At 37.4% G+C, this 115,343-nt stretch carries 103 protein-coding genes, 8 pseudogenes and 1 riboswitch (2 of these 112 cut by a window edge); of the genes and pseudogenes, 57 read left to right on the forward strand and 54 right to left on the reverse strand.

The window, feature by feature from the left end; all coding sequences use genetic code 11:
* Positions 1 to 549, reverse strand: the 5' portion of a protein-coding gene (locus BN986_RS21185) for a DUF3231 family protein (RefSeq protein WP_040983951.1). Its footprint begins 471 nt before the window's first position; 549 of the gene's 1,020 nt are visible here — the first part of the coding sequence; it begins with the start codon at positions 547 to 549; the stop codon falls past the left edge of the window.
* Positions 550 to 789: 240 nt separating this feature from the next.
* Between BN986_RS21185 and BN986_RS21190 the strand changes: the two genes are divergently transcribed.
* The 8 genes from BN986_RS21190 to BN986_RS27950 all read left to right on the forward strand — a co-directional run bounded on the left by BN986_RS21190 (position 790) and on the right by BN986_RS27950 (position 8,472).
* Positions 790 to 2,352 (forward strand): spore germination protein, encoded by a 1,563-nt coding sequence (locus tag BN986_RS21190; protein ID WP_040983952.1) that lies wholly within the window; start codon positions 790 to 792, stop codon positions 2,350 to 2,352.
* Complete coding sequence (locus BN986_RS21195; RefSeq protein WP_040983954.1) at positions 2,339 to 3,448, forward strand: GerAB/ArcD/ProY family transporter; 1,110 nt, start codon at positions 2,339 to 2,341, stop codon at positions 3,446 to 3,448. Before BN986_RS21190 ends, BN986_RS21195 begins: the two co-directional genes overlap by 14 nt.
* Positions 3,441 to 4,604, forward strand: a complete 1,164-nt coding sequence (locus tag BN986_RS21200; RefSeq protein WP_040983956.1) for a Ger(x)C family spore germination protein — start codon at positions 3,441 to 3,443, stop codon at positions 4,602 to 4,604. Before BN986_RS21195 ends, BN986_RS21200 begins: the two co-directional genes overlap by 8 nt.
* Positions 4,605 to 4,621: 17 nt before the next feature.
* Positions 4,622 to 4,795, forward strand: coding sequence for a hypothetical protein (locus tag BN986_RS27465; RefSeq protein ID WP_187378599.1), 174 nt, complete (start codon positions 4,622 to 4,624; stop codon positions 4,793 to 4,795).
* The gene (locus tag BN986_RS27470) at positions 4,764 to 4,925 is read left to right on the forward strand and encodes a hypothetical protein (RefSeq protein WP_187378600.1); all 162 of its coding nucleotides are present in this window, start codon (positions 4,764 to 4,766) and stop codon (positions 4,923 to 4,925) included. Before BN986_RS27465 ends, BN986_RS27470 begins: the two co-directional genes overlap by 32 nt.
* Positions 4,918 to 6,342, forward strand: a complete 1,425-nt coding sequence (locus BN986_RS21205; RefSeq protein WP_040983958.1) for an FMN-binding glutamate synthase family protein — start codon at positions 4,918 to 4,920, stop codon at positions 6,340 to 6,342. The genes BN986_RS27470 and BN986_RS21205 overlap by 8 nt, the downstream gene beginning before the upstream one ends.
* A 482-nt stretch (positions 6,343 to 6,824) precedes the next feature.
* Entirely contained in the window at positions 6,825 to 8,276 is a 1,452-nt protein-coding gene (gene abc-f, locus BN986_RS21210) for a ribosomal protection-like ABC-F family protein (RefSeq protein ID WP_040983960.1), read from the forward strand.
* 73 nt (positions 8,277 to 8,349) lie between these two features.
* On the forward strand, positions 8,350 to 8,472 hold the full coding sequence (locus tag BN986_RS27950) for a hypothetical protein (protein ID WP_262362489.1): 123 nt from the start codon (positions 8,350 to 8,352) through the stop codon (positions 8,470 to 8,472).
* A gap of 206 nt (positions 8,473 to 8,678) precedes the next feature.
* Here the strand turns inward: BN986_RS27950 and BN986_RS21215 are convergent, their stop codons facing one another.
* Genes BN986_RS21215 through BN986_RS21225 form a run of 3 tightly spaced genes read right to left on the reverse strand, consistent with a single transcriptional unit; the run spans position 8,679 to position 12,082 of the window.
* Positions 8,679 to 10,283 (reverse strand): N-acyl-D-amino-acid deacylase family protein, encoded by a 1,605-nt coding sequence (locus tag BN986_RS21215; RefSeq protein WP_040983962.1) that lies wholly within the window; start codon positions 10,281 to 10,283, stop codon positions 8,679 to 8,681.
* 12 nt (positions 10,284 to 10,295) lie between these two features.
* A complete protein-coding gene (gene panF / locus BN986_RS21220; RefSeq protein ID WP_040983965.1) occupies positions 10,296 to 11,795 on the reverse strand; it encodes a sodium/pantothenate symporter in 1,500 nt (499 codons plus the stop codon).
* On the reverse strand, positions 11,792 to 12,082 hold the full coding sequence (locus BN986_RS21225; protein ID WP_040983967.1) for a DUF997 family protein: 291 nt from the start codon (positions 12,080 to 12,082) through the stop codon (positions 11,792 to 11,794). The genes panF and BN986_RS21225 overlap by 4 nt, the downstream gene beginning before the upstream one ends.
* Positions 12,083 to 12,705: 623 nt before the next feature.
* Between BN986_RS21225 and BN986_RS21230 the strand changes: the two genes are divergently transcribed.
* The 5 genes from BN986_RS21230 (at position 12,706) to BN986_RS21250 (ending at position 18,884) form a co-directional block, all read left to right on the forward strand.
* Positions 12,706 to 14,064, forward strand: coding sequence for a helix-turn-helix domain-containing protein (locus BN986_RS21230; protein ID WP_040983970.1), 1,359 nt, complete (start codon positions 12,706 to 12,708; stop codon positions 14,062 to 14,064).
* Between the two features lie 542 nt (positions 14,065 to 14,606).
* Positions 14,607 to 15,053: a hypothetical protein gene (locus tag BN986_RS21235; protein WP_040983972.1), complete on the forward strand. Its 447-nt coding sequence runs from the start codon at positions 14,607 to 14,609 to the stop codon at positions 15,051 to 15,053.
* A 54-nt stretch (positions 15,054 to 15,107) separates the two neighbouring features.
* Positions 15,108 to 15,686 (forward strand): anthranilate synthase component II, encoded by a 579-nt coding sequence (locus BN986_RS21240; protein ID WP_316244940.1) that lies wholly within the window; start codon positions 15,108 to 15,110, stop codon positions 15,684 to 15,686.
* The gene (gene pabB, locus BN986_RS21245; protein ID WP_040983976.1) at positions 15,683 to 17,425 is read left to right on the forward strand and encodes an aminodeoxychorismate synthase component I; all 1,743 of its coding nucleotides are present in this window, start codon (positions 15,683 to 15,685) and stop codon (positions 17,423 to 17,425) included. Before BN986_RS21240 ends, pabB begins: the two co-directional genes overlap by 4 nt.
* A 271-nt stretch (positions 17,426 to 17,696) precedes the next feature.
* Entirely contained in the window at positions 17,697 to 18,884 is a 1,188-nt protein-coding gene (locus BN986_RS21250; RefSeq protein WP_040983979.1) for an MFS transporter, read from the forward strand.
* A gap of 103 nt (positions 18,885 to 18,987) precedes the next feature.
* Here BN986_RS21250 and BN986_RS21255 read toward each other — a convergent pair whose 3' ends face one another.
* On the reverse strand, positions 18,988 to 20,565 hold the full coding sequence (locus BN986_RS21255; RefSeq protein ID WP_040983981.1) for a BCCT family transporter: 1,578 nt from the start codon (positions 20,563 to 20,565) through the stop codon (positions 18,988 to 18,990).
* 479 nt (positions 20,566 to 21,044) lie between these two features.
* Between BN986_RS21255 and BN986_RS21260 the strand changes: the two genes are divergently transcribed.
* The 4 genes and pseudogenes from BN986_RS21260 to BN986_RS21275 form a co-directional block, all read left to right on the forward strand.
* Entirely contained in the window at positions 21,045 to 22,268 is a 1,224-nt protein-coding gene (locus BN986_RS21260) for a M20/M25/M40 family metallo-hydrolase (RefSeq protein ID WP_244445063.1), read from the forward strand.
* Between the two features lie 12 nt (positions 22,269 to 22,280).
* Positions 22,281 to 23,774: an amidase family protein gene (locus tag BN986_RS21265; protein ID WP_040983987.1), complete on the forward strand. Its 1,494-nt coding sequence runs from the start codon at positions 22,281 to 22,283 to the stop codon at positions 23,772 to 23,774.
* A gap of 255 nt (positions 23,775 to 24,029) precedes the next feature.
* Positions 24,030 to 25,559, forward strand: a complete 1,530-nt coding sequence (locus BN986_RS21270; RefSeq protein ID WP_040983989.1) for an AbgT family transporter — start codon at positions 24,030 to 24,032, stop codon at positions 25,557 to 25,559.
* A gap of 46 nt (positions 25,560 to 25,605) precedes the next feature.
* A pseudogene (locus BN986_RS21275) lies at positions 25,606 to 25,752 on the forward strand (DapH/DapD/GlmU-related protein); the annotation flags it as partial.
* A gap of 108 nt (positions 25,753 to 25,860) precedes the next feature.
* Here the strand turns inward: BN986_RS21275 and BN986_RS21280 are convergent.
* Positions 25,861 to 27,120 (reverse strand): putative sodium/potassium/calcium exchanger, encoded by a 1,260-nt coding sequence (locus BN986_RS21280; protein ID WP_040983993.1) that lies wholly within the window; start codon positions 27,118 to 27,120, stop codon positions 25,861 to 25,863.
* A 262-nt stretch (positions 27,121 to 27,382) separates the two neighbouring features.
* On the opposite strand from BN986_RS21280, the gene BN986_RS21285 reads away from it, so the two are divergent.
* From BN986_RS21285 to guaA, 5 genes are all read left to right on the forward strand, one after another.
* The gene (locus tag BN986_RS21285) at positions 27,383 to 28,234 is read left to right on the forward strand and encodes an aldo/keto reductase (RefSeq protein ID WP_040983995.1); all 852 of its coding nucleotides are present in this window, start codon (positions 27,383 to 27,385) and stop codon (positions 28,232 to 28,234) included.
* 522 nt (positions 28,235 to 28,756) lie between these two features.
* A complete protein-coding gene (locus tag BN986_RS21290; protein ID WP_392392316.1) occupies positions 28,757 to 29,722 on the forward strand; it encodes an AAA family ATPase in 966 nt (321 codons plus the stop codon).
* Positions 29,719 to 30,987: a DUF58 domain-containing protein gene (locus BN986_RS21295; protein ID WP_040983999.1), complete on the forward strand. Its 1,269-nt coding sequence runs from the start codon at positions 29,719 to 29,721 to the stop codon at positions 30,985 to 30,987. Before BN986_RS21290 ends, BN986_RS21295 begins: the two co-directional genes overlap by 4 nt.
* On the forward strand, positions 30,984 to 33,182 hold the full coding sequence (locus BN986_RS21300) for a transglutaminaseTgpA domain-containing protein (protein ID WP_040984001.1): 2,199 nt from the start codon (positions 30,984 to 30,986) through the stop codon (positions 33,180 to 33,182). Before BN986_RS21295 ends, BN986_RS21300 begins: the two co-directional genes overlap by 4 nt.
* 178 nt (positions 33,183 to 33,360) lie before the next feature.
* Positions 33,361 to 33,462: riboswitch (purine riboswitch) on the forward strand.
* A 193-nt stretch (positions 33,463 to 33,655) separates the two neighbouring features.
* Positions 33,656 to 35,191, forward strand: coding sequence for a glutamine-hydrolyzing GMP synthase (gene guaA / locus BN986_RS21305; RefSeq protein WP_040984003.1), 1,536 nt, complete (start codon positions 33,656 to 33,658; stop codon positions 35,189 to 35,191).
* 66 nt (positions 35,192 to 35,257) lie between these two features.
* Here guaA and BN986_RS21310 read toward each other — a convergent pair whose 3' ends face one another.
* The 6 genes from BN986_RS21310 to BN986_RS21335 form a co-directional block, all read right to left on the reverse strand.
* Positions 35,258 to 36,436 carry a site-specific integrase gene (locus BN986_RS21310; RefSeq protein ID WP_040984006.1) on the reverse strand — a complete coding sequence of 393 codons (1,179 nt, stop codon included), beginning with the start codon at positions 36,434 to 36,436 and terminating at the stop codon, positions 35,258 to 35,260.
* A complete protein-coding gene (locus BN986_RS21315) occupies positions 36,429 to 36,680 on the reverse strand; it encodes a DUF3173 domain-containing protein (RefSeq protein WP_052401092.1) in 252 nt (83 codons plus the stop codon). Before BN986_RS21315 ends, BN986_RS21310 begins: the two co-directional genes overlap by 8 nt.
* A gap of 495 nt (positions 36,681 to 37,175) precedes the next feature.
* Complete coding sequence (locus BN986_RS21320) at positions 37,176 to 37,430, reverse strand: helix-turn-helix domain-containing protein (protein WP_040984008.1); 255 nt, start codon at positions 37,428 to 37,430, stop codon at positions 37,176 to 37,178.
* Positions 37,390 to 37,848, reverse strand: a complete 459-nt coding sequence (locus BN986_RS21325) for an RNA polymerase sigma factor (RefSeq protein WP_040984501.1) — start codon at positions 37,846 to 37,848, stop codon at positions 37,390 to 37,392. The genes BN986_RS21320 and BN986_RS21325 overlap by 41 nt, the downstream gene beginning before the upstream one ends.
* A gap of 306 nt (positions 37,849 to 38,154) precedes the next feature.
* Positions 38,155 to 39,756, reverse strand: coding sequence for an ABC transporter permease (locus tag BN986_RS21330; RefSeq protein ID WP_040984010.1), 1,602 nt, complete (start codon positions 39,754 to 39,756; stop codon positions 38,155 to 38,157).
* A complete protein-coding gene (locus BN986_RS21335; protein ID WP_081922295.1) occupies positions 39,753 to 40,661 on the reverse strand; it encodes an ABC transporter ATP-binding protein in 909 nt (302 codons plus the stop codon). Before BN986_RS21335 ends, BN986_RS21330 begins: the two co-directional genes overlap by 4 nt.
* A gap of 158 nt (positions 40,662 to 40,819) precedes the next feature.
* Here BN986_RS21335 and BN986_RS21340 point away from each other — a divergent pair, with 158 nt between their 5' ends.
* Positions 40,820 to 41,431, forward strand: coding sequence for a TetR/AcrR family transcriptional regulator (locus tag BN986_RS21340; protein ID WP_040984013.1), 612 nt, complete (start codon positions 40,820 to 40,822; stop codon positions 41,429 to 41,431).
* Positions 41,432 to 41,938: 507 nt separating this feature from the next.
* Here BN986_RS21340 and BN986_RS21350 read toward each other — a convergent pair.
* Positions 41,939 to 42,169 (reverse strand): helix-turn-helix domain-containing protein, encoded by a 231-nt coding sequence (locus BN986_RS21350; RefSeq protein WP_040984018.1) that lies wholly within the window; start codon positions 42,167 to 42,169, stop codon positions 41,939 to 41,941.
* Entirely contained in the window at positions 42,166 to 42,588 is a 423-nt protein-coding gene (locus tag BN986_RS21355) for an RNA polymerase sigma factor (protein ID WP_040984503.1), read from the reverse strand. Before BN986_RS21355 ends, BN986_RS21350 begins: the two co-directional genes overlap by 4 nt.
* 596 nt (positions 42,589 to 43,184) lie before the next feature.
* Here BN986_RS21355 and BN986_RS26390 point away from each other — a divergent pair.
* Positions 43,185 to 43,265 (forward strand): annotated as a pseudogene (locus BN986_RS26390) (XRE family transcriptional regulator); the annotation flags it as partial.
* A 55-nt stretch (positions 43,266 to 43,320) separates the two neighbouring features.
* On the opposite strand, the gene BN986_RS21360 reads toward BN986_RS26390, so the two are convergent.
* The 5 genes from BN986_RS21360 to BN986_RS21375 all read right to left on the reverse strand — a co-directional run bounded on the left by BN986_RS21360 (position 43,321) and on the right by BN986_RS21375 (position 47,168).
* Positions 43,321 to 44,610 (reverse strand): DUF418 domain-containing protein, encoded by a 1,290-nt coding sequence (locus tag BN986_RS21360; RefSeq protein ID WP_052401024.1) that lies wholly within the window; start codon positions 44,608 to 44,610, stop codon positions 43,321 to 43,323.
* A gap of 365 nt (positions 44,611 to 44,975) precedes the next feature.
* Entirely contained in the window at positions 44,976 to 45,101 is a 126-nt protein-coding gene (locus BN986_RS27955) for a hypothetical protein (protein WP_262362490.1), read from the reverse strand.
* 138 nt (positions 45,102 to 45,239) lie between these two features.
* Entirely contained in the window at positions 45,240 to 46,211 is a 972-nt protein-coding gene (locus tag BN986_RS21365; protein ID WP_211198905.1) for an acyltransferase family protein, read from the reverse strand.
* Entirely contained in the window at positions 46,126 to 46,341 is a 216-nt protein-coding gene (locus BN986_RS27475; RefSeq protein WP_040981245.1) for a hypothetical protein, read from the reverse strand. The genes BN986_RS21365 and BN986_RS27475 overlap by 86 nt, the downstream gene beginning before the upstream one ends.
* Before the next feature lie 65 nt (positions 46,342 to 46,406).
* Positions 46,407 to 47,168, reverse strand: a complete 762-nt coding sequence (locus BN986_RS21375) for a MerR family transcriptional regulator (RefSeq protein WP_040984022.1) — start codon at positions 47,166 to 47,168, stop codon at positions 46,407 to 46,409.
* A 184-nt stretch (positions 47,169 to 47,352) separates the two neighbouring features.
* On the opposite strand from BN986_RS21375, the pseudogene BN986_RS26395 reads away from it, so the two are divergent.
* The 6 genes and pseudogenes from BN986_RS26395 to BN986_RS27190 form a co-directional block, all read left to right on the forward strand.
* Positions 47,353 to 47,484: pseudogene (locus BN986_RS26395) on the forward strand (XRE family transcriptional regulator); the annotation flags it as partial.
* Between the two features lie 227 nt (positions 47,485 to 47,711).
* Entirely contained in the window at positions 47,712 to 48,023 is a 312-nt protein-coding gene (locus BN986_RS21380) for a protein kinase family protein (protein WP_040984023.1), read from the forward strand.
* A gap of 400 nt (positions 48,024 to 48,423) precedes the next feature.
* Positions 48,424 to 48,504, forward strand: a complete 81-nt coding sequence (locus BN986_RS28135; protein WP_420836090.1) for a hypothetical protein — start codon at positions 48,424 to 48,426, stop codon at positions 48,502 to 48,504.
* 72 nt (positions 48,505 to 48,576) lie between these two features.
* Entirely contained in the window at positions 48,577 to 52,113 is a 3,537-nt protein-coding gene (gene rpoB / locus BN986_RS21385) for a DNA-directed RNA polymerase subunit beta (protein ID WP_040984025.1), read from the forward strand.
* Positions 52,114 to 52,197: 84 nt separating this feature from the next.
* On the forward strand, positions 52,198 to 53,097 hold the full coding sequence (phaZ, locus tag BN986_RS21390) for an intracellular short-chain-length polyhydroxyalkanoate depolymerase (protein WP_040984027.1): 900 nt from the start codon (positions 52,198 to 52,200) through the stop codon (positions 53,095 to 53,097).
* A gap of 100 nt (positions 53,098 to 53,197) precedes the next feature.
* Positions 53,198 to 53,341 carry a hypothetical protein gene (locus BN986_RS27190; protein ID WP_157037098.1) on the forward strand — a complete coding sequence of 48 codons (144 nt, stop codon included), beginning with the start codon at positions 53,198 to 53,200 and terminating at the stop codon, positions 53,339 to 53,341.
* Between the two features lie 538 nt (positions 53,342 to 53,879).
* Here the strand turns inward: BN986_RS27190 and BN986_RS21395 are convergent.
* The 20 genes and pseudogenes from BN986_RS21395 to BN986_RS25885 form a co-directional block, all read right to left on the reverse strand.
* Positions 53,880 to 54,794 (reverse strand): conjugal transfer protein, encoded by a 915-nt coding sequence (locus BN986_RS21395; protein ID WP_040984029.1) that lies wholly within the window; start codon positions 54,792 to 54,794, stop codon positions 53,880 to 53,882.
* Positions 54,795 to 54,811: 17 nt separating this feature from the next.
* Entirely contained in the window at positions 54,812 to 55,843 is a 1,032-nt protein-coding gene (locus tag BN986_RS21400) for a bifunctional lytic transglycosylase/C40 family peptidase (protein WP_040984031.1), read from the reverse strand.
* The gene (locus BN986_RS21405; protein ID WP_052401027.1) at positions 55,840 to 57,978 is read right to left on the reverse strand and encodes a CD3337/EF1877 family mobilome membrane protein; all 2,139 of its coding nucleotides are present in this window, start codon (positions 57,976 to 57,978) and stop codon (positions 55,840 to 55,842) included. Before BN986_RS21405 ends, BN986_RS21400 begins: the two co-directional genes overlap by 4 nt.
* Positions 57,978 to 60,425, reverse strand: coding sequence for a conjugal transfer ATPase TcpF (tcpF, locus tag BN986_RS21410; RefSeq protein ID WP_040984033.1), 2,448 nt, complete (start codon positions 60,423 to 60,425; stop codon positions 57,978 to 57,980). Before tcpF ends, BN986_RS21405 begins: the two co-directional genes overlap by 1 nt.
* Positions 60,409 to 60,801, reverse strand: coding sequence for a conjugal transfer protein (locus tag BN986_RS21415; RefSeq protein ID WP_040984041.1), 393 nt, complete (start codon positions 60,799 to 60,801; stop codon positions 60,409 to 60,411). The genes tcpF and BN986_RS21415 overlap by 17 nt, the downstream gene beginning before the upstream one ends.
* Before the next feature lie 59 nt (positions 60,802 to 60,860).
* Positions 60,861 to 61,361 carry an antirestriction protein ArdA gene (locus BN986_RS21420; protein ID WP_040984043.1) on the reverse strand — a complete coding sequence of 167 codons (501 nt, stop codon included), beginning with the start codon at positions 61,359 to 61,361 and terminating at the stop codon, positions 60,861 to 60,863.
* A 165-nt stretch (positions 61,362 to 61,526) separates the two neighbouring features.
* On the reverse strand, positions 61,527 to 61,748 hold the full coding sequence (locus BN986_RS21425) for a hypothetical protein (protein ID WP_040984046.1): 222 nt from the start codon (positions 61,746 to 61,748) through the stop codon (positions 61,527 to 61,529).
* Between the two features lie 15 nt (positions 61,749 to 61,763).
* On the reverse strand, positions 61,764 to 62,987 hold the full coding sequence (gene mobT, locus BN986_RS21430; RefSeq protein WP_040984509.1) for a MobT family relaxase: 1,224 nt from the start codon (positions 62,985 to 62,987) through the stop codon (positions 61,764 to 61,766).
* 215 nt (positions 62,988 to 63,202) lie between these two features.
* Entirely contained in the window at positions 63,203 to 64,540 is a 1,338-nt protein-coding gene (locus tag BN986_RS21435; protein WP_040984048.1) for an FtsK/SpoIIIE domain-containing protein, read from the reverse strand.
* 2 nt (positions 64,541 to 64,542) lie between these two features.
* Complete coding sequence (locus BN986_RS21440) at positions 64,543 to 64,926, reverse strand: YdcP family protein (protein ID WP_040984050.1); 384 nt, start codon at positions 64,924 to 64,926, stop codon at positions 64,543 to 64,545.
* Positions 64,927 to 64,939: 13 nt separating this feature from the next.
* On the reverse strand, positions 64,940 to 65,254 hold the full coding sequence (locus tag BN986_RS21445) for a YdcP family protein (RefSeq protein ID WP_040984052.1): 315 nt from the start codon (positions 65,252 to 65,254) through the stop codon (positions 64,940 to 64,942).
* A gap of 99 nt (positions 65,255 to 65,353) precedes the next feature.
* The gene (locus BN986_RS21450) at positions 65,354 to 65,902 is read right to left on the reverse strand and encodes an MT-A70 family methyltransferase (protein WP_187378603.1); all 549 of its coding nucleotides are present in this window, start codon (positions 65,900 to 65,902) and stop codon (positions 65,354 to 65,356) included.
* 19 nt (positions 65,903 to 65,921) lie between these two features.
* Positions 65,922 to 66,125 (reverse strand): hypothetical protein, encoded by a 204-nt coding sequence (locus BN986_RS21455; RefSeq protein ID WP_040984054.1) that lies wholly within the window; start codon positions 66,123 to 66,125, stop codon positions 65,922 to 65,924.
* A gap of 83 nt (positions 66,126 to 66,208) precedes the next feature.
* Positions 66,209 to 66,448, reverse strand: coding sequence for a DNA cytosine methyltransferase (locus BN986_RS27760; protein WP_244445064.1), 240 nt, complete (start codon positions 66,446 to 66,448; stop codon positions 66,209 to 66,211).
* 24 nt (positions 66,449 to 66,472) lie between these two features.
* Positions 66,473 to 67,099 carry a DNA cytosine methyltransferase gene (locus BN986_RS21460; RefSeq protein WP_262362491.1) on the reverse strand — a complete coding sequence of 209 codons (627 nt, stop codon included), beginning with the start codon at positions 67,097 to 67,099 and terminating at the stop codon, positions 66,473 to 66,475.
* Positions 67,002 to 67,289, reverse strand: a complete 288-nt coding sequence (locus BN986_RS27960) for a DNA cytosine methyltransferase (RefSeq protein ID WP_262362492.1) — start codon at positions 67,287 to 67,289, stop codon at positions 67,002 to 67,004. The genes BN986_RS21460 and BN986_RS27960 overlap by 98 nt, the downstream gene beginning before the upstream one ends.
* Positions 67,290 to 67,874: 585 nt before the next feature.
* A complete protein-coding gene (locus BN986_RS21465; protein WP_040984056.1) occupies positions 67,875 to 68,273 on the reverse strand; it encodes a hypothetical protein in 399 nt (132 codons plus the stop codon).
* Positions 68,274 to 68,455: 182 nt separating this feature from the next.
* Positions 68,456 to 68,839 carry a DUF4183 domain-containing protein gene (locus tag BN986_RS21470; RefSeq protein WP_040984058.1) on the reverse strand — a complete coding sequence of 128 codons (384 nt, stop codon included), beginning with the start codon at positions 68,837 to 68,839 and terminating at the stop codon, positions 68,456 to 68,458.
* A gap of 145 nt (positions 68,840 to 68,984) precedes the next feature.
* Positions 68,985 to 69,443, reverse strand: a complete 459-nt coding sequence (locus tag BN986_RS26785; protein WP_052401031.1) for a DUF4183 domain-containing protein — start codon at positions 69,441 to 69,443, stop codon at positions 68,985 to 68,987.
* Positions 69,444 to 69,575: 132 nt separating this feature from the next.
* Positions 69,576 to 69,843: pseudogene (locus BN986_RS25885) on the reverse strand (ATP-binding protein); the annotation flags it as partial.
* 652 nt (positions 69,844 to 70,495) lie between these two features.
* Here BN986_RS25885 and BN986_RS21485 point away from each other — a divergent pair.
* From BN986_RS21485 to BN986_RS26795, 4 genes are read left to right on the forward strand one after another with little or no spacing between them, the layout of a single operon-like run.
* Positions 70,496 to 70,864, forward strand: coding sequence for an ArsR/SmtB family transcription factor (locus BN986_RS21485; protein ID WP_040984060.1), 369 nt, complete (start codon positions 70,496 to 70,498; stop codon positions 70,862 to 70,864).
* The gene (locus BN986_RS21490; RefSeq protein WP_040984062.1) at positions 70,857 to 72,980 is read left to right on the forward strand and encodes a heavy metal translocating P-type ATPase; all 2,124 of its coding nucleotides are present in this window, start codon (positions 70,857 to 70,859) and stop codon (positions 72,978 to 72,980) included. The genes BN986_RS21485 and BN986_RS21490 overlap by 8 nt, the downstream gene beginning before the upstream one ends.
* 8 nt (positions 72,981 to 72,988) lie before the next feature.
* On the forward strand, positions 72,989 to 73,594 hold the full coding sequence (locus BN986_RS26790; protein ID WP_052401035.1) for a flavin-containing monooxygenase: 606 nt from the start codon (positions 72,989 to 72,991) through the stop codon (positions 73,592 to 73,594).
* Positions 73,595 to 73,651: 57 nt separating this feature from the next.
* Positions 73,652 to 74,032, forward strand: a complete 381-nt coding sequence (locus tag BN986_RS26795; protein ID WP_148417188.1) for an NAD(P)/FAD-dependent oxidoreductase — start codon at positions 73,652 to 73,654, stop codon at positions 74,030 to 74,032.
* A gap of 389 nt (positions 74,033 to 74,421) precedes the next feature.
* Here BN986_RS26795 and BN986_RS21500 read toward each other — a convergent pair whose 3' ends face one another.
* Positions 74,422 to 75,354, reverse strand: a complete 933-nt coding sequence (locus BN986_RS21500) for a helix-turn-helix transcriptional regulator (RefSeq protein WP_040984064.1) — start codon at positions 75,352 to 75,354, stop codon at positions 74,422 to 74,424.
* Positions 75,355 to 75,477: 123 nt separating this feature from the next.
* Here BN986_RS21500 and BN986_RS21505 point away from each other — a divergent pair, with 123 nt between their 5' ends.
* The 6 genes and pseudogenes from BN986_RS21505 to BN986_RS21530 all read left to right on the forward strand — a co-directional run bounded on the left by BN986_RS21505 (position 75,478) and on the right by BN986_RS21530 (position 81,936).
* A complete protein-coding gene (locus tag BN986_RS21505; protein ID WP_040984067.1) occupies positions 75,478 to 76,116 on the forward strand; it encodes a type 1 glutamine amidotransferase family protein in 639 nt (212 codons plus the stop codon).
* 792 nt (positions 76,117 to 76,908) lie between these two features.
* Positions 76,909 to 77,565 (forward strand): hypothetical protein, encoded by a 657-nt coding sequence (locus tag BN986_RS21510; RefSeq protein ID WP_040984069.1) that lies wholly within the window; start codon positions 76,909 to 76,911, stop codon positions 77,563 to 77,565.
* A 70-nt stretch (positions 77,566 to 77,635) separates the two neighbouring features.
* A pseudogene (locus BN986_RS21515) lies at positions 77,636 to 78,601 on the forward strand (TraB/GumN family protein).
* Positions 78,602 to 78,900: 299 nt separating this feature from the next.
* The gene (locus BN986_RS21520; RefSeq protein WP_040984071.1) at positions 78,901 to 79,743 is read left to right on the forward strand and encodes a TraB/GumN family protein; all 843 of its coding nucleotides are present in this window, start codon (positions 78,901 to 78,903) and stop codon (positions 79,741 to 79,743) included.
* A gap of 517 nt (positions 79,744 to 80,260) precedes the next feature.
* Positions 80,261 to 80,458 carry a cold-shock protein gene (locus tag BN986_RS21525; RefSeq protein ID WP_040984073.1) on the forward strand — a complete coding sequence of 66 codons (198 nt, stop codon included), beginning with the start codon at positions 80,261 to 80,263 and terminating at the stop codon, positions 80,456 to 80,458.
* 461 nt (positions 80,459 to 80,919) lie between these two features.
* Positions 80,920 to 81,936: a phosphotransferase gene (locus BN986_RS21530; RefSeq protein ID WP_040984075.1), complete on the forward strand. Its 1,017-nt coding sequence runs from the start codon at positions 80,920 to 80,922 to the stop codon at positions 81,934 to 81,936.
* A gap of 160 nt (positions 81,937 to 82,096) precedes the next feature.
* On the opposite strand, the pseudogene BN986_RS21535 reads toward BN986_RS21530, so the two are convergent.
* Positions 82,097 to 82,678: pseudogene (locus BN986_RS21535) on the reverse strand (N-acetylmuramoyl-L-alanine amidase family protein); the annotation flags it as partial.
* Between the two features lie 670 nt (positions 82,679 to 83,348).
* On the opposite strand from BN986_RS21535, the pseudogene BN986_RS28140 reads away from it, so the two are divergent.
* Positions 83,349 to 83,477, forward strand: a pseudogene (locus BN986_RS28140) (transposase); the annotation flags it as partial.
* A 433-nt stretch (positions 83,478 to 83,910) separates the two neighbouring features.
* Here BN986_RS28140 and cudC read toward each other — a convergent pair.
* Together cudC and BN986_RS21545 are read right to left on the reverse strand one after the other, a co-directional pair.
* Entirely contained in the window at positions 83,911 to 84,489 is a 579-nt protein-coding gene (cudC, locus tag BN986_RS21540) for a choline uptake/conversion transcriptional regulator CudC (RefSeq protein ID WP_040984077.1), read from the reverse strand.
* Positions 84,490 to 84,741: 252 nt separating this feature from the next.
* Positions 84,742 to 85,641, reverse strand: coding sequence for a glycine betaine ABC transporter substrate-binding protein (locus BN986_RS21545; RefSeq protein ID WP_040984080.1), 900 nt, complete (start codon positions 85,639 to 85,641; stop codon positions 84,742 to 84,744).
* 752 nt (positions 85,642 to 86,393) lie between these two features.
* Between BN986_RS21545 and betB the strand changes: the two genes are divergently transcribed.
* Both betB and betA read left to right on the forward strand, forming a co-directional pair.
* On the forward strand, positions 86,394 to 87,851 hold the full coding sequence (betB, locus tag BN986_RS21550) for a betaine-aldehyde dehydrogenase (RefSeq protein WP_040984517.1): 1,458 nt from the start codon (positions 86,394 to 86,396) through the stop codon (positions 87,849 to 87,851).
* Positions 87,852 to 88,369: 518 nt separating this feature from the next.
* The gene (betA, locus tag BN986_RS21555) at positions 88,370 to 90,055 is read left to right on the forward strand and encodes a choline dehydrogenase (RefSeq protein WP_040984082.1); all 1,686 of its coding nucleotides are present in this window, start codon (positions 88,370 to 88,372) and stop codon (positions 90,053 to 90,055) included.
* 288 nt (positions 90,056 to 90,343) lie between these two features.
* On the opposite strand, the gene BN986_RS21560 is transcribed toward betA, so the two are convergent.
* Complete coding sequence (locus BN986_RS21560) at positions 90,344 to 90,856, reverse strand: hypothetical protein (protein ID WP_040984084.1); 513 nt, start codon at positions 90,854 to 90,856, stop codon at positions 90,344 to 90,346.
* A 3-nt stretch (positions 90,857 to 90,859) separates the two neighbouring features.
* Positions 90,860 to 91,015 (reverse strand): hypothetical protein, encoded by a 156-nt coding sequence (locus tag BN986_RS27195; RefSeq protein ID WP_157037099.1) that lies wholly within the window; start codon positions 91,013 to 91,015, stop codon positions 90,860 to 90,862.
* Between the two features lie 310 nt (positions 91,016 to 91,325).
* Here BN986_RS27195 and BN986_RS21565 point away from each other — a divergent pair, with 310 nt between their 5' ends.
* From BN986_RS21565 to BN986_RS21575, 3 genes are all read left to right on the forward strand, one after another.
* Positions 91,326 to 92,339 carry a ZinT family metal-binding protein gene (locus BN986_RS21565; protein ID WP_040984086.1) on the forward strand — a complete coding sequence of 338 codons (1,014 nt, stop codon included), beginning with the start codon at positions 91,326 to 91,328 and terminating at the stop codon, positions 92,337 to 92,339.
* A 520-nt stretch (positions 92,340 to 92,859) separates the two neighbouring features.
* Positions 92,860 to 93,726 carry an aldo/keto reductase gene (locus tag BN986_RS21570; RefSeq protein WP_081922299.1) on the forward strand — a complete coding sequence of 289 codons (867 nt, stop codon included), beginning with the start codon at positions 92,860 to 92,862 and terminating at the stop codon, positions 93,724 to 93,726.
* Positions 93,727 to 94,004: 278 nt separating this feature from the next.
* Positions 94,005 to 94,310, forward strand: a complete 306-nt coding sequence (locus BN986_RS21575) for a hypothetical protein (protein WP_148417189.1) — start codon at positions 94,005 to 94,007, stop codon at positions 94,308 to 94,310.
* Between the two features lie 183 nt (positions 94,311 to 94,493).
* On the opposite strand, the gene BN986_RS21580 is transcribed toward BN986_RS21575, so the two are convergent.
* Positions 94,494 to 95,210, reverse strand: a complete 717-nt coding sequence (locus BN986_RS21580; protein ID WP_148417190.1) for a hypothetical protein — start codon at positions 95,208 to 95,210, stop codon at positions 94,494 to 94,496.
* A 373-nt stretch (positions 95,211 to 95,583) separates the two neighbouring features.
* Between BN986_RS21580 and BN986_RS21585 the strand changes: the two genes are divergently transcribed.
* Positions 95,584 to 96,708, forward strand: a complete 1,125-nt coding sequence (locus BN986_RS21585) for a hypothetical protein (protein ID WP_040984090.1) — start codon at positions 95,584 to 95,586, stop codon at positions 96,706 to 96,708.
* A 242-nt stretch (positions 96,709 to 96,950) separates the two neighbouring features.
* Here BN986_RS21585 and BN986_RS21590 read toward each other — a convergent pair whose 3' ends face one another.
* The 5 genes from BN986_RS21590 to BN986_RS21610 form a co-directional block, all read right to left on the reverse strand.
* Complete coding sequence (locus tag BN986_RS21590) at positions 96,951 to 97,391, reverse strand: cell wall hydrolase (protein WP_040984092.1); 441 nt, start codon at positions 97,389 to 97,391, stop codon at positions 96,951 to 96,953.
* A 152-nt stretch (positions 97,392 to 97,543) separates the two neighbouring features.
* On the reverse strand, positions 97,544 to 98,542 hold the full coding sequence (locus tag BN986_RS21595) for an inorganic phosphate transporter (protein ID WP_040984094.1): 999 nt from the start codon (positions 98,540 to 98,542) through the stop codon (positions 97,544 to 97,546).
* A gap of 15 nt (positions 98,543 to 98,557) precedes the next feature.
* Positions 98,558 to 99,175, reverse strand: a complete 618-nt coding sequence (locus tag BN986_RS21600) for a DUF47 domain-containing protein (protein WP_040984095.1) — start codon at positions 99,173 to 99,175, stop codon at positions 98,558 to 98,560.
* A gap of 533 nt (positions 99,176 to 99,708) precedes the next feature.
* Complete coding sequence (locus BN986_RS21605; RefSeq protein ID WP_040984097.1) at positions 99,709 to 100,524, reverse strand: Cof-type HAD-IIB family hydrolase; 816 nt, start codon at positions 100,522 to 100,524, stop codon at positions 99,709 to 99,711.
* Between the two features lie 415 nt (positions 100,525 to 100,939).
* Positions 100,940 to 101,821: a LysR family transcriptional regulator gene (locus BN986_RS21610; protein ID WP_040984099.1), complete on the reverse strand. Its 882-nt coding sequence runs from the start codon at positions 101,819 to 101,821 to the stop codon at positions 100,940 to 100,942.
* A 193-nt stretch (positions 101,822 to 102,014) separates the two neighbouring features.
* On the opposite strand from BN986_RS21610, the gene BN986_RS21615 reads away from it, so the two are divergent.
* Positions 102,015 to 103,100 carry an NAD(P)H-dependent flavin oxidoreductase gene (locus tag BN986_RS21615; protein ID WP_040984101.1) on the forward strand — a complete coding sequence of 362 codons (1,086 nt, stop codon included), beginning with the start codon at positions 102,015 to 102,017 and terminating at the stop codon, positions 103,098 to 103,100.
* A gap of 186 nt (positions 103,101 to 103,286) precedes the next feature.
* Positions 103,287 to 104,211 (forward strand): annotated as a pseudogene (locus tag BN986_RS21620) (helix-turn-helix domain-containing protein).
* A 225-nt stretch (positions 104,212 to 104,436) separates the two neighbouring features.
* Here BN986_RS21620 and BN986_RS21625 read toward each other — a convergent pair.
* A complete protein-coding gene (locus tag BN986_RS21625) occupies positions 104,437 to 105,603 on the reverse strand; it encodes a DUF418 domain-containing protein (RefSeq protein ID WP_040984103.1) in 1,167 nt (388 codons plus the stop codon).
* Positions 105,604 to 106,424: 821 nt separating this feature from the next.
* On the reverse strand, positions 106,425 to 106,835 hold the full coding sequence (locus BN986_RS21630) for a DUF4064 domain-containing protein (RefSeq protein WP_040984105.1): 411 nt from the start codon (positions 106,833 to 106,835) through the stop codon (positions 106,425 to 106,427).
* A 191-nt stretch (positions 106,836 to 107,026) separates the two neighbouring features.
* Between BN986_RS21630 and BN986_RS21635 the strand changes: the two genes are divergently transcribed.
* The 3 genes from BN986_RS21635 to BN986_RS21645 all read left to right on the forward strand — a co-directional run bounded on the left by BN986_RS21635 (position 107,027) and on the right by BN986_RS21645 (position 109,241).
* Positions 107,027 to 108,187 carry a DUF418 domain-containing protein gene (locus BN986_RS21635; RefSeq protein ID WP_040984107.1) on the forward strand — a complete coding sequence of 387 codons (1,161 nt, stop codon included), beginning with the start codon at positions 107,027 to 107,029 and terminating at the stop codon, positions 108,185 to 108,187.
* Positions 108,188 to 108,324: 137 nt separating this feature from the next.
* Positions 108,325 to 108,678, forward strand: a complete 354-nt coding sequence (locus BN986_RS21640; RefSeq protein WP_040984108.1) for a VOC family protein — start codon at positions 108,325 to 108,327, stop codon at positions 108,676 to 108,678.
* A complete protein-coding gene (locus BN986_RS21645; protein ID WP_040984110.1) occupies positions 108,678 to 109,241 on the forward strand; it encodes a winged helix-turn-helix transcriptional regulator in 564 nt (187 codons plus the stop codon). The genes BN986_RS21640 and BN986_RS21645 overlap by 1 nt, the downstream gene beginning before the upstream one ends.
* 137 nt (positions 109,242 to 109,378) lie before the next feature.
* On the opposite strand, the gene BN986_RS21650 is transcribed toward BN986_RS21645, so the two are convergent.
* A complete protein-coding gene (locus BN986_RS21650; RefSeq protein WP_040984112.1) occupies positions 109,379 to 109,897 on the reverse strand; it encodes a cupin domain-containing protein in 519 nt (172 codons plus the stop codon).
* 193 nt (positions 109,898 to 110,090) lie between these two features.
* On the opposite strand from BN986_RS21650, the gene BN986_RS21655 reads away from it, so the two are divergent.
* The 5 genes from BN986_RS21655 to BN986_RS21675 all read left to right on the forward strand — a co-directional run.
* Positions 110,091 to 110,552, forward strand: coding sequence for a GNAT family N-acetyltransferase (locus BN986_RS21655; protein ID WP_040984114.1), 462 nt, complete (start codon positions 110,091 to 110,093; stop codon positions 110,550 to 110,552).
* Between the two features lie 308 nt (positions 110,553 to 110,860).
* Complete coding sequence (locus BN986_RS21660; RefSeq protein ID WP_040984116.1) at positions 110,861 to 111,490, forward strand: DUF1232 domain-containing protein; 630 nt, start codon at positions 110,861 to 110,863, stop codon at positions 111,488 to 111,490.
* A 24-nt stretch (positions 111,491 to 111,514) separates the two neighbouring features.
* Positions 111,515 to 112,549: an LCP family protein gene (locus BN986_RS21665; protein WP_074435731.1), complete on the forward strand. Its 1,035-nt coding sequence runs from the start codon at positions 111,515 to 111,517 to the stop codon at positions 112,547 to 112,549.
* A gap of 381 nt (positions 112,550 to 112,930) precedes the next feature.
* A complete protein-coding gene (locus BN986_RS25900) occupies positions 112,931 to 114,058 on the forward strand; it encodes a winged helix-turn-helix domain-containing protein (RefSeq protein WP_052401044.1) in 1,128 nt (375 codons plus the stop codon).
* A gap of 56 nt (positions 114,059 to 114,114) precedes the next feature.
* On the forward strand, positions 114,115 to 115,343 hold the 5' portion of the coding sequence (locus tag BN986_RS21675; protein WP_040984118.1) for an MFS transporter. It continues 22 nt past the right edge of the window; only the first 1,229 of its 1,251 coding nucleotides appear in the window; the start codon lies at positions 114,115 to 114,117; the stop codon falls past the right edge of the window.

Consider the following 115,343-nt stretch of genomic DNA (forward strand, 5'->3'; position numbering starts at 1 on the left):
GGCATTTAACGGTCTTTTCTCACTAAATGGATTCATGCCATTATAATACTTTTTACTGTCCACATAATCTGATTCTTTAGGTGGCTCAATATGGGGATGTCTCGCATTGATTCCTTTTTCCAGGCCAATATGGACAGCATAATCATAAAGGTCTGCTGTTTCCTTCAGTCCCTGTATGAAATAATCCCGGATTTCCTTTTTGACACTCATCGCGACAGATCCGCTGTAAGTGATCATCCCAATTCTTGCCATGTGCGTAATGTAGGTTAAACAGAATACATCCGTAAAAAGATGGGGAGCATTCATGTTGACATCTTGCTCAGCAAATCCGATAGGGGTTGCGTAATTTTCTTCTTCAAAAATCTGATGAAGCTGTCCGATATGATTTTCAGATATGTTATAAGCATGCTGAACAACAGGCTTTATTTCAGAGTCCTCGATGTGTTTTAGCATGAAACTTAGGATGCATACCGCCAAAGTATCATTCAAATATTCCGACCATACGGAAGCAATCTCTGCCGATGTTAGATGAACTTTCTTTTCTGTCATTTTGTGTATTACTCCTTCCCAGGTGAAATATAGATTTAGATTCTGCAACTGAATGATATTTATACATAAGTTTAGTCCTATTGGGAAAAAGAAGAAGAGTAACTTTTTAGGATGTTGTTCAAAAAGTCGCAAACGGTTTTGATGGGAAAAGCAATCTTTCGGGATATTGCATTTTTAGCCGACTGCTTCTAATAAGTCAACTTTTGAACACGTATTATCAAATGACTTGAGGGGATATAATTGGGTCGATTTTTATATCGGAATAATATTAAAAGAAATAGCAAGAAGAAAAAAGAAGGAGAGGAAAATTTCTCTCTGGAAATTGAAACAAACCTGGCTGGAAATCTAGGGAATATAAGGAAGATGCTTGAGGATCCGGATGATCTTGTTATACGTAAATTCACCATTGGCAGTGCAAATCATCGTACTGCGGTTGTCTATATGGATGGCTTAGTTGATAGTAACTACGTTCATGATCATATTATGGAAGATCTAAAAAATGCTACGGAATTACCAAATGACAAACGAGAGCTTTTTAATGTTATTCACTGGGAAGTTATTACGATAACAGATATTGAACTGGGACAATCATTAGATGATGTATCCAATGCAATCTTAAGCGGGAACACCGTTTTTTATTTGGATGGAATGGACCAAGTACTTATCATGGATACAAAAGGAGGGGAAAATCGTGCCATTGAAGAACCACAGTCGGAAACACTAATTCGTGGTGCCAGGGATGGTTTTGTAGAGGATTTAAGAGCAAATACGACCCTTATCCGCCGGTATATAGCTGATCCTAACCTGCGTTTTAATAGCTATAAGGTCGGCAAACGTTCTAAAAAAGATCTTGTTGTCGTTTATATGGATGGCATTGTAAACCCTGACATGGTGGAAGAAGTAAAACGAAGACTGGCAACAATTGATATCGATGAAGCACCGGAGAGCGGCTATATTGAGCAATGGATTGAAGATAGTTTTTTATCTCCTTTCCCACAGATTTTAAATACGGAAAGACCAGACAAAGTTTCAGCGGCAGTTCTTCAGGGGAAAGTTGCCATTATGCTCGACCGTACTCCATTTGTTTTAATCGTACCGGCTACTTTTGGCAGTTCTCTGCATTCCCCTGAAGATTATTACTGGCGTTGGTCTCTTGCAACTTTGCTTAGATTGCTGCGCTATCTTGCAGCTTTTATCTCGGTGTTTTTGCCGGCATTATATATCGCATTGGTGTCTTATCATCCAGGTCTGCTCCCCTCCGATTTAGCTTTTTCCATTGCAGCAAGCAGAGATGAAGTTCCATTTCCTCCAGTTGTAGAGGCGCTATTGATGACTGCGACGATGGAATTATTACGGGAAGCGGGAATACGACTGCCGAATGCTATTGGACAAACGATAGGAATTGTTGGTGGTCTTGTTATTGGAGAGGCAGCAGTTTCAGCTGGATTGGTCAGTCCTGTTATGGTTATTGTCGTTGCTCTCAACGCCATTGCCTCTTTTGCTCTGCCTTCTTATGCGATTGCAATATCATTTCGTATTCTGCAGTTTGGGTTAATGTTTGCAGCTGCTATATTCGGACTTTATGGAATTATCCTTGGCTATATCATGATAAATGTCCATATTGTTAATTTGATGAGTTTTGGTGTGCCATATTCGACTAATTTTGCACCGAACTTTAAGAGTGATTGGAAAGATCTTGTTTTACGCGCACCGATTACAATGATGAAAAAACGCCCTGTCTTTTTGCAGACGAAGGATAGGAAGCTCATGGATAAAGGAGATAACGGCAATGAAGAGGTTTAAATATGCAGATGAAAGAATCAGTGAAAAAGAAATCATGATTGCCATCCCATCCATCGTTATTGGGGTAGGAATTCTTTCGATGCCAAAGCAATTAGCATCTGTTACAGTAGCTGCCGATGGTTGGGTCCCCTTACTCGTTGTAGGAATATTTGCTATTTTTATAACTTGGGCAATAGCCAAATTTGCATCAGGTTTTCACAAACAAACATTCCTGACCTATGCATCCAAAATCGTAACGAAACCAGTAGCAATTGTTTTGACTTGTATATTTGCCGTTCTCTCTATTTTTATAACTGCCTATCAAATTCGTAAAATTAGTAATATATCTCAACAATATTTATTTGATCGTACACCAATCGAAGTCATTGCACTAACCTTTTTGTTGGTAGTCGTCTATGCAGTCTCGGGTTCACGTGTAGGTTTGTTTCGAATCAACATGATGTTTTTGCCAATTATTCTTTTGATTGCACTTACTCTCGTGGTATTTAATTTAGGTTGGTTTGACCTAGGAAACTTAATGCCTGTATTGCAGACACCTTTTACAGGTTATGTGGAGGTGCTGAAAAATACAGGTGGAATCTCGTATCTTGGCTTTGGGATTTTATGGTTTTATCTTTCATTGGTTGATCAACCCAAAAAAGCACCAAAGGCAGCTGCGATTGGTATGTGTATACCTGTTGCCTTATATATGATTATTTTTATAATGTGTATTAGCACGTTTGGTAATGCAGTTACATCCAATTTACTATATCCGACGATAGAGCTGGCAAAAGTGGTAGAGATACCTGGTGGTTTTTTTGAAAGATTTGAATCTGTTTTCTTTGTGATATGGATTATGGCTATTTTTATTACTGCAACGATGGCCATGGACATTGGTGTTCTTGCATTAAATTCTATTTTCAAAAAAACAAATAAGATAAAGATTGTTTTTATTCTTGCTCCTCTCATATACCTCACTGGTATGTTTCCGCAAGATATTGTGGAAGTGGAGTTGTTAGGAACAATAATGGGCTGGATGATGATTATCTTAAACCTCACTGTTTTTGTACTATTGACGGTGGTTGCTAAAATTAGAGGGGTGAAACACAATGAATAAATTATATTTATTTCTTCTATGTTGTAGTTGTTTATTACTTTCTGGATGCTGGGATGAGGTAAATATTGAAGAACGAGGTTTTGTGATTGGTATTGCACTTGATTTGGCAGAGGAACAATCAGAAGGCAACCCGATGATAACAATGACGGATCAGTTTGTTGTACCTGCAGGGTTGGGCACCCCCAGTGAAGGTAATAGTGATGGAAAACCTTACACTAACTTATCTGTTAGCGGGCAAAGTTTATTTGAAATAAGCCGGGAAATGGCGCTTATTCAAGGAAATTCCCCTTTTTACGAGCATTTAAAATTAGTCGTGGTTTCTGAAGAATTAGCGCGTAAACCAAATTTGTTCGCCAATACGATGGACCTGCTTATCCGTGATCCGGAAATGCGGAGGGAGACCAAAGTGGTGGTTTCCGAACAAGATGCGAAGGATATATTAGAAATTGAATCCGAAATGGAACCACTTCCAGCTATGCATATTGACTTTGTTAATGAAAATATGGATAAATCAGGAGCGTTAATTGAGCCACTCAGAGTAGGGGATTTAAATGAAAATATGTTAGAAGAAGATAATTATCTAATTCCAAGAGTCCTTCCAATCGATGGCCAAATGACATTTAATGGAGCAGCTATCTTTCATGGAAAGAGTAACCAATTAATTGGTATTATCAATGGACGGGAGATCTTTGGTGTGAATTTAATAAAAGGTGATATAAAAGGGGGATACGTTAAATTTGAGAAAAATGACAATTTGATGATTTATGAAATAAAACGAGCAAAAAGTGATATAAAAATAGATACTGATCAGACAGATCATATTAGCATTGATGTAACCATTGATTTAGAGGGATCTATTGGGGAGTCATTTAGTGGGAGATCCCTGCTAAATAAAGAATATATAGATGACATAGATAGGGAAATAAGTGAAAGTGTTGAAAAGAGAACATCTGATATAATTAAAAAGGCACAAGAAGAAATAGGGGTAGACTTTTTTGGATTCAGTGAAATAATGAAGGAAAAACATTACCAAGAATGGCTAAAAATAAAAGATGATTGGGATGAAGGCGAAAAGCTTTTCCAAAATGCAACGATAAATATTACAGTAGATGCAACTGTCCGAGGGATAGGTGTAACGGATCAAACAAAGGATTAGAAAGGTGGAACTTACTCATGTGGGAACAAATAACAGGAGCATTACCCGATTATTTAATTTTGCTATGTACCGTTTTAACCTTTTTGATTCCGTACGTCATTTATACAATCAATCAAAAGCTGCATGAATACGGTGACCCGCCATGGAAGCATGAAAGATATGAAGAGAAAGAGAAGAACAAAGAAACGTGAAGCTGGTGGGCTAAATAAGAAAATATATCATGGGTTGATTATTCGGGGGGAAGTAAAAATGAAGCAAGCTGGAGAAGTGATAAAGCAGCATGATATTCGTCGAGAAAAGGAGTGTATGGACGATGCTTGATATAATTATTCTTATTCTGCTTAGTCTGTTTATCATCATGTGTCTTCTGTTGTTTATAATGAGACGCCATTTGATAAAAAGGATGGTTGATCATTATGGGAAAACCCTGATGGAAGACCGTTATCAAGAGAATCTGTTTGAAATGGTGGCAGGTTTTAAACATATGGGGATTCAGCAAACTTTTGAGAATAATTTACGGGCGGAATCTGGCGATGTCTTGCATCGGCCGCTTGGTTCTTCCAAAACGTGGCCGGATTTTGAAAAGCTGACATTTATACCTGCTCAAGTAGCAACATTTCCGACAGAATATACGGAGCAAGTAGATTTAAAGGTAACGATAGGTCCCGAAGCCAAGCAACCAATGGAATTAGATATTCCTTTAATGGTCAGTGGAATGGCGTATGGGATTGCCTTAAGCAAGGAAGTAAGATTAGCGCTGTCTGATGCGGTAAATCAGCTGGGCACCGCACTTAATTCTGGTGAAGGCGGTGTGATGGAGGAAGAGATCGATGGGACTGATAAGTATATCCTGCAGTTTTCTAAGACAAGCTGGTCTAAGGAAGAACAGCTTATCAAGAAAGCGTCCATGATTGAAATAAAATTTGGTCAAGGTGCATTGATGAGCTCAGGTGTTGTAATTCCAGCGGAGGACCTTCAAGGCGATATTCGAAAAGTATTAAACTTAGACGATGGGGAAGAGGCAATTATCCATAATCATTTTTTTAAGGATCAAACCTTGGAGGATTTTAAAAATCTTGTTCAGGAATTAAAAGAATTGACTGACGGCGTGCCGATTGGAGCAAAAATTGCTGCGGGTGGAAAAATAGAAGCGGATATTGATGCTTTATTGGAAATTGGCGTGGATTACATTGCTGTGGACGGAGCACAGGCAGCGACCCATGGAGCGCCGCCAATACTATCAGAGGATTTTGGGATTCCTACGATTCATGGGTTGCACCGCGCACATCAGCATTTACAAAAAAAGAAGGCAAGAGATAAGGTCAGTCTGATTATTTCGGGCGGGATGTTTACGCCGGGTCAATTCCTAAAAGCAATGGCATTAGGGGCGGATGCTATTTATTTAGGATCGGCAGTCTTATTTACTGTCTCTCATAAGCAGGTTTTAAATGCTGTTCCCTTTGAACCGCCGACACAAGTCGTCTGGTACGACGGGAAATATAAGGATGATTTCAACCGGCAGGAAGGAACGAAAGCATTAGTCAATTATATCAATGCTTCTGTGAAAGAAATGGAAGAAGGTATCCGCATGATGGGAAAAAAAGCATTATCGGAATTAGGAAAGGATGATCTTGTGGCTTATGATGAGACGGTTGCCCGGGATTTTGATGTTCCTTATAGTGTTCATTCTGATGAAGAAGGTTCTAAGAAGAAAGAGGAGCCGATGATTGAGCTTTAGAGAAAAAGTCAAGTTGACGTAAACAGCTAAACGTCTTATAATAAAATTAAATTCAGAACGGAAGGGAAAATGTGCTAAGATGAGATTTCGATTCCTAGACTTGAACAACTAATTAGATAATATGTTCAAGATCTGCCGGCGATTTTGTGCTTGCAGAGAAATAGGATTCGTCTGTCTTTTTTTAGCTATCATCATGAAGGTATACATGAGGGATATCTTTTTTCCTAGAGGAAGTATGTGAAAAGAACAGCAGACGATCTGTTGTTCTTTTTTAATAATGAAATACAGGTACAACGAAAGATTTCTATTTCTTTTGCACAGAGAAGCAGGGCATTCGTTCTAATAAAAAATAGGGAGAGATTACGATGCAGATGCTATTGTTCTTTTAATCGATACGGGCTTGTATCAGAAAACACAAGCTCGTATCGATACAGTTACAGGCTATCGGTACGGGAAATTAAAAAATCTCGGAGGTAGCAAATATGCAAAACATTCAATTTGAAATAAAAGATGTCGAATTAACGTATTTAGATAAAGATATTTTTTCCATCGAACGGTTAGCTGTTCATTTTATGGATCGTATCGGTATTGTTGGCCCGAATGGTTCGGGAAAAACAAGCCTGCTCCGGCTGCTGGCAGGAGAGATAGAGCCGAGAAAAGGAAAAATTCACCGCCATGCAAGCCTTGCTTATTTAAAACAAATGGAAATCCCCGGTGAAGAACAAGCAGATCCAAAGGTTTTAGGCAAACTTCAAGTGCCAGATTTAGATGAAGGCATCAGCGGGGGAGAACAGACGAAAATAAAAATAGCACAGCTCTTGGCGGATTATAACGAAGCGCTATTGATTGATGAGCCGACGACACATCTTGATCAACAGGGAATCCGATACTTACGGAGAGAACTGGAAAATTATTATGGAACGCTGATTTTAATCAGTCACGACCGTAAACTTTTAGATCAGCTCGTTACAACCATTTGGGAAATTCGTGACGGAGAAATCCATGTTTATTCTGGGAACTATACGGATTATGAAGAACAGAAAGCTCTAGAGGAACATCAGCAGCAGGAAGCCCATGAGCAATATTTAAAGGAAAAAGCCCGTTTAGAAGCAGCAGCACAGGATAAAATGCAAAAAGCTGCGAAAATGACCAAGGGCGCTAAAGCAAATACCCGAAAGAAAGAAGGAACGGATCGACGGCTTGCATCAAAACCTAAAGATGTTTCGCAAAAGGCGATGCAAAAAAGTGCTAAGGCCATGGAGAAACGGATGGAGCAACTGGAAAAGGTGGATGCTGTTCAGCATGAACGGCCCATTCAATTTAACCGCTCTAAGGCGTTGGAGCTGCATCATCCCTTCCCGGTAATGGGAAATCAGCTGACATTAAAGGCTGGTGAGAAGGTTCTTTTAGAAGACGTTCGTTTTCAATTTCCTTTAGGTAAAAAAATTGCGATTACAGGAGCAAATGGTTCTGGGAAAAGTACGTTGTTGAAGGCGATTTATGAACGTCAGGAAGGACTGGAGATTTCACCAAAAGTAGAATTTGGTCTTTTTGAACAACTCGCCTATCAGGAGAAGTCAGATGAGACGGTATTAGGAAGTTTGAAGAAAACAACCGATTATGAGGAAGGCTTTTTGCGCAGTATTCTGCATTCTATGTATTTTAAAGGAAATGATATTCATAAAAAACGTCGTCATTTAAGCGGCGGTGAGGCTATCCGTCTTCAATTATGCAGATTATTTCTTGGCTCCTACCATGTTTTATTACTTGATGAGCCGACGAATTTTTTAGATATCCAGACAACGAAAGCATTAGAAGTATTTTTTAAGGCTTATCCAGGAAACATTATTTTTGTTTCTCATGATGCTGCTTTTATCGAAAATGTAGCGGACCATGTATATGAAATGAAAGATAAAAATATCATGGAGAAGTAGAGAAGAACAGGAGCGGCTATTTGCTCCTGTTTTTTATTCGCAGCATGCGGTTCTCTAGGAGTTAAAAATGCATATGTGCTATGGAAAGGCAGCGAATAGATCTCTTGATTTATTAAATAACGAAAGAATCTACTGGCTGGAATCCAGTGATATTCAACCAGTAGTTAGTTTACTATGGTACAAACCGTTTCTATAACTCTTCCGATTTCAACATATTTTCTTTATCCATAATGAAGACTTTACATTAAGAACATTATTTATAAAAGGAAATTGTTTTTGATACATGGAAATTTCTTTTTGAGTAAAAATTTCTGTTTCCTTCTTTTCGTATAAAGAATCTTATTTAAAAGAGGGTTAATAAGATTCTTTATACGACATATATTAAATATTAGGTTTTATAAACTATAGCGTTATTTTACTATATTGAGAATCCCTTCGTATTACTTGACCTGCAGTTTCATTGGTAAATTTACCTTCTTCTACGGTAAGATTTCCATTTACTAAAACATACGATATACCGCTCGGTAATTGGATTGGATCTTCATAAGTAGCTGTATCCTTAATGGTATTTGGATTGAAAATAACGATATCCGCCCAATAGCCTTCTCTCAAGTATCCTCTATCCTTTAATCTTAATAACTGTGCAGCAGCACCTGTCATTTTTCTTACCCCTTCAGAAAGTGTAAAGATACCTTCATCTCTAGCGTATTTACCTAGGACTCTGGCAAAAGTTCCGTAAAGTCTAGGGTGTGGTTTACTACCAAAGATGCCATCAGAGCCTACCATTTGTACAGGATGTTTCATACCATAAATCAAATCCTCTTCCATACCCCAATGAATCGTCATTGTGATTGCGCCTTCCTCTTCTACTAAAAGATCTAGCGCAGCTTCAGATGGATCTTGTCCACGAAGTTTAGCAATCTCTTCCATGCTCTTACCTTCAAAAATCTTATTTTTTTCTGTGGCTATTGTATTAATAAAGATATTTTCCCAACCACAATTAAAAACCCAGTTTTCATAACTATCATTTGCTTTAAAGTCCTCTTGAATTTGGGTTCGAACACTTGGGTCCTGTAATCTTTCAAGCATTTTCTTAGTACCACCTGAGTGCATCCATGGCGGTAAAATACTATGAAATACAGTAGACCCTGCTGTATATGGATATTGATCAAAGGTTACTTCTATTCCTTCTTCTCTAGCCTTATCAATGTTCTCTAAGAATTTTTTGAATTTGTCACGATTATATTGACCTGCTACTTTAAAATGGGATACGTGTAATCGTATTCCAGTTTGCCTAGCTACATCGACTACTTCATCTAAAGCCTCTAAAGATTTATTACTCTCATTTCTAATATGAACCACAAAAACCCCATCGTATTTTACAGCACCTTTACATAAAGCAATTAATTCTTCTTTATTTGAGTAAACATTAGGCGGATAAATTAGACCAGACGATACACCAATCGCTCCTTCTTCCATACCTTTTTCCACTAATTTAGTGATTTGTTTAAGTTCTTCTGCTGTTGCAGCTCTTTCTTCAAATCCCATAATTAGCGTTCTAACATTACCGTGGGGAACTAGATGTAAAACGTTACCTGCGATAGGGGTGTTCTCTAAATGGGTTAAATAATCATCTACAGATTCCCATGGCCAATCTCCTATATCTCCATCGAGTCCCTTTAATTGTTCCTGCCATAAAGGTTTTGTTTCTGTGTTAACTGGGGCAATAGATATTCCGTCTTGCCCATGTAACTCTGTTGTTATTCCTTGTAGCAATCGAATTTTGTGTGTCTCAAGATCGGTACACAACAAATCGCTATGAGAATGGGTATCAATAAAACCTGGCGAAATAGCCAAACCTTGTGCATCAATAACATTTTTTGCATTAGAATGATCAAGCTTATTTATTTTTGCTATCTTCCCATTTTTAATACCAATATCAAGCTTTGTTGCAGGATTTCCAGTACCATCAAATAGTTGTCCATTTTTAATTATTAAATCAAACATACAAACACTCCTTTATTTGGCAATATTTTTATTAACTTGATTTATTTTTGGTGATGGCTCTGCACCCCAAAACTTATTAATTATTTCAAAACTTGGTTTTTCTGTCATATAACTGAACACAATCATACTAGTAATATTTAAAAACAGAGAGATTCCAATCGGGTCCATTCCAAATGGGTTTTCAAACATCATGGTCGCTGCAACATATGAAACAAATCCAATGGTCATGGAAGCAATCGCTCCCCACTTATTAGCACGCTTCCAATATAATCCGAAAACAATTACTGCAAATAGGGTAGCCTCGAGCCCACCAATTGCAAAGATTACAACAAACTGAATAAGTTCTGGTGGAGTCAATGCAATAAGGACAACTGCAGTACCTATAAACAAAGTTGAAAAGTAGGATAAGTTTGTAACAGTTCTTTCGGATGCATTAGGATTGATATAGTTCAAAAATAAATCTTTTACTATTGTTGAACTTGTCACTAGTAGCATGGAGTCTACTGTGGATATTATTGCTGCCAAGGGTGCAGCAAGAATCAATCCAGCTAACCACCCCGGCACTAATTCAACGATTAATAAAATTAGTGCCATATCCGGTACTTCTACACCTGGTAATAATACTCGAACCAGAGGACCTATTGAAGCAAAACCAATAGAGAAAAGGCCCATAATAATCACTGCATAAATCATTCCTTTATGCATGGATTTCGAATCTTTAAAAGTCATGCCACGAACAGCAGCGTGTGGCAAACCAATCATTGCAATCCCAAATAATAAGAAATAAGAGAATAGTAATGTTGGGGTAACGCCACTGGCTCCAGGTAATGTCACCATTTCTGGATGGTCTATCGTTAATTGGCTGACAATTGCTTCAAAGCCATTGGTTTTTACCATAATGATGACCCATACTAAAACTCCTCCCAACAACATGGCAAAACCTTGAATGGCATCAGTAATGGCAACTCCTCTATATCCACCAAATACAGTAAGTAAAACAACTACTGCACCAAAAATAAGTAAGCCCCATTGATAAGGAAATCCTGTAACTGCTTCAAGTATTCTTGCGCCACCAGCAAATTGAGCAACCATGTATGCACTAATAAATATCAATATTCCAAGTGCGCTTGCAATGATTACTGCATGACTTTGATACCTTTCTTTTAAGAAGTCCGTAATCGTTACAGCACCAATTCTTCTGGAGATAATAGCAAATTTTTTTCCTAGTATTCCTAATATATAAACACCCATTGCAGTTTGACACGCAATGACCAAAGGCCAACTAAAGCCTTGTTCGTATCCAACACCGGTTGCTCCAATAAATGTGCCTGCGCTTGCCGCAGAGGCAACCATAGTGAAGGCTAATACTAGTGGACCTAAACTTCTACCACCTACAAAAAACTCTTCATGAAAGCTTGATTTATTATTTTTTAAATGTTTATGGAAATAACTGCCTACTAATAAAGTAGCTAGTAAATAAAGGATAATCGGAATCAAAATATCTAATCTCATTCATCCTCCTCCTTTACATAGCCGTCTAATGGCATATCTTTAAAAAGAAATTTAACCATTAAGTAAGTAGAAATACATAATAAGCCTATTGCAATAAGTACTCCATAAAAGTACCATGCTGGAAATCCCGCTATTAGTTTAATCTCACTTGCTTCAACGTTATATCCAAGAGGAAAAGCTAGGGCAAAAACTAACAGAATATTAAAAATGAAAAATATAATTGTATACACGACTTCCTTGTTACATTGTTTAAATCTTTCATCTTCTTTAAAATTTCCCTTGTTCATAAAATACCCCTCACATTTTGTATTTTATAGATACTTGAATATTTGGAAATTAATTCATAGTGATTATTACCTTAGTTAATCATCGCAAAATAAGAAAATTAAACCTTAACTATAGTATTAAATGAAGAGCTACTTATAAAACAAAACTTCATTCAGTGGGAGTTTTCGACGCACAACTCTTTACGATGGGACGAGTAATCGCAAAAGCACTTCGATGGGACGAGTAATCGCAGTCCCAGTCCCAGTCCCAGCCCCAACCCCAGGACGTGGTGAACTTAGTCTGCTTCCTTCATTCTCCCACTGAATTAGCCTTAGTGTTTCAGGGAGTTAGCGCCCGTTATCTCCCGCCTTAATAAATTTATTTTCGCTCTTTATTTTGAGGCGGGAGTTTTACGGGCGGTTCTCCGTGATAAATAAAATCCACCACCTTTTATGTTTAATTATTGACAAGTTGATAAATAGTCAAAAATTATTTTAAAAATAATATAGCAAATATTCTTAAATTTGTAAACGCTTTTATGTGAAGCTGTTAGTAGAAATTCTATATTTTCCATTTTCCATTTCATCACTTATAATTGAAGTTAATAAGTCCTAAAACTACTACATAGAAGGGGATAGATTTAATGTCAAAGTTATTAGTAGGAATAATAGGCCCCAAAGATTTAGTGGAAAAAATTCTAAATCAATGTAGACCCGAAAAAATGGAATATATCGAATATAAACTCTTTATTATTCAAAAAGTAGAAAACACAAGGGATATTGACCGGAGACTTTTGGCTAAATGTGATATTCTTTTTTTCGCGGGGCAAATGATTTACGAAATATATCTTGAGAATCCTTTGAGTAGCGATGAGGAAACCGGTCCTATTTCAATTAATATAGGGTATGATGGATCAGCACTTTATAAATCTCTTTATGAGCTGGCTATGGAAACTAAAGGAATGCTTTCTTTATTCACTCCCTTTACCATTGATGTTTTAAGAGAAAATGAGGTATTAAATTCATTAAAAGAAGTTGATTTACATATGGAGGACTTTATTACAATTGATGGACCATCGACCTATACAACTAAAGATTGGGCAAATTTGCATGAAAGATATTATAAAAACGGGGAAAGTGTATATGCAGTTACCTGTCTTACAAGTGTTGCGGAGGAATTAAAAAATAGGGGAATCCCTGTAAAGAGGGTGGTTCCAACACATTCTTCCATAAACGTTGCTTTAGAAATGGTTTATGCTCAATCTGATATTTTAATAAAAAATCAATTACTCACCACTGCATTTTTAATAAAGTGGAAAGAAACAGATAGACGTCCCAAAAATCGTTATAATTTTTATAGACAAAAATTGAAATTTGAAGAAATTATTATTGATTTTTGCGAAAAGCATAATGTATCGTTAACCTTTTCAAATGAGCATCAAGCTAATTTATATACGAATATGTTAATTGCAAAAGAATTTACAAATAATTTTACGAGCTTTTCATTAATAAAAGAGATTGAGGATAAAACCGGTAATAAGGTTTTTATCGGCATTGGAATTGGAAATGAAACATCAAATGCAGAATTATCCGCTGAAAAATCATTGAAATTTGCCGAGTCAAAAAATAAATCCTGCGCCTATGTCTCGTTTCAAAATGGAGATATTAGTGGACCGCTCTTAACTGAAGATCAATCACCGCTCACATTTTCAACGAGCTTTGACAATGAATTATTGAAAGAGATATCAAAAAAAACAAACTTAAGTGCCGTTACCATCTCTCGTTTAATGTTTTTATTACAACAAAGTAATGGAGAAAATTTAACCATACATCAACTTGCAGAAGCGTTTGATGTATCTCTAAAATCTGCAAGTAGGTTATTAAATCAACTTGAACAGACAGGTTTTGCGAAGGTCATAGGTAAAGAACAACCCCCTGGTCGTGGTAGACCAAGAAAGATTTATAACCTCATGATACCAAATTCTTTCTCGAAAGATCTTTAGTTTGTTAAAATACTTCCTGCAAATATTTACTCCTAAGTTTGTAGGAAGTTATATTAGAATCGATCCTCTTAATTAATTTTTCGCTTTAATATTAATGATCTGCATACACGATTCATTTTTTAAATAAATCTTCTTGATAAAAAATTTTACAAATCAATGTTTTATTTATCCAATATTAATGAGGTATAGTAAATTCAGTTACTTTCCCGATGGACAAAATAATTTATTATATTAATAATGAAAACAGACAGTTACTTTATCACGGAGACCCGCTCGTAAAACTCCCGCTTCCAAATAAAGAGAGAAAATAAATTTATTTAGGCGAGAGATAACGGGCGCTAACTCCCTGAATCACGTAGGCTAATTCAGTGGGAGAAAAGAAGCAAACTAAGTTCGCGACGTCCTGGGGTTGGGGCTGGGACTGCGATTACTCGTCCCATCGAAGAGCTTTTGCGATTACTCACCCCATCGTAAAGAGCTGTGCGTTGAAAACTCCCACTGAATGAAGTTTCGTTTTATAGCAAGAAAAGGAGCGAGGCAGTATGAAGAGGATACTTATTATTTCATTTATCATTGCAGCAGGTGTATTTTTCCTGGTTGGAAAATTGGAGGGGGAGAGTACACTATTTGCCAAGACATTACCTTCTAATATGAATGAAACAAATGAGATTAAAGAAATTACGATATATGAAGTGAAACCAAGAGGAAAGCCAAAATCCATTTCACTAACGGAGAAAGAGGACATTGCGAAGATTTTAAAAGCTGGAGAATCAGTGAAGCTCAAAGAAGCAAATGAATTTGTAAACTCTGGATATCTACTTTTATTTCAAGGGTCTAAAGAAAATTATGCTGTGACAGTTGATAAAGATGGAAATGTTGATATGGACGGGCATGAAGAGCATTATGAAATTAAAGGAGATAATGAATTATTTCAAGCTATTCAAGGCTTTAATGATCAGTGGGAGATACTAGATGATGAAGAGGTTTAAGTAATTCATATACTTATAAAATATTGGGAAGATGGGGGTGGGAATGTGTTATTAATGATTGATAACTATGATTCATTCACTTATAATATCGTTCATTATTTGGAGAATTTAGATGAGGAAGTTATTGTAAAATATAATGATAAGTTGACCCTAGAAGAGATAGAACAATGGCAGCCTGATTATATTGTTTTGTCACCCGGACCACATACTCCAGAAAAAGCAGGAATCACATTAAAAGTCATCGAACATTTTAAAGAAAGCATTCCTATTCTGGGAATTTGTCTAGGGCATCAGGCTATTGGGCAAGTCTTTGGAGCGGAAGTAATAAAAAATGCTCCTGTTCATGGAAAACAATCGTCTATCCTTAATGATCAACAAGGAGTGTTTTCAAACCTTCCTAAAAGCTTTACAGTGACCAGATATCATTCCCTAAGTATTCATCCGGATACGCTGCCGGGGAATCTAACTGTCAGTGCGACAGCAGCAGATGGAACAATTATGGGAATCCGTCATAAAACATATCCAATCGAGGGGATACAATTTCACCCAGAGTCTGTTAGTACAGAGCATGGCTATGTATTATTAAATAATTTTCTGATGTTATATAAAAAAGCAGGTGAGCTACAAAAATGAAAGAGAACACTAAAATGATATTTGATTTTTCCTTTGAAGACGAAGCTGGTATCCGTCGCATTTTTGAAAAGCCAGAAGAAATTCTCATTGCCTACTCACCTGCCGAAGTGAAGAATGTATTTATGAAAATCGATTTATATCAGAAAAAAGGCTATTACCTGGCTGGTTATATTTCGTATGAAGCAGCATCTGCATTTGATAAAAATCTGGTTACCCATAGCAAAGGTAATCTCCCGCTTATGATAATGGGTGTTTTTAAAGACGTACAACTAGAAAAAAAGAATACAACTACTGGTCATCCAATACCTTCCGTAAAGTGGCAAATGACAACAAAAAAGCAGCAGTATGAGCAAAATGTGAAAGCAATAAAAGCTGCCATTGCTGAAGGAGATACATATCAAGTGAATTATACGGTTCGTATGGAAGCGGATAGAGCAGTAGATGGAGCGTTGTTATATGAACAATTATCTGGTGCACAGCAGGCAAGGTATGGTGCACACCTGCAAATAGGGGATAATGAAATTGTCTCTGCTTCCCCTGAGCTTTTTTTTGAACAGAGAAAGCAGTTTATCCGTACAAAACCAATGAAAGGGACTATTAAACGAGGACAGACACCGAAAGAAGATTCCCGGAATAAAAAGCAGTTAGCTCATTCCGAAAAGGATCAAGCAGAAAATGTCATGATTGTTGATTTATTACGAAATGATTTATCCAAAATCGCTGTAAAAGGTTCTGTTCAAGTCCCAAAACTATTTGAAATCGAAACGTACCCCACTGTTTATCAAATGACATCAACCATCACAGCGGAATTACAAGAAAACCTCAGTAACTTTGATATTTTTAAAGCGTTATTTCCTTGTGGTTCCATTACCGGAGCGCCGAAACAAAGTACCATGGAAATCATTAAACAGCTGGAAGATTCACCAAGGGAGATTTACTGTGGAAGTATTGGTTTTATTACACCAAATCAAGAAGCATTATTCAATGTAGCGATAAGGACAGCTTGGATGGAAAAAGGGAAACCGCCTGTTTACGGGGTAGGTGGAGGAATTACTTGGGATTCGGATGTGGAAGGAGAGTATAAAGAAGCTTTGGCAAAAGCGGCTATTTTAAAAGGGACTCCATCTTCCTTTCACATTTTGGAAACGATGAAGTATGACGGGAAACAGATACTCCGCCTGGACAGGCATATGGCCAGGCTTAAAAGAACAGCCCGGCAGTTTCACTATCCTTATTCTATTGAAAACATTACCCGACAGCTTAGGGAACAGGTGGAGAAATATCCTGGGCCGCAGAGAGTGCGCCTTCTGCTTGGACAGGATGGAGAGGTCAATGTAACATGCACACCGCTGAAAGAAGAACCAGAAGTACAGCGGAAATTTGATATAGCTTCCTCTCCGATTGATCGAAATAATATATTCTATTATTATAAAACGACCCATCGGCAAATGTATGCTGCCTTTCGAGAGCAAGACATCGACAGTTCATTCTTTGATGTTCTTTTATGGAATGAAGAAGAGCAGCTGACAGAATTTACGATTGGCAACCTGGTTGTGAGACAGCAGGGGAAATACTATACGCCGCCTGTTTCTTCAGGATTGCTTGCCGGGACGTATAGAGAAGAAATGCTGGAACAGGGGATCATAGAGGAAAAAATCTTGTGGAAGCAAGATATTCCCGCCTTTGAAGAAATTTGGCTGGTTAACAGTGTGCGCGGCTGGGTAAAAGTAACATTTTAAAGAAATAATTTTCATAAAAAAAAGATTGCATGATTAACCGGTGCAATCTTTTTTTTATGCAGCTTAAAAGGATAGAAATATTACTGCCACAGAGGGCTTTATCAGCACTTTTATTATAAACATACATTTTCTGAATAAGGGTAAATCGAAAGCGAAAAAAAGCTATAAAAATTTTGAGCAAAAGTATATCTGAAATAAAAAAGTTGTGATATGATATATCAGATTCCTAAGGGAGGTTTTAAATGAAATTTTAGTTAAGGAGAAATGAACTATGAAAAAACAAAATATGACATTATCAATCTTACTGATGAATTTGTTTATTGCATTTTTAGGTATTGGATTAGTTATTCCGGTTTTACCTACAATTATGAATGAGTTGAATTTGTCTGGATCTGTTGTAGGTTATCTGGTAGCAGCTTTTGCTATAGCGCAGCTTATTGTTTCACCACTTTCTGGAAGATGGGTTGATGCGTTTGGACGTAAACGCATGATCGTTATCGGGCTCTTGATTTTTAGCTTTAGTGAGTTTTTATTCGGTATCGGAAAAACCGTAGAAATCCTATTTATTTCCAGAATTCTAGGTGGAGTGAGTGCTGCTTTTATAATGCCTGCAGTTACAGCTTTTATTGCGGATATTACAACCCTTGAATCCAGACCGAAAGCATTAGGCTATATGTCTGCAGCAATTAACACCGGATTTATTATTGGGCCTGGTGTTGGTGGATTACTGGCTGAAATAGGACCAAGAATTCCGTTTTTCGCGGCGGCAGGATTAGCGCTGTTTACTGCGATTTTATCAACAATTACACTGCGCGAGCCTGAAAAAAATTATGAGGAACAAGGAGATGCAGAAGCTCCAAAACCTGGCTTAGGAAGAATCTTTGTTCCAATGTATTTTATCGCGTTTATTGTTATATTTATTACTGCATTCGGCTTGTCTTCTTTTGAATCGCTGTTTTCTTTATTTGTGGATCATAAATTTGCATTCACACCAAAGGATATTGCGATTATTATTACCGGGGGAGCGATTGTTGGTACCATTGCACAAATTGCTTTATTCGGCAGATTAGCAAATAAATGGGGAGAAATCCGTTTAATTCGCTACTGTCTAATGTTCTCAGCTGTTCTTGTAATGGCAATGACCGTTGTGGAAAGCTATGCGATGATTTTATTCGTAACGATTGTTGTTTTCATCGGTTTTGATTTATTAAGACCGGCTGTTACTTCTTATTTGTCTAAAGTGGCAGGGAATGAACAGGGATTTGTAGGCGGAATGAACTCGATGTTTACTAGTATCGGAAATGTATTTGGACCAATTATTGGTGGGATGTTATTTGATATAAATTTAAACTATCCGTATTATTTTGCAGCGATGGTACTCATGGCAGGGATTGCTGTGGCAATGGTCTGGAAAAATCCTAAAGCACAGCCAGAGCATGTTATCGAGGAAATCAAATAATTGCTTGTTAATAATAGATAGAAGAAACGCACTTGTAAGAGCGGGAAGCTCTAAATCACAAGTGCGTTTTTTGGTTTTTACAATCATTCAAAGGAAAATAAATTTAATCTTTTGTGCTTATTTTTTCAATGGTAATGGACTTTGGTTTGCGTGCATCTCTCTGCAATTTTAAATCATCTGTAGAAGCCCGCATAAATGACCATGCCAGCAAGATCATAATAAAGATAACCGGGAAGCCGGCAACAATACTGGCGGTTTGTAATGTCTCCAATCCTCCGATAAACATTAACGCCATTGGCAAAATCATTAAGATAAATGCCCAGAAAATACGGTGCCAGCGCATCGGCTCTCCGCCAACCAGCTTTTTTTGGGCAACGGCTGCCAGAATATAGGAAGCCGAGTCAAAGGTGGTTGCCAAAAAGATAATAGCAAGGATCGTGAAGACAGGGATAATCAACCAGGAAATAGGCAGTTGATCCAAGATGGCAATAATGGCAGCTGGGGCACCATATTCATTCATAAATCCAATAACATTAAAAGATTCGGACAGTTGAAGATAAAGTCCGTAGTTCCCTAAAATTCCAAAGAACAGCACACAGCCGAGTGTTCCATAGATTAATGTCCCCAAGACCATTTCTTTGATAGTTCTTCCCCGGGAAATTCTCGCTACGAAGAGTCCGACAAATGGTGCATAAACGACCCACCATGCCCAGTAAAAAACGGTCCAGGTTTCTGGGAAATTCGTGGCTTCATATCCCGGGATAGAAGCAAGCGGTTCGAGCCAGGTCGCCATAGAAAAAATATTATTGATAATCCGTCCAACACTTGTGAAGGTCATTTCACTGATAAATAAGGTTGGCCCGAAAATAAAAACAAAGGCTAAGATAAATAATACCAGCCAAATATTTAAATCACTAAGCATTTTAATTCCTTTATTAATACCGGAATACGAGCTAAATGCAAAAATTGCTGTACAGATAAGCATAATAACAGCCTGCATTCCCAGAGAGACTGGAATACCAGTGACATGATTCACCCCTTCTGCAATCATTGGAGTTCCTAATGCTAAAGTCGTCCCAGCACCGCCAAGCAAACCGAAAATAAATAAGACATCAATTAAAGTTCCAAGCGGCCCATCAGCATGTTTTCCAATTACCGGCCTGGAAGCCTCACTGATTTTAAGTACGGGTTTTTTCCGGACATAATAAAAATAGGCGATGGGCAAAGCTGGTAAGGTATATAGAGCCCATGCAACAGGACCCCAGTGGAACATTCCATAGCTTGCAGCCCAATTGATGGCTTCTTCGGATTCCGGTGTAATACCAAATGGTGGACCTTCATAATAATATGCCCATTCAATCATACCCCAATATAATATACTGGAGCCAATGCCTGCAGAGAAAAGCATGGCAGCCCATGAAAATGTTCCAAATTCCTTTTTTGTACTTCTTTCACCGAGCTTTATACTACCGTTTCTACTAAAAGATACATAAAGTAAAAAGATAAGGACACCTAGTCCCAATAATAAGTATAGAATACCAAAATTTCCTGTAACGAATTCATTTGCCTGATTAATCACTGCTGCGCCAGCTTCCGGGAATAAAATTAAAGGAATCACGACGCTAAACAGAATAACTAACGCCAATATAAAAGTTGGCCAATCTATCAAACGTTTATTCATTACTCCATCTCCTCATCTGAGTTGAACATTCTTTTATATAATGTGATTAAAAGTTGTTGAAACAGAAAATGAATTTAAGTATGTTATTAAATGTTTCCCTATTAACCGAATTACAAACATTATATCCAGACGTTCCAGCTTAAATAATAAAATCTCTTCCTACAAATCGAAAACGGTATCATTATAATATTTATTATGGGTATTATCAAGGGTATAAATACTTGAGGCTTTTTATACAGTGGGAATACGTATAAGAAAAACGATTATGGAATTATATTGGAAGTAATTACTTACTTAGGACAAAAGAAGAAACAACAAATAAAGTATTATCCCTATTTTATATAGAAGCACTAACTATTTTTGACTTACCAATAGAAGATCAAAACGGTATTCTTTATATTATAAATGCGCTAAAATAAAGTAGGATACGTGATTATTAAGAAAATTGGAAATGTATGAAAGTATTGGAGGGAATTTTAATGACAATTTCAGAGCAAATGAAGAAGATTCAAGCAAATGAACATGTACAAAAAGCATTGCAGCAAATCCAGGTAGAGGAAGAATTTACGATAAAACAGCAGGTGATGCTGACAGAAATTCCAGCTCCCCCTTTTAAGGAAGAAAAAAGAGCAGAAGCTTTCAAAAAAATATTAGAAGATTATGATTTAGAAGATGTACATATGGATGAAGAAGGAAATGTCTTTGGGAAACGAAGCGGCACTGGAAATGGACCAACATTGGTTGTTTCTGCACATTTAGATACCGTGTTTCCGGAAGAGACAGATACGACAGTAAAAGAAAAGGACGGCAAACTTTATGCGCCCGGTATTGGAGATGATACGAGAGGATTAGCGGAAGTATTAGCTGTTATCCGTGCCCTTCAAGATTCTGAGCTGAAAACGATCGGTGATATCATTATTGGCGGAACAGTAGGTGAAGAAGGTGCTGGAGATTTACGTGGGGTGAAGGCCTATTTTAATGAAAATAAAGCGGATGGCTATATTTCTATTGATGGCTCCAACTTGGAAACAATGACCTATTTAGGGACGGGCAGCTTCAGGTATCGTGTTACATTTCAAGGAAAAGGTGGACACAGCTTTGGCGACTTTGGAACGCCAAGTGCAACACATGCCTTAGGAAGAGCGGTTGCTGCCATTGCAGATTTAGAAACGAAGAAGCTTCCTAAAACAACTTTTTCTGTTGGACCTGTTGAAGGGGGTTCTTCTGTCAATGCCATTTCTGAGCAGGCATCGATGGAGGTTGACTTGCGTTCCAATGCGATGGAAGAATTAGAAGCACTTGATAAAAAATTTCACCGTATTATAGAAGCTGCTTGTCACGAAGAAAATGAACGCTGGGAAAAAGATTCGATGACAGTAACGGTCGAAAAATTTGGGAACCGTCCGCCAGCAACGCAAAGTAAGGATGCACCTATTGTCCAAGCTCTTGCAGAAGCGATAAAAAGTGTAGGAAGGGAACCGATATATGGTCAAGCTAGCAGCACAGATGCGAATTATCCAATGAGTCTTGGAATTCCATCCGTTACATCTTGCTTAGGTGGAAAAGCTGGCGGAGCACATACTTTAAAAGAATGGTTTGACCCTGAAGATGCTTATCTTGGTGTCCAAAAACATTTATTACTAATTCTCAGTCTTGTCGGTATAGATGAACTGACAACACCAATACTGGATAAAAAAGTATAGAGGAGGGGTAAGATGCAGTTTAATGAATATAAAAACTATGATGCAATCGGGTTAGCAGAGCTGATTCGACAAAAAGAGGTCCATCCTTCTGAACTGATGGATATTGCTTTTAAACAGCTGCATCATGTTCATCCTGATTTAAATCTGATTACTCATCACCGGGAAGAAGCGGCAAAAAAAGAAGCACACCATTTTCCAATGCAGCACGGCGCTTTTTCAGGTGTGCCGATTTTGATGAAAAATATTTCTCAAGCGATCGAAGGAGAAAAATTAACATCGGGTTCGCAGCTTTTACAAGACCAGGTTCAGAAGCATGATAATTATTTTGTGAAAATGTTTCGGGAAGCAGGCTTTTTATTTATGGGGCATACCAATAGCCCGGAGTTTGGATTGAAAAATATTACGGAACCAAAGCTGTATGGTCCGACACGAAATCCCTGGAATCCGGCTTATTCTCCTGGAGGATCCAGCGGAGGGGCAGCAGCTGCGATTGCTTCAGGAATTATTCCCGTCGCTGGAGCAAGTGATGGTGGTGGATCAATCCGGATACCCGCCTCTTTTAGTGGACTAGTTGGACTCAAACCGACACGTGGGAGAACCTCCGTAGGCCCGGGAGTTGGGAGACAATGGCAGGGGGCATCGATTAATTTTGTATTAACCAAAACTGTTCGGGATTGTGCTGCCATGCTGGATCAATTACAGGTGGTGGAACCTCATGCTGCTTTTCAAACGCCATTATATGAAAAAGGGTATCAACATACCTTGTCAGAAAAGGTCTCCCAAAAACTGCGGTTTGCTTTTAGCACGGAATCACCTGTTGGTACACCTGTTTCTGAAAATGCAAAAAAAGCAGTACTGCAATTTGTGCGCCATTTGGAACAGCAAGGGCACGAGATCGATGAAAAGGCGCCGCCAATTGACGGTGTCCAGTTGATGCGGGATTATTATGTGATGAATAGCGGCGAAATGAATTCGGTCGTACGTGGATTGGAAAAAGCGTTTGGAAATTCTTTGTCGTCAAAAGATATGGAAATAGAGTCATGGCTGCTTCATCAAGCTGGAATGTCTGTATCAGCTGCAGATTATTCGGAAAGTCTGGCATCATGGGATCAGGCAGCTGAAGTTATGTCTATTTTTCATCAGAGCTATGATTTTTATATTTCTCCAGCAACAGCTTTTCACGCTCCAAAAGTCGGAGAATTGACGATGACAGAACAAAAGGAACAGGAATTTAAGGAAAGGGTGACAAGTGAAAAGAACAAGCAGGACATTATCTATGACATGTTTTTGCCCAGCTTAACGTACACACCATTTACTCAGCTTGCTAATTTAACCGGCCAGCCGGCAATCTCTTTGCCAATGTATGTAACGGATAATGGATTGCCGATTGGTGTTCAGGTCATGACTGGAAAAGGTGAGGAGCATCGACTCTTGCAGCTTGCCAGCGAAATGGAGCACAGTGATCTATGGAAGGGGCTCCAGGGAAATCCTTATTTTCAATTATAATTATATTTTTATCCCTCTTGAAGGTGTGGAAGAAAGCCGCACCAAGAGGGATTTTCTAACGTTATTTTTTCACGGAGAAACGGATCCATGCTTTTTAATAAATATAGTATTCCTAAAATTACTTCTAATGTAACTTTTTTTATTTTTTCGGAAAGGGTTTTCATAATTGTGTAAGCTGTGTATAATGAAAAACGATCTTATGCTGTGTTATTGTCAGAATATTATCGATTTCTCAATATAAGGAGGAGAGAAAATATGTCTAAAGGGAAGAAGAATTTTTTTCAACGGTCTTTAGATTTTGTGGAAGTAGTCGGGAATAAATTGCCCCATCCAGCTACTTTGTTTGCTATTTTAGCTTTGATTGTCTTAGTGTTATCTGCCGCCTTGCAGCCATTCAATATAAGTGTTGAAAACCCTGGAGAAGCTGGAGAAACAGTAGAGATTAAAAACCTTTTAAATGCGGAAGGTATTGAATATATTTTCGGGAGTATGACGGATAACTTTATTGGATTCGCACCACTGGGCGTTGTGCTGGTTACAATGCTCGGTATTGGTGTCGCAGAGAGGACAGGCCTGATCAGTGCGTTATTAAGAGGATTTGTGCTATCCATTCCTAACCGTTTTATTACATTAGGTATCGTTTTCGCTGGGGTTATGTCTAGTGTAGCATCCGATGCAGGATATGTTGTTTTGCCACCGTTGGGAGCGTTAATCTTTGCGGCCTTGGGGCGTCACCCGTTAGCTGGTCTTGCTGCAGCATTTGCCGGAGTTTCTGGCGGTTTTAGTGCGAACTTGTTCTTATCTGGAACAGATGTGATGCTTGGAGAATTGACGATTGCCGGCGCAGCGATTATTGATCCAGCATATGCAGAGCAGATGAACATCGCAATGAACTGGGGCTTTATCGCAGCTTCTGTACTTGTGCTTACGCTTATCGGAGCCTGGGTTACAGAAAAAATTGTTGAGCCACGCTTAGGTTCTTATAAAGGAGAAGCTAATGAGGATATAAAAGGTATCTCAGCATTGGAGAAAAAAGGCCTGATCTGGACAGCAGTTTCGTTTGTTATCTCTATTGTTTTAACAGCGTTGTTAGTTATACCTCAGAACGCCCCATTACGCGGAGAGGAATCAGGTATGGACGGTATTATCATGTCCCCGTTTATGGATTCACTGGTACCGATCATCGCCATTTTATTCTTAATACCAGGACTGGTTTATGGTTTAGTCACAAAAGAAATTAAAAGTGATAAAGATGTCGCAGCACAAATGAGTGATACGATGGCGTCGATGGGGATGTTTATCGTGCTTGCCTTTACAGCTGGACAATTTGTTGCTTACTTTAATGAAACGAATATGGGATTAGTTATTGGAGTTTACGGTGCAGAGTTTTTAGACAGTGTGAACTTTAGTGGAATCGGATTAATCCTTCTATTTATTCTGATTGCTGCATTTATCAATATCTTTATCGGCAGTGCATCCGCAAAGTGGGCAATGATGGCTCCTGTATTTGTTCCAATTATGATGCAGCTGGGCTATGCACCAGAATTTACACAGATGGCATATCGTATTGCTGACTCAGCAACAAATATCATTTCGCCATTAATGACATACTTTGCTGTTATCATTGCCTTTGCCCAAAAATATGATAAGAAAATGGGAATTGGAACGCTGGTGTCTACCATGATTCCTTACTCCATCTTCTTCTTAATTGGCTGGACTATCATGCTAGTTATCTGGATGTGGTTTGGAATTCCACTCGGACCAAATGGACCGATTCATTATTAATTCCATAAAAGCTATGAAAAGTGTTTTGCTTTTCATAGCTTTTTCTAATGCGACCATTCTTCCTGGCGTAACGGTTGGTGAGAATGCCGTGGTAGCAGCTGGATCAGTCGTTACCAAAGATGTAGCTCCCGGCACGATAGTGGGAGGAAATCCTGCAAAATTTATTGCGAATGTAGAGGATAAAATAAAGTAATTAGTGGGATACTCTTTTTTTAATACAACGAAAACACGCAGCATCTTAATTGCAGCGTGTTTTCGTTGTTGTATTAAAGCTCTTTCATCTGCTTTTTACAAGGTGAAACTAAGGGATCTGAAAGGAATCAGAAACCCGTTCGACGACTTCTTCATATTCATCTTGCAACTCTGCAGGATATTCAATATGGAGATTAGCTATATAATCATCGCCCAAAATTGATTTTTTATAGATATTATTCGTCCCGTCAAAATAAGAAATAGCATACCAATCGTCTTCCAGCCTTTCATAGCTGATAGAATCTCCCTCTTCTTCCGCCTCTAGGAGAGCTCCCTCATAAAAGGGTTCTATCGATCCAGCCTCACTAATAGTCATATAACCCTCATCTTCGCCGGTTGTACTGCCGTGGCTTCCTGATGCGATAATAGTGGCCGTATCATCATTCACTTCAATCCCATCATTATTCGCCGGCATATAGTCTGCTTCAAAGGTAGATGGATATTCCACAGAAAATCCGAACCTTCCATTTGAATAATCTTCATAAGATTCACTGCTATCTTCTTCATTTGCTTCGGCGCTCTCATCTGCTTCAGAATCTGTATCAGTTGAGCCATCAACATTTAAAGTCGTTCCAACTTCTAATTCTTCTACCGTAATGCCATACTGATAAGCAATACTTTCTAAGGTGTCGATCTCACTGACTTCCATTTCAGAATCATCACTTGCTTCCGGACGTTCTACCACACGAACCTCTTCCATGCCATCTTCCGCTTCATGAACAGGGATTTCAAATGTTTGTTCCTGAGGGTAGCCGCCAGTAATGCGGACAGTGATGGCCTCTCCAGATGAAAATGGATAGTCACTTAAATCAACACTAAAATAACCTTCTGCTGCTGTCTGAGGTTGAACGGTGGTACTGTCAGCAGGGTTATCACCATCAGGAAATTCTAATTGAACCTGCTCTTCCGGACCGACCCTTCCTTCATAGTAAACGGTATTTTCATGAATACCAGGAAGCAGCAGGTTTTCAAATACTTCATCCATCAGATGCTCTTCTTGAACAGCGAGCTCCCGGTGATGCGCTTCTTTTTCTTCTTCACTCATATCAACGATTTCACTTAGTTCATATGTTTCTTGTTGCCCTTTCTCATTTTGATCAGACTCTGTTTGATTTTCTTCGATTTCTTCATCGGAACCATTTTCTTCATCCTGTCCATTCGCCTGCCCTTCATCTACATCCTGAGATTCAGCAGTTTCTTCTGTGGAATCATTTTCTGATTGGGATGCTTCATCATTTCCACAAGCAAATAGAAGCAAAGATGATGCGGCTAACAACCATCCTATTTTTGCATGTTTATTTTGTTTCATTTTGCTTTTCCTCCCTATATTTTTGAAATGGATATGTGTTCAATGGATATTTAACATTTGCTGGATTCACATAATACTGCTTCGACTGTTTTTTATTTGATTTAATAAACTATTACCGAATACCTGGCAGCTGAAACATATAATACATAAAGGTTTTATCAAGCTGATGGAAAAAAATATGGAATCCGGTATTTTCCAAGGTTTAAGATTCTCCAATAGTGGAACAGACATAGAAAGTCCCCGCTTAGAGGAGTGAAGTACAATGAGAAAGGTGAAAATTGCCGGCAGAGAAGTATTGCCAATTGGCCTAGGGACGATGAACATGGGAGATAAGGCGGAAACGTTCGACAGGGAAGTAGAGGCGATCCGGACTGGAATTGATTACGGAGCCCAATTAATTGATACCGCAGAGATGTACGGGAATGGAAATGCTGAAACGTTAGTTGGAAGTGCCATCAAACCTTATTCTCGTGAAAATGTGTTTCTTCTTTCTAAAGTTCTTCCTGCCAATGCATCGAAAAAAGATTTACCCAATAGCTTAGATAATAGTTTAAAAAGATTAGGAACGGATTATCTCGATCTATATTTACTTCATTGGAAAGAAGATATTCCTTTGGAAGAAACCGTAGAAGCTTTGGTGAAAGCTAGAAATGAAGGGAAAATAAAAGCATGGGGAGTTTCTAATTTAGATGTGGATGACCTGGAACAGGTACTCGATTTACCGGGCGGTGAAAATTGTAAAGCCAATCAGGTGCGCTATAATATAGCGAACAGAGGAATTGAATTTGATTTAATGCCGATGATGGAAAAGCATGAAATGCCGGTTATTGCATACTCTCCCATCGACCGGGGAGACAGTTTTGGAGCAGAGTTGACAAAACAACAAGTTTTAAAGGATATTGCAGATAAACACGATGCAGATATTTTTCAAATTTTATTAGCCTGGTCGATTCGAAATGATCAAACGATAGCTATACCACAATCCAGTAATCCGGAACATGTATTAAATAATCTAAAAGCAGCAGATATTTCATTAACAGATCAGGATTTGGAACAAATAGACAGGGTGTATCCAAAGCCTGTTTCGAAACAACCCCTTACTTTATGGGGATGATCATCATTAACAATTTTGGAACAGGGATAAAAAACAGCTAGGGAGAAAAAACCTTGGCTGTTTTTGGCTTGCATTGATAGTTTTTAATAGAAGTAAAGGAACACTTTTAAATAGCAGATATTTTAAAATGCAAAATAAACGAGTTATCCGTTGACATAAAGTTTACTTTATCAGGTGAAGTGTGATTAGAAAAAGGAGAAGGAATGAGATGGTTATCCATGACCTGGAAAGGGTTAAGCGCTCTTTAAAAGAAAAACAGTGGATTCAGTAAATGATTTTTATCACGGAGAACCGCCCGTAAAACTCCCACTGAATGAAGTTTCGCTTTATAAAACTGGCATGGTTTGACTCAACCATTTATAAAAAAACAGTTTCCAATTTAAATAGAGTGACTGAATATCTAGTCACTTATTTGTTAATAATAGTAGATAACTAAAACTTTGGAACGCATTTCGTTTAAATATTGTTTCTAATATAGTAACATAAGAGGCAGAAAGGTTCTGGCAGACAAGGAGGGCGATGATGGAGCAGGAGCAGATTGCAGAAAATACACAAATTCAAGATGTTTTAAATAATATCAATAATGTTATTTTTGGTAAAGAAGAGATTGTAAAGCTTAGTTTAGTAGCATTATTAACAGAAGGCCATGTCTTATTAGAAGATGTTCCTGGTGTAGGAAAAACGATGCTGGTCCGTACATTAGCAAAATCGGTAAACTGTGATTTTAGCCGAATTCAATTTACACCAGACTTACTTCCTTCTGATGTGACAGGTGTATCTATTTTTAATCCCAAAGAACTAGAATTTGAGTTTCGCGAAGGCCCCGTCTTTGGAAATATTCTTTTAGCAGATGAAATTAACCGTACGTCACCAAAGACCCAATCAGCATTACTAGAGGCGATGGAAGAAAAAAGCGTTACAGTGGATGGAAAGACAAGGCGATTGAAGAGTCCTTTCTTTGTAATGGCAACACAAAATCCAATTGAATATGAAGGAACTTATCCATTACCAGAAGCGCAGCTGGATCGTTTTCTATTAAAACTGCGTATGGGCTATCCAACCTATGAAGATGAATTGGAGATGCTTTCAAGAAATAGAAATCATCATCCAATCGAAGAAATTCAAGCAGTTATGTCGCAAGAGGAGCTGCTTCTGGAACAAGAAGAAGTAAAAAATGTATACATGGATGAAACAATTCAACAATATATTTTGAATATTGTTACCCGTACAAGATCACACAGTTCGATTTATTTAGGCGTAAGTCCACGAGGGACACTGGCTTTAATGGAAGCTTCAAAAGCTTATGCATATATTGAGGAAAGAGATTATGTTATCCCGGATGATGTGAAATATCTGGCACCATTCGTTTTAGCTCATCGAGTCATATTAAAAGCAGAAGCACGTTATCAAGGCAGGTCAAGTGAAGAAGTCATTGATTCTATTATTCAGTCTGCTCATATTCCGATTAAGAAAGGTTTCGCAGAATGAAGGAGAATCTCCGTATTATCTTTCGCAGCGCAGGTGTTTTGGCACTAATCATCATTCTTTTCTGCTATGCTATGTTTCAGGGAGGATTTGTAAGCTGGTTTTTATTTTATGGTTACCTGCCAATTGGAATATACCAGCTTCTCTTTGCTAGTTATCCGCTGCGTACATGGCAGGTTTACCGGGAAATTGAGAACCCGGTCCGTCAAGCTGGTGATGAGATATTAGTGAAAGTGCATATTAAACGGAATCTTCCATTTCCTTTATTATATTGTACGTTTGAAGAGAAATTTCCCCCGTCCCTCATGAAGGAAGATACGAAGAAAACAAAATACCTTTCTTCACAAACTTCAGAAAAAATGACGGTTTCCCGCAAGCTGATACGCATGTTATTTCCTTTATTCCGCAGACATCTCACATTTAGTTATTCTGTGCAATCCCTGCCGCGTGGAGAGCATGCACTGGAAAAAGTAACGATTCAAACAGGAGAAATATTTGGCTTTATAAAAAAAAGCCGTGATTTTCAAGTGGCAAATAAGTTTGTTGTCTATCCATATGAGCACGAGGTTCGTTTAGCAAGTGATATGGCAAGTTATGAGCAGGGCGGCGTTGTATCTAATCAATTCCAGCAAATGAATACAACGATTGCTTCAGGAGTCAGAGAGTATGCTCCGGGGGACCGTTTCACTTGGATTGACTGGAAACAGACAGCACGAAAACAAACGATAATGACAAAGGAATTTGATCGGGAAAAAAGCATGGATATTTTGCTGGTTCATGATAATTTTATACAGAATAAAGAAAATCAGCTCCTCTATGAAGCTTCGATCGAAATGAGTTTGTCTCTTATGCAGAAGCTAGCAAGGAAAGACTATCAGACCAGCTTTCTTTCTATTGATGAACAGGCACATTTCTTTGAATTAGGACATAGTGAACACCAAATGGAGCAAATGAAGAATTATCTTTTAACAGCAAGTCCAGAAAAAAAGGGTTCTTTTTCGATACGATTCCGAGAAGAAATGGCTCATTTAAATAAAGCGGATATTATTTTTCTTATGGTAACATCCATAGATTCCCACTTAATCCAAGCTATTCAAGAAGCAAAGCAGCGTATGAAGCATTTTTCGATTATTTATATCCATCCCGAAAAAGTTCTCTCTAAAGAGGAAACAGAAATACTTGAACCATTACGATTTTCAGGTATAGCTGTACAGGAATTGAGTTTAGAGCAGCTTGCAATGGACCCTGTTGAGGTGATTTTTAAATGATAAAGAGCCAAAAACAAGTGAAAACGCTGCATACGCTTCTACTGTACATTGCGGGATTTTGTCTTTTCTTGGAATGGCTCTATCCGCTCGGCGATATTTCGGAAACAAGCATCGGTATTTTTGTTTTATTTGCGTTGTATTGCTTTTTTATTTCCTATTTTCAGTTACATTGGCTGATCAGCTTCCCTTTAAAAGGCTTCGGCTTATTGGTTATCATTCACATGCTTTACTCGGAGACAAGCTTTTTAGACCTTAATTGGATAGGTGAAGTACTCCAGGAAGTAGCGTATAATATTGGGCTGATGTTTTCTGGCGAGTGGTATATGCTCACCACCACTTTCAGAAGTCTATTATTTCTCTTTCTCATTTGGCTGATGAGCTATCTGCTTTATTATTGGTTTGTCAGAATGAAAAATATTATTTTATTTATTCTTTTGACCTTTGTATATATTGGAATTTTAGATACGTTTACGGTGTATGAGGGTTCAACAGCAATTGTACGTATTTTTGTTATTTCGTTTATTGCTCTTGGGATGTCGAGTTTGAGTAAGGAAACAGAGGCAAAACGTATTCCTATTTCCGTTAAGGAACGATTAAAATATTGGCTGCTGCCGCTTGTTTTATTAGTAGCAGTTGTTACTTTTATTGGCTATCAAGCTCCAAAAGCTGATCCGCAATGGCCAGATCCTTTACCTTTTTTAGAAGGAGCTACAAGTAATTTAGGCGGTGATGGCAGTGGCACTGGTCGAGTAGGGTATGGGGAAGACGATTCTCAACTCGGAGGTTCTTTTGTGCAAGATAATACGGTCCTTTTCGAAGCTACCGTAGAAGAAGACCATTATTGGCGGATAGAAACAAAGGATGTCTATACAGGAAAAGGATGGGAGACATCCCGGGAGCGGAATCTTCTTGACCAATCTGATGGGCAAATTACATTATCAACCTTTGAGAATAGTGTCGAGACAGATCTATTAGATGCACAGATTACCTTTACAGAAAGTAATCAGCTGCCCAAATTAGTCTATCCTTATGGCGTTTCATCTATTACGACGGAAGAAGATGCTAATTATTACCTTGATGAAAGTCTTGAGGGGATTGAAATAACATTTATGGAAGAAGATAGTTCCCTCGATGCTTATGAAATAACTTATGATAATCCATCCTTTGATATTGATACGCTGCGGGATAGTTCTGAACAGGATTCGGAAGAAATTCAAGCACGTTACACACAGCTTCCTGAAAACCTTCCGGAAAGAGTAGAAGACCTGGCAGCGGAGGTTACAGAAGGATATGAGAGCAGATATGATAAAGCGAGAGCGGTAGAGCGTTATTTTAGTGCGAATGGTTTTGAATATCAGACAACAGATATTCCGGTACCGGAAGAAGAAGAGGACTATGTTGATCAATTTTTATTTGAGACACAGATTGGTTATTGTGACAACTTCTCTACAGCAATGGTTGTCATGCTCCGCTCAGAGGGAATACCGGCAAGATGGGCGAAAGGATTCACAAGCGGAGAGCGCATTGATTCGAATGCGGAAGAAGAAACGCATGTGAATCAGGTTGCTAACAGCAATGCCCATTCATGGGTAGAAGTATATTTTCCCGATGTAGGCTGGGTACCATTTGAGCCGACACAAGGGTTTTCGAATATGGCTGATTTCCATACGGATGTGGATGAAAACGATTCTCCTATGGAAGAAGAAGAACCTCTGGAAGCTCCAGAATTAGATCAAGATGAAGAGACGGAAGAGGAAGAAGGAACTGAGGAAGCGGACGACCAAGAGGAGGAGACAGCATCATCTGATGAACAGACAGGGATGTCTTCACAAGCAGGCTATATTCTTGTTGGAATAGCAATTGTTCTCGTACTGATCCTGTTTGTACTATATAAAAAGAGAAGAGAAATACGTATTTATTTCTTACAAAGGAAGCTGGAACGCCAATTTGACGATACGGTATTCCAGGAAGCTTATCTTTACCTGTTAAAGCTGGCAAAGAAAAAGGGTTTCAGGAGAGGCAGTGACGAAACACTAAGAGAATTTGCACGCAGGATAGACAAGGATCTCTATACGGTAGAAATGAGCAAGTTAACAAGAATTTACGAGCGAATGATCTACAGCAAACGGTTAACAGGTGAGAAAGAGGAAATAATTCAATTATGGAAAAATTTAATCAATCAAATAATGGCTTGACCCGGGGTCCATCAATTAGTAGAATGAAAAAGGAAATACTACGGAGGGAACGATGTAAGAATATTCCTTGAAGAGGATGTTCCAAAATTCCCCAAATGATAAGCAGTATGAGAAGAAGCTTCTACTAAAACCGCCTACGTCGGGTAGGCAAAGCAGAAGTCACCACCATACGCGATAAATCCGTTTGAAATATGCCTTTCGTATATCCTCGAAAATATGGTTCGAAAGTTTCTACCGAGTCACCGTAAATGATTCGACTATGAAGGCAGAAGAAGGTTCGTTTATGCTACCCGGATTCTGCCTTTCTATGATCTTTTGTGCATCAGCTGCAGGAAGTAGAAAGGGAAGGTCCGGGATTTTTAATAATGAAAAGGGCAGGATAATACTGCCTCATCAAAGGATTTCGGATAGAGGTTAATAGAACGTATCGTTTACAAGCTATTTTTATAAAAGATACAGATTGGAGTCTAGTTATGGAGAATAATGAATTAGTACTGGTTTTAGATTTTGGCAGTCAATATAATCAATTGATCACACGCCGTATCCGTGAATTTGGCGTGTATAGTGAGCTTCATTCACATAAACTGACCGCTACAGAAATTAAAGAAATGAATCCAAAAGGAATTATTCTTTCCGGCGGACCACACAGCGTTTATGGCGAGGATAGCTTCCGTTGTGATGAGGAAATCTTTGAATTAGGAATTCCTGTCCTTGGTATTTGCTATGGCATGCAATTGATGTCTCTGCATTTTGGTGGAAAAGTAGAAGCATCCAAAAACCGCGAATATGGAAAAGCATTAATTGAATTAAATGAAAGCCCCGCTCTATTTAAAGATACACCGACAAAACAGACGGTGTGGATGAGCCATGGTGATAAAGTTACAGCTGCACCGCCTTCTTTCATCGTTGATGCAACAAGTCCATCTACACCGGTTGCTGCTATCAGCGATATTGATAAGCAAATGTATGGGGTGCAATTCCATCCAGAAGTACGTCATTCCGAGTACGGAAATGATTTATTAAACAGCTTCGTATTTGATGTATGTAAATGTACTGGTGACTGGACCATTGCCAACTTTATCGAAATGGAAACAGAAAAAATTAAAGAAACTGTCGGCGACCGCAAAGTACTTTGTGCATTAAGTGGTGGGGTAGACTCTTCTGTTGTGGCAGCTTTAATTCATAAAGCTATCGGCGACCAACTAACTTGTATCTTTGTTGATCACGGTCTCCTTCGTAAAAATGAAGCAGACGACGTGATGGAAGTATTTGCAGAAGACTTCCAAATGAACATCATCAAAGTCGATGCAAAAGACCGTTTCCTATCCAAATTAGCAGGTGTTTCCGATCCAGAACAAAAACGTAAAATCATCGGAAATGAATTCATATATGTATTTGACGATGAAGCAGCAAAATTAAAGGATATTGATTTCTTAGCGCAAGGAACGCTTTACACTGATGTGATTGAAAGTGGTACAGACACAGCTCAAACCATTAAATCACACCATAATGTAGGCGGCCTGCCGGAAGATATGCAATTTGAATTAATCGAGCCATTAAATACGTTATTCAAAGATGAGGTACGTGAATTAGGTTCTCAGCTTGGAATACCTGATCGTATCGTTTGGCGCCAGCCATTCCCGGGACCGGGACTTGCGATCCGTATCTTAGGAGAAGTAACCGAAGAGCATTTAGAAATCGTTCGTGAATCGGATGCAATTCTGCGTGAAGAAATTGCTAAAGCAGGTCTTGACCGCGATATCTGGCAATACTTCACTGTCCTTCCAAACATCAAGAGTGTTGGAGTAATGGGAGATGCTCGTACGTATGCACATACAATTGGTATCCGTGCGGTAACTTCGATTGATGGAATGACTTCGGATTGGGCGCGGATTCCTTGGGATGTGCTTGAGAAGATTTCTACTCGTTTGGTGAATGATGTGGATAATATTAATAGAGTAGTGTATGATGTTACTTCTAAGCCGCCGGCTACCATAGAGTGGGAATAGTAACAGGTGCCCTAAAAGCCTTGGTAAAACAGGGTTTTTAGGGCTTTTATATTTTTCATGGCACAGTTATGGCACACTTTGATAAGTGGTGTTCATATATTGGTTGCTGCTGTAGTGTTCAATTTGTGTATCATCGCTTGTTTTAAGCTGAATAAAACTGCTTAATCTATCGGCAACTTGAAAATTACTGTTTGGATAGAGGTGCCCATAAGTGCCTAAAGTCGTTTGTACATCTTCATGTCCAAGTCTATCTTTAATCACTAAAGGATTTTCCCCCATACTAATTAACAAAGAAGCATGAGAATGCCTAAGTCCATGAATTTTAATCCGATGGATATTTGCAGCTTTGGCAAAGCGTGTAATTGCATAGGAAACAGTGTATTTTTGAGTTGGAATGCCATTATACGATAAAATAAAATTGGTCTTACATTGTTTCTGCTGAATTTCTTTCCAATTCTGTAATAGTTGCAGTGTATCAGAGTCTAAAGCAATAAGACGAATGCTTGCTTTGGTTTTAGGTTCTGTAAAACGGTAATTGGAAGCATTCTTATAATATAGTGTTTTAGAAATGTTTAGTGTTCCTTCCTCAAAATCTACATCATCCCATTGTAAAGCAGAAGCCTCACCAATACGCATACCTGTCATGAATAAAAGCCAGATAATAATAAATTGAAAATGTTGAAAGTAATCACCAAGATATATTTTGGATATAACAGCTTCAAATTCTTCTTTTGTCCAAAAATCAATTTTAGTTTTAACCTTTTTGACATTTCCAATTATTTTTGATGGATTTTCTTTCATCAAGCCTAAAATAATCGCTCTATCAAAAGCTAAGGATAATAAACCTTGTATGCCTCGAACGTATTGACTAGAATATTTTTCAGTAGCCTTTAATTGCCATTGTTGAAGTAATAATGGTGTGATGTCCGAAAGACTAACTTTGTAAAAATAGGCGAAGTGTTTATCGATTGTATGCTGCCTATTTTCAAAAGTGCTTTCTTTCACTTGATTCTTATACCAAGGTACAAAAAATTCCTCGGTAAACTTTTCAAAGGTCATGCTACTGTTCGGGTTATAAGCACCTTCACTATTGTCTAAAATAAGTTTAGCATAAGCAGATTCCGCTTCAGCTTTGGTTTTAAACCCGCTCATTCTTTTTTGAATTCTTTTTCCTGTAACTGGATCTGTTCCTAAACTTACCCTAAATTCATACGTTCCATTAGCTTTTTTCTTTACTTTAATCATTTGAATTCCTTTCCTTGATTAAAGCAGCCTCACTGGAACCACATGATTTTAATAAACCTTCTTGATTAAGTGTTATTCCCAATATTTCCTCTACAGCTTCCACAGGTACTCGACCCAGTTTTTTCGTGTTATAAAAGCTGTATCCCTTCTGCACCATTAGACATTTAGCCTGACGGATAATGTCACGAGAGAAGGAAGGACCATAACCTAAAGCTATTAAGTTTTTGCGGGTTATAGTAATTATCATATTACTCCTTTCCCGGTCGAGCCAATACAATATATATTTATTATATCATCCTTTTTAATATTTTTTGATAGAGAGAACTTGAAAATCAGATGGCTGCTGGTTACAGCTCCACGAGAATTTTACTCCTGCAAGTATTTCTTCCAGCCCTATTCATTGCTTGCGACGCTTTAAACGCTCGAACTATGACGATAGGGGAGTATCATTATCCAAACTGATGGGTCATCGCCAGTAATCCACCACGATTACCTAAGATTGCTTAGTTATCGCTCGTTTCCATGATCCCATAGAAAGTCATGGCGTAAGAATCAGTTGGCTCATCATCAGCAGAAAGTATCTGATTTTTTCAATTATAAGACATGGTGTTTTATTCCATGCTTGTTTGTCAAAGAACGTTTTAGATCATGCGAAAATCAAAACTTATGAGATATCCTTATGAACCTTAAAATCTATAATAGTAAGAAGAAAGAGGGTAAATGCTTAATAACAAAACTTTTAAGTCAGTTTGAATCCTAATATGGCTGTAATGAGTTTTGTTTCTAAGCGTCGACGAGTATAATCATCTACAACCATGTGAGAAGTGCCAAATTCGTTATACACTAGACGTAACGACAATTTATTCATATAGGGTTCATAATGTTTAAGCACCACGTTAATAGCTTCCACATTGCCCTTTGAAGCAGAGACAATCACAGAGAAAGGTAACAATTCATTTATTAAATGAGGAAATGTCGATTGATATTGATTCATAATTATTCCCCTCCAATCTCTCTTTTAATTCCTCCAAAGCAGAAGTTCTTCGATATTGAACAGTGCTACGGGCAAGGCTTAATGCTATTCCTATTTCCTTATCGGTCATGCTCATGAAATAGGACAATAAAATAATTTCTCGTTTTTCATTAGACAAGCGATAAAGAGCACTAATTAATGCTTCGTTTTTTAAGGTGATGTCATATCCCAAAACTTGAAAGTGATGATCATCCAATAAATAATCATCCCTAACGAGAAATTTTTTTAATTCGTATTCTGATAAACTTGAAAAAGATATTTCTACTTCACGTTGACGTTTTAATTGTCTTTGAATGTTAATAGTTTCATTTTTTAACGTTTTCTTACAATAACTATCAAATGCATGCTTTTTATGTTCCTCGTAGGAAGTTAACTTCATATTTATTAGCCCCTTCCGTTTGTATAAAAGCAGTGATAGCATTGTTTCCTCTTCCTCCTTCGCTATTACTACAAATAGGAGTGAACATTTTGCCAAAAATGATTGAAAGTTCTTAAATAAACAGGAAAAAACCCGAATAACAATTAGGTTATCGGGCTGAGATAAATCTATTATTTTTAATATAGCTTATTTAATTGGTATTGAGTTTTAGTCTTCCATGCTCCTTTCCAAAATCTGATAATTTTTTAATTAAGATGAATGAAACAACTCATATTAATACAAATTTCTCTCTTTTTGATAATCGAATTATGCTTTTGACAGTATATCTCTTCTTCTAAATCCAGTAATTCCAATAATGGTGAGTAAAATAGTAATAATCATTAACCCCACTAATTGAACCCATGATAGTTCAAAAACTGGAATAATATAATGAGCATAAGAGAAAGGTGAGAATCGCATAACTTTCCAGTTTATTACTCCGCCTTCCCATAACAGTTCAAGTGCTGCAAATAGAGCCCAAGCTGCCCAACTCAATGCAGTGCTAACCTTCGGCATGAAACCGTAAATGAATACTGTAATTCCAGCCATAAACCATACAGCAGGAATTTTAGATACACTCATACTAAAAACTTTTATAAAAGTATTTCCGAAATCTCCTACACTTAGACCATAAATCAGACCACTTCCCAACCCCATAGCAATCATTAATAAACCAGATGTAAAAAAAGTAATAATAAGATGACTATTTAGCCATTTTAGTTTGCTGATTGGTTTAGACAAAATAAGTTCTCCACGATTTTCAATTTCTTCTTTGTAAGCTTTTAATAAAGAAGTTATGGCATATAGACCAACGACCAAAGCAATAATATAGATAACAATCGCTAAGAAAGCATCTCTATTTCCTATCTGTTCTGTCCAATTCATTCCTCCGAGATTATTTAGTAGATTACCGAATTCTTCATTTTCTCCAATGTTCAAAGCGATAGCTCCGATTCCTGAACCAAATATCGTAATTCCAATAAGCCATGTTAGAAAAGAACCTTTGTGTAATCGCCATGCAAGTGCCAACGGGCTTTTGAATTTCGGATCAGCCTCCGCCAACCCTAATTTTGGTGGTATTAAACCAGCTCCTAGATCTCTTTTTTTCGATAAAATAAAAGCTGCTATCATTGGTATCAATGTGAAAATAATAAACAATAGGATAAACCAACCGTAATCATCATCTAAAGGGCGAGTTAAACGGTGCCAAGCCATAGGAGTTATCCATTTCAAAAAGGTATCTCCGCCATTTCCATTATTTATAATCATTAACATGAATCCTAAACCTACGGCAATTAGTGAAATACCTATAGCCCCTCCTGTGTTCTCCCTTAACTGTGCCCCTAAGGAGCCTATCGCTGCAAAAAAGAATCCACCAGCAGATACAGTCAAACAAAACAATACTGCCCCGCCAACCCCAGCACCTATTCCAATAAGCAGGAGGGTTTGCATAAATCCAGCTATAATATTAATAACTAAAGCTACTAAGAGAGCAGCGGTAAGAGTAGCATAACGACCAGTAACATAAGCTCGAATCAATTCACTTCTGCCAGCTTCTTCATCGTTACGAGTATGTCGAACAACAGTAAATATACTTGCAATCCCCAGTATAAGGACATTAAGCCCCATCATACGCCAAATGACGACACCTGCAAGATCATGTGACATTAAAGGTCCTTGCATAGCAGAAATGACAGGATCAGTAACCAAATCTGCTATGGCTGAATCTAAATCCATAGATCCAAATGTCCCTGCAGTAGCTACAGCTAATAAAAAAGTTGCAAGAATCCAAATACAAAATAAAAACCGATCTCGTTTTAAGAACAAGCGGAATAATGTTCCTGTACCTGCAAAGTCATCTCGTCTCACTTTTTAACACCTCCATTTTCACTGATATCATCACCGTAATGACGCATGAATAATTCTTCTAAACTTGGCGGTTCGGCAGTCAAAAATTTGATTCCAAGTGGTGAAAGCTCCTGTATAACACTATCCATAGCGTCTGAATCTACAGAAAAACGCCATTTACCATCCTCTTGTGAAATATCATGAATACCTGATAAATGATGGATATTTTGTGAAGGGGTTGCCGTTTCTACAGTAACTGTAGTTCGAGTAAGGTGACGCAAATCCTCAAGTGTTCCTGATTCTACAATTTCTCCTTTTCTAATGATACTTACCTTGTCGCAAAGTGCTTCAACTTCAGCAAGAATATGACTTGACAGTAAAACTGTTTTACCTTGCTTCTTTACTTCTTTTACACACTCTTGGAATACAGATTCCATTAACGGGTCGAGTCCTGATGTAGGTTCATCCAAAAGTAATAAATCTGCATTCGTAGAAAATGCTGCAACTAAAGCTACCTTTTGGCGATTCCCTTTGGAATATGTTCGGCTTTTCTTTGTTGGATCGAGTTGAAATCGTTCTAAAAGGGCATGTTTACGCTCCGAATTAATTCCACCATGTAATCGTCCTAGTAAATCAATCACTTCTCCACCTGACAGATTTGGCCATAGATTAACATCACCAGGAACATAAGCCATGCGTCTATGCAATGCTACCGCGTCTTTCCATGGATCTCCACCAAGTAACGTTATTTTTCCAGTTGTCTTACGGATAATTCCGAGTAAAATTCGGATTGTAGTTGATTTCCCAGCACCATTAGGTCCAATAAATCCATGTACTTCTCCTTTTTTTACTGTTAAATTGACATTTCGTAATGCCTGAGTTTCACCAAAAGATTTTTTTAATTGATTAATGTAAATCGCAGTCATCATTCGCACCTCTTTTTTTATATGTTTTAAATAAAATAACAATATATTGACTATATTATATAAAACGAAAAAAGGTGTCAAGATTTTTTGAATGTTTTAGATAATTTTTGTTGACTTTATTTAAAATGTTTATTATTCTATTTTTGAGGTGATAACAGATGAATGGTTATGAACGCCGTACAGAAATGAAAAAAGACAGAATAAGGTTTGCTACTTTAGAGCTTTTTTCCTTATATGATACTGATAAAATCAGTATGGCAGATATTGCCAAAAAAGCTGGTGTAGCTCCAGCGACTATCTATAATTATTTTGGACCGAAAGAAGAATTGGTGAAGAACACCATTATATATTTCATTGAGAAGAAGTGGGATACGTTGAAAAGAGCATTGGAAAGTGATCTGTCTTTCCCAAAATTAATGGAACAAATCATTTTTACTAGGAATGAATTAGAAGACAAAATAGACCTAGATGTATTAAATAAATTAATAAGTACAAATCCCGATCCCGAGATAAAAAGTTTTATTGATGATTTCTATAATAATAGATTTCCAAATGCAATCTTAAAATTCATCGAAAAAGGGAGAGAAGAAAATTATATCCATGAAAAATTTTCTAATGAAGCAGTTATGATTTATCTTCAAACTTATCGTGATATGGCTCATCATCCCGAACTATTAAGTAATAAAAATACGGCATTGTTAAAAGAATTATATACTATGATGTTATATGGTCTTGCAGGGAAACATTTTAACGAGAACCATGACGAATAATTAATGACCATTGATGAAAAGATTTCTATCAAAAAATCTATCCTTAATAGTGATGTGAATGAGAGGAGGAATAGAATAACGAAAGTTTTAATATTTTTTGATAGAGAGAACTTGAAAAATCAGATGGCTGCTGGTTACAGCTCCACGAGAATTTCACTCCTGCAAATATTTCTTCTAGCCCTATTCATTGCTTGCGACGCTTTAAACGCTCGAACTATGACGATAGGGGAGTATCATTATCCGAACTGATGGGTTATCGCCAGTAATCCACCACGATTACATGAGACAATGTATGTATCGCTCGTTCCTTTTTGGGAAGTCTTGGCGTACTTGTCAGGTAGCTAACCATCAGTTGAATGTATCTGATTTTTTGTTATTTAATTTTCAAAGAACATTGGCTTATCAGCCTATCGAAATATACTGGAAACAGTATGCTTGGGTAGAATGATAAACTTCTAATCAGTAAGCGTGTAACGCCCCAACACGCTTCCAATGCTGGTAACGAGATTATTTGATTTCAAAAGACAAAATTTTAGTGACTAGTCGTGTTTGCATTCGATCTCGCAAAACTTCATCCACGATCATGTGTTGATTCCCATATTCATCTTTCATAGGGCGGAGGGAGCGTTTTGTGATATAACCTCTGTAGTGTTTTATAATGTAGTTAATTGCTTCTGTATCACCGTCCGCAGCCTGTACAATAAGAGAAAAGGGAACCGGAGGATAGGTTGTTTTCATTCTGCATGCTCCTTTATAAATTTTTTAATCAAGGCTAGTCCACTGGTTCGGTGACGATAGACTGTCGAACGACTTAATTTTAATAACTCTGCAATTTCCGTATCGCTCATTTCCATAAAGTAATACAGCAAAATGATGTTACGCTTTTTTACTGATAGATTCCGTAGTGCTTCACCTAATAAATTACTTTTCACACCAATTCTAGAACCGTACAATGTGAACATTTGCAAATCGGTGGCATAGTGATCGACGGTAGAAAACTGATTCACAAGATAATCTCCTATATCAGAAAAGGAAATTTCTTGTTTTGAAATTCTTGATAGGTATTTGAAATAATTTTTGCGTTCATCTTCCATCGCACGCTTACAGATATAATCAAACTGGTTTTCTATGGTTGTTTGAAAAGAAGATGGCTTCATTTTTCTCACCCCCTTTCGTGTTATGGAAGGAAGTGAGCGTAGCTCTTTTGTCTCCCTTTGTACTAAGTCCCAACACGAAAGGGCTGTTTGTTGCATTTTTAATGAAGAAATTTTTAAAAATGTTTTCAGCAAACAAAAAAACACATAAGCAGATGGCTCAATCTGTCTATGTGTTTTGCTGATTTGTTCTATATGTCTTAAAAAACCACATTGAAGAGTATTTTTATCCAATGGTAGGTGAACAAACTTTTTTTTTGATAAGATTTCAAAAAGAAAATATTGCTGAACAACAATATATTGCATGACGACTACCTCCTAGAAGCCGTCAACTCAGTAAAAGATAAAGATTAGTACACCATTATCTATAGATTCTGTACAAAAATATAGACGGCGGTTATTAAATCGTCGTCTGGGAAAGGGGGTGTACTTTAACGCATGAAAAAGGGTACTGCCAGATAACGGTTTTTTTTATTTCCGTCTGACAGTACTTTTTGTTGTATGAAACACGTAATAGGAATTCCTTAACCACATAATACGCTTTGTTATACCTATTTCTGTTCTAACAGGAGCAATAAAATGTATAAAGGTAGTTTATGATGCGTAAAAAAGAAGATAAATATGATTTTAGTGAGTTTGGACTGGCAACAAAAGAAGCTCGTACAAAACAAGGATTAACCTGATAACAAGTAGGAAAAAGAGCGACCCATATATCACTGCCCACCGGCTAGTTTTTTAATCCTCTTTTTCGAGTGTTTTTGCAAAAACACCCTTATACGTAAATGAGCGCCAAATCCATTCCATAGGACCGAATTTAAAATATTTTAACCATAGGTTGCTGGCGATGATTTGTATACCAAAAATGATGAAGGCCAGAACGACTCCAAGGACGGGACCTAACTTCCCATACATACCAAAACCGTAACTATAAAAAATTAGTGTGCAAACGACTGTTTGTAATAAATAGTTTGTCAGTGCCATACGCCCTACAGCTTTTAAAGGACGCAGTATCCGCTGCCATATTTCTCTTTGCAAAAGCAACAGGACTGAAGTGATATAGAAAAAACATAGAGCCGGTGCACTGATCAGCACACCAATGATGTGTGCCATATTATAGCCTGAGTTCTGCGCATCTACCTGCGTCCGCAGAACAACTTGAACAATTAAAAAAACAGTGCCAATGATGAAGCTCCATCGCCACACTTTTTTTATGCCGGTACGATGTTGGTTCAGGTTTCTGAATAATTCCTTTTTCCCCGCGTATGCACCGAACAAAAACATAGCCAGAATCATGGGCATCATAAATATGTTAAATTCCATGCCGAAGTCTGAATCGAGTAGACGTTGTATCAACATGTCCACATAGGTTCCTTGACTGTAAGCATGTACAGAATCTTGAATCAAATTCTCTATGACTAAAACGGAAGGTGCCCGGGCAGCCATAAAGTTATCAAATAAAAAGGTTTGTATAATCATGAACAGACAGGAGGCCATAAGCAGTCCGACTGCCCAGGTAAGCATTGTTTTGGCCGATTTGTGATAGAAAAAAATTAACAGGAAGCCGAGCAAGGCATAAGGTAACAAAATATCACCAGACCAAATGAGATAGGTATGAATAAGTCCGAGTACAAATAAAAATAGTAACCGTCTGACATACAATCGAATAGGACGATCCGTTTTATGCTTTGCCCGTTGGAGAAAAATCATAAATCCCAGACCAAATAAGAATGAAAATATGGTAAAAAACTTTTGTTCAACAAACAGATAAATAAACCACAAAGCGGTCTGATCCCAAGCATTTTGCCACCAGCCTGTTTCGATTATGCTGGTATACAGGTAAGGATATGAGAATATTTGCATGTTGGCGATCAATATCCCCAGCAGAGCCATTCCTCGGATTAAATCCAGTTCCCCAATACGTTTCGTAGTAGAAGTCGGGGTAGCAATATGATTTTGCCCGTCGTTTGCCATATAGAAACTTTCCTCCCTTTTCCTCAAGCTGATTTTCTCTTCTGACTCATTCATTTGAAAACCTCCCCACTATTTGTCATGATTACTATACATCCTCACGTTGCCGTAAGAGTCAATAGTTATTTAAAAAATGACAATAAATTTATTTAATGGTTTAATTTTAAAACCTCAAACACACATAACCTCGCCCTGATTTTTTGGACGAGGTTAAAATAAGTTTATTCCTGAACTATTCATACTTCTAATTGAAAGGTTTAAATGAAAAGAAAATTGAATTATTTTCTATATCAAAAATGAGTTCTCTCCCATTTATTTCATGCATTCTATATCTGTCACAGTTACTTGGCAGATACGAGATTACAAACTTTTTAGATTTTTTTATGAATAATTCAGGTATAATTAAATAGATACAGCTTTGCTCATGCAATAACTTCTGTCAATATGTTCGGTTCTTGTATTTTGTTCATAAAACTTTCCACTTCATCCTTAGAATAAAATTCATACATGGTAAAATCAGATTCAAGAAAAATAGTTATCACCCACATTGAAGGTTCACCTCATTTTATTGTGTACTTTGTATTTATTCAAATAATCATTTAGCTACCAGCTAAATGGAAACTATTTGATAAAACATTGAACGCTGATAACCGTTGTGCACATAGCAATTCGTTCGAAGCAATCTCTTAAATCCAAGATCGCAAAGGCGTACGTTCTTTTAAAAATGTAGCTATGATCCATGAAAGGAAAACGCATAGGATAACCTGAAAGATATACTTTCCGATGGTTGGTATATTGATAGCACTCATTAAATATACAACCACATAGACAATGAGATAATGCACGATATATGTGTTATAGCTATTTGCTGATAATCTCAGCATACCGTCAGACCGTTTGTTGAAAAATCTTTTAAACAAAGCAATCAGCAGCATTACTCCAGCAAATGTCATGCCATTGGTGGCAAATGCCAGAAGTGGATCATTTCCCGCACCCTCAATTGGGTTGATATCTTTGATCACCATTGTTCCCCCATAAAGAAGGAAGTTGGCTGCATAGGCAATGACCCAAGGAAAAATCCGAACCGTATGCTCATCCGTAAACCACATCTTCATGGAAGCATATATCCCCAATGCAAAATACGCTGCATAGACAGGGAGCATCACTGGAGAAAAGTAAAGAATATAAAAGCTGATAAACACTTGAGGCTCATAGAAGAACCCCATACCATAGTACAAGACAAATGTGAGGGCCAGAAACAGTATGTATACCCGACTTGGTACGTGGTGGTCAGAACCCACCGCTTGAACATTCCAATACTGTAACCTGTAAATAATCGGTATGGAGATAAGAGAGAATAGCAACAAAATACCAATAAACCACAAATGATGCAGATCAATGTTTTCCGGATGAAAGAAGTCTGTAAACCAAAATTCTATCAAACCAGCATTACTTCCCCAAGACCGGTTCGCAATATACTGTGCCAGCGGAGCTAAAATGACAAGTCCAAAAAGATAGGGAATCCCCAACTTAATAAGTCTATCTTTTGCAAACTGCGAACTTCCCTTTTTCTTATACGAACCTATAACAAAATATCCCGCAATAAAAAACATGATCGAATTTAGCATAGGTCCACTTATCAGAAACGTCATAGTCATAAATAGTGGGTCGTACTGGATTTTGGACATATTCAAACGCGTTAGTGTAAAGAAGTGTCACATGATAAACAATGACCATCGTAATCGTAAAAATTCGAAGATGATCCAAAAAGTAAATTCTTTTCTTCATTATTCGTTCCTCCTTGCTTTAAAACTGCTCTGCAATACCTCTTAAAATGTCTCATTTCGTTCCATTCATTCCCGATGATCCGCTCGACCCTTTCCGATTTCCCCCCATTTTGCTTCATAATGATCCATGATACTTTCAATGTATTGAATAACATCATCATCCAACATGAACAAATTTCCTTCCTTTGGCGGTTGCTTTTGAAGCAACCAATACTTTTCAATAAGTGCGGAATCACCATAAAAAGTATTTTCAAGAAAATATACGAGTTTATTAGCCAAATCCTGTGACTCGGGTGATTCAGGCTCTTCGTTCTTTTGCTCCTTGGCAGTCTTCAACAACGCAACCAACTCTTTGGACTCTCTTTCACCCAAATCCAAACCAGGGTTTTTCAAGATGTTCAGCTCGCGTTCATCAAAATACTGTTCCAAAAATAAATGATTGTTGTAGCGTTCTTCTTCCGTCTGTCTGACAAATTGAAAAATATTTCTCCAGCTTAGCTCCTGCTCAATCTGAGATAAATGATAAGACATTCGCATCGTCTTTTCTAAATCACGGAGCCTTTCTTTTTCCTTCGCGATGAGCGCCAACTGTTCTTCAAAAACGTTTTCCCAATTTTTTTGATCCAGAATGGTTTTAATTTCGTTTAATGGAAAGCCAAGTTCCTTCAGGGCAATAATCCGCTGTAATGTAATGATATTTTCGTTTGAGTAGAAACGGTAACCCGATTCTGCGGTATAAGAGGGTTTCAACAGATTGATCTCATCGTAATATCTGAGTGTCCGAACGGTTATGTTCATTTCTTTTGCTACTTCTCCAATACTGTACATCGTGAACCTCCACACTATTTGTCGTAATTACTATACATCCTTACGTCAACGTAAGAGTCAATACATTATTTAAAAAGGTATGTTAAATTTCAATGTTGATTACCAGTCAAAAATATAACCACCCTTAAATTGGAGTTGCCGCTGGCCTTATTGGTGTGGATGTCATCTTTGGGCAACATTCATTCAGGTGCTTTATGACCTTGTATCATTGCTTGAAGTGTCTGTTGACGAGTTTTCCTTGCCCACTAATGATCTGGAAAAAAGAACCAGACGTCTACAGGTAGAAAAACTCATGGATAGCTTCACTGATAAATAGTTAGCACTTATGGAAGTATTACAGACAAATCATAAAATCTATACATAACAGAAAGAGCCAATAAGATGAGAATATGAATCTCAAATTATCGGCTCTGCGTCATTAATTCGTGAGTTTGTATCCTTTGAGATACCTAATTGGCAAATATATGAAAAGGACTTGATTGCTTACAAAGCACTTAACGGGGTACCTGTGGAAAGTTAAAGACAGAAATCCAGAGATTATGTTTGGAGGGAGATAATAAGAAAGAAGTCCCTGAACAATTTCATGAATCTCTAGCAAAAGTGTTAGCTGAATTGCATCAGTTACCAAAGCAACGTACAGAAGGTGTCAAATTACCTGTAGAGGAAGCAAGTGATTTAATACTCATAATGAATAAGCGGGTGGATCATGTAAAAGAGACGTTTGGTGTTGATCAATCATTATGTAACAGGGGGCAAGACATGGACATTAATAAAAGAACATGTGTTGGAACGCATGGCGACGTACTCAATCGAAATTGCCGAGTTTGTCATGGTACCCGGAACAGAAGAACATGAACAAATGGCAAAAAATTAGCTGCGTTTCTATAGTTCAAATAAAAAAATTATACAATAAGATTGTATAAATGCGTTGATTGTAATTAAGAAATATGGTAGATTTGTATAGATGCACTTTGAAAAAGGGGGGTTATGCATAGATATCCTATTTTAATTATATAACAGCTGATCTTGTTTAGTCAACACTTTTTAAAAAGTTTTTTTTGAGGGTTTAGTACGTTAGTACAAAGGAAAGGATATTGCAGAAATAGGAATAGTCAGCTAAACAGGTGAATGAGTTAGTTTAGTGCTGAATGAATAAAAAGGAGAGGAGAGAAATATTCATCACTTCTTTTACAGCTCCGAGCTGGACACCATTTTTTGAATCATCAAAGGATGGATCACCAAGATTGGCAGACTGATGACTTATGGAGCAGTGATTGCACATGGATACGGTCTACTGGCAGTAGTTGGGGTGAAAAAGGCAACTAAACGTATTTAAAAGGCGGGCAGCCAATTTGGGTACATGGAACAGGGATATCTGTAAAAATATTTGATTTAAGGGGTGAAGCAGTTGACAGGTCAACTAGTTCAGTATGGACGGCACCGCCAACGCAGGAGCTATGCACGTATTAACGAAGTGTTAGAATTACCTAACTTAATCGAGATCCAAACCGCATCTTATGAATGGTTCTTACAAGAAGGTTTGAGAGAGATGTTTCAGGACATCTCTCCGATTGAAAACTTTACGGGAAATCTATCACTTGAGTTTGTGGATTATAGTCTAGGTGATCCGAAATATCCTGTAGACGAAGCAAAAGAAAGAGACGTGACATACAATGCTCCCCTCCGCGTGAAGGTTCGTTTAATCAATAATGAAACCGGAGAAGTAAAGGAACAGGAAGTATTTATGGGTGACTTCCCGTTAATGACAGATACGGGTACATTTATTATCAATGGAGCGGAGCGCGTTATTGTATCACAGCTTGTGCGTTCACCAAGTGTTTATTACAATGAAAAAATTGATAAAAATGGGAAACGCGGTATTACAACAACGGTCATTCCAAACCGTGGAGCATGGTTAGAGTTTGAAACGGATGCAAAAAATGTTGTTTATGTCCGTATTGACCGTACTCGTAAATTACCAATCACGGTTCTATTAAGAGCTTTAGGATTTAGAACAGATCAAGAGATTGTTGATTTGTTGGGCGAGAATGAATATTTACGAAACACATTAGAAAAAGACAATACAGAGAATGCAGAGAAGGCTCTTTTAGAAATCTATGAGCGCCTGCGTCCTGGTGAACCGCCGACAGTAGATAATGCGAAGAGTCTGTTAGTATCTCGCTTCTTTGACCCAAAACGCTATGATTTAGCACGTGTGGGCCGTTATAAAATGAATAAAAAGCTCCATATAAAAAATCGTTTATTCAACCAAGTACTTGCAGAGCCAGTTGTAGATTCGGAAACCGGAGAAGTGCTTGCGAATAAAGGCGACCGGATGGAACGAAAATTATTAAATAAAATTCTTCCTTATCTTGAGCGTAAAGAAAACCGCTTTGGAGATAAAACAATGACACCACATAACGGGGTTTTAGAAGAGGAAATCACCGTACAATCTGTAAAAATTCTTGATCCGACTGATCCAGATGGAGAGCGTGAATTAACTGTTATTGGTAACGGGGAAGTAGCAAAAGAAATTAAAAATATCACACCAGCTGATATTTTAGCTTCTATCAGTTATTTCTTTAATCTGCTTCATCAAGTAGGGAACACAGATGATATTGACCATCTTGGAAACCGCAGAATCCGTTCTGTTGGAGAATTATTGCAAAACCAGTTCCGTATAGGGTTGTCCCGTATGGAGCGTGTTGTGCGTGAGAGAATGTCTATACAGGATACTTCCAGCGTAATACCACAGCAATTAATCAATATTCGTCCTGTGATTGCTTCCGTCAAGGAGTTCTTCGGAAGCTCACAGCTGTCTACGTTTATGGACCAGACGAATCCGCTGGCAGAACTGACAAATAAACGCCGTCTTTCTGCACTTGGACCTGGTGGATTAACTCGTGAGCGTGCAGGGTTTGAAGTTCGTGATGTTCACTACTCCCACTATGGGCGTATGTGTCCAATCGAGACTCCCGAGGGACCAAATATCGGTTTGATCAACTCGCTTTCCAGTTATGCGATAGTCAATAAATTTGGATTTATTGAAACACCCTATCGCAGAATTGATCATGAAACCGGCAAGGTAACTGAACACATTGATTATCTGACTGCTGATGAAGAAGATAATTATGTGATTGCACAGGCGAACGCACCCTTAACGGAAGAGAAAACCTTCCAAAACGATGAAGTCATTGCCCGATTTGGAGGGGGAAACACGATTGTTGCACGAGAGCAGATCGATTATATGGACGTTTCTCCTAAACAAGTTGTTTCAGCAGCGACTGCATGTATTCCATTTCTGGAAAATGACGATTCTAACCGTGCATTGATGGGTGCGAATATGCAAAGACAAGCCGTCCCTTTGATGAATCCCAAAGCGCCGATTGTTGGAACAGGTATGGAATATGTGAATGGGAAAGACTCTGGGGCTGCTGTTATCTGTCGTCATGACGGAGTGGTAGAACGCGTGGATGCGAAAACCGTCATTGTACGTCGTATTTCCAATGTGGAGGGCAAAGAAGTTAAAGGAGACACAGATCGTTACGGATTACAGAAGTATAAGCGTTCCAACCAGGGAACCTGCTATAACCAGCGCCCGATTGTTGCAGAAGGAGATCGTGTAACAAAAGGAGAGGTTCTTGCGGATGGCCCTTCGATGGAAGGCGGAGAATTAGCTTTGGGTCAAAATGTTCTTGTAGCCTTTATGACCTGGGAAGGGTATAACTACGAGGATGCGATTATTATGAGTGAACGCCTTGTAAAAGATGATGTTTTTACTTCCATTCATATTGAAGAATTTGAATCAGAATCTCGTGATACCAAGCTTGGACCAGAAGAAGTCACAAGAGATATTCCCAATGTTGGGGAAGGCGCACTGAAAAACCTAGATGAACATGGAATTATCCGTGTCGGTGCAGAGGTAACGGACAGTGACATTCTTGTAGGAAAAGTAACACCGAAAGGAATGACGGAACTTTCCGCAGAAGAGCGCTTATTACATGCGATTTTTGGTGAGAAAGCTCGTGAAGTAAGAGATACATCCTTACGTGTTCCTCATGGCGGCGGTGGAATTGTCTTAGATGTAAAAATCTTTAACCGTGAAGATGGGGATGAACTGCCGCCGGGTGTGAATCAACTTGTTCGTGTATATATCGTTCAAAAACGTAAAATTAACGAAGGAGATAAAATGGCAGGCCGTCACGGTAACAAAGGGGTTATCTCCAAGATTTTACCGGAAGAGGATATGCCGTTCTTACCAGACGGTACACCAATCGACATCATGCTGAACCCATTAGGGGTACCATCACGTATGAACATCGGACAGGTGTTTGAGCTGCATTTAGGAATGGCTGCCAGACAGCTTGGACTGCACATAGCAAGTCCGGTCTTTGATGGAGCAACTGAGGAAGATGTCTGGGAAACCCTTGAAGAAGCCGGCATGCCACGAGATGCGAAAACCATTCTTTATGATGGCCGCACCGGAGAGGCTTTTGACAACCGTGTATCTGTAGGTGTTATGTATATGATTAAGCTTGCGCACATGGTTGACGATAAGTTGCATGCCCGTTCAACCGGACCATACTCTCTTGTAACGCAGCAGCCGCTTGGCGGGAAAGCACAGTTCGGCGGACAGCGTTTTGGTGAGATGGAGGTTTGGGCATTGGAAGCTTATGGTGCTGCCTATACACTTCAAGAAATCTTAACAGTTAAATCAGATGATACCGTTGGGCGTGTAAAGACATATGAAGCGATTGTAAAAGGCGATAATGTACCAGAGCCAGGTGTTCCTGAGTCCTTTAAAGTACTCATCAAAGAGCTTCAAAGTCTTGGGATGGATGTCAAGATACTCTCCAGCAATGAAGAGGAAATCGATATGCGTGAGATGGGAGAGGAAGAAGCTGAGCAAACAAATAAGCTTCATTTAGAAGTGGAAGATAATTAAAGACTACCAGCATAGCATTTATGGATAAGGAGATTTTTATCGTTTAGTCGTTTTGTGAAAAACGATGTTAAAGGAGGCAGACAAATGAAAGTTGAATTGAAAAAGCTCACGTTGCTTAATGGTGAAACAATGGGGTACAGGGAGAGATCAGGCGGGGAAGAAGTGCTTCTCCTGATCCACGGAAACCAGTCATCTTCCCTGCAGTGGGATGTTCTTTTAGAGAAGCTGGATCAATCCTATAAGGTGTATGCTGTTGATTTACGTGGATTCGGCACATCGACATATCACACTTCTATTCAATCACTGAAGGATTTTTCAGAGGATCTGAAATTGTTTGCGGATGAGTTAGGATTGGACCGCTTTCATCTGATGGGGTGGTCAAACGGGGGCGGTGTGGCTATGCAGTTGGCTGCAGATCACCCAGACTATGTCCAAAAGCTCATATTGCTTGCTTCATTATCAACGCGCGGTTATCCGATGTACAAATCCAGTGAAGCAGGTGTTCCAATCACGGATGTCCGTTTAAAGACGAAGGAAGAGATTACGAACGATCAAGGATTGCAGTCCACATTGGAAGCCATGAAAAACAGAGACAAACCATTTATGAAAAAAGCGTGGGATTTTTTAGTGTTCTCCGATAATAAGCCGGAAGAAGAACAGTATGAGCGTTATTTAGAGGATGTATTTAAGCAGCGTAATGTGGTGGATGTGATGGATGCAGCTAACCGTTTTAACATCAGTGACGAGTTTAACGGACTGGTTGATGGAACGGGAGAAATAAGTCAAATAACTGCTCCGGTGTTGGTAGTGTGGGGTACGCGTGACTGTTTGACACCCCGATATATGACACAGGAGATTGTGGATGACTTTAGAATTTATGAAAAGGATGTAGATGCGATATATCTCGATGCTGGCCATTCGCCGCTCATAGATAACCCGGAAGAACTCATCAAGGCGATGCTTGATTTTTTGCAGAAAAAGTAGGGGAAATACAGAAAGAAATTTGGGTTCTTGCTAAAAAAAGAAGTAGGTAGAGTGGGGTCATAGGGAATATAAACAGTATGTTTATAATTATTCACATCTTATGAGCAGGTCTACGAATACAGAATGGTACGAGAATACAAAAGAGGCTCTAATGTTATTTCAAATACTAATTCTGATTTCTATTTCTGATGCTTTTGAAAGAATGAAACAAATAGTAGGTATTTCTATTGAGATAATTAAATAGAATATTCCAAAATATCTCAAATGATAAACGACAACTGATATGCTCCCTTTATAGTAGACAGAAATAATAAAAATTCTCTCACTACTATAAAGGGGGTTTCTTATGGTAAAAGAAGTAACATAAGGTTTATACCGCAATCGAGGCGCGATTGTTGAAGATCACATCCGAAAATGATCAAACTTTTTTATAAAAATTGAGCCGTACTCCATAAATAAAGAAAGAATCCATTTTGATCAATCTTTTTTTCAAAATGGATTCTTTCTGTTTACGGTAACATACAGGGGTTGTGAGATATTTTAATTGAACTTTATTTTAAAGCTACACCTATTTGGAGGGTCAAACGAACCCAGCTTGAAGCGAGCCGGGTTACTGTATGGAGTTGTGCCATTCAATGATGAATTTATAGTGCCAAATAAAAATGAAAGTCACAGACTTATCCATTTTTAAGTGTTAAATAAGTCATCAAAGGGATAGAATAATGAAATTGTAGAAAGCATATATTTATCTAGAAATAGCAGCTTCGTCACTTTCATCTTCCCTATTTCACAATCATCCAGTTAATATCTTTCTCTAATGTGAGTTCATACTGTGAAAGCTGTGTTGCTTTGCTTGTTTCATCCAAATACATCACCGTAACCCATACTTTAATCTGATTCCCTTGTTCTTGATACACAGGATTAACCAACTCTGAAAACGTATAGTCCTGTTCAATAGGAGGTAAGATATCACCATCTACATAATAAGCGAGTTCTTGAGTAGTTGCCATTGGGTAGGAAGAAAAGAAAGTCTCTAAAAACTCGGTGACTTCTTGCTCTATGGTGCCGTCTACCGTTCCATTGCTTTCCACTTGTTCTGGTTTAAAGTTAGATTTTTCAGGTTGGTTCCATAGTGTTGGATTTTGGATTATGACTAGATTTTCTTGTTCGTCCTGATGCAGGATAATGCGATAAGTTGAATGGGTCAACGTATAGTCTTCATCATCTTCTGTAATTTTTTGTTCGACAGAATAAACGACCTCATAGGTGTCTACCGTTTCTTCTGTGACCGACCAAATGTTGATCTCTTGCACACTGGCACTTGTCGGAATATCATCTCGAACCGAATCAACATTTAACGCTTGCAATTCTTCGGTCAGATAACCCTTGAGTTTTTCGGTTCGTTCTTCCAATGCCTCTGTTTCATTGTCCCACGTATAATAGTCTTGCACAAAATTTCGTGTGAAGCTTTCGATGGCGTTGATATCAATAATGGTCGTTTCCACTTTTTCTACTTCATGCGTGGTGTGTTGATCGATGGCCGTAAAGTTTTTATAGATGCCAAAAGCTAAACTGCTGATGAGTAGCACCCATAAAACAAGGACGGTTTTTTTACGTTTTCCAACGGTCTTCACTTTGACTTTTTTGCTTTTTGATGGCGTTTCTTGTTTTTCTTTTTTACCAAAAGACAGGCGCATGTCATTTCATCCTTTCTTTATTGTTTAATCCGTCCAGCTCCAATAAGGTGTTCTTGCCAGTAATCCGAGGTCAAGTCATCATACCCAATAGGATCACCAGCGTTATACATTTGGTTATCTCCAACGTAGATTCCGACATGTGTCACATAATTGGCGGTGTTATATGTGGAGTGAAAGAACACCAAATCACCGGGCTGTGCTTCCGATAATGGAATAGACTCGGTAGCATCATATTGTTCTTGTGCAGTTCGGGGGAGATTAATACCAACCTTTCCATACACCCATCGCGTGAGACCACTGCAATCGAATGAAGTATCTGGATTGTCACCGCCGAAAACATAGGGATAACCCTTGTATTTTAAGGCTTCCTCCATTATTAATTGCACGGTGTCATCTTCAAATTCAGACGTGTCCGATAAATACGGATCAAGCAAATCTATATAAAACATGTTGCCGTAGCTATATCTCCAGCCTCCATTTTTCTCCACAGCAATAGGATTACTGTAAGTGACTCGGCTGCCCCCAGATTGTTCTTCCGCAAAACTTTCTGCCAACTCAAAGGAATAAGCAGTGTCTCGTTCTGCGACATATTCAATGAAACCGCCACCGTAATTATAAGCTTGAAGGGCAGTCAAGTCATCGACACCTTTTGTTTCCGCTGACTCTAATAATTCCGCAAAGTATTTTGTACCTTGTTCAATTGATGATTCTGTATCTAAAGAGTTCGGCGGCAAGCCCAACGATTCGCTCGACTGCATGACATCCTCAGCAGTCCCGCCACTTTCTACTGCGATAATGGCAAGTAAAAGAGGAACATAATCATCAATGCCATGAGCTTGTGCATGTTTTTCTACCAATGACTGGTGTGCCAATACTTCTTCGGGAACAGACACATTCTGTATGTCTTCTGGTGACATGCCACCTGTGGGCACATTAAAATCACCGTCTTCATCTGAAATAAAAATCGCCACAAACATCAATAAACTGAAAAAAGCAAGAAAGCCTAATCCGCCAGCGATCAAGAAGAATTTCCATTTAAGGAGGATCATCGGCGATTCCTCCTTTCATGATGTAGTGGACGTTTGACCGCCTGTTTCGGACGGATATGGGATGAGTTCAGTGCTGCCTGCCTATTTTTCCGTTGTTTTAATGACTGTTCTGATGGTCGGCTTGAAGGTGTGTTTTTCCCTTGCTTCTTGGTTTGAACGGAATTTCGGTAAAAATGGCGTTGGTTTCTTTTGAGGTTGGCTTGTACTGGTGCTTGTTTATGTTTTGGTTGACTTCGTGATTGATTGTGGCGTGATGACTTTTCTTTCTCCGAACGTTTAGATCGTTGTTGAGAAAGCGATTGCTTGGAAACCGTTGCTTGCCTTTGTTTTTGTTCTAACGCTTGCCGTTTTTCAGCAATGGTCTGTCGGTGCTTGCGGGTACGTTCCGTGTTTTCACGTTGCCGTTTATCTGTGGCTTGATAAACACCCTTTTTAAAATCCTTACCGGGGCGTTTCAATTGCTCTTTTCCTTGCGTCAAAGCGTATTTCGTTGTGGTCGGTAAATCTTTGACTTGTTGTTTTCTGTGTTGAATATTTGCCCGCATGCGTTTCTTGGTATCCAATACTTTGCCAGTGGTTTGTCCCACTTTCTGACTGATTGATGGGCTTTCCCGGCTTCTCCGTTCCTTCTGGTTTTTATTGCCGGATGATAAACGCTGCAAAGGTCGGAGAGGGGAGAAGGTATTTTTTGTTTGTCTGGATTTGCCGACCATTGATCCGATGGTTGCTCCAGCCGTTGCACCTGCCAATGTGCGTCCCAATGTTCGCTGCAATTGACGACCACCTCGGTAAGCCATTCGTCGTGGACGGTGCATGACTTTTCGTCCGACTTGTTGACTGTCACTGCTTTGTAGGCGGAACATCCCCATAATGTCACCAAGCTTCATATAAATGCCGGCAAATGTGACGATTTGCAGGAATGCAATCAAAAAGAAAGGGTACGTGGCAGTTAAAGAATAAATCATGGATGAGATACTAAAAGCAACGGTAATAATCAAGGTGATTCCTGCCCGTAACATGATCACGTTAAACAATTTTAAAATCGCCTGTTTGGCCATCCCTTCAAACGTTGGAATCATCGAAAGTAAGAAGCTGATTGGTAGAAACATCGCAAAAATGATAAATAATATTTGCGAGAAAATCATAATACCCGACAACAAAAACACGAAAATGGAAATTCCGATATTAAACAGAAATAAAAAAGAAACCATGCCTAAGCGGGTGGTCGTCTTCGTGATCGTGAGATTTTTGTTATCATAATCTTCAATTTCTGCTTGAACAGCAGCTTCCCGATCTTCACCGTTATTCGCATTGGGATCGATGGAGACTAGCGCTTCCACTCGTTCTTCACCAATCGCTTCTTTATCTGAATCATCAAACTGTAATAACATCCACGGTTGTTCCACCTGAATGGAAAAAAGGTTATTGCGTATCATATCCACACTATCTTTTCCCCGACTATCTGAGCTTGGCATTAAAATTCGAGTCCCTAAATCCAAACTGGCTTCGCTGATATCCGCTGAAAATTCATTAATCTTGGTGATATAGGTTGGAGCAAAGGCAATAAAGGCACCAGAAACGATGAATACAAGCAGGAAATTCAGAATGGCCCGTATCGCTTTGGTGGTTTCTTGTTTCAACAAACCCGTATAGGCCACATAGATTCCAATAATCAAAACAAAGAGAAGCAAAAAGCCAACATAGAAGCCGTCTTCTCCAAAACCTTGTGAAGTGATCCCTGCTAGGGTCTGTATATTTTGTCCAATGGCAGTGGCTGTATCGGAAATAAAATCTAAGGAATAGGCTTGCTGCACCAAGTATCCGGTGGCATTGGATAGGTAGAGATTAATAATCCATATAAAGTTGGTGATGGTATATAAGCCGTACATGACCTGTTTACCAATCCCGTCATTCCAATTCCACGGCAACCAGTCCCACCCCTCATCCACGTAAAAGTCAAGTTGATAATGATCAAGGGGATAGAGGGAATAGAGATTGTCTTCGGATACCGTCTCATCCACTAATCCAGCAGCATGGGTGACTGTCATAAACGATAGAAGCATAAAAAAAATAACCACACTTATAAGTGCCGCCATCCATGCTATCTTTTTCAATGTTTGTTTGTTCAACGTCATCACTGCCTTTCTGCAACAGGCGGTCTGGTGTCAAAGGCTTCAAATAAATCTTCAAAGACAGGATGGACTTGTATAACCCCAACCCGTCCATATAAATCCTGCATGAGACACTGTCCGTTTTCCAGTTCTCTAAGCCTTCTTTGATTTGCTTCATCTTCCGAATCGACACCAAAAAATTGAAGTGTTTTCTTGATTTCTGTTAAATCTCGAGAGCGGAAGGCAAACTTAACACCAATATTATTCTTCAATTTTTCATCGGTGAGATCGTCCGCATTCTGGGTTACAAAGTAGACCCCAGCATTCATTGCCCGTCCAGCTCTTACCAACTTATTAGAAAGGGTTTTCCCTTGAGCAATTTGCAAGAACGACCATGCCTCATCCAAATCTACGATTTTAAATATGCTTCGGTCAGAATGAATAAAATCTAAGGCAAAAGTAGAGATGATAATCAACATAGCAACACTCAAAAGCTCCATTGTTGTATATTCTTCAAAGCTCGTTTCTGCGTCAGGAAGCACTAAATCTGCCACCTGTATCATATTGAGCTGTTTCTTTAAACTGATAGAATTTTGTACGGTTCCATCGGAAAAGAGTAGGTGAGCGAAATCATAATCGGTAAAGCTTTCGATATGGTCTGCGATGGTGGCAGCGAGTGGGTTTGGGTCGCTTCTCAATTCTTGAATGACAAGAAGCAAGCCACGTTCTTCCTGTTGACCGACCGCACGAATGGCCTTTCGTAATACAGGAAACTTTTCACCATCCCGACTGGAAATACCAGTGAGAAAGGTGAGAATATCAATGGCTAGACTCTCAGAATCTTTCTTGTTTTGCATGATGACATAAGGATCGAGTAACCCTTTGTTGGATTCTTCACTGGTCAAATTGACAACATTAATTTCATCAGCAATATCCGGTAAGGTGTCTTTCCAATTTCCTCGTTCCGCTTTGGGATCAACAATGAGCGCTTGTCCGCCAAAAAGCACCGCATAATAAACGAGTAGGTTATTGGAAAAGGACTTGCCACCCCCAAGTGAACCTAAGAAAGCCGACGCTAAAGCATTGGTGACAGAACCTTTGACCCCTTGACTGGCAAGGCTCGGATTCAAATAGACGTTACGTCCAGTATCCAAATTGTAACCGAAATAAATGCCTTCCGTTTCACCAAGCATTTGTGTTGCGCCAAACCCTAATCCAGCTAAAAAGTCAGAGGTCACATACTGTACATAGTCATTAATATAACGCTTGCTGCCGGGAATAAATTCACCATGTAACCCCAGTATGTCTCCAAAAGGACGAACCAATTTAACATTTAAATCATCGTAAAAATCTTTGACTTCATTGCAGCGTTGTTTCAACTCATCTTCATTGGCAGCAGACACCCGAATAACGTAGCTCAACTTATACATGGATTCCTTTGTTTGATCGAGGACATCTTCTAATTCATTCACTTGTTCTAACGCTTCTACAACATTATTACCTGTTTCATTATCGGATTCCGCCGCGTGATTATCTAAATCCTTTAATTCCTTTTTCTTGTTCCGAACCGTTGATAATGCCTTTTTATTAGTTAGAATTTCTACATGCATAGACGTATCAATAGGAAAATCAAATTGCTGTTGCTGATAATAAAAGATTTCATCGCTGGGAAATTCTAAATCGCCTATAATGGAATTCACCGTAAAGTAAGCAACATAGGTTGTGTTTTCTTCCTGGTCCAACTTGAGATAACGTTGCTTTTCCGTAATTAGACAACGGGTAGGTTTGATTAAATCAAAATGTTTAATATACGTTTCTTTTTCCCCTTTTTCCATAGACAGGGGATAGTTGTAATCTTCAAAAGCAACACCAACTTGTCCGTGAAGGTGTTCAATGAGATAGCCCATATCATCTTTTGTTAGCGGGCGGACATTAAACCGATTGGAAATTTTATTTCGCAATAATTGTTCCATCTTCAAAAAGCGAGCAACCTCACGATGAGGCATGGAAACAAAATCACCCATAAGGTGATGGTTTACATCCCGAACGAAACTAGAAAAAGAATTTTTCAACGTTGTTCCCATAGATTTGACACTTACTTCTTCCTCATTCAACAACAGTTTAAAGCCGATAAAAAAGCGGTAGTCTACCTGATTTTCGCCAATCATGGAAACAAGTGCGTCGGTCTGGTCGTCAATTCGCTCGTAAGCTACTTCTTGAAGTTTTCCTGTGATTAGTTCTTTGCTTTTTTCTTGTACCGAGCGAATACTGTTTTCCGTACTAATCTGCAACGCATGAATCTTGCCATCTTGATTTTGAGCGACTAACTGACGAAAATGTTCATGAACCTGTATTTTTTCATCCTCCGACAAAAAGGAATAATTATAGGGCAACAGTTCAAAATACGCAAAGCATTCGGCGTCATGGTTAAAAACAAGGTTGTTTTCGATATATTTAATCGGATAGCGCATGCGTTTCACCCCTTACCACCGTGATGGATTCACTCATAGTCTGTTTTTGAAGCTTTACCGGTTTTCCAGCATAGGTCATTTTCGGGCGAAAGTAGTATGTCAAAACCGATTTCAAAAAACCATAGGGTTTCTTGCCATCGAAACTTTTTTTACTCATAAACCAAGTCAATAGTACGGGAAGTCCAACATATTTTAATAAAGCGCCATCAATCATAGATAGGGGAGGAAGGTTTCCCAATAACATGACAGCTAATAAAGAAAGTACAAACCACGTCATTTGATTAAACGTAACGGGAAAAGGCAGTCGAAAATCATTAATGGCATAAATCACTTTTTCCACTGACCAGATTCGAGTATAACTTTTCAATTTCTTCACAAATCATCTTCCTTTCCAAAAGAAAAAGCAGCCTGTCACAAAACAAGCTGCTTCACCATTTACTGAGCATATTCAAATACACCATGTGAACTGACTAGAAAGCTGCCTTCGATTTCAAGGTCACGTCCAAAAGCCTGATAATCAATATAGTTTTGTAGATTGGAAGGAACTTCACCAAGTACGCCTGTTTCTTCGATTAAATATCTCGCAACGTCTTCCATATCATCACAATCGGGATAATAAATGATGTCATCTTGATTTTCCAATAATTCTTCTAAACTATTGAACCAATAGCCTTGTACATCTGAAAGTGCGTCATATAAAGGAGAACCTTCTAATTCAGCAACCATCTCACATAACCGATTGATTTCAGAAATAGGCGTGTATTCATCCACCTCAAATAGCAGCTCGTAATCATGAATAGCATATTCTTCATATTCGCCATTTAAGCCAATTCGCTCTTTCACTTCCTCCATATCTATCGGGGGAGTAAACCAAGCACCAACCAGTTCACCTTCATTGTATTTTCCGAGATTCGCTATATAAACCTGCATTTCCACTCATAATCACAACCTTTTCATCAAATAAGCATAAAAAAAAGCACCTACGCTTGGTTTGCTGGTACATGAGTCTAGCTTGTTAATCCCTACCGCACTCCGTTTGGTCCACCATTTTTTTGCAGAACATAAGGAAAGCACTTATCTTCCACAAAAAAACGGTACAATTTAAGCCCCTATGATTCGATTAAATAGGTTTAATAAGACTTCTTGCACACCACTTGCATTAAAAACTAATCCCACAGCGACCAAAGCGATGATCAGAAAGCCAATCAATTTAGAAAACTCTCGTTTAAACGCTAAATAGAGTCCAATCACGACAATGGCCGTTAAGACTAAAGATTGCGCATTATCTAAAAACCAGTTATATAAGTTTTGTCCAAAATTCATGAGTGTAGCTCCTTTCTAAGATTCATTCTCTTTAGAAGAAACATGAATAGCGTCATCTGTCGTAATTGCCTGTTGCATAAGCAATTTTTGATGACGCTCTGTTAATTTTGCTTGTTTGAGCATGTCCTGAATGATCGTTGTTTGATTAATTTCATCCAACTTGGTTGCAAGTTTCCACGTTGGGGCGACTTGACGCGCCAACCATCGCAAAGTTCTGTCAAACGTGTAGGGTTCCGGTTGCGTCGTTAACGAGATTTTTCTATTCTCACCCAAATCCAAAAAACGCTGCCAATCGGCATTGATTTTCCAACTACTACGACGTTTTTTTATGTCCGTGTCTACAAAACGAATGTAACGATTGATAATAGAGAAAGCGGTACGTCCGGCATTTTCGTACATCATTAAGTCAACAATTGCATGGTAGGCACGATCGTTTTTAAGGCGAATTTCTAATCGATTTTTCACTTCCGTATCTTCCATTGACATTCCGTATTTGACAAATTGCTCATAATCCTTTTCGTACAAGCAAAAATAGACATCACTTTTTAGCGATCCGATATATAGTGTGTTTCCCATATCTGGCTTATCTTCTCCATGTACGAGTTCACCCGACCGATAACTCTTAAAGCTGCGAAAAACAGAGACACATTCCTCATTGCGACACTTCTTTGTAAGAAATGGAATATCCAATATGCCTGTTTTATCATTGATGGCCAGATCAATGCGTTTAAAGACACCGTCCACCTTAAAAACATGCATGAAGAAATCAAACCATGTGCGCTGTTGAGCGAGCAGGAAATTTTCAAATTGGCGACATCCTTTGCCTTTGAGTTCGAGTAAACAGCCTTTGTCCTCATCAGGCGAAACCATAACCACAATATCGCCAAAAACGTATTGTTCAAGGTAGGAATAAAAGGCATAATCTTCATGAAGCATGTATTCCATCTTTAATTGCAGGATATCTTCAATCACAGGAATGGGGTCTGTCGTTAAAAATCGTATTCGCACATAATCAAATAAAATTTCTAACGGGGCTTCTGGATTAAACTGTTCCAACACATCAAACAAAGTCGCTTGCAATGTTTCCGAGGGTTTTACTTTTCCTGTCTCAATTTCACTTACATATTGTCTGGTGATTCCAACGTGCACAGCCAGCTTGTTTTGCGATACACCGTACTCTAGCCGTTTTTCTTTTAACAGTTGATACCAAGGCATTTGATTCATTTGCATTCCTCCCAACGCAAAAAAAGATGTCAACTAGAGATAAAAAGTTGACATCTTTCTAATGTGTCCTAAATCCTTGCGCCATCAGGCGTTAATGGACTTTTGAGACAGTTTCCAATTGTTTTTCTACCCCCCTGTTAGAAATGGGGGGTTAAGGCGTGGCTGTCGCCACGCTGGCTTAGCCCAGCACAGCGACTTTCGCTTCGCACGTCGCTGCACTGGGCAGCCTTTTAGCTAGATAATTTTCCTATTTCTTTTAAAAAGTCATGGCCTTTTGGGACAAAGGGAGTGTAAAATTCAGAGATCACACTATCCCCTTTATCGACATATCCACGCCCTTTAATGGGCTTTAGGAAAAACTGTTTTTGTACGTCCGACCCAAAAACCATTCCGTAACCCAGCTCTGACATGCGACCTAAAGCAACCCGAAAATTAAAGTTATCCCGAATCCCATCTCCGAGATATTTTGCGTCTGGTCTTTGACAGGCGAGGATGAGGAAGAAACCTGATTGTCTGCCTAACATAACGACTTGTTTAAGTTTACTCATGACTTTGGTGCTTTCCTTGCCGATCATTTCCATGAACGACGTGTACTCGTCAAAAATTAAAAATCGAGCAGGCAAGCCTAAATAAGCATAGTTTTCTCCTGTCTTATAGTTTGGCATGGTTTTCATTTCTTCATTTCGTATCATCATGTCTTCGTAAAACTGGTCAATACAAGCAGTCATATCTTCCTGTTTGTAATAGACATCGGGCATAACAACAGATAAGTCAGCTAAATCAGCATTTTTGGGATCAAGAATATATAACTTTGCGTCTGTTTTTAATAAGGCTTCAATCAGTGCGAGAATAAAATAGCTTTTCCCTCCGCCTGTTCCGCCAGCGATTAACATATGAGGCAGCTTATCATATTCCCAATAAAAAGATTCCATGAGCTTTAAACTACCATCCTGTGCAGTGACTTCCTCAATTGGAATACGGTTTGCGATCATGTCATAGAAAAGTACATACTCCACATAAGAATCGTGTAATTCTTTCGATACCAGTTCACAGTACAAACCACTTTCTAACTTTGTTTCCAAGTTTAATAACGATTCTTGAAATTTTCCAAGCGTAATTTCCACTTGAATATATAATAACCCCTTTTCAAAACGATAATAGATTTTCGGGAAATGACTGATTTTATCCTTTGGTTTGTCAGATGGAATGTCCTTAAAGAAACTCTCTTTGTTAACTTGTTTCGTTTCATACCAGCCGTTTTCTAAAATCATTTTAGCGAGTTTTTGACGATGAATAACCTGTTTGATTTGATCATAGCGATAGCGGTAATAGACAAAAGCACAACCGCCTGTTAATACGAGACTGATCAGCAACGTCACTAATCCAAATATGCTGATAAAATGGGTTTGAAAAGTATCAAGCTGCCATTCACTGGATAGTAAAAAGGATAGATGAAAGGGTGTAAAAAAGAGAAGCCAAATTCCAAATACCCGAGTAAATATAAATTGAAAAACGAGAGAAGCGTCTTTTTCTTTAATCCGTTTCCCTCGTTTTTGGAAGAATTTCATCTTTATTTATCCTTATCGACTGGTGCTTTCGCTGACTTTTCTCCAATTGTTGAAGCTGCTTTTCCTTTTAACACTAAATCATCTGCTTTGATATACCAATCCAAATCAGCTCCACGAAAGGTAGCGGTAGCGACTGTATCTGCGACAGGATTTATCATTTCCACCTGTGCGTTATAATCAAATTCTTTTAAAGGAACAGAAGCAGGGATACTCACTTGGATCATACGACCTTGTTCTCTGGATTTTAAATCATAGGTGCGTTCCTTCACCTCAGTGGATACCGTACCATCTTCGTTTTGTAAAAATACTTCCCTTCGTAAAGCGGAAAACTTTAATATCCCAAATGTCTTTTCCTTATCAATAACAATCCCTTGCGCTAGTCTCATATTTATTTCCTCCTTATGCTTTAACCATGTCATCTGCATGTAAAATATAATTTGTAAAGCCGCGATCTCCGATTTTATAACCTTCTGCGGTAATACGTGCGTTGACTAATTTTATTTTTTCTTCAGCTTCAAAGAATTTTTCTCCAGCTTCTGACGGCAAAATCACTTCAACATCATCTGCCCGCTGAATATCTGAATAAAGATTATAACGACGGGAGAGTGTTGTCATGCGTCCGTTGATTCGACGTTGTTCCACATTACCTTCCCCAGCAAATTCTAAATTTCCAAACGTTTTCTCCATGTTTGGAATCACATATTTTAATTCCATGTTATACCTCTTTTCTTGTTTTTATTTTTACTTACATTTATATAGAAGAAACACGGTCAGAAGGGAGGGGAACGGGAATAAAAAGCATACATAGATACATCACTCTTTCTGTATATTTTCTAAAGAAAGGCTATTTTCCACTTCATTTCCCCAAACGTCCCATCCAGCAGTACGTTGTCTAGCAAATAATTCAATACGTGGTAAATCGCCCATTAATTCTACAATTTTATCTCTAGCTATACCTGGCTTTTTACTGTGTCCTTCCAGTGGACTAACAATCAATTGATGAACTTTTTTCGATACTCTTTTGGGATGACCTTTAACACCTAATAAACAGATTTCCGCATTCGAGCGTGTCCAGTGTCCCAAACCGAAAAAGAAGCCATTCCCTGACTTATTTTGTTTCACCCACACAAATGCAACGGTTTTGAAAGTAAATCCCCATGCTGCCATGACTTTTAAGGCTTCCCTTAACATCGGGAAGGTCGCCCATAAAAATAAAACACTATCTTTGTGAGAGATAGTGCCGATAGGTAAATTACATATATCATTAATATTCATTGTTCGATAATGATTCTCTGCGACGCCTTGTCCTTTACTCTGGCGATACTGCCAAGGCGGATCAGCATAAATAATAGGATAATACATTTTTTTCACTCCCAACTGTTTATGTGTCTTGAAAACGATAATCTACACGTCCATAAATCACACACCAAAATACAACCATTGTTTCTCCTTGTTTATCACGCACCAGTTTTCCATGAAGAAAAAGCGGATAATCGTCAATCTCAACCTCATTCCATACAAAATGATCCGCAATCCACTCCAATACCTTCTCTTCATATATCTCTTGTTCATTCAAAGATATCATGCTCTTTTCTCCTTTCTAAGCATTTTCGTCCATTAAAAAAGCATGTCAGATGGGAATATCCAACAGGCTAAACAATTGATCTTCTATAAACTTTCTGCAACACCAGCCATGATATATTCCGCACATGGTACAGCAATCGAATTCCCAAGTGCTTTATACCTGGCATGATCACTAATTGCTTTATCCTCATTTCCATATGCTGTCCAACCTTCAGGTAGTCCCATCAAACGTTCACATTCCAATGGCGTAAGCTGACGGATAAATCCTTCTTTTTCTTTTCCTTCATACCAAAATGAAAAATAATTTACTGTCCCTGCGAGCAACGTTGGAAAAGGATCATCTATCCGTCAGAAACTTCCGAGGAATCTTGTACGGTCTTTTTCTTTGGCTGCACTTCGCATACTTCTTTCTCGAAAGGGATGGACGATGGGTATTTTCCTCCCTGTTTCTTTAAAAGATATTCGATTGGCGCTGGAGGAGGACATACTGCTTTCTCCGCAAGACGTAGGAAACGACTGCAAATCACGGGATTTAAATAATATTTCTTTGGAACGTTTTCCTCTAAAATCTGCCACGAGAAAGATACGTTTTCTTCTTTGAGGGAGAGTGGGCCTTCCCCAATATTGGGCGTCCAACAATCTCCAGCATATGTCAACGTTGTTCCCTCGGACCATTCCGGCTTTCGACCAGACTCGAGAAACAGGCATTGGAATTTCGGTATTTGCGAAGGACTCGAGTACGGCTTTAAAATTCATCCGGTTGTTTGATGAAAAAGCTCCCAAGACGTTTTCCCAAACAGCGACAGCTGGATATACGCCATTCGTTGCACACCTCATTTCTTCAATGATTCGTAAAGCTTGATAAAATAAATTAGATTTACTTCCTGTAAGACCTTCTCGTTTTCCGATATTGGATAAGTTTTGACAGGGCGAACCAAACGTAATTGATATGAACAGGTGGTATTTTTCCACCATCTATTTTTGTAATATCTCCAAGATGAAGCATAGTTGGAAAGTGACGTTTCGTAATGGAAACAGGTGCTTTCTCTACTTCACTTGCCCATACTGGTTTAATTCCATAAAGAGAAGCAGCGAGAGGGAAGACACCAATACCATCAAAGAGACTACCAATTTTTAAAAGTGTGTTATTATTATTTCTAAACATATCAACTATCAAATATTTCACCTCTAATATCTTGATCTAAAAAACATCATATATCGGCGAACATTATTCAAATGACATTCAACGCAATTATTGAAATGAAAAAGTGTAGGAAACCCTAAGTTATTATCACTATTGATATTTAAACTTTTCCATAAAAAAAGACGCTTCAATCTGAAACGTCTTTTATTGGAGATATCAAATTTTCATAGTGATAACTTTATAAAATGAATTGCATTTATTGCATTGAAATTGCATTTTTTAATTTATTTTTGCTAGATTATAGTTATTTATATTTCTTGAAAAGCCTTTAAAATCAACGATTTTTCTTAATATCCCGAACCCTAAAAGTAGAGTGGGAATAGTTGTAGCTGAGCCGAAACTCCTTTGATGACCAGGGTTTCGGCTCTTTACTTTATTTTCATTGACACGAATATATTTGTAATTTAGGTATATGATACAAGCGCATCATCATGTATATGCTATTTTGTGTGGGGAGAATATGTTAAATATTGTGGTTTGGACAATCATTATTTATATTCGAACAAGTACATTTATTGATACTTTCCCATTCGGTGAAGGTCTATCTTAATTATTAAAACTACCCAAAATCATAAAATCCACAACAATCCCACTCATTGGATTTTCCGAACCCAATACACTTATGCCTAAAACGGTTACACCACTAATATTTGTAACATTGGCCGAAACATATTTTCCAGTAATGTTCTTCTCACGCATTTGCACTCTTGGCCTTGCATTTATCGTAGAATTTGTTGAATATACGCTGGACACCGCATAATCAATCGTATCTAATAATGGGTTTCCATCTGCTAATCCACTGTCTGTGAAATAAAGTGTAGCTATCCCATTTGCATTTGACGTAGCCTGTCCATAAACTATTCGTTTTGCTTTTTGTGGGTTTTGCTCTCCTGCCTTATATATTTGAATAGCTGTCGGACCCAATGTAAAGAATTCAATACTCATAACTAATCCCCCCTTATTCTTTAAAAGAAATTAAAAGCATGACAGTATAATGTTATTCAAACTTCCAAAAAAGTGAGGTCATTTAAATAGACTTTTTCTTATATGAGGCGTTTATGGTGACAATAGATAAATTTCTTTGTGCCCTGCCAGTATCTGGTGGGCACAAAGGCAGTACTTTTATTCTAGGTGTCAAATGTCCCTGAGGATGTTGCTGCGAAATTAACAACTTGCAAGATAACGGTTTGGTTTGCTGGAATGGACCCTCCGCCAGCAGGAACAGCAATGTCTAATGACCCAGTCCCTGTAGCACCTGGTGTATATGTTGATATGCCTTGCATTTGCTCAACACCGTTAATTTCCACAGTGAAATAACTATTATCTTCTGCAAGTTCTGGAAGTGTCGTTACCTCTTCACCATCATCCCCCAGAAAACTTGCAGCATCAATAGATAATGTACTTCCTGCTGCCGTATCTGCTGTTGTGATGTAAAAGAATTTCGCGGAATCAGGGTTAACATCTGTGTCAATTGTGCCACTAATAGCGATTTTCATTAACTGAAGTGCCATGTTCATTTTCACCTCCATTTTCTATCAAACATATTTTATTCTATGAAGAGGAGTTGAAAATGCTTGGTCAGACTAATTAGTTCGTATTGGAAGTTAACAAAATGTCCCATTAAAAAAGGCATATTTACCAAATAAGAAGGTGATATTATCCTTTAACCATAACAAACAGAAGCGTAATTGGGGCATCCTTTGGAGGGAGGTCACTGGATTCTAAGTGAAGAATACCTTCCTCGACAGTGTAAATGGATGGGGGCTGCAACACGCCATTGACAAATAAATGAAGCGTTGAAACAGTATCCGGATCAAGTATATCACTGCTTCCATATTGCTTTAATGCATCGTTGTTCGTATAAACCTTTTTCCCTTCTTTGGCAAGGGTAAGGTATTGTACAGTCTCCACTCCTATGGGGGCTGGAGTGTATTCAGGGGATATATTGACTGTAATGGATGGATTAAATATAGGATTAAATGTATTTGTATTGGATGTGTTATTTTCATTTCCCTCATGAATCCTTTTACGCTCTTTATTGCAATGATGGCAGTGGCAATTTGGACAAGAATCCCTGCCGCGTAGCTTTCTACTATGATAATAGCTTTCATTCAACGGTATTTCACCCCCTCCTACGTGAAATTTTGATGTGTTGTTTTATATCTTATTTAAAAAGAAGGTGATTTGATTGTGCAACTGGCTGTGTTTGCCAAGTAAAAAATATATGTCACTTGCTGTCCCGAATTATTACATATAACGGAAACTTTCACGGTTAAAAAAGGAGTAAATGTGAATGATGAATAAGCCGGTCAATCACTGCTTCTGTTAATATTGGATCTCCTAAAACATGATTCCATTGCCCAAATTGAAGGTTAGTAGTAATCACCAAGCTTTTATTTTCATAACACATAGAGATTACCTGAAACAATAACTCTGCACCTTCTTTAAGGAGAGGAATGTCTAATATAAGTAAATCCAGCCTATCAAGCTGTTTAATCAGCCTAGAGAGCTTGCCAGAATAACTATAAAACATTATGCGCATTTATGAAGTAGAAATGATGAGCCACTTGCTGAAAAAATGCCAGCGAATATTCAGTTTAATCTTTCTAAGGAAACTTATATGGATTTCAATGGAAATCAATACATTAAGATGGAATTGGTTCTCTGCCGAAACCTTGCCATAGAGAAAAATTTAGCTGAAAGTAGTGATAGCAAGGGTTCTAGGCAACCCACCGACAATTGAGTGAGAATAGTTCACTAGTGTGATTTGAAGTGAAAACGTTAATTTGGCAGCATTTTAGGGAGACATAAAATGGGTAAAATGATTAAAAATCAATAGATTCCCCGCCAAAATCCCGCCAAAGGAATAGGAAGGGAAGTAGAGCTACTGTATAAAAGCAGTGGATCTTTTTTTGTTGATAGAGTCGATGAAATGGACGAATAGACAGCTTTATAAGTTTTAATACGTGAAAAATTAGAGTTAGTATTAAAATAACTTAACGACCTTAGGTAGAGAATGTTCTCTGCCAGAAGATCGTTTTTTCTTTTAAAAACCAAAATTCCATTAAAGTATTTCACCTCTTTATTCAAATATATACTTGAATAAAATTCGTGAATAAGATACTATATAATCAAATGAGTATTTGAATGAAGATGGAGTGATTGCTTTGGTTAAAAAAGACATGTGTGAAGTGTATTGTTATGACGAGGAAAAAGTCAATCGTATACAAGAAGAATTACAAAAAGAAGACTTATCTTATGTTTCCCAATTGTTCAAAGTACTTGCAGATGAAAATAGAACAAAAATTTCTTATGCCTTATGTATAGATGAAGAACTATGTGTATGTGACATTGCAAATATCATAGGCTCTTCTGTGGCAACTGCCTCCCACCACTTACGGACACTTCATAAACAAAAAATTGTGAAGTACAGAAAAGAAGGAAAACTTGCTTTTTATTCATTGGATGATGAACATATTAAACAATTAATTTCAATTACGTTAGTCCATCAAAAAGAGGTAAAAGCAAATGTCTGAATCACTGACCAAAGAAGAAATGAAAGCATATCGTGTTCAAGGATTTAGTTGTGCAGGTTGTGCAAAAACTTTTGAAAATAACGTCAAGAAATTACAAGGTGTGGAAGACGCTGAAGTTAATTTTGGAGCGTCAAAAGTTTATGTAAAAGGGCAAATAACCATTGAGGAGCTTGAGAAAGCAGGATCATTTGAAAATTTAAAGGTTCGAGATGAAAAAGAACAAAAGGTAGATCATGAACCTTTTTGGAAACAAAAAGAAAATATAAAGGTTTATATTTCAGCCATACTTCTTTTGGTTAGCTGGTTTTTAGGAAAACAATTAGGAGAAGAACATTTTTTACCAACAATCGGATATGCATTGTCTATTTTAATTGGCGGTTACACGCTTTTTATTAAAGGGCTTAGAAATCTGAGTAGATTACAATTTGATATGAATACGCTTATGACCATTGCGATTATTGGCGCAGCTATTATTGGCGAATGGATGGAAGGTGCAACGGTTGTTATCCTGTTCGCTATTAGTGAAGCATTAGAACGCTATTCCATGGATAAAGCCCGTCAATCGATTGAGTCGTTAATGGATATCGCACCAAAAGAAGCATTAATCCGTCGGGGAAATCAAGAAATGAGTATCCATGTAGAGGACATTGAAATTGGCGATATAATGATTGTAAAGCCTGGTCAGAAATTAGCGATGGATGGTACTGTTTTCAAAGGAATATCCACCTTAAATCAAGCTGCCATTACAGGTGAAAGTGTTCCTGTTACAAAAACAGTAGATGATGAAGTATTTGCTGGAACATTAAATGAAGAAGGTTTGCTTGAAGTTAGTGTAACCAAACGAGTAGAAGATACTACACTTTCAAAAATCATTCATCTTGTAGAAGAAGCACAAGCAGAACGAGCACCTTCTCAAGCATTTGTCGATAAATTTGCTAAATATTATACGCCAGCTATTGTCATTTTAGCTATGCTGATTGCCATTATTCCTCCTTTATTTATTGGTGGTGAATGGAATACATGGGTTTATCAAGGTCTGGCTGCACTCGTAGTTGGTTGTCCTTGTGCTCTTGTCGTTTCTACTCCAGTGGCTGTAGTTACTGCCATAGGGAATGCTGCAAAAAATGGTGTATTGATTAAAGGCGGTGTCTATTTAGAAGAGACTGGAAACCTTAAAGTCATTGCTTTTGATAAAACAGGAACACTGACAAGAGGGATTCCTACTGTCACAGATGTTGTGACGTATAGCCGAAGTGAAGACGAATTAATCACTATTACAGCAGCAATTGAAAAAGGATCACAACACTCTCTCGCCTCTTCTATTATAAGAAAGGCGGAAGAAAAAGGTTTACATTACAATGATATAGCTATGGAAGAATTTCAATCCATTACAGGAAAGGGCGTTAAAGCTAAGATAAATCATGAAACATATTATGTAGGAAGCCCGAGTCTTTTTGAAGAACTGCATAATCAAATAGAGAGTGAACAAAAAGAAAAGATTACCGCTTTACAAACAGCTGGAAAAACAGTCATGGTGTTAGGAACAGAAACAGAGATTCTTGCATTCATTGCTGCCGCAGATGAAATAAGAGAATCATCCAAAGAAGTTATCAGCCAATTAAATCATCTTGGAGTCGAAACAGTTATGTTGACAGGTGATAATCAACGAACTGCACATGCGATTGGACAACAAGTTGGGGGTGTAGATGTCGAAGCTGATTTATTGCCAGAAGATAAGTTGACCTTCATTAAAGAACTTCGAGCAAAACATCAACAGGTAGCAATGGTTGGTGATGGGGTGAATGACGCTCCAGCACTGGCAGCTTCTACGGTCGGAGTAGCTATGGGTGGGGCAGGAACTGATACAGCACTAGAAACAGCAGATATTGCTCTTATGTCAGATGAATTGAATAAGTTACCATATACCGTTCAATTAAGCCGAAAAGCATTGATGATTATCAAGCAGAATATTACCTTCTCTTTAGGAATTAAAGCTGTTGCTTTACTATTAGTTGTTCCTGGTTGGTTAACCTTATGGATAGCGATATTTGCAGATATGGGAGCGACCTTGCTTGTGACATTAAACAGTTTACGATTATTGAGAATTAAGAAATGAGTTATTCCATGACATATGACGTTATCATAATTGGCGGTGGGCAAGCTGGTTTAGCTATGGGGTTTTTACTAAAACAGAAAAACATTCCTTTTGTTATTCTTGATGAGAATGAGCAAACTGGCATGTCTTGGCGAAAACGTTATGATTCATTACGTTTATTTACCCCTAGAAGTTACAGTCAATTGCATGGGTTTCATCTGAAGGGCGATCCCAAAGGATTTCCAGATAAGAATGAAATTGCAAATTATTTAGCTGCATTTAAAATACAGAATGAATTACCCGTTCATCGTGAGAAAGTCATCAAACTAACTCAGAATGAGAGGAAACAGTTTTTAGTCACCACTCCAAATAAAATGTATACAGTTAAACAATTAGTTATTGCTACTGGAGCTTTTCACAATCCTTGTGTTCCAAAGGTTCATGATGGGAAAGCAGGTTTTGAAATTCATGCTTCTAAATATCAGTATCCATCTCAAATACCTAATGGGAATGTTTTAATCGTGGGTGCAGGTAATACAGGTGTTCAAATTGCGGCGGAATTGAGTAAGACACACCAAGTTACACTATCACAAAGCAAACCAATGAAACTTGTTCCTCAAAATATTGCTGGGTGAAGTCTTTTTTGGTGGTTAGAAACATTCCGAATTGGTCGAGCAAAGCCATATTCCTTTGTGGGAAAAATGTTAAGGGAACGAGAGCCTTTAATAGGAAATGATTACAAAACAGTTCAAAATAATGTAGAAATCGTCGATAGGTTAAAAGAAATTAAAGATGGTAATGCCTACTTTAATAGCGATATATTTAAGCAAGTTCAAAATGTGATATGGGCGACTGGTTATCGTAATGATTATTCATGGATACAAATTGATGGAATTTTAAATAGTCATGGAAAACCATTACATCATTTTGGTGTTACGAATGTAGTGGGATTGTATTTCATAGGGGTAAGTTGGCAAAGTAAAAGAAGTTCAGCTCTTATTTATGGCGTTAGTGATGACGCAAATTATATAGCTGAGAAAATGCAGGGGCATGAAATAGAATCAGAAAACTAAAGAGATATGGTTATGCGGCTATATGGAATGGTTATAAGCATATATAAACATTAATCAAAACAAGTTCTATCAGAGCATTAAAAATCTAAAGACAATTATTTATAATAATATTTTAAACGTCATTTAAGTGGTATTTTACCGACAGATGGCGTTTTTATTTTGTGATTTTTTAAAGAAATGAAAAGGATTCCTCACCAAACCCTACCAAGAAGAAATTTTGGTAGGGAATTTTGTTTTTTCATAGAATTATGGCAGGGAATATTTTCGGTAGAAAAGACAAATAGTATGTATGTATCATGTATAGTTTTAAATGTCACTATTTTACCTTGATAAATGGAAACAGATTTAACTAACTAGAACAATATAAGGATAAAATTGAAATGCTTGATTTAATTTTCATATAAATTAGCTAGATCATGTATTTTCCGTTTTAATACTGTTCGGATATGTAAAGGCTCTAAACATTCACATTTATCACCAAAACTTAAAAGGATATTGTAATAATAGTCATTTTCTACAAAAGGGAAAGTAACAATGTAGTACTCATCACCGTCTGGTGAAAAATCTTCATATTTACAATAATCAAGTACTCTATCCATGACAGATTTATGAATACGAAGTTTGATATTTGTTTGTATCGTTGCCAAAATATCCGTAAAATCCAATAGCGGTTTTTGATAATCTCGTGGCGTGAAGAAGATCTCTTCTAATTTTAGGTTTGATATACGAGCTAATTTGAACAGACGAAAATCATTTCTTTTATAGCAGTAGCCTTGAAAATACCAATGATTACCCTTCAATACAATTTGACAGGCTTCCGCTTCCCGTTCCGTTTTAATTCCATGACGGTCGGCATATTCAAACGAAAGCAGCTTGTTTTCCTGCAGAGCTATTTTTATGATCTCTAAATAGGATTGTACGTTCCTATAACCAATCCACTGACTTAAATCAATATGTATTTGATCCGTTTTTAATTTAATTTCGTCAACTCTATCCACTGGGATAAAACTTTTTACTTTTGCAAGGGCGTTTATCAGTTCGTTACTTTGTATCATATTGGAGAGACTAGAAAGTCCTGTCAAAATAGTAGAAATATCATCAGTAGAAAAAACCGTACTATCCATTTTGTAGTTTTTCATAATTTCAAAGCCACCTCCTACTCCCGAGGTTGAGCGAATTGGGATACCTGCCATGTTAATGGCATCGATATCACGGTAGATTGTGCGAATTGAAACTTCAAACATATTTGCTAACTCCTGTGCGCCTATCCGTTGTTTATCGAGTAGTATCATAATAATGCTAACAAGCCTGCTAACCTTCATCTGTTAACCGCCTTTCAGAAAAAATATTTCTTCATTCTAGATTGTTGCCATATTGTTGTCAACAATAGATAAGTATAATAATAATCAAACAATCAATCTATTACAATTAAATGGAGGAAAATGATGAAAACAATCTATATTTATGTACTCGATACTTTAGCTGACTGGGAACTAGGATATGTTACTGCGGAGTTGAATTCTAAGAGATTTTTCAAAGAAGATGCGAATCAAGTATTGATTAAAACAGTCAGTTACTCTAAACAATCCATCCGTACAATGGGTGGAATGACAATAGTTCCTGATTACTTCATTGATGACATTATTGTAAGTGAAACAAACATGCTGCTATTACCAGGTGCAGATACATGGAATAATCCAAAGCATGAAGCTATTCTCGTAAAAGCAAGCGAGCTGCTCTCTGCAGGTGCTACAGTAGGAGCAATCTGTGGAGCTACCGCGGCACTTGCTAATTTGGGGATACTGGATAATCGTCCACATACTAGCAATGGTCCAGGATTCCTTGAAATGGTTTGTTCTGATTATAAAGGGAAAGATTTTTATATAGATCAACCATCTATTGCATCTAATAACCTTATTACTGCTGGTTCCATGGAAGCTTTGCTATGGACGAAACAAATTATTGAGTGCTTAGATGTTTTTAAGTCAAACACATTAGAATCTTGGTATAACTATTTTTATACTGGCGATTCTAAATATTTCTTTGAACTTATGCAAACTCTGCCAGCTAATAATAAAAATTAAACTGTTTTCTTAAGTCATACTTAACATGAACTTTTTCATTTAACTATTTAGTTAACAGATAGAGACAAATTACTAGGTTACTTTGAAAAATCCCTGTGAACAGTCGAGAATGTAATCATACTTGTATGCATAGGGATTTTTTGAATATCTTAACTCATGGGATGGAAAGAAATTGAGTTTTTATTTTACTCAGACAAAATCTCAAAAGTAAATCCACCAGGTGCTTTCACATAAAAGGAATATCCATGGGATTCAATGGGAGGGTCTATTTCATAACCATCCTCTTTTAGCAGTTTTATTTATTTGATTCACCTTCTCCTGGCAGTTCCATCATCATTCTACATACAATCATATAATAAGTTAAAAATAAGATGAAATACTATAGGACGAAAAACACGTATTCTCTCAAAATTGAGAATAAAAAGCTGTTGACCATTCCGTTGCCACAAACCAAAATTTAGGCCTCTCTAGAAAAATTCATCTTTAAATAGATACCATTCACGCTCATTTTGGCACCTTTCATTTTAATTTTACTGTATCTTAAGCTTAATCCGACTATGATAAGAGTAGTTGATCAAAGGAGTGTCTCCATTTAAAAATGCAAAAAGTAGTTTGATGCGAATAACTCCATTGAACGTGTCAGTTTTAATGTTGGGCAAGGAGAGTTTTTTAGGCTGCTTGATTTAAGTGGGTCTGGCACGCAACTATTGGATTATTTAGTTGAAAAGAGATTGTAAGTTCTATATAAAGTATAAACTATCAAGTATTTAATAGAGAGAGGAGATAAACCCGTTGTATCGATTTAAACGTAATAGGCGCCAACAAAAAGTGAAGAAGGGAGATGGACACTTTCTAAAAACATACCGAATCTGGAACATCTTTACTCAATCATTATTTCATATCTATATTACTAACGAAAAAAATGAAACCATTTATTATGCTTTAAAATCTAGATATTTTGCAGAGGATTCTAGTGTTGATTTATATCACAATAACAAGCATATTGCCTATTCCACACTTCCAGCCGCTATCCCCGTAGAAAATGGCATTATAGAGGTGAAAAGCGGAGGAAGCGGGATCAATAGTATTAAATATATTACGGATAAAAAAGAAACTTTCTCCGTGTACCCAGACAAACGTTCTGTAAGGGGGTTACGCATGGGGCTCCATAAAAGCTTTCCAAAAATCAGTTCTCTTATCGCAGGGATAGCCATTGTCATCTTATTAACGTCACTTGCTCTAAGTTTACCTCAACTAATTGAGTCAATTGCTCAAATTCCATGGGTTTCTGAAAATATAGGCACATTCGAATCCCCAATCAACCTATCCGTTTGGGAGAATTTTGCGATTGGTATTGCAGTGGCATTAGCTGCAATAGAGCGGGCTCTCATGCTCCGCAGCCATTGGTTGATTGATATGGAGACAAGCGGTTGGGAAGGTGGCGATTAATTCGTTCGCTTAGGGTCCATGGACTTCAAACAGTTTGAAAAAAATAAAGCTGGAAAGGAATGATTGAGATATGTCTACATTTAAATCACTATTTTATTCTCTATTACTTATAGTGGTGCTTATCGGTTGTTCAGGTATCGATCATAATTCAATAGAGAATGAAGAACCCAGTGAGCAAACTAATAAAGGAGAGGAAGCAAATGAAACAGCACTTGATTATGACGGAGATGGAGGGTTTTTATGGAAAGTTGTTAATAGAGAGACGACAGTTTATCTCCTTGGAAGTACCCATTTGGGCCATAAGGATTTTTATCCGCTTGCCACAGAAATTGAAGAAGCATTTGAGAGCTCTGATGTAATACTTCCAGAAATAAATATGTTAGAAGTTGATGTCAATGAAGAAGTAATTGAGGAAATGGCTTTGTTTGACGATAATACGACTCTAGATGAAGTATTATCAGAATCGTCGTATGCAGTGCTCTCAGACATATTTGAAGAGCAAGGAATATCTCTCGAGACTTTTAATCAATATCAACCGTGGTTTGTAGAGAATTTATTTTCAGATATTATTACTGAGGAAAGTGATTTAGCACCAGAGCATGGAGTTGATTTGTATTTTCTTCAACGTGCTGCAGAAGACGATAAAGAAATCATTGGATAAGAAACGGTTGAGAAGCAATATGAAGTGCTAAGTGGCTTTAGTATGGATACACAAGTTCAAAATCTAGAAGATTATATAAAGACATATGAGGAGCAAGTTGATTGGTTAAATGAATTAGGATATAACTGGGTGCATGGCAATAGCAATTCACTTGTTAACCAACTGTCAGATAATTTTGATACTGCAAACGAAGAGTATCGACAAGAGATGAACGACACTCGCAATATTAATATGACAAACAAACTTGATGAAATTTTACAAAAAGACAGTGGACAAACCTATTTTGGTATAGTCGGATCTATGCACGTTGTGATTGAACCAAGTATTCCAAGAGAACTTGAGGAAAAAGGATACGATGTTGAACGGGTTTATTAATACTATGAAATAAGACTTGATATACTAATGAGGCGTTTTTTTAATATTTCAAGGAAACTCCTTAGTTGTGTTACTAACTGGGGGTTAGCGACACAGGCTAAATAAAAAAATCGATTCCTTTACGCTCCCATGTCGAATCCTGAACGCTGCAGCCTGTGTTTTACGCAGAAGCGGCTTCATGGTGTTGTGCGAGGATACGAGTCGAAATTACAATGAAAAGTTGATGAAAATCATTTTAAAATGATGAAACAATATAGGTAATTCAATTATAGAAAACTACTAATAAGGGATGTGGTGAAATGGTGAATAAATATGAGGGAAATGGTGGATTACTATGGAAGGTTGTTAACCGTGAAACAACCCTGTATGTGCAAGGCATCATTCATTTGGGTCATGAAAATTTCTATCCGCTTGCACCTGAGATTGAAGAGGCTTATGATAGTGCCGATGTAATCCTTCCAGAGATAAATGTAATGAACCCTATAGTAAATGAAGAAGATGTTAATAAATTGGCGTTATTTAGTGAAGATATGGCATTGGATCAAGTTATATCAGAAGAGTCTATAAAAAAACTTTCAAATATATTTAAAATACAAGGATTGTCATTAGAAGAATTTAATAAATACCAGCCTTGGTATATAGAGAGTTTATTAGGAGCATTCATCAGGGAGAAAAGTGATTTAGCACCAGAGCATGGAGTTGATTTATATTTCCTTAAACGAGCTTTAGAAGATGGTAAAGAAATTATTGAATTAGAAACGGCTGAAGAGCAATATAATGTTTTTAGTGGCTATAGTATAGATACACAAGTTCAGATGCTGGGACATACGCTACAGACATATGAACAGCAAGCTGATTGGATAAACCAGTTAGGATATAGCTGGATACACAGCCACATTGATAGCAGTAGAGACGAGCTAATCAATATTGTATCTAATGATCTTGAACGTGCTAATAGTGAGTATCAAAAAGAGATGAATGATACTCGTAATATTAATATGGTAAACAAACTTGATGACATATTAAAAAGTGGTAATGGACAGACCTACTTTGTAATAGTTGGTTCTGGACACACTGTGGTTGAACCGAGTATCCCAAGTGAGCTCAAGGTAAGAGGGTACAAAATTGAAAATGTTTATTAATACGATGGAAATAAGGTTTGATATACTAATGAGAGGAAAATATTTCAAGGAAACTCTTTAACTTGGTTCACCAAATGGACGTTAGAGAAACTAGCTAAACAAAAAAATTGATTCCTTTACGTTTGGGAATCGATTTTTTTTACAATTTCTCAACATTGTAAATCCGTATCTAACTTAATTCGTACATAGATCCAGACAGATCAAAGTTTTATAAATTATTTTGTGGATCATTTGTTAAACTATGACGAAAAAAATTTAACAAATGAGTATATATTGCATTTATGATTATGTTTCTTAAAAGAATGCATTATATTGAACAAGAAGACCGTCTTTCAAATATATATATAGAAGGGTATCTTTTTTGAATGACATGTGTTATACTACAAATAACTTAATTGTTCGTGCTAGCAATACAGGATTTATGTCATAACTTCACAATGTATATCATCGTCTTGAATTATTATCAGAACAACCAAAGTAATAAATGTGTGCATTATGCACAATGGAGGAAATTCATATGAACACAGGTTCAGTAAAATGGTTTAACGCAGACAAAGGGTTTGGATTTATCGAAGTTGAAGGTGGAGACGACGTATTCGTACACTTCTCAGCAATTCAAGGCGAAGGATTCAAAACATTAGAAGAAGGTCAAGCAGTTACTTTCGACATCGAAGAAGGTAGTCGTGGACCACAAGCAGCTAACGTTGTTAAATAATAATTTATAATTGATAAAAGGTCTTTCTGTCATAGAGAGGCTTTTTATTTTTTTGTCGTATAACTAGAAGATAATTCGAATTTTCTTAGTATATTAGGCGTAAGAGTTGAAGAAGAGATAGATTAGCATTACACAATCGTACTCGATTGTGGAATGTTAAAAGCCTCATCTCTCAATAAAATATAAAGAGGAGTTAGTCTTTTTTTTTCGATAAGAAGTTTAATTAAGAATCACATGATAAGAAAAATTTAGATACAGAAGCTAAATTTTTCTATGCAGCTCTCATGTAAATACATTTTTCCTGCGCTATTGGTGACATATATCCAATTGTTGAATGAATGCGCTTGTAATTATAAAAGTCAAATGGTTTATTTATACAATATAATAAGAACTTGTTTGGATGAGATGTTTGAGAGAACTATATTACAATAAATTAAGTATGAAAGATTAGGAGATAACAGATGACAAAAGAATTTAAAAAATACAATAAAGAAGTCCAGGCGAAAAAAGACCAAGTAATAGAATGGAGTGCTTATTTAGAGAATGGGCTGTATACGTTGGATAAAGATCTTAGAGCTGTTTTTAATACAACAAAAACTGCTCATCCTATGGTTAATAACCTTAAAAATACAAAGAAAGAGGATCAACTTTCACTGGAAATAGAAGATTCCAGACTGAAGTATTTCAAAGGTAGTATCTTATGGTTCTGTATTAATGGCGATATCAAAATTTTTTCAGATGATGAGGTGCTTGTCATTTGTTCCAATAAAGAAAGTTATCAAAGGAAAATAGCAAACTATACTTATTTTTCACCTTTCTTCCGTATTCCCTCATTAATCAATCAAGACGCTAAGCACAATATGGTGATGGAAGAATTCGTTCATTTTGAAGATAAAACAGATAACGATGCAGCTTTCATTTTGAAAACAGTATATGATGATTATCGTAGTTATTTCAATTATCTAATGCTTCATTCAAAGGTTGATTATCAAACGTTGAATCACTTATTGAATACAAGTTTAAATGTGAAGCATATCCATCAGTTTGAGAAAATAATAGAAAAAGTTTCCACAGAATTGCTTTCTCTAAATTTGCCGTTTATCAACTTACACGGCGATTTGTGGTCTGATAACATTCTTTTAACTGATGAAGCAGGGGAAAAAACTTTATGGTATATCGACTGGGAAACTGCAGGTAAATATGTTTTCTTCTATGATTTTTTCAAATTTATTTGGAACGAATTAGATGTACATCATAATTATTCCTATTACCAGAGGTATGTAGCTGGGGAATTTGACGAAGGGTTAACAAATCTTTTCGCTATTTTCCATCTAACGTTTGAGCCCAAGTATCGACAATCTTATTTTTGTCTCTTTTTCCTAAATTTTATTCTTCATGATACAGATAATATGGCGTTTGAATACAAACGTGAGGAAATAATTAACTTTGAACGTAAGGTTTTCCCGTTCATGTCTTAAGGTGGTATCCATACTAAAAAGTGTATAGCCTATACTTGAAGAACAGAAAAATCGTACCGCCATCTTCCCTGTAGATAGCGGTACGATTTCCATCAAACATATTTAATTTTTTCCATTTGCTCTAACCTTGCTTAAGATTTCAAAAACGAACAAAACTTTACTTCGCAGGCAAGCCAAGCGCTTTAGCTATTCCATCCGCATGTCCTTGTGCTATTTCTTCTATAAAGGCATCGCTTTTCAACTTGTCCGCATCTGCTGCATTATCGATAAACCCATTTTCTGTTAGAATGGCTGGTGCACTCGATTCGCGTAAGACATGTAAATTGGCTTCTTTTTTCCCGCGGTCGGTGAATCCTGTTTGTTCCACCGTTTCATTGTGGATTGTATTTCTTATGGCGTTGGTTCTTTCCTTATTTTCATGGCTTCCGTTCCATGTGAAAGATTCATAGCCTGTAGAATTACCTGCATTGATATGTATGGAAACAAAAAAGTTAGCTCCCCAATTATTTGCTTCATTTGTTCTCGCATCTAATGACTTGGTTACATCGGACGTCCGCGAAAGCTTAATCGTGTGACCGCTATACTGTTCGTTTAAAATGTCTCTGGTTCTCAATGCGATATCCAACGTTACATCCTTTTCCTGCAATCCGTTCGCTGATGCTCCTGGGTCAGACCCGCCATGTCCTGGATCGATATAAATGCGCGTGTTTGCTGCTTCTGCTACATGATGGGAAATAGTCATACCTGTTAGGGCAATTCCTAAAATGATAAAAACAAACAGAAACTTTTTTAAGTTTCGTTTTCTTTGTTTTAAAAAGATAATGCTGCCTCCTCCTTCTATATAGTTATTCAACCATTTTAGATTCTAGCAAAAAAATTGTCGATAGGTCGATATATTGATAGATTGATAAAATATATTTCTATGTGTTTAAAAATTTGTAAAGTGATAGGATTTAGAAATTTCGTTTCCTTCTTGTGAGAGAATAGTCTTGTAAGACTTCCCTATAATTCATTTTTTTATAGAACAAGCAATGGAGTTGGGCAGAATTATCCATAAAAAACTTGTTGCATAATCAGGTACCTGATTATGCAACAAGTCTCATCCGCGATTGGATCAAATCCATTCATAGCTAAATGAAAAACTTAATCGTCCTGCTATGCTGGGGAGAATTGAATAAGCAGTAGTGATACACCGAACATAAAAAGCCTCCTGTGCTAAACTGATAATGGTGTCGCAAGTCAATATCAGATGAATAAGAGAAGGTAATATTAATAGTTCAAGTTTATTACATACAAAATGAAAATGCTAATATCATATTGTGTTAATACTGAAGTACAGGAGAAAGGTAATGTACGGTTAAGTAAGAAAAGATGTGTGAGAAATATTGAAAAAAACTATGTGGATATAAAATATCGAAATCATAGGTGGAGCAGTACGTTCAGATCATGTTTATTTGTGTGTAAGTATCCCGCCAAAACAAAGTGTATCTGAATTTATAGGTTACTTAAAAGGAAAAAGTCCTCTGATGATATTTGATAAACGTCCACAGTTTGGAAGTAAGTGATCAAGGCTATTCAGGGCAAAAGGATATGATGTTTTGACAGCAGGAGATATCACGGAAGAAGCGATTAAAGAATATATCTAAGAACAAACAAGAGGAAGATAAAAAGACAGAACAAAAATAAAAGAAACTTCTTTTAGAGGTGCGATGGTATGAGTACTTTCGATACCCGCTTTTAAGGCGTAGCAGGGAAAATCCCCTTATAGGGCAGATGTCAAACCGCCATTTGCAATGTGGTTGCTGGCTTAGTGACAGTAGTTTTGGAGCTCATTTCTTTTTATTCCAATATATAGAATTTTATATATTGGAAATCCAATATTCCCACTGTAGATATCATTTTGTGCGGAAATTATCACAGTTGTTATTCTGGAGGAAGAAAAATAAAAGAGGATTAAAAGCACTGCACTCCCTTTTAATCCTCTTTTATTATATTTTCGACAGGTATATAATGGTATATTTCTCCTGATTTTGTAAGTTTTGTAAGTTTTTCAAGCCAATGATAATATACAAGCGCATCATCAAGCTGCTGATAATCCAGGATAGCTCTTTCACGTAATGCTTCACTGGTTTCACTATCTTCAATTACTTTATTGAGCTGTTCCTGGGCCTTTTTAATATTAGTCATAAACATACTTACTTCACGTTCCCATTTTGAACCAAAAAAATGAGAAAAATAATTAAAGAAATTTTTTTCAGCCGTGAAAGAATCTTTTCTGGAGCCTTTTTGCCATACCTTTTGAACAATACCGATATCTTGAAGCTTCCTAACGGATGTACTCATACTTGGTTTACTCATGCCTAAAGCTTCTTTCATTTCATCCAGTGTAATTGGCTGGTGCTTAAAATACATCATTCCATACAGACGACCGACAGAAGGGGTGACACCGTAAAAATCCATTGTTTCTGAAAATGTATTAACCATTAAAGTTTCGGCTTGGTTAATTTTTTCTTTATTTTTTTCATCATTGGCATTATTCCAATTTCCTTCCATGACGGCACCTCTTTTATATAATAAGATCTTGAACGTACTGTTTTATTAAATTCATTTATAATAAATTGAACGTTCCTTTTATTCTATAATGAAATATACGGAAGTGCAACTTGTCAGTTCTAATATAGAGCGAAAATGTTTGAGAATAATAGGAAATAAGCGTATTTTAAGTAAACTGTTAATAAGAAAAAATTTTCTTTATATATGAAATAGGCGACTCTTATCGAGAGCCGCCTATCCCTCTATTTCTATTTAATTCATCCATTCTTCAATAACTTCCTGGTTTTCCTCCACCCATTTTTCTGCGCCGACAATCGGATTGTCTTCATTATCTTTTACATCACTCATCAGTTCTCCGAGTTGGTCGTCATTCAATTGAAAGTTTCTTATCCAGGCATTTACTTCTTCAAAGTCGGTATCAAATTCTTCCCGGGTGGCCATATATATTTCTTCTATTTCACCATAAGTATTTTTGGGGTCTTCTAAGAATTTTAAATCTGCGTCAGAAAATACAAAATGTGGTTGCCATAAGGGCGCAACGACAGGTTCATTATTATTAAATGCATCGGTAACAGTAATAATCATTGCTGCCTCACTGCTTTCCACCAGATTGAAATCAAGATTATATTCATCAATGACTTCATCTGTAATGAGCATTGTTCCCGCTCCAGGTTCAAATCCTGTTATTTCGCTGTTGAATTCTTCTTTATGTTCATTTAAATCCTCAATAGAATGAATATCATCCATATATTCTGGTACTACTAAGCCGACTTTTCCATTATCATACCAAGGTTCTTCGAAAAAATTAGCTTTATCTTTATAATTTTCATAATAATTCTTATCTTGTACAGGAAGCCATACTTCTGGTGCAATATCCAAATCTCCTTCTGCTAATGCAGCCATTTGAGTCCCCATTTCGATAAGAGGTAATTCTACCTCATAACCCTCATTTTCTAAGATAACTTTCCACAGATTTGTAACAGCAATATTTTCAGGCCAGTTAATCTGTCCGATTGTGATGGTTCCTTGATTTTCATCAGCTTCTTCTGCCGTATTTGCTGAACCGTTTGATTCACTGTTCGAGCCGCAAGCACCTAATACAAAAAATAAAATTGTAAATAAAATTAATTGGCTGATTCTCCTAAAATGCATACGTAATCCATCCTTTTCTAGTTATTTTTTAATAAGTATCTTTCTGAAATAGACTACCTCAGCACAAAAGTGCTAATAGATATGTTCCATAGATTGATTTACACCTCCTGTTGTTAAAAGAATTAAATACATTCAATATTTTTTAAACATAATGCTATATGTAACAGGATAACGGAAGATTATACTTTGTCAAACCCCAAATAATAATTTTATTTGTTTTATCACGGAGAACCGCCCGTAAAACTCCCGCCACAAAATAAAGAGTAAGAATGAATTTATTTAGGCGGGAGATAACGGGCGCTAACTCCCTGAATCACTTAGGCTAATTCAGTGGGAGAAGAGCGAAAACTCCCACTGAATGAAGTTTCGTTTTATTCCTATCTTAAAGAGGAGGATAGCAATTTTATTTTTTTTAGAAAGAATGCAAAAAATTGAAGCTGATCGCTCCAGCTATTTGATAGAAAAGAGTAAACTTATCTCTTGGAAATGTATGTCACTTACCTTAGTAGTCAGGCTGATTTGCTTTAAATAGGCGTTGTGGATTTAACGATCAGGAAAGAGCAGAAATAAGTATCATGGCACTTATGACTACATTAGAAAAAAGAAGCACCTTGTTTTCCAGGCTTTTCAATAATGTTTGACAGGGTACTAGAAATATTGATAGAGTAATTGTATTAAATTTATTAAAAATTTATTTAACAAACTTAACGTTTTATTATAATAATAGGAGTGATTATTTGAATTTACAAAGAATGTACATCGATGGAGAGTGGGTAAATTCCCAGTCTGGAGAAACACGAAGTATAATAAATCCTTTTAATCAAGAAATTGTAGCAACAGCTGCAGAGGGAAACGAAGAAGATGCACGTGCAGCTATTCAAGCTGCAAGGCTGGCATTTGATGAGGGGAGATGGGGCACATTAGCCGCCAATCAACGTGGTGAGTTTGTTTATGAGATTGGCCGATTGATTCGTCGTGACTTGCAGGAACTGGCTGAGTTGGAGACGCTGGATACAGGTAAAACAATTCAGGAAAGCAAGGATGATATGGAAGATATTGCAAATGTTTTTCAATATTATGGCGGACTGGCAGATAAGAATGGCGGTGAAGTTATTTCATCACCGATACCAGACAGTGAAAGTAAAGTTGTACGAGAGCCGGTAGGTGTTTGCGGTCAGATTACACCATGGAATTACCCACTATTGCAAGCTGCATGGAAGATTGCACCAGCATTGGCAGCTGGTAATACCATTGTTATGAAACCGAGTGAAATTACCCCGTTAACCACAGTTAAAGTATTTGAATTAATTGGAGAGATTGGTCTTCCTAAAGGGGTAGCTAACTTAGTACTTGGTTCTGGAGCAACTGTTGGAGCAGAGCTGTCTGTAAACCAAAATGTTGATTTAATCTCTTTTACTGGCGGTATCGAAACAGGGAAGACAATTATGCAGGCTGCTAGCCAAAATATGAAAAAAATAGCACTAGAACTTGGCGGCAAAAATCCTAATATTGTGTTTGCAGATGCTAATTTTGAAACAGCAGTGGATCAGGCTTTAAATGCTGTATTTTTTCATGCAGGCCAAGTTTGTTCTGCTGGTTCCAGACTTTTAGTGGAAGAGAGTATACATGATGCATTCGTGGAAGCACTTATTGAGAGAGCAAAACGTATTCAATTAGGCAATGGTTTTGATGAAAATACACAAAGCGGTCCAATGATTTCTGCAGAACACCGTGCAAAGGTAGAATCATATGTGCAAATTGGAAAAGAAGAAGGAGCAACATTAGCTGTCGGTGGTAAACGACCAGACAGTCCAGAATTGCAAAATGGTTTTTTCTATTTACCTACAATTTTTACAAATTGTACAAAAGATATGCGTATTGTTCAAGAAGAAGTGTTCGGACCAGTATTAACTGTAGAAACTTTTTCGTCAAAAGAAGAAGCAGTCAGATTAGCGAATGATACCATCTATGGTTTAGCTGGCGCTGTTTGGACAGAAGATTTAAACAAAGCTGATTTTATCGCAGCCCGTTTACGGATGGGGACAGTTTGGGTCAATGATTTCCATCCTTATTTTGCTCAAGCGCCTTGGGGCGGTTATAAGCAGTCAGGTATTGGCCGGGAACTTGGTCATGAAGGTCTAGAAGAATATACAGAAGTAAAGCATATTTACCGTAATAAAAAGCCTGCACCGATTCATTGGTTTAAATAAAGAGAGAAATATATTTTTTAAAAGCTTTACATCACTAAAATAGATTGTAGGAATTCTATTTTAATAATCGGATAATATTGTGGATGCAAAAAATCATTGCTGGATGAAGCATTAAACTATCACTTTCCTTTTAGATTTTCAATATGAAAATTTAAAAGATATAGAGTTAATTTTAATTGCACTCTGAATGGCTTCGGGTATAGAAAAGCTACTGTAGCAATGAAACTTTTGTATGCCAATATTATATCTCTTTTGTTAAAAATATATTAAACAAATTAAATATTCGTGTACAAGATAGATGTAGCTCGTTGGATTAATCACCGTATAATCGAGGATGTAGATTGCTAATTAATAAAGTTGCACATTATTGAAAGAAATATAAATTGTTAAATCAGATTAGCTATGTGTAAATTTTTGAACATACGTTTTCTAACTTAGTATGGAATGAAGAAAAAACTTGAAAAAATTTTATCAAGAGAAATTTTGTACTTGTAATTATGTTGCGGGAGGTCATTTATATGAATCAAACATATGATTATGTAATTATTGGCGGGGGAAGTGCGGGTTCTGTGCTTGGCAACCGTCTAAGCGTAGATAAGAAAAGTAGTGTATTAGTTCTGGAAGCGGGGCGTAGTGATTATTTTTGGGACTTGTTTATTCAAATGCCGGCAGCTTTGATGTTTCCATCTGGTAATCGTTTCTATGATTGGATTTATGAAACAGATGAGGAACCTTATATGAAAGGACGGCGTGTTGCCCATGCCAGAGGAAAAGTACTTGGTGGCTCCAGCTCGATAAACGGCATGATTTATCAACGGGGCAACCCAATGGATTATGACCGGTGGGGTGCTGATCCAGGTATGGAAACGTGGGATTATGCGCATTGTCTTCCTTATTTTAAGCGATTGGAAACAGCTCTTGGATCGGATTCTTCTGATGAATATCGCGGCCATTATGGCCCTATTAAATTAAGAAGAGGACCGGCAAAGAATCCTTTATTCCAAGCATTTTTCGATGCAGCTGTAGAAGCTGGCTATAAGAGAACCCCTGATGTAAATGGTTTTCGTCAAGAAGGCTTTGGTCCTTTTGACAGCCAGGTGCATAATGGAAGACGCGTTTCTGCCTCACGTGCTTATTTACGTCCGGCAATGCGGCGTAAAAATCTGACAGTGGAAACACGTGCATTTGTAACAAAAATTAATTTTAATGGCACATATGCGGAAGGAGTAACATACCAAAAAAATGGCAAGACATATCATGTTAACGCTGGCGAAGTAATTCTTTCCGGTGGTGCATTTAATACGCCGCAGTTATTGCAACTGTCCGGAGTAGGTGATGCAGAGCATTTACAATCATTAGGTATTACGCCAATAGTTGATCTTCCAGGGGTAGGAGAAAATCTGGAGGACCATCTTGAAGTCTATATTCAACATGAATGTCCGCAGCCAGTTTCTGAACAGCCAAGTTTAAATAAAGCCAAAATGCCTTGGATTGGTTTACAATGGCTACTTGGACGCAGTGGTCCCGCAGCAACCAACCATTTTGAAGGCGGTGGATTTGTTCGTTCAAATGAAGAAGTAGATTATCCTAATCTTATGTTCCATTTTCTTCCACTTGCCGTTCGGTATGATGGGCAAAAAGCAAATATAAAACATGGGTTTCAAGTGCATGTTGGACCAATGTACTCCAACTCTAGGGGGAGTGTAAAGATACGTTCCCGTGATCCTTTTGAGCATCCAAGCATTTTTTTCAATTATCTATCTACGGAAAAGGATCGGAAGGAATGGCTTGAGGCGATTAAAGCTTCACGACATATTCTTTCACAGCCCGCTTTAAAGCCTTATAGTACTGGTGAAATTTCACCAGGACCTTCTGTGCAAACAGATGAAGAAATTCTGGAGTGGGTAGCGAATGACGCAGAAACAGCACTTCATCCTTCCTGTACAGCAAAAATGGGTCCTGCTTCTGATCCAATGGCTGTGGTAGATCCGTTAACTATGAAAGTGCATGGCTTGGATAATGTACGAGTCGTGGATGCTTCTGCTATGCCGCATACTACAAATGGAAATATTCATGCTCCTGTATTGATGTTGGCGGAAAAGGCAGCAGACATTATCCGGGGACAAAGACCGATGAAACCTGTGAATAAAGATTATTATCGTCATGGTGTTCATGCAGCTGATGCTGGTACCGTTGAAAGGTAAGTTTGTATTTCCATCATTTATAACTTCTTGTTTGTGATATGTTTTACTATAATTATTGCTTTAAAAGCTGATTCTATTCATTTGAAACTCAATATGTGAAAGCACCAGCAGAAAATGCATCTATAAAAACCACTTAATCATGGTGATTAAGTGGTTTTTTATAGATTATACTGTATTCATTTCTAGTCAGACTGTATTTCATATTACATAGCTAGATCTAATAAATTTTTATTATTCATCATTTAGTATTTCTTTTGAAATCAGATGAAATATAGACTATTAAAAAGTCTAATCAAAAAGAATTTTTTCTAATTTAATAGAAATCTGTCTCCAACTTGCTTTTCCCATTTTTCCATAGATTGCATTTTTCAACTTTTCATAAATTGCTTCGATATATTCATCCAATGTCATATCTGCTTTATCAAGTGTAGAAATCCCACCAGATTTAAAAGCATCAAAAAACTGTTTATTGGCGAAATATTGTTCATAGTTACTTTCCATCATTTTTAGTGCAAAAAATGTAAATATAGATTCATTCCAAAAATAAATAGATGTTTTGCCTTCTTCTCCATGTGTGACGGATTCCAAAAATATATTGCCTGCCCAAACATCGTTTTTAAAAGTTATAATAAACTCATAATACAGCAGACTGATTATTGTCACATCATGGACTAAACTTTTCATATCTAGAGATGTTTCTAATAGTAAATATTCCATTGTATTTGCTAACTCTTTATATGTGGTGATTTTTGGTATTTTATCAACAACACGTAAAAATTCCATACAAAGATTTTCAATCATTCTTCAATCATTATTAGCAATTTGCTTTTCTCTATCTTCATAAATTGTTGTTAACACTTTGAAAGTGACTCTATGATTTATACGAGTTTCTGAAACTATTTTAGCAGATGAAATATATAACTCTTTTTTCTCTTCTTCTTCAGCCCCATCGAAAACCATTATTACGCATCCCCGCAGCGGACCTCTCCTTGGCAAGAACACTGTTGTTTAAGACCAAGTGATTTTCTTGGTTTCCTAATGCTTATTTTTAAGAAAAAAACTCTATATTGAAACTGTACATACAGTGGTGTAAGAACTGGAATATTAGCCGTCTCTTCCTATTCTCATTAATGCAAAATAGTCACTATTAAAATTAATTCTTTTTAAAATAGTAAAAAATTTATATCTATTCCTATTGTATTCTTTCAAATATAATGGTAATATGTAAAACGTAATCATTACTATTTACATATAAAAGGAGAGAATATGAATGCGTAAAAAACTGCTCAGAATTGCAGGAATATTATTTATAGCGCTGGTGCTGGCAGCGTGTCAGGATAGTGCAGACGAAGATGCCAGGTCGGAGGAAGAAGCAGCAGCTACAGAAGAAGAAACAGCTGAAGATACAGAGGTAACCGAAGAAGAGGATCACGAGCATGATCATGAGTCCGAAGAAAATATAGAAGCTGGCGATGCTGAGATTGAAGGATTTAACGCCCATTATCACACGGGCGACACAGTAAATCTTACAGCATCAACAGTAGCAGATGAAGGAGACGGTCATTGGCATTGGTATGTCAGAGGTGGAGATGAAGGTGAATGGGAAGAAGCTGACGGCGGAGATGGAGATACTTTCCAATCTGAAGCAGTAAACCACCAGCAGATAAAAGCAACATTATATGATGAAGATCATGAAGTTATCAGTGAAACGGAGCCTGTAACCGTAATCATTGATGACCATGATGGCGATGTCTATGAAGGGTATTTCGATGATGAAGATGTGGAAGACAGGGACATTTCCGACTGGGCTGGAGAATGGAAATCCGTCTACCCTTACTTTGAAGAAGGTGCCCTTGACGAAGTATATGAACATAGAGCTGAAGAAAGTGACGACATGTCATTTGAAGAATACAAGGAGTATTATGACACAGGTTATGCAACGGATGTAGATAACATCGAAATAACGGAAGATGGTGAATTTACATTCCATGAAGGTGATGAAACATATTCAGGAACATATGCATATGACGGTTATGAAATCCTTGAGTATGAAGCAGGAAACCGTGGTGTTCGATTCATATTCGAATTGGAAGAAGGTGATGAGAAACCACCTCAGAATATCCAGTTCAGTGACCATATCATCGCGCCGCAGAAATCTTCCCATTTCCATATTTATTGGGGAGATGACAGGGATGAGCTTCTGGAAGAAGTTGATCATTGGCCAACATATTACCCTGTAGAGTGGAGCGAAGAACAGATTGTAGATGATTTGCTTCTGCACTAATCACTCAAGGAGACAGTGAAAGTTTTTTACAATACGTAATGTTTGATTCGGGTAATACGTGTATTGAAAATTTGAAAGAATAGGGCTTGAGAAAATTAGAAAGATAGAAGCAGTTGAAAAGACATTTCTGGCTAAATAGCTTGAAATGTTTTTTAACGTTTTTAAAATTAAATTTTTTTACTACAGATAGCTTTACATCCTGCCCAAACAAGAATCATGATCACCCTTAAGGAACGGCAATACTATCTTCTGCAATTCCTGCCCAGAGAATTGCTGTGCGGTCTAATTAATAAGTCGAGATTTTTGACAATGCAGATATACTTCCCGCGTTGATTTCTGATTGCGTATGGTCAATTAAAAGTAAGAAAGCACTGAATTCCAGTTGTTCTAAGGCAGGATAGAACTAAAAAAATAAAAATTTAAACAGTTGACCTAGAGTGGACTTTAGGGAATATAATGAAAAAACAAAGTGGATATTCACAAAATATAGTTTATTCATTTTATCAAAGGAGATGTTCAAATGATTTTAAATGAAAATTATCAATTACCTAATGGAGTCAAAATTCCTAAATTAGGTCTTGGAACATGGTTTATAGATAATGAAGATGCCGGACAAGCAGTGAAAGAGGCAGTGAAAATCGGTTATCGTCATATTGATACGGCACAAGCATATGGAAATGAAAGTGGAATCGGACAGGGAATTAAAAATTGTGATGTGAATAGAGAAGATTTATTTATTACGACAAAACTTGCTGCTGAAGTGAAGTCATATGAAGAGGCTGTTTCATCGATTAATCAATCATTGGAGACCCTGGATCTTGATTATATTGATATGATGATTATTCATAGTCCGCAACCATGGGTAGAGTTTGCGGAAGAAGAACGCTTTTTTGAAGGAAATAGAGAAGCTTGGAGAGCGCTGGAAGAAGCCTATCAGGCAGGAAAGCTTCGTGCCATTGGTGTATCTAATTTTCAAAAAGAAGATTTGGATAACATTCTTGACAATTGTACCGTCAAACCAATGGTCAATCAAATTTTAGCGCATACCAGCAATACACCATTTGATTTGATTGCTTATACGCAAGAACAAGGTATCCTTGTTGAAGCTTATTCTCCAATTGCACATGGAGAACTATTTAAGAATGAAAAAGTTGCAGCTATCGCAGAAAAATATGATGTCTCTATCCCGCAATTAAGTATCCGTTATACGTTACAGCTTGGGTTACTTCCATTGCCTAAAACAGCAAATCCAGAACATATGAAAAATAATGCCGAAGTGGACTTTACTATTTCAGATGAGGATATGGAATTTTTGAAAAATGTAGAGCAGATTGAGAATTATGGAGAAGCAAGTGATATGCCGGTATTTGGCGGGAAATTGAAATAAGATAATGCAGAATGCTTTTAAACAAAACGGTATTCCATGGGAGAAATGACTTTTTCCTGTGGAATACCGTTTTTTGATGTGCCCGATAAGAAAATACATATTGAACTGCCTAACTTTCAACTATAAGGAAGAAGTTTTGATTTAATCACTCTGGATAGGAGAATTTTAATATGTAAGAAAGTAATATTCTAAACATGAATGATGCACAAGCCCATTCATTTTCTAGGTGAACGCATACATTAAAAGTGGATGTGAAAAGAGAAAGGAATGAGCAGAAAATGGATGAGATGCATAGACCTTCTGTAGAACAAGATAATCAACATGGAATGATGGATTCCCGGCTCTTTTTTGGTGGACCTGGACCGTGGGCGCCTGGATTTTTTGGTCCAGGATTTGGCCCGGGATTTTATGGACCTGGTTTTATAGGGCCGGGATTTGGAGCTCCTTATTATGGGAATCCGATCTTCCAATACGGTATACCATTTTTGGGCGGAGTAATCACAGGGATGGCGATTGATAATTTTCCTCGTTATAACCCATACGGATATGCTGCTCCGCAGTGGGGAGAAGATCAGTCTAGTTAGGTGAAAATGTCTTATTGTATGTGAGTCTTACCAATAGTAGGGTATGTGTTATGCTTATGTGGAGGCTGGGTTTCGTCCCAGCCTTTTTGTAAGATAGAAATGTATAAGAAAAATATTCGTTCACTTAAAGACGAATAAAAGTGGATTTTTTAACACCAATTTTGCATCCATTCAAATAATATCCTATCCCTCATCTACCTGATCAGACTGAAAAGTCCAAGCAGCCTTGTTCTGATAATCTCTGTTATTAGAAGTATAAAGTCCGAAGAAAATAATATACTCATCTGCACCATCATGCATGGAAATAGCGATTTTATGATTTTCCTCTCCGCCTGGTTCTAATGATATCGAATTTGTTGGATTGTCAGAGTCGATATTATTTTGCTCATCAAGATACCAAGTGCCAACTCCAAGTAAATCTCCCTGCGTCAGTTCGTCATCGAGAATCACGGATTCATCTGACCCGGAAGCTGCATCCGGCTTTTTTACTTCCACGGTACTATCCCCTAGGTTCTCTAGTGTAAAATTGCCAACTAGGTAAAATTCATCACCATCTTTTGTTTCTGCGCCAAGATCTTGTGTTCTTTCCACACTGTTTAATGTTACAGCAAGTGGAAGGTTTTCTGACTGTGTAATGACATAACCTGTCTCTCCAATTTCAAGGCCCATTTGGTCTTCAAGCTCTACGGGATCAGCATCTGCATCATGGATGACTTCTTCTGGAAGATTTGCGCTTGCTTCTTGGTTTTCATTATCACTTTCACTTTCACTTTCAATATCACTATCACTATCGTCTGCATCATTCTGATCGCTGGCAGATTCCGTGTCAGATGCCTCGCTTTCGTCATTTTCCCCGCCACACGCCATTAATAGCAATGTACTTGCGACTAAAATCATCATTATCATCAAGTATTTTTTCATTATGCAGCCCCTTCCTTTTGATTATATGGTTAAATAAGTTCTAAACTTACCATACCATAGGAAACTAATTATTTCTATGTACTTCATTTAAATGATAAAGGAATAAATCATGTAATATTTCCTTAATTTTTACAGTTGTAAGATAGTAATAAATTCCATAAAGTATTTATCTTATTGAATAATAATCAAGAACCTTGATTAAAATCTTTTCCGTAGTTAAGATTATTCCGTTTTAGGCCTATTTATTTAATTATTTATTTTTAACTCAACAAATAGTACTTTCTTCTGTTCCCATAAAAGGATGAAAACGGTATTATCATTTGTATATCGTATATATTCAGGAGGAGAGATGATGGGAAAGCGAGTAATAGCAGTCATGCTGATAATGATCGGATTGATATTAGCGGGATGCGGTAACAATGAAAGGGATACTTCAAATGAAGAGACAAGTAATGCGAATACGGAAGGGGAGAATGCAGAAACAACAGAAGCTGGTCCGCTATTGGTTGATGCGGAGAATGCCATTGATGAGCGGCAGGAAATTGTCAAGATGGTAGAAGAGCAGAAAGAAATGCTGAAACTGGGATTCATCACGGAAGATACGCCTATCGAAAATATTTATCTACAACGCTATACCGATAGTGAACTTGCAGAAAAAGAAGATGTGAATTATTCATCCAGCTATCGAGGAAAAGAGACTCCTAGTATTACCTATTCGAACGAACTTTGGGCATGTGAAGACGGCTTAGATGAATGGACAAACGATCTTCAAGAACGAGAAGCTTTTCAGGATGAACGTATTGAGGGCTACTATGGTTATTTTGAATATGAATTTAAGGAAATGGCTGTGAAGCATAATGAAAGGTGTTATACTACATCTATCTTTACAGAAGATGGATATAGTGAAGCGGATCAAAAATTGCTTGAATTAATGAGTAAGACATTCAAAACGGAAGAAGAAGGAGCATATGACCCGATTTATACACGTTTCTCCATTGATTTGGATAAAATCAAATTTCCAACATTTAATCCGGAACGTGTTGTACTGCGGGATACATATATTAAATATGGTGACAGTGAGTACGACTTGGACAAATCGGATATCTCAGCTGTTGGCTCAGCTTACTTTATTGATGACGATGATTTTTTTACCTATAGAATAACGAATGAAGAAGATCCCTATGCAGAACCGGAATCAGAAGAGGAAATACAGACGGAGAATGGGGTAGAGGTTAAGAAAATTGTGCAGGAAATCAATCAGGAATTAAAGTATATATGGAGTAATGGGAATTACACGTATGTGATTAGTATACATGAAAGCGGGATCGAATTACCTGAAAGTGAATTATTAACTTTTATTGATTCGTCGATGGAAGACCAGCGCTCTTTTAATCATTTAGAGTTCTTTCAAAGTGTAACAGAAAAACCAAATTTAGATGAAGATGCTTCAACCATTAATGAAGAATACTATCAATAATAGATAATAGCATGTTAAGGGTAATCCGGTGTCTAATTTTTACTTGATTCAGGTTACACATTAAGCCGGACTTATATTCAGAACGGGTGAAGCGGGTAAATAAAAAAACCCTAAAGCCTTTGGCAATAAAAGGTTTTAGGATTTTTTTAAATGTATTAACTCCATTTTTTTGGAAAGTCAATTATTTGTATGAGCAGTTCATTTATCGGCTCTATTTCATTCACTAGTAGAAAGAAAACTTGTTATCCCATATAGACACTGTCACAGGTTCCAGGTGCAGGTTCATAAAAACAATGTGACATAAATTGACCGGAAAAAGGCTGATCATACCATGTTGGAGGACATGGTGCATATGGATTAAAGTACCAAAGAGCAAATTTGGCCGGATGCTCTCTCCAAAAATCCAGATTCTGTCTTGCTAACCTTCTTTCAAATGGTCTTGCTCTTTGATAAAACATATTTCCTTTTTGAACAGCTTCAAAAGAATAATTTCCTCCTTGTACATGAAAAATGACATCATCAATTGTTCTCAATTCAGTAAAATCACTGCAATCGGCTACAGCACGGTTCACAATGACATTGCCAACATACAGCATCCCCTGTTTTCCTTCCCCTTCTGCTTCTGCTCTCATCATCCTTGCCATTACATCAACATCTGCTTCTCGGTAAGCTACTCTTCCCATGATCTCACCTCTAAATTATAATATGATGGAAAAATTATATTCATGCCCTTGTTGGCTGTATTTTTGAGATAAAGATCGAAATTTCTTTTGAAATGAATCACTAGTCTGCTAATGGACGTTGTCTAACAATCGCAAATACCAGATAAACAATTTTAAAGGAACAAATTCAAAATATAATAAATAACTCCGCCAAGTGCAGCAGTTATCGGTAAAGTGATGACCCAGGTAATAATCATTCGTTTGGCTACACCCCAGTTAACCCCTTTCGGCCGATGCGAAGCTCCAACTCCAAGAATACCGGACGAAATAACATGGGTTGTGCTTACGGGTAAATGAATGAGCGTTGCCCCAAAGATGACACCAGCACCAGTAAGATCAGCAGCAACTCCATTTACTGGGCGGATTTTCATAATTTTTCCACCGACTGTTTTTATAATTCGCCATCCGCCAACGGAAGTTCCGAGTGCCATTGCCGTTGCACAAGACGCCTGCACCCAAAATGGAATATCCGTTGTTGTATGCATCCCTCCAACAATCAATGCCATCGTAATAATTCCCATCGATTTTTGTGCGTCATTTGTACCGTGAGCGAAGGATTGGACAGACGCTGTTAATATTTGTACAAGCCGGAATCGTTTATTTGTCTTTGCTAAATTACTATTTTTAAAAATAACTTTAATTATGCTGTATATGATATATCCGATGATAAAAGCAATAACTGGAGAGGAAAAGAGACCCTCGAGAATAGAGATAAATCCCTGGAAATGAATCGCATGAAACCCTGCTGATACGATAACTGCTCCAGTAATAGCACCAATAATGGCATGGGATGAACTGCTTGGGATGCCTGCATACCATGTAACTAAATTCCAGATAATTGCTGCAATCAAAGCAGCTAAAATAACCGTCAGCCCATTATCCAATTCAAACGGATCCGTAATTCCACTAGTAATTGTTTGAGCAACACCAGTAAAGGTTAATGCTCCAGCAAAGTTCATGACAGCAGCTAATATGATTGCTCTTCTAGGGGTCAGGGCTTTCGTTGATACAGATGTTGCAATTGCGTTTGCTGTGTCGTGAAAACCATTAATAAAGTCGAAGAGAAGAGCAAAAATAACAATAAGTACGATGATTACAGTAAGAAATTCCATTTTTTAACCACTCTTTTACGCATTTTTCATGATGATACTTTGAAGTGTACTTGCTGCATTTTGACAATAATCTGCTATCTGTTCCAGAATTTCATAAATTTCTTTATACTGGATGACTTTAATAGCATCTTTTTCTGTTTGGAATAAATTCCTTAAGGATTCACGATATAACTCGTCACAGTTACTTTCGTATTCTTTAATCCGAATGGCATGATTCTCTACATCTTTTAATTGATAATTTGCGATTAACTCCATGGATGTCAAGATTTCCTCGGAGCATTTCAATATATAATTCGTAAATTGATCAATATAATCATCGGAAGATAAAATATGATAAATATCCATTCTGGAGGAAAATTCTTCTATACCGTCCATAATGTCATCCAGATTATTTACAAGCTGGAGAATATCTTCCCGTTCAATAGGTGTAATAAAGGCTTGGTTTAAATCTTTAATGATTTCATGAACTTTATCATCAGCAACGGATTCGTGTTTTTTTATAGTATCGGAAAATTGTTTCAGTGTTTCCGAGTCTTTTACCTTAAAATGAACAAAATAATCTGCTGTTTCGTGTAAATGTTTTGCAAAATCAACGAGATAAAGGGAAAATTTATCTGGCTTTTTCTTAAACATATTTCTTAACCTCCATTAAACAAAAGGAAACGTTGTATCCTGAATTATGATATATTTTATCAGTGATTTGTCCAAAATAAAAAAATATAATTTTGTCGATTTTCGTCACGAAATTCATTATACACCTTTATGTGATATTTTGTTGCTTTCCATGAAAGAATATCCAATGAATTTAAATAAATATTAACAACGGTCCAGGAAGGAAAAGGGGAATTCCTAATTGAGATCTTGGGAAATTTTTTTGTTAATGAAAGGCAATACAAATAGTGACAGAGGATTTTTAACGATTATTTCATTATTTGAGACATAGGATCTTGGTTGTCATAAATTGGTAATTATCCATAACTTGTCACCAAGGGAAAAGTTTGCGGAAGAAAAGTGTAAAGTGAATTGAAGATAATGGAATTTGATGGAAAATTAAAACAACAAGGTATAGCATACTTTAAAACAACCTTGCATCCCAGGAGAGTTTTCATTTACTCCCGTGGAATGCAGCTGTACCCATGATATGATGAGAATGAATCGTTTAAAAGTTATTTGAAATACTTATTCAGAGCATGTTTTAGTCCATCTTCGTCATTAGTTAAAGTAACCTCATCTGCTATTGATTTAACTTCTTCTGGTGAATTTCCCATCGCAACTCCAATCCCTGCATAGGTTAACATGTCAATATCATTAAAGTTATCTCCAAGAGCCATGACTTCCTGATCTGTGAATTGATATCTTTTTTCTAATTTTTTAATAGCATTCGACTTAGAAGCAGCTCCCGACATAATTTCTAGATAAGTGTCCTTTGATTTATAAATGGACAGACTTGGGAATGTATCTTTTAATTCTATTTCAAGCTGATTAATCGTTTGTGGTTCCCCCATGCACATACATTTATGAATATCATGATTTTTTTCCATAAATGATGGGAGATGAGAAAGCGTTGGAAAAGCATTTGTAATTTCTTTTTCTTGTAGAACCCATTCATCCTGATGGTCACTGACCAGCCATTGATCATGACTATATAAGCTAAAACTAACGGAGGTATAACGTTCATTGACTATTTTATAAATTGCTTGTACATCTGCGTGTGCTAAGCTGATACTATTAATGATTGACTTTTCTCCATTTTCATTATCTGGACCTAAAATTAGAGCGCCGCTATAACATATCATAGGAGAATTAATGGATAATCTTTGCTGAAGATGTGAGATACCGCTTGGCATTCTTGCTGATACAAGAACAAATGGAATGTCTTTGCCCACTACTTTTGAGATTTCTTTTTTTGTTTCATCGGTAATTTGATGATTGGAATCTAATAAAGTTCCGTCGATATCGCTGAAGACTGCTTTAAGTGCCATTATTTATTTTCCTCCCTCTATACAATTAAATTTTCTTCATAATACGCTTGTTTTCTTCTTACAGAGGATGTTCAAAAAGTCCAATAAAAATGACACGGCGAATTTCTGCGTTGACTAGCAAATTCCAATGGGGTCTGGGACTGCGATTACTCGTCCCATCGAAGACCTTTTGCGATTACTCGCCCCACCAAAACCGTTACTCACGTATCATAGGGCATACGCTCCGTTTGGAATTTGCTAGTCGCCTTGAACTTCCGACGCACAGGACGTGCTAGTGTCGGTGTTGCGACAGGACGTCGCGTTCTTAACCGACTTGGTCCTATTTATCGGCCTTTTTGAACACACACTTATATAATTTTACTTTTGCTTCATATAGTTATCAAAGAAAGCAAAATACCGCTTTATAAATTGACTGCTAAAAAGTCTTCTGTATCGTCTCATCACAGAACATATTGATAAATTGATTCAATGACGCTGGTATATACCTATCATTCCTGTAAACAAATACGGTCTTCACTTTTTCGTAGGGATGGGGAATGGGATGCTGTTTCAGACTTCCATTTTGTATATGTTTGGAAACAACACTTAAAGGAAGCATGCTCAGCCCTAAACCTGCAGATACACAGCCAATAATTGCCTCCATCGTTCCAAGCTCCATGATTTTTCGTGGAACAATGCCTTCTTGGTGTAACCAATGTTCAAGTTTTTCCCGATAAGCACACCCGGTGCGAAACACAAGTACTGTCCTGGTTTGAATATCTTTGATAGATGATATATCAGGATGCTTTGTATCTGTTATCAGGACCATCTGCTCTTCAAACACCTCCTTTTGGGTGAGGCCAGGGTGTTCAATAGGCTCTGCTACAAATGCTCCATCCATCTCATGCTGGAGCACACCTTGGACGTTTTGTTCTGTAGAGCCAGTTTTTAACGTTAAATCCACTTTTGGAAAAGTTTCATGAAACGCTGAAAGATAGGTTGGCAAGCGTACGGCAGCCGTTGTTTCCATTGATCCAATAACTAACGAACCTCCTGGTGTTTGATCATCGTTCACCGCTGCTTTTGTCTCTTCTATCAGATCCATTATTTTTTCAGTATATGTCAGGAGCATGCTCCCTTTGTCTGTTAACGTAATCCCGCGATTATGTCTGTAAAAAAGAGTGGTTTGCAGGTTTTTCTCTAATTGTTGCATTTTCATAGTGATATTAGATTGGGCATATTGAAGCTCTTTTGCGGCCTGTGAAATACTTCCTGATTTCGCAACCGTATGGAAAATGTTCAGTAAGTGCAAATCCATTTCAATTTTTCCTTTCTTTTTTGTTATCTAATTCATTGATATCAAATATCATTATTATGTATTATTCAATATATCAAAAAAATTGTATACTTTACACATCCTTAATTTAATTGAAAAAGGTGCATATGACTTGAAATTAGACTGAACAGAGAAAATACATGAATAAGTGAAATGGATGAAGGGGCGGGAAATGATGTTAAATAATGAAATGACAAGATGTTTGAAAATAGAGTATCCAATTATACAAGCACCTATGGCTGGCGGAATAACTACTTCAGCATTAGTGGCTGAAACGTCAAATGCCGGCGGACTGGGTATGATTGGAGCTGGATATATGGCACCGGCACAAATGCGGGAGCAAATTAAAGAAATAAAAAGGTTAACAACAAAGCCTTTTGGCATCAATTTATTTATTCCAAAGCCAGTTCAAGCTTCTAAGAATAGTATAAAAGCAGCAAATCAAGCCTTAAATCCTATCCGTCAAAAATTACAATTACCTCCTCAAGATAACCTGGATGTTGCTGATTATATTGAAGTTTTTAAAACATTTATGGAACAGATTAAAGTTGTAATGGAAGAAAAGGTTCCCATTTGTTCTTTCGCATTTGGCATTCCATCCAAAGAAGTGATTGCTGAATTAAAGCAACATAATATTATCTTGATAGGAACTGCTACAACTGTAAACGAGGCGGTTGAAAATGAAAAGGCGGGAATGGATATGGTTGTGATTCAAGGAAGTGAAGCTGGCGGTCACCGAGGAGGTTTTCATAAACAGGAACAGGAAAATGTTGATTCTATCGGTTTGATGTCATTGCTCCCGCAAGCTGTAGATCACATAAGTATACCAGCTGTTGCTGCTGGTGGAATAATGGATGGGCGGGGTTTCGCAGCTTCTCTTTGTTTAGGCGCACAAGGTGTGCAAATGGGAACGGCTTTTTTAACCTGTACGGAGAGTGGAGCGCATAAGGTACACAAAGAAGCTATTTTAAATATTGCCGAAGATCAAACAGTTTTCACACGAGCGTTTTCTGGTAAATGGGCAAGGGGAATTAAAAATCCTTTTATTTTAGAAATGCAGGAACATGAGGGATATTTGCCGGATTTCCCTGTTCAAAATACACTTACACAAGAAATTAGAAAGGCTGCTGCGGCAGAAAATAATCCTGATTTCATGTCACTCTGGTCTGGACAAAGTGCCAAATTAGCTAAAAGTCAAACAGTTAAATCGTTGGTTGAAAATATGGTTACAGAAGCAAAACAATTTAATATAAATATATAATGCTGCGTACTTTTGCATATAGGGATAACCAGACTTTTTCTGGGTGTCTCTTTTTTTAGATGAAAAAAGTTGATTGATTTACTCTCTAAGATTTCCAGTAAGTATCAAAACTAATAATGAAAGAAAGGAATAATACAATTACTTCGCAAAATATATCAAAAAATAAATGGATAATTTTGATATTCTATGGATAAGGGAGGGGAACTTACGTTGAATCACTACGAATTTGTTATAAAACAAGCCATTAAGTATATCGAGGAGCATCTCCATGAGCCGCTTACATTGGAAGAAATTGCGCTGCAATCTAATTTTTCTAAATTTCACTTCCATCGGATTTTTCAATCAGCGGCAGGTATGACGGTTTCCAAGTACATACGGAAACGAAGGCTGGCAAACGCCTCTGCCGCCTTGCTCTACTCAAAGGAACGAATTCTTGATATTGCATTATACTATCAATTCGAATCACAGGAATCCTTTACAAGGGCATTTAAAAAAATATATAAGTTACCCCCTGGTCAATATCGCAGGCTGATGTCTGACATGATAAAAAATAAGGAGGAATCGTACATGGAAACAAAAATGAAGGGTTGGTTTTTAAGTGGATCCGATCCGTTTAGTTACGAAATGGGCGTTGATCATGAAATTGTCCATCAAGGAAAAGGGTCAGGTTATTTAACATCTAAAACCGTACTTGATTCAACGCATTTTGCCACGATGATGCAGGCGTTTAAGGCAAATCGCTTTATCGGCAAGCGCATTCGGCTTTCGTGTTTTATCCGTACAAAAGATGTAGAAACATACGCCGGAATGTGGATGCGGGTAGATGACACGATGGAAGAAGTCGTTCAATTTGATAATATGAGCAATCGCCCTATTAAGGGGACAACAAACTGGAACCGTTATTCTATCGTTTTAGATGTACCGGAAAAAAGTGCTGTTATTTCGTTTGGTATCAATTTAGCCGGTCAAGGTACAGTGTGGTCAAGATCAATTTACATTTGAAGAAGTAGATGAAGATACGCCAACAACGAATTTGGAGATACATGGCGAACTGCAGGATGAGCCGGTAAATCTATCGTTTGATGAGGAAATAGGAGAAGCGCAGATTTAATACAGCTTTCGCAGGGGTTATTATGACGTTGGTCGACCCAATTTTTATATCAAATATGGCATTACCAATTTAGTTAGTTATTGTGAATCTCCCTGTTCATTCAGGCTTAATATTTTTTAGCATTAAATATGGATACAATGAGGAAGGACAGAATAATAAGCATAACATAACAAAGGCGAGTTCCAGTTAATTCAGGATCGCCTTTGTTTTCTCGTTCTTCTTCTTTTATACTTGCTTTTTATAAATCAAATATCGTAAATACTTTTCTAAAGGCCCCTCTACTTGTTGGTTTTCCATCAAGTATGCAATCGATAATGTAAACATCCACATGATAATACCGACTATTACAGAAGTGGTAACAGTTAAGGATGCTCCTAAATTAAAGGCAATAGGAGATAAGAGGATAACCGTCAAAACTTCATGAATAACGAAAAATGTTAAGGATCGCTTTCCCATTGCGGCAATTGCAGTTACGATGACACCGCGATGTTTAATAGCAACTCCCAGTAACCCAAATAATGCGGCATAGCCTACACCGCCTGCAAAACCGGTAAGGATATGAATACCGTATGCAAATCCTGCAATAAAAAGATCCGGAAACCAGACATCGTTAATCAGTACCAATGGTATAGCGCCTGCAAGTGAAATTGTTAAGCCGCCAATGGTTAATTGTTTTAGCAGTTTGATATGATTTTGCGGTTTAATCAATATATTTATATTTCCCAGCCAAATTCCCATTAGAACGGAAGGAATAACCGGAAAAGTGATATGTGTAAACAATGGAATGATCGGAATAGAAACCAGACGTTCAAGCATTGTACCCAGGTACGTTTCCTGGCCGGTTAATTCTACAGGTAACCCGTAAGACTGATTCTCTACTAGAACAGTACCCCAAAAAAGCGGGATATATAGAATACATATGATGGTAGAAATAAACACATATTTTTTTATCTTCTTATTATCCTTTTTCAAGCTGGAGACCAATAGGAGTCCTGCAATACCATAAGTCATTAAGATATCCTGACCACCAGCGACACCGGCGAGTATCGCACCGAATAATATCAAATACCAGCAGCGTCTTTTTATAATGCGTTTTGCTTCTCCTGCACCTTTTCTTTCCCATTGCTTTCGATAAATCATAACGAGACCATAACCAAACAGAATGGCGAACAATGGGCGCGCCCGATTATCTACCATAATTTCCATTAAAAAATTTAAGAAATGATCTAAAGCGGTACTGCCGGCTACTTTCGTTATAACACCTGGTTCTATCGTATATAAAAACAATGGGATATGTGAGAGTATAATTAAGAAGAGCATCGATCCTCGTGCAAGATCTAAAGAAAGTGCTCTTTTCTTTGGAGCTGCATTTGTCATTTCTGAGTTCGTCATGAGCGAACCTCCTCGTTTATAAGCACGATGTAGTGATAATAAAATTGATCAAATTTGATTAGTTCGAATATAATTTGATTAAATAATAATATTTTTGGTCGATCAATCAAAATTTATCATTTAGTGGTATCTTTGTCAAGTAACCTATTTATATATCATTTGATCAAATGATATATAAATAGGTTACTGCAGTCATTAAATTATTTTTGTAGTTATTCATTTATCACGGAGAACCGCCCGTAAAACTCCCGCCTCAAAATAAAGAGCAAAAATAAATTTATTTAGGCGGGAGATAACGGGCGCTACCTCCCTGAATCACTCAACTAATCATTCAGTGGGAGAAGGGCGAAAACTCCCACTGAATGAAGTTTCGTTTTATGACAAAAGATTCCCACCTACTTATTGAGCGGGACACATTTCAATAAGTAGGTGGGAGTAGTTTTAGCGTATTTATTTCTAAATCTGTGTTAAAAAAAGAATTTCCTGCTGTTCTGATAAAGAAAACTTGGCATTCGTTAAAGGGAGACTTACAAACGTATTTTGCTTTCTTAGTATCCCTTATACTCTTGAGTGCAAGCCTTTCGCGAATGCCTTAGTTGGGACTGGGGCTACGATTACTCGCCCCATCGAAAACCATTGCGATTACTCGCCCCATCAAAACCGTTGCAATTTCATCGGCTAAGATCGGTCACGTCGTGTGACCAACGTCGATACTAGGACATCGTGTCCGTCGTACTTTATTCCTTGAATTCTTTCTTAAAGTGTAAAATATTCTTGTAACCTTTAGCTCTTGAATAAACCATACATTATAATTTTGAAAATTAATGCAATTCTGTGTTCGCTGCTGACCGATTTTTTAAGAAAATGGAAATAGCTGCTCCTAAATAAAGCAAAGCAGGCACAATTGGAATAAGCATCCACCAAAAAATAACAGCAGCTCCGATAGCTCCTATGAAAAATAGGAGTGCTGAAATAATAGGTTTTGTTTTTAATAGGAATAAGGCTGCAATTCCGACTAAACCAAAAATGATGAATAAGCTGGCATCCAGTGTATAATTTATATCCTCCATCTGCTCAACAAATTCAGATACCTGCTGCTCTTGATCTTCTTCTACGGCATCTTGAAATTCATCATGATTAATAATACTGCTAAATAGAAATGTAGCTCCGGCGAGTAAAACAAATCCGATAATCCCAATTGTCCCCATGATCTTTTCTGCACGTCTTTTCATTATAATCCTCCTTATTATTTAACTTCTTTGAGATCAAGTATAGGTGTTTCCGTAACGTGAAGTGCAAGAATAAAAAGCAAAATATGTTTAATAAGCAGCTTGCAATTTCCGTAACGTGAAGCCTTATACTTTGACTTAGTCAACGTAATAAACATATTTCATTTGATTACAAAATGAATGGAGAGAGGCGAATGAAAAGGATACGATTATTGGATGTGTTAAGAGGATTGGCAATTATTGGAACCTTAGGTATTAATATTTGGATATTCTCATTAATGGATGGACTGGGAGGTTTTTCTGAAAATGGCGGATTAGTATATCTTGAATCAATGGATACGTTTATCTATACATTTTTTATATTCTTATTTAATGGGAAATTTCTTGGACTGCTTACCATTTTGTTTGGAGCAGGATTGGAACTTAAACGACAGAAAAATCTGGAAGTAGATCGGAAATGGCTTGGTGTATATGTATGGAGCTGTGTGCTTTTGTTTATCGATGGACTGCTTCATTTTCTGTTTGTGTTTGAAGCAGATATTCTGATGAGTTACGCGCTCACAGCCATCGTTGTTGCTGTAATTTTGGAGAAAGGAAGCAACATAGTAAAGTGGGTCGGATGGATTCTCGGTATACTGCATGGATTAGTCGTCCTTGTGATTAGTCTTGGTTTTGGGCTTTTGTTAAGGTTTGAAGAAGCACAGGAGATGATGACTAGAGTGGTTCAACGAATGTCTAATGAAACAACAGACATCTTTTTATACGGGGGTTATTGGGATCAAGTTGCTTATCGCATCAGTCATTTTTTTGAATTGCGGATGGAGGCTATTACGATCATTCCTTTTAATATTTGTCTGTTTTTAATTGGGGTTTGGCTTGTACGGAGTGGCTATTTTGCACAGACAGATCATGGTAGAAAGAAGCGGATGAAGCTGTTGAAATGGGGTATGGGAATTGGAATTCCTTTAAACGGCATTATATTTACTCCTTTAGCTGAATTTAATGTTGTAGCCGATCGCTATTTATTTGCTCCGATTATGTCATTGGGATACATCGGACTTGTTTCATATCTATTTGATAAATACAGTACTTCCTTGATGATACATGCATTAGAAAAAGTTGGGAGAGTCGCATTAAGCTGTTATATACTGCAAAATGTATTAGCATCAGTTATTTTTTACGGTTGGGGATTCGGCTTAGGTGCTTATAACAACGTTTGGATTGTTATTGCTGCATGGCTGTTTATATCTGTGCTGTTAATTCTATTTTCGTTTATTTGGCTCCGCTTTTATAGACAAGGACCGTTTGAATATATTTGGAGAAGTACAGCCAATTTTAAATTAAAAAAATCTTAAAATGTGTTTTTAGCATAGTGGAAAGATAATTGAGAAAGAATAGAATCATTTTTTTCTGACATTTCCGAAAAAACAATTGACAACCGAAAATATATTAAGTATACTTTCGGTATCGAATATAAAAGGAGTGTTCTTCTATGTATAAACCTGGTTTTACATTATGGTACAGTGTGAGTGATGTGGAGCGTACAATGGCGTTTTATACCGAGCAGTTAGGTTTTGAAATGGATTCCTTCGACAAAGAAAATGGAATGGGAAGTGTGCATACGAATACGAAAGATTGCTTTATCGGATTTTCAGAAGCTGAACAGGTTGTACCTTCCACAGCAGCTGCTGTTATCGAAGTAGAGGATATTGATGTGGCAGTCAAAAGTTTGCAGGAAAAAGGGATTATGTTTAATGGGGAAATTTCCACCATACCAGGATATGCTAAGCTGATTACCTTTAAAGATCCGGACGGGCATGACATGGAGTTATCTCAAACACTATAATGGAAAAGGTTATTCAGATTATACACATCACGAAAGAACTTTCAGGAAGGTGGATCATTCCCATTTTGCTATCACTCGATGAATCAGGAGGCAGATTTACCCCTTTAAAAAATACGCTGCAAATTTCACCGTCCAGATTGAGCAATAATTTGAAGGCGATGACAGAAGCAGGATTTATTCAGCATTTGTCTCCTTTTGAGCGGAACCATCCATTGCTTCCGGAATACAAGCTTACAGACAGAGGGCGCTTCCTGAAAGAAACTGCCCTTATTATTTCAAGTGCCGAACAGCAGCTGGACCAAGGTTTTCTAGCTGCTAAAGCGTGGAACTGGCCAGTATTAATCTCGCTTTATCATCAGTATCATGAGTTCAATGCGATACGTCAGTTGTTGGGGACTGTGACACCTCGCATTCTTTCCAAGCGGCTTGGCGAACTTTATGAAAAAGGATTAGTGGAGAAAACGTTAATTACTGAGCCAGCACCGAAGTATACTTATGCTTTGGGTATGAATGTGGAATCAATTATTCGAAGTGTGGATCGTAAATTGTGTGCATTGCTTTAAAATAGCTCTTGTTTTAATAGGTGCATTAAAACAAGAGCTATTTCCTTTGCTGTTTTGCAATAATTGTTGGAGTAAGAGAAAACAATTATTGGTTACTGCTTTGCGCATTTAGTTGTTTTTCTATGAATTTTGAAACATCAGCTTCTTCCATCCACCCAATATGAAAATAAGGGACCATCTTCTCCAAACAGCGGGTCCGTATCAGGTAATGGAACATTTTTGATATTCTCCAAGTTTTCAGGGCGCTCTTCAGCTTTACAATAGCAAAAATCATAACTTTTGCCATTTGGATAGGCACCGATCACAGCGAAATCTGAACTTGCTTCCAGCAGCTTATGACCAACCCCGGCAGGAAGAAAGACTGTGTCGCCTTGTTCAACTTGTACCTGACCTCCCTGTTCCCCACCGAGCTGAAGCTGAGCTTTTCCGTCCACTACGGCAAGGACTTCATGCGTATTACTGTGGTAATGATGAAAAGGAGCAACACTTCCGCGCCACGCACCCAGCCAGTTATTTTCTGTTAAAGCAGCTTTTGCCTCGTCCTCTGAAGTAATAACATCTTTATATAAAAGCAGGGGATAGGTTGGATTGTTTGGAATGGAACCGTCATCTTTGAATTGTAATGATTTTATCTTCACATTTTCTGATTGTTTCATTATTTTTCTCCTCCTTCAAACAGCTTTTGTTGCTTTCTTTCCCTGCACTGGAGAAATAAAACATTGGAAATTATGTGAATTTGAAATTATTTCTTCTATACTAATAATAGATTATTGAATAAGGGGAGAGGAGTGGAAGGAGAGGTTTTACAAATTTAAATAACGAACTGCTGTATGAAAGGAGATCTGTAAAATGTATTTTCGAAAAGCTCAGAAAGCTGATTTACCAGCAATCGTCCGTTTATTAGCTGACGATGAATTAGGTTCCAGGCGTGAAAGGTATGAAGATCCATTGCCAGAAGAATATGATCAAGCTTTTAACGCCATCGAAGTTCAAATCGGCAATCAGATACTTTTAGCTATGGAAGAGGAGAAGGTAATCGGCTGTATTCAATTGACTATTATACCTGGATTAGCAAGATTAGGGATGAAGCGTGCGCAGATAGAGGGAGTACGAATTGATAAGAATTATCGCGGTAAAAGAATAGGGGAAGCGTTGTTTAAAGAAGCAAAAGCTATCGCGAAAACGGAAGGATGTGGTTTAGTACAGCTGACTACAGATAAGCAACGTAATGAGGCGTATCGCTTCTATGAAAGACTAGGTTTTTCTGCAAGTCATGAAGGGATGAAGCTAATTTTTAAAACGGAAAAGTAAATGGCTTTTGTAAAATAAGATGCAATCCTGTAATAACGTGGATTGCATCTTATTTTATGAAGGAAACGACATTTTAAAAGGAAGGTCATCCTAAAAAAACGTTCAACTATTTAATATTAAAATCCAGTTTAAAAGAGTTGCCATTTATATCCAAGTGTTGACATTTTGTCAACACTTGGATATATTATTTAATACTAGGCTATTAAATATCTAGCTGTATTTTACAAAGCAGCCAACCTTCTTAATATTGAATGCTTTTATTCAAAGGGATATCAATAAATATTTAGTTAGATGAGAGGGTAATATATATGTCTACTTATAATTTTGGTGATAATTTAAAAGTGTTATTACAAGCTCGTGCCATCTCAATAAGAAAATGCAGCGAGAAGACTGGAATTGATAAAGCGACTATTTCACGTATTATCAATGGAAAACGAGAAGCTAATATTCAACATTTAAGAAAATTTGCTTCTTGTTTGGATATACCGTTCGCAGAACTCTTGCATGCTGCGGGTCATCCGATTCATTCCGAAGAAACTCATAACCTTTCAGATATTCGTACATCTATGAAAGAGATTCAGCAAACACTGACAGCATCGGATCTCTATCAAGATAATTTAAGTATGGATGCAGTTCAGCAGCAATTAGAAAGTTATGAAGAACAAGCCCAAACAGAAGAAGGAAAACAAATCATTCACAACCAATTTAATAAAAAAGTAGAAGAAGTAGGCAGTATCGGTCCATTTATTAATCAACTAAAGGATTTTTATGCGCATTTTACACAAAATAAGCGAGCGCCTTTTACTTTAGCTGTTATGGGAGGCGTACTTTTGTACTTTATTACGCCGGTAGACGTGGTTCCGGATTATATTTTTCCAATTGGATATATGGATGACGCTATCGCTGTACAAATTGCTTTAAAAAAACTTTCCAACTAAAGGAACATACAAGGAGCATATAACATGAAAAGACGTGAAAGAAAAGCTGCAAAGCGTAGATGGATACTTCGTGTTCTATTAGTAGTTTTTGTATGCGTTATTGCAGTGGGAGCCTATGTCATTACACAATATTATCAAGGTTTATCAGAAGCTGAGGAAGGGGAATATAAGGACGATGGTACAACCTTTATTCCATTTGAAGGCACAGAACCGGAGTTTGGGGAAATTAATATTTTACTGATCGGAAGTGACACTCGTGGGGAAGAAAACGGACTTTCCGATACGATTATGATTGCCCACTATAATCAGGATACCCATGATATAAAGCTTGCTTCCATTATGCGTGATACATATGTAGAGATTCCTGGACATGGCATGCAGAAAATAAATGCTGCTTTTGCGTTTGATGGTCCAGAGCTGCTCAGGCAAACGTTGAAGCAAAATTTTGATATCGATTTAAATTATTATGCTGTGGTTGATTTCGAAGGATTTTCAAAAATCACAGACATTATTGCTCCTGACGGTATTGAAGTAGATATACCACATCAAATGTCAGAAAATATTGGGGTGACGCTTGAGTCCGGAAAACAAGTATTAAATGGGGAGGAACTGCTTGGCTATGTGCGTTTTCGGAAAGATGAAGATGGCGACTACGGAAGAGTGCAGCGGCAGCAAGAAGCATTAGACAAGTTGAAAGATGAAGCAGTGAGTATTCATGGGCTTGTGAAATTACCCAAATTGTTAGGGGTCGCTGATCCATACATCGATACAAATGTGGATAGTAAAACCATACTTTCCATTGGTAGAGGATTAATTGCCGGCAGTGAGCATCCGATGGAAACATTAAGAATTCCTGTAGATCATTCCTTTCAAAATGCCCGTACAGATGTTGGTGCTGTGTTGGATATTGATTTAGAACAAAATAAACAGGCTCTGCATGATTTTCTATCAACAGATGCTAAAAAAAGAATGTTGATTCAAATTAAATTTAATTTACCACGGAGACCCGCCCGTAAAACCTCCCGCCTCAAAATAAAGAGTAAGAATGAATTTATTTAGGCGGGAGATGACGGGCGCTAACTCCCTGAATCACTTAGGCTAATTCAGTGGAAGAAGGGCGAAAACTCCCACTGAATGAAGTTTCGTTTTATGTAAATGATGTTTTTTATTGGTTTTCCTTTCTTTAAGTGAAACAGCTCAGCTGATTTTTTAATAATGATCACGTATCTTTAATGTATGAAATGAAGCTGAAAAAGTAAAGAACAATAATAGATTTTACAAGAATAAGGCGCTATCCTGTAATAATAAGGGTTAGCGCCTGTATTTATGAATAGAGTCAAATTGTTGAATAACCGTTTCTTTATATCTTTACATACTGAAATAGATAAGCATATGCCATATAATAAATGTAACACAGTTCAACAAATGGAGGTGTTACTAATGGGATTAGTCTTTAATCAGAAAGGTTATGCAATTACTTATCAAGATAAAGAAATTCAACTGCTAAGAAGAGAATATGACCTCCTATCCTTTTTATATCAAAATGAAGGTCACGGTTTTTCACGATCAGAGCTTCTTGATGCCGTTTGGGAAAATGAATTTCCTGTTGACCGGACGGTGGATGACCATATTTTTCGGTTGAGAAAAAAACTTAATTCTGTAAAAGAAGTAATAAATATTAAAACAATTAGAGGGTACGGCTATTCGCTAGAAATAAAAAAGCCTGCTCTTAGAGGACCTATCGCGCATAATCAAAAAATTAATAATTTGTCACAGCAATTGTTAAGCACATATCAACTATATGGGTATGGTCAAGCTTTGAAAATATTTCAACAAAATAATGATGATTTAGGGGTTCTACAATCAGAAGAAACTCAGCAGCTTTCATGGTTAACCAACCCAAGCTTGCTTTCAATTGTACAAGACAGATCCATTCCATTTAAGCAGAAAAGTTTATTATATATCCATTTATACTTGATAACATCCGAAAACCCCAAGAAAACACTAAAATATTTTAACCAAATAAAAAATCAAGGTTATTTCTCAAAAGTGAACAAAAATGAAGCTGCAACACTGACTCCAATATTTATAAATATAATGTGCAACCAATATGAAAAAGCAACGCAGTTAGTCGAGGATGCAAAAGTCATACCTCCAACAGATGGTTTTTATCCTTCTATTCAGCTATTTAAATTAATGCTTTTTATCCAATTAAATGATAAAACTGCTATCCAAACATTGAGCAATCAATTGGAGATGTATTTTAAGGACTTTCCTTTTCAAAGAGAGATGGCATTATATCAAATGCTGCAAGGAATGATACATATACAGAACAGAGAAGCGATGAAAGGAAAAGAATTAGTTTATCTTGGTTTACAAGCTGCAAAAGATACAGGTTTTTTCCTGCATTATTTAAATGTTTTTTTCATTGCGGTTGTTTTATTAAAAGCTATTGAGGGAGGTTTTATCTATTCACAGCTACAAAATGAATGGGGAAGGTTACGTAAGCAGTACCGTTTAGAATTAATTAAGAAAGAAATAGAGAAACAATTTAAAGAAGTGCTCTGATATTCTTCTGATATTACTCCTCCATAATAAGATTAACAAACCTTAAGGAGGAGAATATGGCAGCGGAAAAAGTTAATTTATTAAAAGAGAATAAAGAATTTCTGCGATTATTTACATCCTATTCCGTTTCGATGTTAGGGCGTTGGCTGGATTTGGTAGCAATCATGATTTTATTTGGGTTTACATGGAATGCCAGTCCATTAATCATTGCTTTAATACCAGTTGTGTTTGCATTGCCACATGCGATATTCAGTCAATTTGCAGGTGTTTTAACGGATCGTTTTAACAAAGTAAAACTCATGATCTTTTCTGATATAAGTGTTTGTCTCCTATCGATATTGTTACTATTTGTTTCGACACCTCTGATTGGACTAATTTTATTGTTTATTCGTTCCAGTTTTACAATTGTCCATTTTCCAGCGCAGCAATCGATTATAAAAGAGGTTGTAAAGGAAGAGCATATTGTAGGAGCTGTCACTTTAAATGGAATGATAAATGAATTTACAAAAATGATGGGACCGTTACTAGGAAGTTCATTAGCAGCTTTCTTTTCTCCTAAAGTCTGCATATTAATCAATGCCATTGCTTATCTTATTTCAGCAATGATTGTATGGAGTTTGAAGGAAAGAGAAACAAAAGAAAAGACGGTAATCCTTCATCAAGAGCAGCAAACAAGCATGTGGTCGAAATATATAGAAGGCTGGAAAGCAGTGTTTACTAGTAAAATTCTATTGATTTGCATTTCGTATTCCGTTATAGGATATATGGCTATTCAAATGACAGACGTACAGTTGACGGTTTTGTTTCGGGAAGTAGCTGCAACAAAGCCGGAGCTGCTTGGGTGGGTAATGGCTGCTTCTGGTCTGGGTGCATTTATCTCGATGTTCCTGATGAAACGTTTTTTCAGAGAGATCAATTATCGTTTCGTGTTAGGAGGGAGCTATATACTCATTGGCTTTGGATTCGGTGGTATGGGATTTCTTTCAGTTGGCGCACCAACCGCAATCCCGATAGCGTTAGGGATGATTACTGGAGGTGGAGTAGGCTTATTTTCAATGGGCATGAGTTATATTTTGCAAAGAGAAACTACAAAAGAAAATATTGGTAGAGTTTCAGGAATTTATAACTCATTAACAAATACCTTTATACTTATTGCTCCAATTGCAGGGGGACTACTGGTTGAATTGTGGAATGTGTATTTGATTTATAGAATTACTGGTCTAATTCTTATTGTATTTTCATTTATTTTTATATTTACCAGGAATGTATTTTTAAAAGGTAATAA

It is taken from the genome of Oceanobacillus jeddahensis, from assembly GCF_000750635.1.
Lineage (GTDB): Bacteria > Bacillota > Bacilli > Bacillales > Amphibacillaceae > Oceanobacillus > Oceanobacillus jeddahense.

Bases quoted from the DNA above. Each gene is read 5' to 3' on its own strand.
- BN986_RS21250 (WP_040983979.1), top strand. From the start codon at position 17,697: ATGAAAAAACAAAATATGACATTATCAATCTTACTGATGAATTTGTTT.
- BN986_RS21655 (WP_040984114.1), top strand. From the start codon at position 110,091: ATGTATTTTCGAAAAGCTCAGAAAGCTGATTTACCAGCAATCGTCCGT.
- BN986_RS21460 (WP_262362491.1), bottom strand. From the start codon at position 67,099: ATGGTGGAAAAATACCACCTGTTCATATCAATTACGTTTGGTTCGCCC.
- BN986_RS21440 (WP_040984050.1), bottom strand. From the start codon at position 64,926: ATGAGACTAGCGCAAGGGATTGTTATTGATAAGGAAAAGACATTTGGG.
- BN986_RS21310 (WP_040984006.1), bottom strand. From the start codon at position 36,436: ATGATTAAAGTAAAGAAAAAAGCTAATGGAACGTATGAATTTAGGGTA.
- BN986_RS21610 (WP_040984099.1), bottom strand. From the start codon at position 101,821: ATGGATTTGCACTTACTGAACATTTTCCATACGGTTGCGAAATCAGGA.
- BN986_RS21230 (WP_040983970.1), top strand. From the start codon at position 12,706: ATGTCAAAGTTATTAGTAGGAATAATAGGCCCCAAAGATTTAGTGGAA.
- BN986_RS26790 (WP_052401035.1), top strand. From the start codon at position 72,989: ATGACATATGACGTTATCATAATTGGCGGTGGGCAAGCTGGTTTAGCT.
- BN986_RS21565 (WP_040984086.1), top strand. From the start codon at position 91,326: ATGCGTAAAAAACTGCTCAGAATTGCAGGAATATTATTTATAGCGCTG.
- BN986_RS21625 (WP_040984103.1), bottom strand. From the start codon at position 105,603: ATGACGAACTCAGAAATGACAAATGCAGCTCCAAAGAAAAGAGCACTT.
- BN986_RS21285 (WP_040983995.1), top strand. From the start codon at position 27,383: ATGAGAAAGGTGAAAATTGCCGGCAGAGAAGTATTGCCAATTGGCCTA.
- BN986_RS21645 (WP_040984110.1), top strand. From the start codon at position 108,678: ATGGAAAAGGTTATTCAGATTATACACATCACGAAAGAACTTTCAGGA.
- BN986_RS27465 (WP_187378599.1), top strand. From the start codon at position 4,622: ATGTGGGAACAAATAACAGGAGCATTACCCGATTATTTAATTTTGCTA.
- BN986_RS21295 (WP_040983999.1), top strand. From the start codon at position 29,719: ATGAAGGAGAATCTCCGTATTATCTTTCGCAGCGCAGGTGTTTTGGCA.
- BN986_RS21360 (WP_052401024.1), bottom strand. From the start codon at position 44,610: ATGAATGAGTCAGAAGAGAAAATCAGCTTGAGGAAAAGGGAGGAAAGT.
- BN986_RS27195 (WP_157037099.1), bottom strand. From the start codon at position 91,015: ATGGTTTTCGATGGGGCTGAAGAAGAAGAGAAAAAAGAGTTATATATT.
- BN986_RS21650 (WP_040984112.1), bottom strand. From the start codon at position 109,897: ATGAAACAATCAGAAAATGTGAAGATAAAATCATTACAATTCAAAGAT.
- BN986_RS21530 (WP_040984075.1), top strand. From the start codon at position 80,920: ATGACAAAAGAATTTAAAAAATACAATAAAGAAGTCCAGGCGAAAAAA.
- BN986_RS21585 (WP_040984090.1), top strand. From the start codon at position 95,584: ATGGGAAAGCGAGTAATAGCAGTCATGCTGATAATGATCGGATTGATA.
- BN986_RS25900 (WP_052401044.1), top strand. From the start codon at position 112,931: ATGGGATTAGTCTTTAATCAGAAAGGTTATGCAATTACTTATCAAGAT.
- BN986_RS21235 (WP_040983972.1), top strand. From the start codon at position 14,607: ATGAAGAGGATACTTATTATTTCATTTATCATTGCAGCAGGTGTATTT.
- BN986_RS21465 (WP_040984056.1), bottom strand. From the start codon at position 68,273: ATGAGTATTGAATTCTTTACATTGGGTCCGACAGCTATTCAAATATAT.
- BN986_RS21490 (WP_040984062.1), top strand. From the start codon at position 70,857: ATGTCTGAATCACTGACCAAAGAAGAAATGAAAGCATATCGTGTTCAA.
- BN986_RS21660 (WP_040984116.1), top strand. From the start codon at position 110,861: ATGTCTACTTATAATTTTGGTGATAATTTAAAAGTGTTATTACAAGCT.
- BN986_RS21590 (WP_040984092.1), bottom strand. From the start codon at position 97,391: ATGGGAAGAGTAGCTTACCGAGAAGCAGATGTTGATGTAATGGCAAGG.
- BN986_RS21340 (WP_040984013.1), top strand. From the start codon at position 40,820: ATGAATGGTTATGAACGCCGTACAGAAATGAAAAAAGACAGAATAAGG.
- BN986_RS21580 (WP_148417190.1), bottom strand. From the start codon at position 95,210: ATGATGATTTTAGTCGCAAGTACATTGCTATTAATGGCGTGTGGCGGG.
- BN986_RS21445 (WP_040984052.1), bottom strand. From the start codon at position 65,254: ATGGAATTAAAATATGTGATTCCAAACATGGAGAAAACGTTTGGAAAT.
- BN986_RS21405 (WP_052401027.1), bottom strand. From the start codon at position 57,978: ATGACGTTGAACAAACAAACATTGAAAAAGATAGCATGGATGGCGGCA.
- BN986_RS21560 (WP_040984084.1), bottom strand. From the start codon at position 90,856: ATGATTGAAAATCTTTGTATGGAATTTTTACGTGTTGTTGATAAAATA.
- BN986_RS21265 (WP_040983987.1), top strand. From the start codon at position 22,281: ATGCAGTTTAATGAATATAAAAACTATGATGCAATCGGGTTAGCAGAG.
- BN986_RS21280 (WP_040983993.1), bottom strand. From the start codon at position 27,120: ATGAAACAAAATAAACATGCAAAAATAGGATGGTTGTTAGCCGCATCA.
- BN986_RS27960 (WP_262362492.1), bottom strand. From the start codon at position 67,289: ATGTTTAGAAATAATAATAACACACTTTTAAAAATTGGTAGTCTCTTT.
- BN986_RS21575 (WP_148417189.1), top strand. From the start codon at position 94,005: ATGGATGAGATGCATAGACCTTCTGTAGAACAAGATAATCAACATGGA.
- BN986_RS21355 (WP_040984503.1), bottom strand. From the start codon at position 42,588: ATGAAGCCATCTTCTTTTCAAACAACCATAGAAAACCAGTTTGATTAT.
- BN986_RS21205 (WP_040983958.1), top strand. From the start codon at position 4,918: ATGCTTGATATAATTATTCTTATTCTGCTTAGTCTGTTTATCATCATG.
- BN986_RS21335 (WP_081922295.1), bottom strand. From the start codon at position 40,661: ATGACTGCGATTTACATTAATCAATTAAAAAAATCTTTTGGTGAAACT.
- BN986_RS21375 (WP_040984022.1), bottom strand. From the start codon at position 47,168: ATGTACAGTATTGGAGAAGTAGCAAAAGAAATGAACATAACCGTTCGG.
- BN986_RS21505 (WP_040984067.1), top strand. From the start codon at position 75,478: ATGAAAACAATCTATATTTATGTACTCGATACTTTAGCTGACTGGGAA.
- BN986_RS27475 (WP_040981245.1), bottom strand. From the start codon at position 46,341: ATGAAGAAAAGAATTTACTTTTTGGATCATCTTCGAATTTTTACGATT.
- BN986_RS21320 (WP_040984008.1), bottom strand. From the start codon at position 37,430: ATGAATCAATATCAATCGACATTTCCTCATTTAATAAATGAATTGTTA.
- BN986_RS21200 (WP_040983956.1), top strand. From the start codon at position 3,441: ATGAATAAATTATATTTATTTCTTCTATGTTGTAGTTGTTTATTACTT.
- BN986_RS21365 (WP_211198905.1), bottom strand. From the start codon at position 46,211: ATGACTATGACGTTTCTGATAAGTGGACCTATGCTAAATTCGATCATG.
- BN986_RS21570 (WP_081922299.1), top strand. From the start codon at position 92,860: ATGATTTTAAATGAAAATTATCAATTACCTAATGGAGTCAAAATTCCT.
- abc-f (WP_040983960.1), top strand. From the start codon at position 6,825: ATGCAAAACATTCAATTTGAAATAAAAGATGTCGAATTAACGTATTTA.
- phaZ (WP_040984027.1), top strand. From the start codon at position 52,198: ATGAAAGTTGAATTGAAAAAGCTCACGTTGCTTAATGGTGAAACAATG.
- BN986_RS21545 (WP_040984080.1), bottom strand. From the start codon at position 85,641: ATGCATTTTAGGAGAATCAGCCAATTAATTTTATTTACAATTTTATTT.
- pabB (WP_040983976.1), top strand. From the start codon at position 15,683: ATGAAAGAGAACACTAAAATGATATTTGATTTTTCCTTTGAAGACGAA.
- BN986_RS21635 (WP_040984107.1), top strand. From the start codon at position 107,027: ATGAAAAGGATACGATTATTGGATGTGTTAAGAGGATTGGCAATTATT.
- BN986_RS21600 (WP_040984095.1), bottom strand. From the start codon at position 99,175: ATGTTTAAGAAAAAGCCAGATAAATTTTCCCTTTATCTCGTTGATTTT.
- BN986_RS21520 (WP_040984071.1), top strand. From the start codon at position 78,901: ATGGTGAATAAATATGAGGGAAATGGTGGATTACTATGGAAGGTTGTT.
- BN986_RS21225 (WP_040983967.1), bottom strand. From the start codon at position 12,082: ATGAACAAGGGAAATTTTAAAGAAGATGAAAGATTTAAACAATGTAAC.
- panF (WP_040983965.1), bottom strand. From the start codon at position 11,795: ATGAGATTAGATATTTTGATTCCGATTATCCTTTATTTACTAGCTACT.
- BN986_RS21665 (WP_074435731.1), top strand. From the start codon at position 111,515: ATGAAAAGACGTGAAAGAAAAGCTGCAAAGCGTAGATGGATACTTCGT.
- BN986_RS21270 (WP_040983989.1), top strand. From the start codon at position 24,030: ATGTCTAAAGGGAAGAAGAATTTTTTTCAACGGTCTTTAGATTTTGTG.
- BN986_RS21470 (WP_040984058.1), bottom strand. From the start codon at position 68,839: ATGGCACTTCAGTTAATGAAAATCGCTATTAGTGGCACAATTGACACA.
- BN986_RS21450 (WP_187378603.1), bottom strand. From the start codon at position 65,902: ATGTATTATCCTATTATTTATGCTGATCCGCCTTGGCAGTATCGCCAG.
- BN986_RS21400 (WP_040984031.1), bottom strand. From the start codon at position 55,843: ATGATCCTCCTTAAATGGAAATTCTTCTTGATCGCTGGCGGATTAGGC.
- BN986_RS21425 (WP_040984046.1), bottom strand. From the start codon at position 61,748: ATGAATTTTGGACAAAACTTATATAACTGGTTTTTAGATAATGCGCAA.
- BN986_RS21640 (WP_040984108.1), top strand. From the start codon at position 108,325: ATGTATAAACCTGGTTTTACATTATGGTACAGTGTGAGTGATGTGGAG.
- BN986_RS21350 (WP_040984018.1), bottom strand. From the start codon at position 42,169: ATGAAAACAACCTATCCTCCGGTTCCCTTTTCTCTTATTGTACAGGCT.
- guaA (WP_040984003.1), top strand. From the start codon at position 33,656: ATGGAGAATAATGAATTAGTACTGGTTTTAGATTTTGGCAGTCAATAT.
- BN986_RS28135 (WP_420836090.1), top strand. From the start codon at position 48,424: ATGACTTATGGAGCAGTGATTGCACATGGATACGGTCTACTGGCAGTA.
- BN986_RS21525 (WP_040984073.1), top strand. From the start codon at position 80,261: ATGAACACAGGTTCAGTAAAATGGTTTAACGCAGACAAAGGGTTTGGA.
- BN986_RS21500 (WP_040984064.1), bottom strand. From the start codon at position 75,354: ATGAAGGTTAGCAGGCTTGTTAGCATTATTATGATACTACTCGATAAA.
- BN986_RS21240 (WP_316244940.1), top strand. From the start codon at position 15,108: ATGATTGATAACTATGATTCATTCACTTATAATATCGTTCATTATTTG.
- BN986_RS21260 (WP_244445063.1), top strand. From the start codon at position 21,045: ATGACAATTTCAGAGCAAATGAAGAAGATTCAAGCAAATGAACATGTA.
- BN986_RS27470 (WP_187378600.1), top strand. From the start codon at position 4,764: ATGAAGAGAAAGAGAAGAACAAAGAAACGTGAAGCTGGTGGGCTAAAT.
- BN986_RS21255 (WP_040983981.1), bottom strand. From the start codon at position 20,565: ATGAATAAACGTTTGATAGATTGGCCAACTTTTATATTGGCGTTAGTT.
- cudC (WP_040984077.1), bottom strand. From the start codon at position 84,489: ATGGAAGGAAATTGGAATAATGCCAATGATGAAAAAAATAAAGAAAAA.
- BN986_RS21300 (WP_040984001.1), top strand. From the start codon at position 30,984: ATGATAAAGAGCCAAAAACAAGTGAAAACGCTGCATACGCTTCTACTG.
- BN986_RS21605 (WP_040984097.1), bottom strand. From the start codon at position 100,524: ATGGCACTTAAAGCAGTCTTCAGCGATATCGACGGAACTTTATTAGAT.
- BN986_RS27190 (WP_157037098.1), top strand. From the start codon at position 53,198: ATGAGCAGGTCTACGAATACAGAATGGTACGAGAATACAAAAGAGGCT.
- betA (WP_040984082.1), top strand. From the start codon at position 88,370: ATGAATCAAACATATGATTATGTAATTATTGGCGGGGGAAGTGCGGGT.
- BN986_RS21615 (WP_040984101.1), top strand. From the start codon at position 102,015: ATGTTAAATAATGAAATGACAAGATGTTTGAAAATAGAGTATCCAATT.
- BN986_RS21395 (WP_040984029.1), bottom strand. From the start codon at position 54,794: ATGCGCCTGTCTTTTGGTAAAAAAGAAAAACAAGAAACGCCATCAAAA.
- BN986_RS21630 (WP_040984105.1), bottom strand. From the start codon at position 106,835: ATGAAAAGACGTGCAGAAAAGATCATGGGGACAATTGGGATTATCGGA.
- BN986_RS27955 (WP_262362490.1), bottom strand. From the start codon at position 45,101: ATGTGGGTGATAACTATTTTTCTTGAATCTGATTTTACCATGTATGAA.
- betB (WP_040984517.1), top strand. From the start codon at position 86,394: ATGTACATCGATGGAGAGTGGGTAAATTCCCAGTCTGGAGAAACACGA.
- BN986_RS21435 (WP_040984048.1), bottom strand. From the start codon at position 64,540: ATGAAATTCTTCCAAAAACGAGGGAAACGGATTAAAGAAAAAGACGCT.
- BN986_RS21325 (WP_040984501.1), bottom strand. From the start codon at position 37,848: ATGAAGTTAACTTCCTACGAGGAACATAAAAAGCATGCATTTGATAGT.
- BN986_RS21455 (WP_040984054.1), bottom strand. From the start codon at position 66,125: ATGATATCTTTGAATGAACAAGAGATATATGAAGAGAAGGTATTGGAG.
- BN986_RS27950 (WP_262362489.1), top strand. From the start codon at position 8,350: ATGTGCTATGGAAAGGCAGCGAATAGATCTCTTGATTTATTAAATAAC.
- BN986_RS21595 (WP_040984094.1), bottom strand. From the start codon at position 98,542: ATGGAATTTCTTACTGTAATCATCGTACTTATTGTTATTTTTGCTCTT.
- BN986_RS21195 (WP_040983954.1), top strand. From the start codon at position 2,339: ATGAAGAGGTTTAAATATGCAGATGAAAGAATCAGTGAAAAAGAAATC.
- BN986_RS21290 (WP_392392316.1), top strand. From the start codon at position 28,757: ATGGAGCAGGAGCAGATTGCAGAAAATACACAAATTCAAGATGTTTTA.
- tcpF (WP_040984033.1), bottom strand. From the start codon at position 60,425: ATGCGCTATCCGATTAAATATATCGAAAACAACCTTGTTTTTAACCAT.
- BN986_RS21215 (WP_040983962.1), bottom strand. From the start codon at position 10,283: ATGTTTGATTTAATAATTAAAAATGGACAACTATTTGATGGTACTGGA.